We start from the raw sequence: 111866 nt of genomic DNA on the forward strand, positions 1-111866 counted from the left end.
TGATGTAGCCCCTGGGGCTGCCGGCCGGCAGCAGCTTTTCCAGCCGCGCTTTCAGGCTGTGGCGCTCGGCGTCGCTTTCAATCTTTTGCGACACGCCGATGTGCTCTTCCTGCGGCAGGTGCACCAGGAAGCGGCCGGCCAGCGAGATCTGCGTCGACAGCCGCGCGCCCTTGGTGCCGATCGGGTCCTTGATCACCTGCACCAGCACGGTCTGGCCTTCGAACAGCATCTTCTCGATGCGCTGCGGCTCGGTCGGGTGCTGGCGTTGTTCCAGCACGTCGGCGATGTGCAGGAAGGCGGCGCGCTCCAGGCCGATCTCGATGAAGGCGCTCTGCATGCCCGGCAGCACGCGCTTCACCTGGCCCAGGTAGATGTTGCCGACGATGCCGCGGCTGGCGGCGCGTTCGACGTGCAGTTCCTGGACAATGCCTTCCTCCAGCACCGCGACGCGGGTTTCCTGCGGGGTGATGTTGACCAGAATCTGTTCTTGCGGCCGCGGCAGGTCGCGCGGCAGGGGTATGGATTGATGCAGCATGGCGCCCTCCCGGCTCATGGCAATTCGAAGCCGAACTCGGCCAGGAGCAGCGCGGTTTCGTGCACCGGCAGGCCCATCACGCCGGTGTAGCTGCCTTCAATGCGTTCGATGAACACGCCGGCCTTGCCCTGGATGCCGTAGGCGCCGGCCTTGTCGAACGGTTCGCCGCTGTCGATGTAGCGTTCGATTTCGGCATCGGACAGGGTTTTGAAGCGGACGTTGGTGACCGAAGTCTTGACGAGCAGCTTGCCGCCGTCGCGCACGGCGACGCTGGTGATGGCCTGGTGGCTGCGGCCGGAGAAGGCGCGCAGCATGCGGCGGGCGTCGTCGGCGCCTTCCGGCTTGCCGAAGATTTCGCCGTCCTGGGTCACCGTGGTGTCGGCTGCCAGCAGCGGGCGCTCGGGCAGGCCGCAGGAGGAGACCACGCGCCAGCCGGCTTCGGCCTTCTCGCGCGCCAGCCGTTCGGTGTAGGCGACGGCGTCTTCGCCCGGCCGCACCGATTCGTCGATGTCGGCATGGATGCGTTCCAGATGCAGGCCCAGCTGTTCCAGTATCTCGCGGCGGCGCGGGCTGCCGGAGGCCAGGTATATTCGGGTGTCATTGGTGCTCATGTCAGGCTGCTCGTTTGTTCTTGGGCTGCCGCCTAGGTTACCAGAGCGGCCCCGAGCCAACCATCTCCGCGGTGCGGCAGGGCATGGAGGGCGTGGATTCGGCCTTTGGATTCAAGGCCTTGCGGCGGCGGAGATTTGGTGAACGATTGTAAGCTCCCGGCTGCATGCCGATTCGCTGATATGCCGTTGATTTTATTTGATGGTCATTTTATGCAAATTGGAGAACGGGCCCGGGTTTGGTAAAATGTCGACTTTCGCCCTTCGAAGCACGCGCCATGCCGCACTCCAGCCTTGCCGTCCGCCAGTCGAATCCGGCCACCGCCGCCGCCATCCTGCTGATCCTGTTCAACCCGCTGGGGGTGGACTTGTACCTGTCCGCGCTGCCGGCGCTGCAGCGCCATTTCCAGGCCGACGTGTCGGCCAGCATCAGCGTGTTCGTGTTCTGCCTGGGTCTGGGCCAGCTCTTGTTCGGCCCGCTGGCGGACCGCGCCGGCCGCCGCCCGGTGGCGCTGGGCGGCTTGCTGGCCTATGCGCTGGGCTCGGCGCTGGCCAGCCTCAGCGATTCGATGGGCAGCTTCATGCTGGCGCGGATGCTGCAGGGCCTGGGCGCCAGCGCCAGCTCGGTGTGCGCGTTCACCATCATCCGCGACTGTTTCTCCGGCAACGCGGCGGCGCAGCGCTACAGCATGCTCAACGGCGCGCTCAATATCGTGCCGGCGCTGGCGCCGGCGCTGGGCGGGGTATTGACCGAGCTGTACGGCTGGCAGTCCTGTTTCCTGTTCCTGGCGGTGTCGGCGCTGGCCGCGCTGGCGCTGCTGGCGCGGCTGATGCCGGAAACGCGGCCGGAACGGGTGGAGCACGCTGGCGGGCCGGGCTTTCTGCAGGTGCTGCGCCATCCGGCGCTGCTGCGCAACGGCGCTTGCAGCAGCACCGCGCTGGGCCTGATCGTCAGCTACGTGACGCTGGCGCCGACGGTGCTGATCGAGCGCGGCGGCCTGTCCTCGGCCACCTTCGGCCTGCTGTTCGGGGCCAACGCGCTGCTGATCATGGCGGCCAGCTTCACCGGCCTGGGCCTGATCGGCCGACTGGGGCCTCGCCGGGTGCTGAAGACGGGCCTGGTGATCATGCTGGCGGCCGGCGCGCTGCTGCCGGCGCTGGCGCATCAGCCTGGCGCCTGGCATTACATGCTGCCGATCGCGGTGCTGAGCGTGGGCTTCGCCTTCACGCTGGGCCCGGCGGCGGGCATGGCGATGGCGCCGTTCGCGGAGTCGGCCGGCCGCGCGGCGGCGCTGCTGGGCTGCGCGCAGATGCTGTTCGCCTCGGCCTTGTCGGCGCTGCTGGCCGCGCTGCCGGTGGCGGGCGAGCTGGCGCTGGGTGGCGCGGTGATCGCGCTGTCGCTGGGCTGCCTGGCGCTGCAATGGCGGCTGCCGGCGCGCGGCTGAGGCGGGTTTTGGGCCGCCGGCGGCGGCCAACTGCCTGAATCGCTTGGGACATTTGCCGCCGCGCGAGTACAATCGCGGCTGTTACAAGATTTGGCAGATTCATGAGCAAGCACATCCCCCGCAAGCGTTTCGGGCAGAACTTCCTGCAAGACGCCAGCGTCATCGCCGGCATCGTCCACGCGGTCAACCCGCAGCCGGACGACATCGTGATCGAAATCGGCCCCGGCCTGGGCGCCATCACCAAGCCGCTGCTGTCGCGGCTGAAGCACCTGCATGTGGTGGAGATCGACCGCGACATCATCGAGCGCCTGCGCGCCGAGCATCCGGCCGACAAGCTGACCATCCACGCCGGTGACGCGCTGGCTTTCGACTTCGCCTCGGTCAGCGAGGCGCCGCTGAAGATTGTCGGCAACCTGCCGTACAACATCTCCACGCCGCTGCTGTTCCACCTGGCCACCTACGGCAACCGGGTGCTGGACATGCACTTCATGCTGCAGAAGGAAGTGATCGAGCGGATGGTGGCCGAGCCCTCCACCGCCGACTACGGCCGGCTGTCGGTGATGCTGCAGTACCGCTTCTACATGGAGAACATCCTGTTCGTGCCGCCGGAAGCATTCTGGCCGCCGCCGAAGGTGGATTCCGCCGTGGTGCGGATGATGCCGGCGCCGGGCCGCTGCGGCGTCGCCCGCGACGAGGCGCTGCTGGAGAAGCTGGTGATCCAGGCTTTCGCCCAGCGCCGAAAGACGCTGCGCAACAACCTGAAGGGCCTGGCCGACGTGGTCGATCTGGAAGCGCTGGGGATCGACCCCGGCCTGCGTCCGGAGAACCTGCGGGTGGAGGACTACGTCCGTCTGGCGAACCATTTGTCCGACAAGGGCGCGCGCGGCTGAGCGCGTGCCGCGGCCTGCCGCGGTTTCCCGTTGCATTAAGTTCTGACGCAAACAAAAAATAACAGCATACTGTCAGACAATCACTAAAAAGAAGATCATGGCGCCGCGACAGCGGCGCTGCTTTACCCGCAAAGAGAGTCTATAAGGAGAAACCTCATGCGCATTCGCACCTCCGTCGTCGCTGGATGTACGCTGGCCGCCATGGCCACCCTAGCCGCGCTGCCCGCAGGCGCGGCCGAGCTGACCGGCACCCTGAAGAAGATCAAGGATTCCGGCGTGATCGTGCTGGGCAACCGCGACTCTTCCATTCCCTTCTCGTACTACGACAACAACCAGAAGCCGATCGGCTACTCGGTGGACCTCGCCAACAAGGTGGTGGACGAGGTGAAGAAGGAGCTGAAGCTGCCGAACCTGCAGGTGAAGTACAACCTGGTCACTTCGCAGACCCGCATTCCGCTGGTGCAGAACGGCACTGTGGACCTGGAGTGCGGCTCCACCACCAATAACGCCGAGCGCGGCAAGCAGGTGGCGTTCTCGGTCGGCATCTTTGAGATCGGCACCCGTCTGCTCACCGCCAAGACCTCCGGCGTCAAGGACTTCCCGGACCTGAAGGGCAAGAACGTGGTCACCACCGCCGGCACCACGTCCGAGCGCCTGATCAAGGCGATGAACGCCAGCAAGAGCATGGGCATGAACGTGATTTCGGCCAAGGACCACGGCGAATCGTTCCTGATGCTGGAATCCGGCCGCGCCGCCGCCTTCATGATGGACGACGCGCTGCTGTACGGCGAAATGGCCAAGGCCAAGAATCCGGCCAACTGGATCGTCACCGGCAAGTCGCAGTCCTACGAGATCTACGGCTGCATGCTGCGCAAGGACGACGCGGCGTTCAAGAAGGTGGTGGACTCCGCGCTGGAGAAGACCTTCAAGTCCGGCGAAGTGAACAAGATCTACGCCAAGTGGTTCACCAGCCCGGTGCCGCCCAAAGGGCTGAACCTCAACTTCCCGATGTCCGACGAGCTGAAGGCGCTGTTGGCCAAGCCGACCGACAAGCCCGCCGAATAAGCCAGCCTGGCCGCGCATGCGGCCTTCGTCCTGAACGTAGCCGCCCGTTTTCGCGGGCGGCGGCTTGACCCTGCGCGGCCGGAAGCCGGCCGCCGGGTGGCATCGATCGCCGCGCCGTCTTCCCGACGCGCGGCTGGGAGTGGTTGCAATGAATTATCACTGGGACTGGGGAGTCTTCTTCAAACCCACCGGTGTCGGTAGCGAGATCTATCTGAACTGGTTCGCCAGCGGCCTGGGCTGGACGCTGGCGGTGTCGCTCAGCGGCTGGATCATCGCCTTGCTGCTGGGCATCGTGGTCGGCGTGGCGCGCACGCTGCCCAATCGCTGGATCGCCAGCCTGGCGACCGTCTACGTCGAGTTGTTCCGCAATGTGCCGCTCTTGGTGCAGCTGTTCGTCTGGTACTTCCTGGTGCCCGACCTGCTGCCGGAGGGCGCGCAGGTCTGGTTCAAGCAGGACCTGTCGCCGACCACCTCGCAGTTCCTGTCGGTGGTGGTGTGCCTGGGCCTGTTCACCGCAGCCCGGGTGGCGGAGCAGGTGCGCACCGGCATCGAGGCGCTGCCGCGCGGCCAGCGCAACGCGGCGATGGCGGTGGGCTTCTCGCTCGGCCAGACTTACCGCCACGTGCTGTTGCCGCAGGCGATGCGCATCATCATCCCGCCGTTGACCAGCGAATTCCTCAACATCATCAAGAACTCGTCGGTGGCGTCGCTGATCGGCCTGGCCGAGCTGCTGGCGCAGACCAAGCAGACCGCCGAGTTTTCCGCCAACCTGTTCGAGGCCTTCACCCTGGCCACGGTCATCTATTTCACGCTCAACATGAGCCTGATGCTGATGATGAACGCGCTGGAGAAGAAACTCAGGGTGCCCGGCATGATGGGAGGCAAATGATGGATTTCAGCCAAATCGTTCCGGCGCTGCCGGGCCTGAGCCAAGGCATGCTGCTGACGCTGAAGATGCTGGCCGGCGGCGTGATCGGCGGCGTGCTGCTCGGCATTCTGCTGGCGCTGGCGCGCTTGTCCAGCAACAAGGTTTTGTCGGGCTTCGCCACCGCCTACATTTATTACTTCCGCTCCATTCCGCTGCTGCTGGTGATCTCCTGGTTCTACCTGGCGGTGCCGATGCTGCTGAACTGGATCACCGGCAATCTGGAGCCGGTGGGGGCGTTCACTTCCTGCCTGGTGGCCTTCGTGATGTTCGAGGCGGCCTACTTCGCCGAGATCGTCCGCGCCGGCATCCAGGCGATACCGAAGGGCCAGGCCGGCGCCGCCTACGCGCTGGGCATGCGCTACCACCAGGTGATGGGGCTGATCGTGCTGCCGCAGGCGCTGCGCAAGATGCTGCCGCTGCTCTTGCAGCAGTCCATCATCCTGTTCCAGGACACCTCTCTGGTATACGCTGTCGGCTTGATGGATTTCCTCAACACCGCCCGCTCCAAGGGCGACATCGTCGGCCTGCCGCACGAATTCCTGATATTCGCCGGCATGGTCTACTTCCTGATCAGTTTCGGCGCCTCCCGCCTGGTGAAGCGCCTGCAACAAAGGTTGGCTGTATGACTGCAATGATTTCGCTGAGCAAGGTCAGCAAATGGTATGGCGCCTTCCAGGTGCTGACCGACTGCACCACCCAGGTCGCCAAGGGCGAGGTGGTGGTGGTGTGCGGGCCGTCCGGCTCCGGCAAGTCCACCCTGATCAAGTGCGTGAACGCGCTGGAGCCGTTCCAGCAGGGCGAGATCGTCGTCGACGGCATCTCGGTCGGCGATCCGAAAACCGATCTGCCCAAGCTGCGTTCGCGCGTCGGCATGGTGTTCCAGCATTTCGAGCTGTTCCCGCACCTGACCATCACCGAGAACCTGGCCATCGCCCAGGTCAAGGTGCTGGGCCGCAGCCGGGACGAGGCGATGGCCAAGGGCCTGAAGCTGCTTGACCGCGTCGGCCTGCGCGCGCACGCCGACAAGCATCCTGGCCAGCTGTCCGGCGGCCAACAGCAGCGGGTGGCCATCGCCCGAGCGCTGGCGATGGACCCGATCGCGATGCTGTTCGACGAGCCGACCAGCGCGCTGGACCCGGAGATGATCAACGAGGTGCTGGACGTGATGACCGAGCTGGCGCACGAGGGCATGACCATGATGTGCGTGACCCACGAGATGGGCTTCGCCCGCCGCGTGGCCGACCGGGTGATCTTCATGGATCAGGGCCGCATCGTCGAGGATTGCGCCAAAGACGAGTTCTTCGGCGATCTGGACGCCCGCAGCGAGCGCGCGCGCCAGTTCCTGTCCAAGATCCTGCAGCACTGACCGGCTGCGGGGGGGCGGTTGGCGAAGGCCCGGCATGCCGGGCCTTTTTCGCGTCCGGATCATACCTATGTTGTGCCGATGGTATTTTTGGCGGGACGGGGCCAGCAGGCGCGCGGGGGACGATTATTATTTTCCATTCAATGGCTTGCCGGCAGCCGCTCTAGCCGGCTGGATGGCGTTTTCGCAACAGCGGCGGGGGATGCGGTCGACAAATGCGCAGCGCATGGCGCTTAGGGGATAGCATTGCTGAAAACATTTCCAAGCAAATGCCGTGAAGAAACTGATCGTCCTGCTGTTGTGTTGTCTGGCGTTCGAACCGGCGCTGGCGGACGCGCGCGAGCTGGTGCTCGCCTACAACGTGTTCGAGCCATGGAAAAAACTGGACGCGCGCGGCGAGCCGGCCGGGCCGTACACCGAGATCGTGCGCGAGCTGGCGCGGCGGCTGGGCCTGCCGCTGCGCTTCCTGCACTGCCCGCTGTCGCGTTGCCTGGCGGTGATGCAGCAGGGACGGGCCGACCTGATGATAGGCGTGCGGCCCACGCCGGAGCGTTCGCGCTATCTGGATTTCCTGATGCCGCCCTTCGCCAACAGCAACCATCTGGTGTTTTACCAGCGCAGCGGCGACGCGCGCGCGCTGGCCCGCTACGACGATCTGCTGCCGCTGACGGTCGGCGTGTCGGAAGGGGTGAGCTACGAGGCGGGCTTCGACCGCGACGCCCGCATCCGCCGCGAAGCCAGCCCCGGCATGGAGTCCGGTTTTCGCAAGCTGGCGGCCGGCCGCGTCGACGCCTTGATCGTCAACGCGAGCCAGGGCGCGGCGCTGGCGGCGCGGCCGGAGTTCGCCGGCCGGGTGAAGCGGGCGGCGCTGACGCTGGACGACCGCCACCCCAACCGGTTGGCGCTGGCGCGGCGCTCGCCGCTCCATCCGCGCAAGGCGGACCTCGAACAGGCCTTGCGCGGCATGGTGGCCGACGGCACGGTCGCCCGCATCCTGGCGGCTGCCGGACGGTAGGACAAATCCGCGCTGGCCGTGGGCGGTTGCGGCTGGCATAGTAGGGTTTTCGCACCCTCACCGCAGGACGCTACGCCATGCAAGACCAACACGCCTGGTCCGGCCGTTTTTCCGAGCCGGTTTCCGATCTCGTCAAGCACTACACCGCCTCCATCGGTTTCGACTACCGTCTGGCCGAGGTGGACATCGAAGGCTCGCTCGCCCACGCCGCGATGCTGAACCGATCGGGCGTGCTGTCCGACGCCGACCTGGAGTCGATCCGACGAGGCATGGCGGACATCCGCGACGAGATCCGCGCAGGCCAGCTTGAGTGGAGCGTGGACCTCGAAGACGTGCACATGAACATCGAGCGCCGGCTGACCGACCGCATCGGCGACGCCGGCAAGCGCCTGCACACCGGCCGCAGCCGCAACGACCAGGTGGCCACCGACATCCGGCTGTGGCTGCGCGGCGAGATCGACGCCACCGTCCATCTGTTCGGCGAACTGCAGAAAAGCCTGCTGGAGCTGGCCGAGCAGCACGCCGACACAGTGATGCCCGGCTTCACCCACCTGCAGGTGGCGCAGCCGGTCACCTTCGGCCACCACCTGCTGGCCTATGTCGAGATGCTGGCGCGCGACGCCGAGCGGATGCAGGATTGCCGCAAGCGCGTCAACCGGCTGCCCTTGGGCGCGGCGGCGCTGGCCGGCACTACCTATCCGATCGACCGCCATTACACCGCCCAGCTGCTGGGCTTCGACGATGTCTGCCACAACTCGCTGGACGCGGTGTCCGACCGCGACTTCGCCATCGAATTCACCGCCGCGGCCTCGCTGGCGATGATCCACCTGTCGCGGCTGTCGGAAGAGCTGATCCTGTGGATGAGCCCGCGCGTCGGCTTCATCGACATCGCCGACCGCTTCTGCACCGGCTCGTCCATCATGCCGCAGAAGAAAAATCCGGATGTGCCGGAGCTGGTGCGCGGCAAGTCCGGCCGCGTCGTCGGCCACCTGATCGCGCTGATCACATTGATGAAGGCCCAGCCCTTGGCCTACAACAAGGATAATCAGGAGGATAAGGAACCGCTGTTCGACACGGTGGACACGCTGCAGACCACTCTGCGCATCTACGCCGACATGATGCGCGGCGTGACGGTGAAGCCGGAGGCGATGCGCGCGGCGGTGCTGCAGGGTTACGCCACCGCCACCGACCTGGCCGATTACCTGGTCAAGAAGGGCCTGCCCTTCCGCGACAGCCACGAGGTGGTGGCGCTGGCGGTGCGCCACGCCGAAGGCCTGGGCGTGGATCTCGCCGACTTGCCGCTGGCCAAGCTGCGCGAGTTCTCGGCGCTGATCGAGGACGACGTGTTCGGCGTGCTGACGCCGGAGGGCAGCCTGGCGCAGCGCGACCATGTCGGCGGCACCGCGCCGGCCCAGGTGAAGGCGCAGATCGCCCGCCACCGTGGCCGTTTGAGCTGAGCCTCCCGGCTCGCGCGCGAACCCTCCTGCGGGAGGGTTTATTTTTTGGTTTAAAATAAGACTATTATTTAAAACCAATTATCAATTCCGCATAGCCGGAATTGCACGCGCGGAGAGTCGATGAATCCCCTGCAGCCACGCCGTCGCCATCGCCTGTCCCATTTGATGTTCGCCCTGTTGGTGGCGGCCCTGCCGTTTGCGGCGACCGTGCCCGCGCTGTTGTGGCAAGAGCGGCAGGACCTGCAGGCTTCCGTGCGGCAGCAAGTGGACCAGGGGCTGCAGCTGGTGGACGGCATCCTCGACCAGGCCGACGAGGCCGCGCGCATCCTGCTGCCCTTGGCCGGCGGATCGTGCGACAAGGCGGTCTATTCCTTGCGCCGCCAGGTGGCGGTCGCGCCTTTCGTGCGCAGCACCGTGCTGCTGGACGGCGATAATGTCTATTGCTCGTCGCTGAGCGGCAGCACCCGCTGGGCGATGCCGGCGCGCGGTTTCGTGCAAGGCAGGATGCAGCTGCTGTCCGGCAACGCGATCACGCCCGATGTGCCGCTGCTGTATTACCGGCTCAATCGCGGCGGCGACGCGGCGGTGGCGACGGTGGACGGACGCTATCTGCAGCTGGCCTTGCAGGATGTCAGCGACCGCATCCTGGTGTTTCTGCAGGTGGGGGACCACTGGCTGGGGCCGCGCCGCTACGGCGAGGGGGCGATGCCCGCGCGCGGGCAGGTGGAGGAAATCCGCCATTCCAGCCGCTATCCGTTCATGGTGCGCTCAAGTTATGACGTGCCGGCCTGGCACCTGCATCTTTGGTCGCATCATGCGCCGCTGACCGTGATCCTGCTGTTGCTGGGCCTGTCGGCCGGCGCGACGCTGTACTGGCTGCTGGGGCGGCCGGCCTCCTTCACTGACGAATTGCGGCGGGCGCTGGCCAACGACGAGTTCGAAGGCTATCTGCAGCCCATCGTGAAGCCCGGCCTGCCGGACTGGCGCGGCGCCGAGGTGCTGATGCGCTGGCGGCATCCGCGCGAGGGGCTGATCCGGCCCGACCTGTTCATCCCGCGCGCCGAAGAGAGCGGGCTGATCGTCGAGATGACGCGGCGGATGATGGACGCCGTGCTGGCCAAGCTGGCCAAGCTGCCGCTGGCGCCGGACTTCCACCTGGGCGTCAACATCAGCCGCGCCCATCTGCAGGAAGGCGATCTGTACGGCGACTGCCGGCGCTGGGCGGGCCTGCTGGCCGAAAGCGGCGCGGTGCTGACGCTGGAGCTGACCGAGCGCGAAATGGTGGCGATCACGCCCGAGGTGGAGGCGCTGTTCCGCCGCCTGGACGCGCTGGGCGTCCGGGTGGCGCTGGACGATTTCGGCACCGGCCATTCCAGCCTGGTGTATTTGCAGCAGCTGACGGTAGGCGGCTTGAAGATCGACCAGGGCTTCGTCGCCGGCATCGGCAGCGACGGCTTGTCCGGCCATATCGTCGACAGCGTGGCCGAACTGGCGGCCAAGCTGGGCCTGGCGACGGTGGCCGAGGGGGTGGAGACGGCCGAGCAGTACGACTATCTCAGCCGCCTGGGCGTGAACTGGCTGCAAGGGTTTTACATCGCCCGGCCGATGCCGCTGGACGAGTTTGTCCGCCGCGTTCGCCAGGGCGGCACCTGGCAGCGCTGAGCGGCGTTGCGGCGGACATGCCGCATGGGTAGACTGGCCGGCTCCGCGCCGGCTGTCGGCGCGCTTTTCCACGCAGAAACCATGAACGCGAAAACCATAGGCGTCGCCGGCGTCACCGTGCCCGGCGCCGTAGACTGCCTGTCCAAGATCCACCGTCTGTGCGCGGACCGCTTTCCCCACCATCACCACCCGCGCTTTGCGCTGGACCAACCGGATTTCGGCGTGGTGCACCAGGCACAGGACGACGACCGCTGGGACTTGGTCGCCGATTCCATCGTCGGATCGCTCGAACGGCTGGCCGGCGCCGGGGCCGAACTGGCGGTGATCCCGGCCAACACCGTGCACCTGGTGGTGGACGACATCCGCGCCCGCTCGCCCATTCCGCTGATCAGCATCCTCGACGTGGTGGCCGACGCCTGCGCGGCGCGGGGCCTGAAACGGGTGGCGATACTCGGCACCCGCTGGACCATGGCGCGCCGCTTGTACCAGGCGCCGCTGGCCGCGCGCGGCATCGAAGAGGTGATTCCGGATGAGGCGCGGCAGGCGGCGATCCAGCGCGCCATCTTCGAAGAGCTGGTGCCGACCGGCCGCGCCAGCGCAGCCACGCTGGCGGCGCTGCTGGAGGTGGTGGAGGCGATGAAAGCGCAGGGCTGCGACGGCGTGGCGCTCGCCTGCACCGAGCTGCCGCTGGTGCTGAACGACGCCAACTGCGGCGTGCCGGCGATCGACACCACGCTGGTCTTGGCCGAGGCGGCGCTGGCCGCGGCTTGCGCCTAGCGCCGTCTCAGTTCCCGGCGGACGCGCGGCGGTATGCGCCCGGCGGCAAGCCGGTCAGCCGCTTGAACGCGCGCTGGAAGGCGGCGTCGCTGTCGTAGCCGACCCGCGCCGCCACTTCCGCCAGCGGCAGCCGGGTTTCCCGCAGCAGCGCCCGGGCGCGCAGGATGCGCCAGCCGGCCAGGTGGTTCAACGGCGTGTCGCCCACTTGGGCCCGGAAATGGCGGGCGAAGGCCGAGCGCGACATGCCGGCCCGCGCCGCCATGCTCTCCAGCGTCCACGGCGCGGCTAAGTCGGAGTGAACGGCCTGCAATAGCGGCGATAGCCGGCGGTCGGCCAGCGCCCCCAGCCAACCGTCGCCGCGGCCGGACAGGCAGTGGATGCGCAGCGCCTCGATCAGCAGCACGTCCACCAGCTTCTGCACCACCAGCCGCGAACCCAGCGCCGGCGCGGCGTTCTCGCGCGCGATCATTTCCAGCGCCGCCTGCAGCAACCGCGCCCGCTCCTCATCCAGCTTCAGGTGCAGCACCGGCGGCAGCAGGTCCATCAGCGGCGCGCCGGCGGCGGCGTCGAACACGAAGCGGCCGGAAACGATGCCGGTTTTCTCGCCGTCGCCGCCGAAGCGGATCACGTCGTCGCAGCGGCCGGCGAATACCGTCTCGCACGGCGGCGTCTCCCTGCCTGCCTCATCCATCAAGCGGAAGCGCTGGCCGCCGCTGACGATGAACAGGTCGCCGGCCGCCAGCGGCAGCGGCTGATCCAGGCCCGCGCCATCCAACAGGCAGCGGCCGTGGGCGACGACGCCGAAGCGCGCCGACACCTGGTGGGCGAAGTCTATGCCCCATGGCGCGCGCGCTTCCAGCCGCGCGTACAGCGCGCTCTCCACCCGCATCGCGGCGAAGATGTCTTCCAGCAGGTCCATGATTGAATCCGGTACGAAAGGTGAAAAAACAGGCACGGTTAATCATTCATCATCCTGGCGCGGCGCGGCAAGATGTCCGAGTGATTTTTATCCAAGGCCATCTCCCATGCAAAGCTACCGTTTCTCCCGTTTCGGCTCGCTGGACCACCTGGCGCGGCATGACGGGCCGATGCCGACGCCCGGCCGCGGCGAAGCCCTGGTGCGGGTGCGCGCCAGTTCGCTGAATTACCGCGACTTGGCGCTGTTGCGCGGCCAGTACCCGATGAGCTGGCGCGACGGCCTGGTTCCCTTGTCCGACGGCGCCGGCGAGATCGTCGAACTGGGCGAGGGCTGCAACCGCTTCCAGCTGGGCGACCGGGTGTGCAACACCTTCTTCCCGCAATGGTTCGGCGGCCCGTTTCCACCTGCGGAGGCGGCGCGCCAGTACGCCAGCGACCAGGATGGCTGGCTGTGCGAATACAAGGCGGTGAGCGAGGAGGCGCTGGTTCGCGTGCCGGACCATCTGGACTGGGCCGAAGCGGCGACGCTGCCGTGCGCGGCGCTGACCGCCTGGACCGCGCTGACCGGGCCGCGGCCGATCAAGGCCGGCGACACGGTGTTGGTGCAGGGCTCGGGCGGGGTGTCGCTGTTCGCCTTGCAGCTGGCCAAGGCGATGGGCGCGCGGGTGATCGCCACCACCTCCGGCATGGCCAAGGCGGACAGGCTGAAGGCGCTGGGCGCGGACGAGGCGATCGACTACCTCGCCGTGCCGGCATGGGGCGCGCGGGCGCGCGAGCTGAACGGCGGCCTGGGCGTGGACCTGGTGGTCGAGGTGGGTGGCAAGGGCACGCTGGAGCAGTCGCTGGCGGCGGTGGCGCCGGGCGGTGAGATCGCGGTGATCGGCTTCCTGGCCGACGGCGCGGCGGAGCTGGATTTCATGCGCTACTTCCTCAGCGGCGCCACCCTGCGCCGCATCGCGGTCGGCCACCGCGAGGGCATGGAGGCGATGCTGCGCGCGATTGACCGGCAGGCGTTGCGGCCGGTGGTGGATCGGGTGTTCCCGTTCGGCGACGCGCGCGCGGCCTGGGAGCACTTTCTCGCCCGCCGCCATTTCGGCAAGGTGGTGATCGCGCACTGAGCCTGGTCGGCCGCCGTTGTGGCGGCCAGACGCCTCCGGCTTCGCAAACAGACGGAAAGCCCGGGAAATTTGCGGTTCGCATTTGCTATCGGGGGGAAAAATATGTTACTAAAGTAACGTGATTTTCGATTCCGAATAGTTATGAGCCGCTCTCCACGACACGACAAAATCCTGCAGCTGGTTCGCGAAAACGGCTTCATGCCCATCGAAGAGCTGGCCCGCCTGCTCGATGTCACACCGCAGACGATACGGCGCGACATCAACCAGCTGTGCGAGGCCAATCTGCTTCGCCGCTACCACGGCGGCGCCGCGCTCGGGAACAGCGTGGAGAACGAGGACTATTTTGCTCGCAAAGGAAAGTTCCAGAGCGAAAAGGCCCATATCGCCGACATGATCGCGCGCAGCATCCCCGACCACGCTTCGCTGTTCATGAGCATAGGCACCACCATCGAAGCGGTGGCGCAGGCGCTGACGGCCACCCACAAGGGCTTGCGCGTCATCACCAACAACATCCACGTCGCCTCCATCATGTCCACCAACCCGGACTTCACCGCGATGATCACCTCCGGCACCGTGCGCGCGTCGGACGGCGGCATCACCGGCGTGGCGACGCTGGATTTCATCAACCAGTTCAAGGTGGACTACGCGATCATCGGCGTGTCCGGCATCGAGACCGATGGCTCGCTGCTGGATTTCGACTACCGCGAGGTGCGCGTCGCCCAGGCGATGATGAACAACGCCCGCCACCGCTACCTGGCCGCCGACCACAGCAAGTTCGGCCGCAACGCGCTGGTGCGCATGGGCCACATCAGCGAGTTCCACACCGTGTTCACCGACGCGACGCCGCCGGAGCCGGTGGCCAAGCTGTTGGAAGAGCACAACGTCAGGCTGGTGTTGTCCGAGGCCTGACAGCCATGAAAAAAGGGCGCCGGGAGGCGCCCTTTTCCTTTTCCGGCGCGGCCGCGCCGGATGTTTTCCTTACATCCTGGCCAGCGCCTGCTTGGCTTTTTGCGCGGCGTCGGTCTTCGGATACAGCTTGATCAGGCGGCGATAGGTGTTCTTCGCCTGATCCACCTGGCCCAGGTCGCGCTGGCAGTTGCCGATATTGCGCAGCGCGTCCGGCGCGAAATGGTTGTTCGGGTATTGCTCGACGAAACGTCGGTGGATGTCGATGGCGGCGTCGTACTGGCGCAGCGCCGTGTGGGCGACGCCCAGCCAGTAGTTGGCCTCGGCGGCCTGCGGCGCCTGCGGGTTCTGCTGGATGAACAGCGACAGCGCGTTGATCGCGTTGGGAAAGTCGCGCGCGCGCAAGAGATTCAGCGCCTTGTCGTAGTCGGGGCTGGCCTGGCTGTCGCCGGCGGCGGCTTGCTGGGCGGCGGGCTGCGAGGCGTCGCGCTTGCCGGGCGCGCCTTCCAGGTGCGACAGGCGGCCGTCCAGGTCGTTGTACAGATCGTTCTGGCGCTTCTGGGTGGTTTGCAGATTGTAGTTCAGCACTTCGACGTCGCCGCGCAGCTTGGCGACCTCGGCCTTCAGGGCGTCGACCTGGCTGACCATTTCCAGCAGCTTCTCATTGGACAGCTTGCTTTCCACCGCGCTGATGCGGGTGGACGCCTGCTGGTTCACCTGCGCCAGTTGGCGGCGGGTCTCCTCCAGGTCGCTGGTGCTGGCGCAGCCGTTCAGGATCAACAGCAGGGCGCTACTGATGGCGATGCGTTTCATGGGCGTTCCGATGGATGAAGATTGCCGGACATCATAGCGGTTCGGCCGCCGTTTGGCAGCCGCCCGCGGATATCCGGCAGGGCGAGGACGGCGGGCGGCGGGGAAACCGCCCGCGCCAGGCGCTTACTGGCCCTGGTAGACGATGTCGGCGCGGCGGTTTTCCGCGTAGTCGGCGTCGCTGTGGCCGGTGGCCTTCGGCTTTTCCTTGCCGAAGCTGACGGCTTCCAGCTGGCTTTCCTTCACGCCCAGCACTTCCATCGCGTGCTTGACGCTCTCGGCGCGGCGCTGGCCCAGGGCCAGGTTGTATTCGCGGCTGCCGCGGGCGTCGGTGTTGCCCTGGATGATCACTTTCTTGTCGTGACCCTTCAGGTAATCGGAGTGGTTGGCGACGATGTTCTTGCCTTCGCCGTCGACGGAGGACGAGTCGAAGCCGAAGTACACGCTGCGCTTGGCCAGCGGGCTGTTCGGATCATTCAGCGGATCGACCGCTACCTGGCTTTGTTCGCTGCCCGAGCTCACCGGGGCCTGGGTGGTCGGCGTCTGGGCGGCGGGCGCGGCCGGGGTTTCGGCCGGCTTGGTGCTGGCGCAGGCGGCGAGCAGGGTGGCGACGGCGGTGGCGAGTGCGAGTTGCTTCAGGTTCATTGTTGGCTCCCATCAAGGATTATTGAACGGACCCCATGCCGGGTCCTGAACATCACCGTTGAGCACGGCCAGTTTCACCTTGCTGCTGCCGTCCGCGGTGGCCGCGTACAGCACGCTCTGTCCGCCGGCGTCGCTGGAATACAGCACCATGCGGCCATTGGGCGCGAAGCTGGGGCGCTCACTGTAACTACCGTCTGACAACTGCCGGCTGTCATTAGTTGCCAGATCTTGCGACATCACACGGAAATTGCCGGCTGAACGGCGAATATAGACCAGGGTCTTGCCGTCCGGCGACAATTTGGGCGAAACATTGTAACTGCCCTCCCAGGTGACGCGCTGCGCGTCGCCGCCGTTCACCGGCACCCGGTAGATCTGCGGGTTGCCGCTGCGGTCGGAGACGAAGTAGACCATCGAGCCGTCCGGGCTGAAGGCCGGCTCGGTGTCGATGCCGCCGTTGTACATCAGGCGGCGCGCCGAGCCGCCGGCGGCGTTGATGATGTAGACCTGCGAGTTGCCGCTGGTGGTCAGCACCACGGCCAGTTTGCTGCCGTCTGGGCTCCAGGCCGGGGCGGAGTTGCTGCCCTTGAAGTTGGCCACCGCGCGGCGCTGGCCGGTGGCCAGATCCTGCACCCACACCACCGGCTTCTGGCTGGCGAAGGAGACATAGGCGATGTAGCGGCCATCCGGGCTCCAGCTGGGCGAGATGATGGGTTCGGTGGAGCGCAGGATGGTCTGGCTGCGCTGGCCGTCGACGTCGGAAATCTGCAGCGCGAAGTTGCGGCCGGATTTCAGCACGTAGGCCAGCCGGGTGTTGAAAAAGCCCTTCTGGCCGGTGATCGCCTCGTAGATCATGTCGGCGATCGCGTGCGCCACCTGGCGGCTGCGGTCCGGCGTCACGGTGAATTCGCCGCTGGTCAGCTGCTTGCGCTGCGACGCGTCCATCAGCCGGAAGCTGATCTTGATCTGGCCGCCGCCGGCGCTTTCCACCTTGCCGATGGCGATGGACTGCGCGCCGGCGGCCTGCCACAGCGGATAGCGGATGTCGGCCGGCTCGAACGGCACGTTGGCGACGGCGGACGGGTCGATCAGGCGAAAGGCGCCAGACAGCGCCAGGTCGTTGCGGATCACCGGCGTCAGGTTGCCCTGGGTCGGGCCCTCGTCTTTGAACGGCAGCACGGAGATGGCGTGGCGGCTGGCACCGCCGCCTACGATTTCGATGTTCAGTTCGGCGTGGGCGCTGCCGGCGGCCAGCATCGCCGCCACCAGCATGCCCCGCAGCAGGGCTTTCAAACTCGGCATGGCTTCCTCAGGGCTTTGTCGCGTCCGCTCAGCGCGGACGGAACGTCAGGGTAAAGGTGCGGTAGCCGTCGTTGAAGTTGGCTCCCGCCGGCAGTTTGGGGAAAGTCTTGGCCTCCCAGACCGCGCGTTGCACGGCATCATCATAGGCCGGAACGCCGCTGCTTTTCACCAGTTGCACCGCGCGGACCTCCAGCGTCGGCATCAGCGTGACGCGGACCACCGCCGCCGGATTGCCGGCGATGCCGGGCGGAATCTGCACCAGCGGCGTCACTTTGGCCTTGACCAGGTCTATCCAGCCGGCGTTGACGCCGGAGCCGTTGACCGCGCCGCCGGCCACGCCGTGCTTGCTGCCAGCCTGGTCGCTGCGCGCGTTGGGCTTGCCGCTGGTGCGCGTGCTGTCCAGGCTGGAGAGCAGATCGTCGGCCTCGTTGTTGTAGGCCTTGGCGGTCTTGTGGCCGGGTTTGGCCGCGGGCGGGGTGTGGGCCTTGGCGTCCTTCTTTTCCTGCGCCTTCTCCGCCGGCTTGGCCTTTTCTTGAACTTTTTTCTCCGGTTCGGCCGGTTTGGGTTCGTGCTTGGGCTTTTTCGGCTCGGGCTCAGCCGCCGGCTTGGGTTCCGGTTTCGGCGTCTCGTGCTTGGGTTTGGGCGCGTCCTTCTTGCCCAGGTTGACCTCGGCCGGCGGCACTTCGACCACCGGTTTGGGTTCCGGTGCCGGTTGCGGCGCGGGGGCGGGCGCTGTCGGCGCGGTCACGGCCGGCGGAGGCGGCGGCGCGGTGGTCCACAGCTCCAGCGCCAGCGGCGCCGGGCTCGGCGGCGGCGTGGTCTGCAGGCCGCCCCACAGCAACAGGCCGATCACGCCGGCGTGGAACAGCGCCGAGGCGATGAAGGTCCAGGGACGCGGCGAGGCGGACGATTGCGGCTTCATTGCTTGCTGATTTGCTTGACGGTCAGCGCCACGCGCTTGATGCCGGCCTGGTGCAGGCGGTCGGCGATCTTCACCACTTCGGCGTATTTGAGGTTGGCGTCGGCGGAGATGGCCACCGGGCGTTGTCCGGCGCCGGCCAGCGCCTGCAATTGGCTGGCGAGGTCGTCCAGCGAGTCGACGCGGGTTTTCTGTTCGCCGTCCACCAGTTCGATCTTGCCGGTGGCGTCCACGGTGACCTCCAGCGGGCGGACGTCGATGGCGGGCGCCTCGGAGACGCTGGGCACGTCGATCACGCCCGGCGTGAACATCGGGGCGGTGACCATGAAAATCACCAGCAGCACCAGCATCACGTCGATGTAGGGCACGACGTTCATCTGGTTCATCTGGCGGCGGGGGCGGCGGTTCAGCATGACGGTGACGGGGTAAGCTCGGTCAACAAACGGCCATCATAGCACCGGCGGGGGGGCCGGCGCTGTGGCCAAAACGTTACAGACCATCCGGCGATGGTGAAAGTTCATGCGCGCCGGCTAGCGGCGGGTGCACAGCGTCAGGCCATCGCCTATCGGCAGCACGCACATGTGGACGCGCGGGTCGGCCTTCAGGCTGGCGTTGAACGCATGCACCAGGTGCACGCCGGGCGGGTCTTCCGGCTTGGGCTCCACCACGCGGCCGGACAGGAAGATGTTGTCGATGGCGATCACGCCGCCGGGGCGCACCAGCTCGAGGCAGGCTTCGTAGTAGTCGCGGTAGGACGGCTTGTCGGCGTCGATGAAGGCGAGGTCGAAGCGGCCGGCCTGGCCGTCGTCCAGCAGCTCGCGCAAGGTGCTCAGCGCCGGTTGCAGCCGCAGGTCGATACGGTCGGCGACGCCGGCCTTGGCCCAGTATTCGCGGGCGATGGCGGTGAAGGTTTCGCTGACGTCGCAGGCCACTACCTGGCCGTCGTCCGGCATCGCCAGCGCCACGGTCAGCGCGCTGTAGCCGGTGAACACGCCGATTTCCAGGTAGCGGCGCGCGCCGATCAGCCGCGCCAGCCAGCCCATGAACTGGCCCTGGTCTGGGGAGATCTGCATCTTGGCCAAGCGGTGGCCGGCGGTGAATTCGCGCAGCTCGCGCTGCACCGGGTGCTCGGCGACGGCGATGTCGAACAGGTAATCGGAGAGGGCGCTGCTGAGCGTCACCGTGTGGCGGGTCATATTCGGGCTTCCAGAATGACGAAACGCCCGCGAAGGGCGTCGGGAACGATCCAGGCGGCGCTTATTCCGGCTGGTAGACGTAGGCCTTCTGCGGCACGCTGGATTCTTTCCAGCGGCGCTGGTCGTCCAGGTTGAGCTCGCGGTCCCACAGCGTCAGGCGCAGCTCGCGGCGCTCGCTGTCCACTTCCGGGTTCTTGTCCAGGAAGCCGTTGATGAACTGGGTGAATTCGGACTGGTACATCGTACCCTCCATGGTGGCTGATCGGACAATTTTAATCGATTCGTGGCCCCGCCGCCACGCCGGCTCAGTCCGCCTCCCTTTCGCCGTACAGCATGCACTCGATGCGGCGGTCGGGGACCAGCCACATCAGCGCCACCGCCAGGTACAGCGCGCCGGCCAGCCAGGTCTGGTACCAGGCGAGGCCTATCGCCAGCAGGTAGCACAAGGGCGAGATCTTGCCCTTGATGTCGCCCCCCAGCGCCTCGGACAGCCGGGTGCGGTTGCCGGGCAGGCACAGCAGCGCCTGCTGCATGATCCACCAGGCGATCGCGCACATCAGCAGCACCGCGCCGTACAGCGCCACCGGCAGCGGCGCGTAATGGTTCTCGCCCATCCAGCCGGTGACGAAGGGGATCAGCGACATCCAGAACAGCAAGTGCAGATTGGCCCATAGCACCCGGCCGTCGATGCGGCGGGTGGCGTGGTAGAAGTGGTGGTGGTTGTTCCAGTAGATGCCCACGTAGATGAAGCTGAGCAGGTAGCTGAGGAACACCGGCAGCAGCGGCGTCAGCGACTGCCAGTCGGTACCGTGCGGCACCTTCAGCTCCAGCACCATGATGGTGATGATGATGGCGATCACGCCGTCGCTGAATGCCTCCAGGCGGTTTTTTTCCATGCGGGTCTCGTGTGGATGGTCCTGACTGGAATGTAGAGCGGCGGGCCGCGTTCGGCAAAGCGCGGCGGCGTCAGTCCGGCCTGGCGGCGCGGCATGGCAGGCGGACGCGGGCGAAGTAGCGGCCGCCGCGCCGCTCGGCGGCGAGCGAGGCCTCGGCGTCGTACAGCAGCGCCAGCCGCTCGCGCAGGTTGTCCAGCGCGATGCCGCTGCCGGCGGTCGGCGCGGCATCGGCCGGCAGCGGATTGTCCAGCGCCAGCTCCAGCAGGCCGCCGGCGACGCGGGCGGAGATGACGATCTCAACCTCGCCGGCCACGCGCTCGGCGCCGTGGCAGACGGCGTTCTCGACCAGCGGCTGCAACAGCAGCGGCGGCAGCTCGGCGTCCGGCGGCGCGTCGATGCGCCAGCTGATCGTCAACCGCGGCCCCAGCCGTTCGGACTCTATCGCCAGGTACATCTTGGCCAGCTCGATCTCGCGCGCCAGCGTGGACAGCCTCTCCGGCGCGGCCATCTGGGCGCGAAACAGCTCGGCCAGATTTTCCAGCACCGTTTCCGCCTGCTGCGGCCGCGAACGGATCAGCGCGATGGCGGCGTTCAGGCTGTTGAACAGGAAATGCGGGCGGATGCGCGCCTGCAGCGCGGTCAGCCGCGCCTCGGCGAGCGCCGGCGACAGCGCGCGCTGGCGCAGCGCCAGATAGTGCAGCAGCAGCGGGGCTGCCGCCATCGCCAGCGCCGCCGAGGTCCAGGTCCGGGGCCAGTCGTCCTGCAGCCGCCATTGGCACAAGGCGAAACTGGCGCCGGCGATCAGCGCCGTCCAGACGGCTCCGCGCCGCCGCCGCGACAGCCAGGGGGCGGCCAGCGCCAGCAGCGCCAGCGACAGCAGGCTGCCCGGAATCAGCGCCAGCGCCGATTGCAGCCAGCGCCACAGCGGCTGCTCGGCCGTCAGCGCCAGCAGGCCGTCGGCGCACAGCAGCAGCGCCGGCAGCTGCAGGATGCGCAGCATCACGCCAGGCAGGCGGAAGTCGGGCAGCGGCGTCGGAATCGGGCGGGACATGGCGGGTCTCCGGGGGCGATGCTGCGATGATAGCGCCCGGCGATGGAAACCGCCGCCGTATATAAAGAAAAGCGAAGGCAGTTGGCCAGACCTGCGCTCAGGCCCCGCGCGGCGATTCGGTGAGCCGGGTCTGATCTGGCGCAAATTTGCTCGCGAACGGCGGTTTTCCCCGCTTTACAAACCGGGCTCGCCGGCGCTAGTGTCAGCTCTCAAGAATATCAGATAAATCTAATTTGCATCGCTGCCTGACGGCAGCCGATGGACCCGCTTGTCGAATGGGCGGCGCATGGTTCCAAGGGCCGGATTTATTGCGCCGCGCAATGATTTTGACATGTCCGATTTCCCGGTTGAATCAAGCCTGTCAGACGATATACGGTAGCCAATATATGCCTTGCATAATGCGGCGCAGCATGCATTTAATGATTTCCAAACGATCGTTCCCGACCGCCGCGCACGACCGTTCCCGTTTCTGATTCCACCATCCACTTGCAGGAGATATCCGGTATGAATATCGTCATCCCAGCCGAGCGGCTGGCCGGCGAGCACCGTGTGGCGGCGACGCCGGACACGGTGAAGAAGCTGGTCGGCGCCGGCCACGCTGTCGTCGTGGAACAGGGCGCCGGCCTGGCGGCCGCGCTGCCCGACGCCGCCTTTGTGGCCGCCGGGGCGACCATCGCCGAGCGGCGGCAGGAGATGCTGGCCGCGGCCGACATCGTGCTGGCGGTGCGCATGCCCGAGGCCGCCGACGTGGCCGCGCTGAAGCCCGGCGCGGTGCTGGTCGGCATGCTGGCGCCGTATCAGAATCCGCTGCTGCCGCAGTTGGCGGCGCAGCGGGTGTCGGCTTTCGCGCTGGAGCTGCTGCCGCGCACCACCCGCGCCCAGAGCATGGACGTGCTGTCCAGCCAGAACAACATCGCCGGCTACAAGGCGGTGCTGCTGGCCGGCCAGTTCTATCCCCGCTTCATGCCGATGCTGATGACCGCCGCCGGCACGGTGAAGGCGGCCAAGACGCTGGTGCTGGGCGTCGGCGTCGCGGGTCTGCAGGCCATCGCCACCGCCAAGCGGCTGGGCGCGGTAGTGGAAGCCTACGACGTGCGCCCCGCCACCCGCGAGCAGGTGGAGTCGCTGGGCGCCAAGTTCGTCGAGGTGCCGATGAGCGACGAGGAAAAAGCCGCCAGCGGCGGCGTCTACGCCCGCGAGATGTCGGCCGAATTCCTGGCGCGGCAGAACGAATTGCTGGCCAAGCGCGCCGCCGCCGCCGACATCGTCATCTCCACCGCGCTGATTCCCGGCAAGCCGGCGCCGCGCCTGCTGTCCGCCGACGCGGTGGCGGCGATGAAGCCGGGCTCGGTGATCGTCGACCTGGCCGCCGAGGCCGGCGGCAACTGCGAGCTGACCCGTCCCGGCGAGGCCTGGCTGACCGACAACGGCGTGCGGGTGGTGGGCCTGACCAATCTGCCCGCGATGCTGGCGGCCGACGCCTCCAGCCTGTACGCGCGCAATCTGCACACCTTCCTCGGCCTGCTGTTGGGAGGCGGCGGCCTGACGCTGGATCTCGCCGACGAGCTGGTCGCCGCCACGCTGGTCACGCACCAGGGCGAGCAGCGCTTCGGCGCCGCCGCCCGTCCGGCGGAAGCCGCCAACCACGACAAGGAGCCGCACCATGGCTGATCCCTTCATCACCAGCTTCACCATCTTCGTGCTGGCGGTGTTCGTCGGCTACCACGTGGTGTGGAACGTCACCCCGGCGCTGCACACGCCGCTGATGGCGGTCACCAACGCCATCTCCGGCATCATCGTCGTCGGCGCCATGCTGCAGGTGGTGGATATCAACGGCCAGGAGATCACCGTCACCTCGGTGCTGGGCGCCGTGGCCATCTTCCTCGCCAGCATCAATATCTTCGGCGGTTTCCTGGTCACCCAGCGCATGCTGGACATGTTCAAGAAGAAAAACAGGGGATGACGATGCAGAATGTTTCGGCTGTTCTTTATCTGGTCGCCGCGGTGTTGTTCATCCTGGCGCTGAAGGGGCTGTCCAGCCCGGCTTCGGCGCGGCGCGGCAATCTGTACGGCATCGTCGGCATGGCGATCGCGGTGCTGACCACGCTGCTGATCATCGACAAGCCGGTGCTGGCGCTGATCGCCGGAGCCATCGCCGCCGGGGCGGTCGTCGGCGCCTGGAAGGCGCGCACGGTGGAGATGACCGGCATGCCGGAGCTGGTGGCGGCGATGCACTCGCTGGTGGGCCTGTCCGCGGTGCTGATCGCGGTGGCGGCCATCTTCCACGGCGGCGTCGAGCACACGCCGGTGCAGAAGGTGGAGCTGTTCATCGGCGCCTTCATCGGCGCGATCACCTTCACCGCCTCGGTGATCGCCTACGGCAAGCTGTCCGGCCGCTTCGGCGCCAAGGCGATCAGCTTCGCCGGCCAGCATCCGCTCAATCTGCTGCTGGCGCTGGCCATGGTCGGCTTCGGCGCGGCCTACTTCTTCACCGACAGCCAGGCCGCTTTCCTGGCGATGGTGGCGGTGGCGCTGGCCTTGGGCGTGACGTTGATCATCCCGATCGGCGGCGCCGACATGCCGGTGGTGGTGTCTATGCTGAACAGCTACTCGGGCTGGGCGGCGGCCGGCATCGGCTTCACGCTGAACAACCCGGTGCTGATCATCGCCGGCGCCTGCGTCGGCTCGTCCGGCGCCATCCTGTCTTACATCATGTGCAAGGCGATGAACCGCTCCATCGTCAGCGTGCTGCTGGGCGGCTTCGGCGCGGAGACCGTCGCCGGTCCGGCCGGCGATGCGGGGCCGGCCAAGGCCTACAAGGCCGGAAGCGCTGAGGACGCCGCCTTCCTGATGGCCAACGCCGACCAGGTGGTGATCGTGCCGGGCTACGGCCTGGCGGTGTCGCGCGCGCAACACGCCTTGCAGGAATTCGCCGAACTGCTGCACGAGCAGGGCGTCGGCGTCCGCTACGCGATCCACCCGGTGGCGGGCCGGATGCCGGGCCATATGAACGTGCTGCTGGCAGAGGCCGAGGTGCCGTACGAGCAGGTGCTGGAGATGGAGGAGATCAACGCCGACTTCTCCACCACCGATGTGGTGCTGGTGATCGGCGCCAACGACGTGGTCAACCCGGCCGCGCAGAAGGACAAGCAAAGCCCCATCTACGGCATGCCCATCCTGGAGGCGCACAAGGCGCGCAACGTCATCGTGGTCAAGCGCTCCATGAACGCGGGATACGCGGGGCTGGACAACGAGCTGTTTTACATGGATAAAACCATGATGGTGTTCGGCGATGCCAAGAAAGTGGTGGAAGACCTGCTCAAGAACGCTGTGCACTGAGCGCTCGTCCGCCGTCCCGAACGCCCGCCATTGGCGGGCGTTTTGCCGTCCGCAGTCATGGAAAAGGAAACCCGCATGCCTTCTCTCGGCGCCCTGTTGGTCAGCGGCAGCATGATGCTGCCGACTCAAGCCCTGCCCGATCTGCAACACACCGAATGGCGGCTCCAGTCGCCGGCGCAACCGGCGCCGCAGCCTACCCTGAGCATTTCCGACAGCCGCATCAGCGGCTTCGCCGGCTGCAACCGCTTCACGCTGGGCATAGACGAAGACGGCCGCCACCAGGTTTCCACCACCCGCATGGCGTGCGCGCCGGAGGCGATGGCGCGCGAGCAGGCCTTGCTGAAATTGCTGGGCGCGCCGTTCCGCCTGCTGCCGTCCGCCGATGGCCGCTACCTGACGCTGGCGGCCGGCAAGACCGTCTACCGTTTTGCGAAAGCGGACGCCGCTCAGGCGGCGGCTCCGGTTTCGCCGCAGGCGGCGTGGCGGCCGCAGGCGGGCGAGCAATACTGGTACGCGACGCGCGGCGATTGCGCGGACGGCGCCTGTCTGCGGCTGCGCGGCAGCGAGGGCGAACCGTGGCGCGATTACCACGGCGAGATCGCCGGCTTCACGCCCGAAGCCGGCCGCAGCTATTACCTGAAGCTGCAAGGCGAGCCGGAACGCGGCGGCGGCACCGCGCTGCAATTGGTGAAAGTGATCTACCAGGAGACGGTGACGCCGGTTGTCGATTGACGGAACCTGTGAGCTCTACGGGCGTCATAGTCTGTTTCTTGTTCAGGATATCGCGATGTCTTACCGACTGACCCTGCTGGCGCTCGGCGCCGCCCTGCTGGCCGGCTGCGCCAGCCCCACCGCTCCGGTTCGCCAGGGCCCCGCGCCGACGATGCCGCAACTGCAAGGCGAGTGGAAGCAGACCGGCGCCGGCGACAAGGGCATCCTGCTGCGCATCGACCAGCAACGGCTGTTCGCCAAGGCCGGCTGCAACGGCATGTTCGGCCCGGCCGCGATCGATGGCGGCAAGCTGCGCGCCGAGCGCCTGGCGTCGACGCTGATGATGTGCCCGCCGGAGGCGATGCAGCGCGACGCCAAGCTGTCGCGCCAGCTGGAGGCCGGCATGGACGTCAGCCTGGACGGCGAGCGTCTGAAGTTGTCCGACGGCAAGGACGCGCTGACCTTCGAACGCCAGCCGCAGGGCGAGATCAAGTTCATCTATGTCGCCGCCGAGCGCAAGGCCTGCACCGGCGTGGCGCCGATGCAGTGCTTGCAGGTACGCGCGGACAAGTCCAAGCCCTGGGAGCTGCATTACGGCGAGATCGAGGGCTTCCAGCCCGAGCCTGGCGTCGCTTACCGGCTGCGGATCAAGGAAGTGAAGGTGGACAATCCGCCGGCCGACGCGTCTTCCATCCGCTGGATCCTGGATCTGGTGGTCGAGCAGGAAGTGGTGAAGAAGCCTTGAGGGACGGCTTCCGTGTCGCATGGCACGTGATGGATCCGCTGCGCGGATGATGGTTTGAGTGCCGGTTCCGCCCGGCGGACGGACAAGGGGGCTGCGCGGCCAGCCCCCTTGCAACCCCAGGCCGCCCCTGCCGCCCGCGAAACCCCGAGAAAAATGCGCCAGGCAAGGAGCCGCCGAAACTACATGCGTGCGAATCCTTGATTCGCTCAGCGGTACGCGCTACCGTCGCGCGGCGTCGAACAGATCGGCGGCTTAAAACCTTGCCCGCCGCATTTTCCCCGGCGCGCGCAGAAGGGGGGAGTGGGGCCCGCCGCATACGTGTTTCCATCGTCTGAGAATACACAGCCACGACATCCGTGGTTAAAGCGTCTGTCTGTAAAACGGGCTATGACAGCCGCTCTGCTACAATCGCGGCATTGAAATTGCAGGAGGCCGCCATGAGCCTGATTCCCGAAATCAAACCCCAGCAATCGCTGGAATTGCTCAAAGAGCTGCACATCCTCACCCGCGACGGCAAGATCAACCAGGACACCCGCCGCAAGCTGAAGCAGGTTTACCACCTGTATCAATTCATCGAGCCCTTGATGGCCGATGTATTGGAGAGCAAGGGAACGATGACGCTGGCCGACCACGGCGCCGGCAAGTCCTACCTCGGCTTCATCCTGTACGATCTGTTCCTGAAGGACAAAGGCGCCGGGCATGTCTATGGCGTGGAGACGCGGCAGGAGCTGGTGGACAAGTCGCGCGAGCTGGCCGACCGCCTGGGCTTCGATCGCATGGGCTTCCTCAACCTGACGGTGGAGCAGTCGATCACCTCGACCGAGCTGCCGGAACAGGTGGACGTCATCACCGCGCTGCACGCCTGCAATACCGCCACCGACGACGCGATCCGCTTCGCGCTGGCCAAGAACGCCCAGTACATCGTGCTGGTGCCGTGCTGCCAGGCCGAGGTGGCGTCGGTGCTGCGGCAGAAGAAGAACGAGACCTTCGGCAAGACGCCGCTGTCCGAGCTGTGGCGTCATCCCATCCACACCCGCGAGTTCGGCAGCCAGCTGACCAATGTGCTGCGCTGCCTGCAGCTGGAGGCGCGCGGCTATCAGCTGACCGTCACCGAGCTGGTCGGCTGGGAGCACTCGATGAAGAACGAGCTGATCATCGCCAAGAAGACCGGCAAGGGCAAGAACAGCGCCCGCGAGCGCCAGCTGGCCATTCTGGACGAGTTGAACCTGATGGATCTGCGCGAGCGCTTCGCCTATTGATGGCGGCGCGATGCGGCGGAGTTTTCGTTCCGCCGCCTGTCTTTCGTCCTAGCGCGCCGCCGCCGGGACGAACTTGAACTCCTGTATCACCACTTCCACTTCCTGGCCGTCCGCCGGCGGCTTGCCCTGGAACAACCACAGGTTCAGATGCACCGGCAGCGGCTGCTGCGGCACGCGCTGCGCCGCGTCGACCGGGTTGAAGCGCCAATGGGCGATCGGATAGAGGTCGCCGTCCTGGAAACCGTGCAGCGACTGGTAGTCGACCGCGGCCGCGCTCCAGTCGAAGCGGTGGGTGCTGTAATCGCCGCCCAGCGCGAAATCGAAGGTGTAGGAGGTGGGGGCCGGGCCCGGCCGCGCCGGGTAGACGGTGTAGTTGCCCATCGGATTGGCCGGACTGCCCCAGCGCGAGAATTCGATGTCGATCTCGTTGCTGCCGTCGGGGCCGACGTCCGGCGTCGGGTAGTTGAACAGGCCCAGCACCACATTGGGGTCGAAACGGTCCGGGCGGCCGATCAGCTTGAACTGGTAGCGGCCGAAACCCAGCCGTTGCGGCAGATAGAGTTCGGCGGCGGTCCATTGGCCGCCGCGCTTGGCGATTTTCAGGTGCAGCCGGCCCTGGGCGTCCAGCCAGACGTTGTTTTCGTCCCAGACATTGGGGCCGGGGCCGCTGCTGCCCTGGTTGCGCACTTCCCAGTCGTAGCCGGAGAAGCGGAGGGTTTTGGCGGCGGCGGGCTGGGCGAAGGCCAGCGCGGCGGATAGCGCGCAGCCGAGCGCGAACGCGGTTTTCATGGCGGTGGTTCCTGTGGGGGAAAACCGCCATGTTGCCACGGGCCGCGCCCGGCGCGCGGCCCCCAGTCCGTCAGGACAGTCCGGCTGAGAACTTTTTCCTACAAGCGGAAGCGCGCGGTGACGTTCTGCAGATTGTGCGACAGCGCGTTCAGCTCGCTGGATGTGGTGGCCAGCTCCTCCACGGTGGCGCTGTTGGATTCCGCCATCTGCGACACCTGTTCCATGCTCTGCGCCAGGCTGAGGCTGGCGGTGCGCTGCTCGCCCAAGGCGCTGGTGATGTTGCCTATGGTGCCGACGATGTCGCGGGTGCTGCCCTCGATTTCCTCCATCGAGTCGCTGGCCTCGCGGGCGCTGCCGGAGACGGCGTCGACGCTGGACAGGCTCTGGTCCATGCTGCCTACCACCTTCTCCACGCCTTGCTGGATGGCGCTGATCATTTGGGTGATTTCCTGCGCCGAGCTGGCGGTGCGCTCGGCCAGCTTGCGGACCTCGTCGGCCACCACCGCGAAGCCGCGGCCCATTTCGCCGGCCCGCGCCGCCTCGATCGCCGCGTTCAGCGCCAACAGATTGGTCTGGTCGGCCACGTCGCGGATCACGGTGACGATGTTGCCGATGCGCTGCACCTCGCCGGTCAGCGTGCGCATCTCTTCCGAGGTGGCGGCCACCGCGGTGCTGACCGACTGGATCTTGCCGACCGAGGCCTGCACCGCGTGGCCGCCGCGCCCGGCCAGATCGCCGGCGTCGCGCGCCTGGCGCGAGGCCTGGTCGGAATTGTCGGCGACGTGGTTGATGCTGACGGTCAGCTGTTCGATGGTGGCGGCGGCTTCGGAGGTGGCTTCGGACTGCCGCTGCGCGCTGGTGGCCACCTGTTGCGCCATGCTGGACAGCTGGTGCGCGGAGTCGGACACCTGGTTGGCGTTGTCCTGGATATTGGCCACCACTTCGCGCAGCCCCTGGCGCATGTTCTGGACGTTGCGGGCGATCTCCATCGCCTCGTCGCGCGATACCGGCAGCGCTTCGTCGGGTCCGGACAGGTCTCCTTGTTCGATATTACGCACCAGCGCCACCGATTTTCTCAGCGGCGTGGTCACCAGGTTGGCGACGAACAGCGCCACGGTCACGGCGATGAGCAGCGCGGCGGCGGCGGAGACCAGCATGATGGTGACCGCCTGGGCGTAGGCGGCCTTGCTGTCGTCCAGCGCCTGCTGCACTTTGTCGTTCTGGTAGGCGGTCAGTTCGTCCAGGGTCTGGGCGAATGTCTGGTTGGCCGGCACGAAGCGCTGTTTCAGGAAGGCGACCGACTCCGCATCTTTGTTGGCGCGGATCAGCGCGTACAGCGGCGAGTACAAGGCGGAGAGCGCGTTGCGGGCCTGTTGCACCCGGGCGAAGACCTCGCGTCCCTTGGGCGAAACCAGGGCCTGGTCCAGTTGTTCCAGGCTGGCGGTGTTCTGCGCGCGCAGTTCCTCCACCTTGCTGATGTTGGTTTCGATCTCTTGCGGGTTTTGGGCGATGATGGCGTCGCGCACCGCGCGCGCCACGCCCATGGTGGCCAGCACGATCTTGTTGCACAGCGCCGCCTTCGGGTAACGGTTTTCTGTGATTTCCACTTCCTTGGCCTGAATGGCGTTCAGCTTGAGGATGGCGGTCAGGACGATGGCGGCCAGGATCAGGATCATCAGGCCATAGCCGGCCAGGAGCTTCTGTTTGACAGAGAGTTGGGACAGCATCGGATTCTCCCGGTAAAGGCGCTGCGCCGGGCGTATTCGATGTCCCGATGGTTCAACCGCTTGCCTACGCGCTGCATGAATGAAAAATAGCCGCAGAGGGGCGGCTAGGCAAAAATCATTCTGATCTGTCCGTTTGGCAGGGTTTAGGCGGCGGCGGCGGCTTTCTCTTCCCCTTGTCATTGCCTAAGCTCAAACCTGCTAAACCGGCAAAGGGGGGAACGTCGATGCAGGTGGGTGAAATCTTCGAAAAGGCCTCGGGCAGGCTGCCCATGGTTCCCAAGGTGGTGCAGGAGCTGGTGGCCAGCTTCCACCGTTCCGACGTCAATATCAACGACGTCACCGACAAGGTGATGCACGATCAGGTATTGAGCGCGCGGGTGCTGCGGCTGGCCAACAGCGCGCGCTTCGGCAGCAGCCGCCGCGTCGGCTCGCTGGACGACGCGGTGGTGCTGCTGGGCTTCGACAACCTGCGGGTGCTGGTGATCGCCTCCGGCGTCACCGGCGCCACGCTCGGCATCAGCGGCTTCGACATGCAGGCGTTCTGGCAACGCAGCTTCGCGATGGCCAACACCGCCAAGCTGTTGGCCAGGCTGGCGGGGCTGGAGCCGCAGCTGGGCTATACCTGCGGCCTGCTGGCCAATATCGGCGAACTGGTGCTGTACGTCGCGGTGCCTGAGCAGGCGCAGCAGATAGACCGCATCGTCGCCGGCGGCGCCGACCGCATCGCCACCGAGCGCATGCTGCTGGGCCTGGATCTGACCGAGCTGGGCGCCGAGCTGGCGCGGCGCTGGAACTTCCCGGACGAGATCCAGGGGGCGATCTACCGCCAGCACGACCTGTTGAACGAGGAGGCCTCGCCGTACGCGCAGCTGATCGGCCTGACCACTTTCATCGTATCGGGCTTTCGCCACGACATGAGCGGCGAGGACATGCTGTCCAGCCTGCCGGAGGGCGTGCTGGAGCGGCTGGGGCTGGACCGCGACCGCGTCGCCGGCTCGATCGAGCCGCTGCAGCAGTCCAGCACCCTGGTCGACGACCTGTTCTAGCCCCGGCCCGCCTCAGGCGGGCTGGCCGCTGCGCAATTCGCGGCGCAGTATCTTGCCGACGTTGGACTTGGGCAGCTCGTCGCGGAACTCGACGTGGCGCGGCACCTTGTAGGCGGTCATATTGTCGCGGCAGTGGCGCAGCAGCTCGTCGGCCGTCAGCGACGCGTCCTTGCGCACCACCACGATCTTCACCGCCTCGCCGGTGCGCTCGTCCGGCACGCCGATGCAGGCCACCTCGCGCACGCCGGGATGCTGGGCCACCACGTCCTCCACTTCGTTCGGATACACGTTGAAGCCGGATACCAGCACCATGTCCTTCTTGCGATCCACCAGCTTGAGCAGGCCGTCGGCGGTGCGGACGCCGATGTCGCCGGTGGCGAAGAAGCCGTCGGCGTGGAACACCTTGGCCGTCTCCTCCGGCCGCTGCCAGTAACCGGCCATCACCTGCGGCCCGCGCACGCAGACTTCGCCCGGCTCGCCGTCGGCGGCGGGCCGGCCGGCGTCGTCGCGCAGCTCCACCTCGGTGCCGGGCACCGGCATGCCGACGGTGCCGGTATAGCGTTCCACCGCCAACGCGTTGACCGCTACCAGCGGCGAGGCTTCGGTCAGGCCGTAGCCTTCCAGCAGCACCAGGCCGGTCGCGCGCTGCCAGGCTTCGGCCACAGCCTGCTGCACCGCCGCGCCGCCGCCTATCGCCACCCGCCAGCGGCTGAAGTCCAGCTTGGCGAAGCCGGCATGGTGCGACAGCGCGTTGAACAGCGTGTTGACGCCGGTGAAGGCGTTGACCGGGTGGCGGGCCAGTTCGGCCACCAGGCCGTCCAGATCGCGCGGATTGGTGATCAGCAGGCTGTTGCCGCCTAGCCGGGCGATCAGCAGGCAGTTGATGGTCAGCGCGAACACGTGGTACAGCGGCAGCGGCGTGGCCACCACGGTCTGGCCCTCCAGCAGCGCGCCGCCCAGCACCAGCCGCGCCTGCTCGACGTTGGCCAGCAGGTTGCGGTGGCTGAGCATCGCGCCCTTGGCCAGGCCGGTGGTGCCGCCGGTGTATTGCAGGATGGCCAGCGCGTCTGGCGCCAGCCTGGCGTCGCGCCAGCGTCCGGCCTCGCCGCCTGCCAGAGCCCGGCGGAAGGGGACGGCGCCCGGCAGATGGTAGGGCGGCACCAGTTTTTTCACGTAACGCACCGCTGCGTTGACCAGCCAGCGCTTGGGCGCCGGCAGCATGTCGCCGACGGCGGTGACGACCACATGCTGCAGCGAGGTGTCGGCGCGGGCTTCTTGCACCACCTGGGCGAAGTTTTCCAGCACCACGATGGCGCGGGCCTGGGAGTCGGCCAGCTGGTGGTGCAGCTCGCGCGCGGTGTACAGCGGATTGACGTTGACCGCCACCAGGCCGGCGCGCAGCACCGCGTACAAGGCCACCGGGTACTGCAGCAGATTGGGCATCATCAGCGCCACCCGCTCGCCGGCGCGCAACCCCAGGCCGCGGGTCAGGTAATCGGCCAGCCGGGCGCTTTGCCGGTCCAGCTCGCGGTAGCTGAGGTCGCGGCCCATATTGTGGAAGGCGGTGTGGTTGGGATAGCGGGCGACGGTCTGCGCCAGCATCTCCCCCAGCGAGGCGGCCGGCAAGGCGTCTATCCGGTCGGGAGTGGCCGGGTGGCGGGCGAAATCCTGCATGTTTCCTCCTGTGCGCGCGGCGGAAGACGCGCCGCGGATGAATCTTGTTATCGTGGGATGCGGGTGAAACGGCATGCGGCAAGACGGAATTGCATCCGCGACGTTAATCCAATGGCATTTCAATTTCAATCGAAGGTCGTTCTGGCGACGGCGCATCCCGCGAACAAGCGGGCAGCGAGCGGTCGGGAAAATCGTGGCGGATTTGCCGGCTGGCGGTGTGCGCGGATGAAAGGCGCTTGTCCTTGGCCGGCGCCGTCTATATGATCTGGAATATTCATTCCAAAATTATCGGAGCCGGCATTTCGGATGCGCCCCAAGGAATTCGACGAAGACGCCGTCGCTGAAGCGGCGATGCGGGTATTCTGGCAGCGCGGTTATGCCGCCACCTCGATCCAGGACCTGGTGGACGGGACCGGCCTGTCGCGCAGCAGCCTGTACAACGCTTTCGACAGCAAGCATGGCCTGTATCTGCGCGCGTTGCGCCATTACGGCCGAATCGGCGCCGCCAACGCCGCGTGCCTGGCGGCGGCCGGACCGCTGCGGGACAGGGTGCGCGCGCTGCTGATGCGGGTGGTCGACGACGAGTTGCGCGAACAGCCGGGGCCAGGCTGTCTGGCCGCCAACGCCGCGCTGGAGGCGGCTGGCCGCGACCAGGCGGTGGACGCCGCGTTGGCCGAGCATTTCCGCCAGCTGGAAGCCGCTTTGCTGCGCGCGTTGCGACAGGCGCGCGAGCGCGGCGAGCTGGCCGCAGGCCGCGATCCCCAAGCGCTGGCGAGCTTTCTGATGTGCACGATCCAGGGCTTGCGGGTGTTGGGCAAGGGCGTCGGCCGCGAAGGCAGGCAGGCCAGATTGACCGATGCGGCGGAGATGGCTCTGAGCTGTCTGTAAACCTGGCATGGCCCGAACCTGATTATCTTCGTCCTTTTTGTACTGATTGTTCCAATATGGGCCGCAAGGCTTTCCGCAACAGGAGAAACAATATGACCCAAGCCCCCTCCCTCACTGTCGCCGTGCTCGGCACCGGCATCATCGGCGCCGCCGTCGCGCGCAACCTCGCCCGCAAGGGCTTCGCCGTGCGGGCGTGGAACCGCACGCTGGAAAAGGCGCAGCCGCTGGCCGCCGACGGCGCGGCGGTTTTGGTCGACGCGGCCGACGCCGCGCGCGGCGCCGACCTGATCGTGACCGTCTCCAAGGACGGTCCGGCGGTGCTGGCCGCGATGCGGGCCGCCGCCGCGGGGCTGAAGGATGGCGCGGCGTGGCTGCAGCTGAGCACGGTGGGCGCGCCGGCGACGGCGGAGCTGGCGGCCTGGGCGGCGGAGCATGGCCTGGTTTTCTACGACTCGCCGCTGCTGGGCACGCGCCAGCCGGCCGAGGCCGGCCAGCTGGTGATGCTGGCGGCCGGGCCGCAGTCGCGCCGCGAGCAGGCGCAGGCGGTGTTCGACGCCATCGGCCGCCGCACCCTTTGGGTGTCGGAGCGGCCGGGCGACGCCAGCCGGCTGAAGCTGGCCTTGAACAGCTGGGCGCTGGCCCTGACCCATGGCGCGGCGGAAAGCCTGGCGCTGGCGCGTGGGTTGGGCCTGGATCCGGCGCTGGTGTTGGACGCGGTGGCCGGCGGCCCGCTGGACAGCCCCTATCTGCAGGCCAAGGGCAAGGCGATGCTGGCCGGCGATTACGCGGCCAGCTTCACCGTGGACAACGCGGCCAAGGACGCCGAGCTGATCCTGGCGGCGGCGGCCGAGGCCGGGGTGGCGATGGAGTGCGCGGCGGCGGGCCTGCGGCGCTTCCAGCGCGCGATGGACGCGGGCCACGGCGACAAGGACATGGCGGCGTCCTTTCTGGTTTGAGCGCGAAAAAGCCGCCGGGCCTTACGGCGCGGCGGCTTTGAATCAGGCGGGCGAAAGGCTCAGCTTTCTTCGTCCTCGCCGGCTTCTTCGACATGGTCGAGGCGGCCGGTGTAGCGCAGCTCCACGTCTTGGGTCAGCAGATCCACCTTCACCACCGACAGCTGCACGCGATCGCCGCGCGCCAGTTCCGGCAGGCCGGGGATGCGCAGCCTCAGCGGCAGGCCGTCGATGCGCACCAGATCTTCCTTGATCACGGACGCGGTCGGTTCGGTGATGTTTTCCTGCAGCAGGTACTTCAGGCACCAGTAGTGCTCCATCTTGTCCTGGAACGACAGGTAGGCGCCGTAAGTGGCGTCGAAGTCGCGCAGGATGGCGAACAGCATCGCGTCGCCCTGGGCGAACTGAGGCTTCTCGCCGCGGATCATGGACGCCAGCTGGCGCTGGTTGATGAAGTCGCTGGCGCGGCGCAGCGGCGAGGTGCTCCACGCGTACTGGGCGACGCCCAGGCCCATGTGCGGCTCGGGGCGGGTGGTCATCCGCACCTTGCCCATGCTCTGCGCGCGGTACATTGCAGGGATGTCGGCCTCGGCCAGCATCCGGCCCCATTCGCTGTTGGCCAGGATCATCAGCTCGGACACCAGTTTGTCCATCGGCGCGCCGCGCTTGCGGATGGTGATGGACACCTGGCCGTCGATCACGTCGATGTTGTAGTCGTGCTGCGCCGGGCGGCTGGGATCGTATTTGCCGCGGCGTTTTTCCAGCGCCTCGGCGAATTGCCACAGCCACACCAGTTCGCGCTTGAACGGGTAGTCGACGCCGGGGTCGTTGGCCAGCGTTTCTTCGTTGAACACCTGCTCCAGCTCGCCGTGGCGCAGGTTGGCGGCCACCGGCACCCGCTCGATGCGGTTTTCGAAGGCCACCAGCTCGAACTCCGGGGTCACCTCGGCGTACAGCGAGAACGCCGGGCAGTCGCGGCCTTCCTGCAGCGTGAACGCCTGCACCACGTCGTCCGGCAGCATGGTGATCTTGTCGCCGGGGAAGTAGGCGGTGGACAGCCGGGACAGCACCATCTTCTCGATGTCGGAATCCAGCGGCACGCCCAGCGTCGGCGCGGCGATGTGGATGCCGACGCGCTTGTTGCCGTTGGGCAGGTCTTCCACCGACAGCGCGTCGTCGATCTCGGTGGTGTTGGCGTCGTCGATGGAGAAGGCGCGCACCGCGGCCACCGGCAGCTCCGGCTGCTCGGCCGGCGGCGCGTACTTGCCGAAGCCGGCGCCCTTGGGGAAATACTCCATCAGGAAACCGGCCATCAAGTAGTCGGGCACCGACGGAATGCCGCCCACCTTGTGCGCCAGGCGCAGCGGCGGCAGGTTCTGTTCGCGGCTGGCCTGGTCGAAGGCCTTGAATTCCAGCGTGTTCTTGTCGGGCTTCCACAGCAGCTGCATCAGCTGGGCGCGGATGGCTTCCGGCAGCGCGCCGGCTTTCAGCTCGCCTACCCAGCCGTCTATCTGCTCCTGCTCGCGCTTCTTGCGCTCAACGCCTGCCAGCGCGGCTTGCAGCGCGTCCTGCGGCGCTTTCTTGTAGCGGCCCTTGCCCTTCTTGTAGAAGTACATCGGCGCGCCGTGCAGCCGGCTGATCAGCGCGGCGGCCTCGATCGCGGAGGGCTCGCGGCCGAAATAGTCGGCGGCCAGATCCTGATAGCCGAACTCGTCGTCGGGGCTGCATTCCCACAGGAAATCCAGGTCGATGTCAGTGGCCACGTTGTCGGCCGACGGCAGAAAATCCGCCAACGAGGAACTAAACTCCAGAAAGACGTTGGCGCTCTTGATCTTGGCGCGTTTGCCGTGCTGAGTGTCCACCTGCAGGCTGGCGTCGCTGCGCGACACGATGCTGCCGACTTTGAAACTGCCGCTCTCTTCGTAAAAAACGTTCATCAAAACTTGCCAGGCCGTTGAATTTAAGGGCGGATTATAGCAGTTCGCTCCGGCGGCATAGCCACAAACTTTGCCGTCAGGCCGGCCGGATCCAACAGAAAACGGAACCATTGCCCGATGAAACAGGCCGCATCCATCCATCCGGGCCAGCGCATCCATCTGGCGCGGGAAATCGACCGCATCGGCTACATGCTGGTGTCGCGCTGGGAGCGGCCGCTGGCCGCGCATCTGCTGTCGCTGGTGACGCGGATGGAAAACCTGGTGCGCGCCATCAGCCTGCTCGAGCTGGCCAAGGAGGCGCGCGCGTTGGCCGAGCTGCTGGAGCAGTGGCTGCAGCAGCCCGAGGCGACGCCGTCGGAGCGGGTGCGCTACGGCCAGCTGCGCCATCACCTGGGCGTGGTTTGCCAGCTGGGGCTGATGGAGCGCCAGCAGAACCTGGGCAGTCTGGACGGTTTGCTGCAGCCGGGCGCGGAAGATGCCACGCTGTACATGTGGCTGCCGGCCGGCCTGGACGATGGCAGGCTGCAGCGGCAGCTGGCCTGCTTCGGCTTCGAGGTGACGGTGATGTCGCAGGCGGCCAAGCTGGCCAAGGCGTTGCAGCGGCAGGCGCCGGCCGCGGTGGTGGCGTTCGCCGACTTCACCGACAACGATCCCATCCGGCAGCTGGCGTCGGCGATCAGCAGCAGCTGCCCGCTGGTGATCACCTCGCCGCGGCGGGACTTTCCGGCCCGGCTGGAGGCGGTGCGGATGGGGGCCTGCGGTTTTCTCGACTGGCCGCTGCAGGTCAACCAGCTGGTGGACCTGCTCAGCTTCGGCGACATCGGCGAGCGGCGCGATCCGTTGCGGGTGCTGATCGTCGAGGACATGGCTTCGCTGGCGGGGCTGTATTCGCGGGTGCTGGCCGCGCATGGAGTGGAGGCGGTCAGCGAGACCAATCCGGAGCGGGTGCCGGACAGGATCCAGCAATTCAATCCGGACCTGATCCTGATGGACATGTACATGCCGCAGAGCAACGGCATCGAGCTGGCCAAGGTGATACGCCAGCAGCGGCTGCTGGACGGCATTCCCATCGTTTTCCTGTCGGTGGAAAAGCGCCAGACGGTTCAGCTGGACGCGCTGACGCTGGGCATCGATGGCTTCCTGACCAAGCCGGTGGCGCCGGAAGAACTGGTGGTGACGGTGGTGAACCGCGCGCGCCGTTACCGCAAGCTGCGTTCCTACATCGTCAACGACAGCCTGACCGGCCTGCTCAACCATTCCCATCTGCACGGCCAGCTGGACAGCGCCATCGAGCGCGCCCGCCGCGCTGGGCAGCCGTTGTCGCTGGCGATGCTGGATCTCGACTATTTCAAGCAGGTGAATGACAACTACGGCCATCAGGTCGGCGACGAGGTGCTGCTCAACCTGGCGCGTTTCCTGAAGGAGAGGCTGCGGCGCACCGACCTGGTGGGCCGCTACGGCGGCGAAGAGTTCGCCATCGTGCTGGCGGGCACGCCGGCGGACAAGGCGTGCAGGATGCTGGAAACGCTGCGGCAGGATTTCTGCCGGCTGGAGCAGCAGGTGGGCGAGCGGACCTTCCGCCAGACTTTCAGCGTCGGCGTCAGCTCGCTGGCCAGCGCCGAAGACGCCACCAGCCTGGTGCAGCAGGCCGACGAGATGCTGTACCGCGCCAAAGCCGCGGGCCGCAACCGGGTGGAATGCCACGGCGGCTAGAAAAACAAAACCCCCGCGAGGCGGGGGCGTGCAAGCGGCGGACTAAGCCGCCGGCCCGTCCTGGGAAGGACGGGAAAGTCCATCAATTACTTGATGTTGTACTTGATCGAGTAGATCACGGCGTTCTGGTACGCGGTGCTGCCCAGTTTCTGGTCGGCGTAGCGGTACTGGATGCCGGTGGTGACCGCCTTGGTCGGGGTCCACCACAGCGCGACGGCGCCGTTTTGGCCTACGCGCGGACGATCGCCGGCTTTGTACGCGCCGATGAACTTATCCTGGCGGTTGAACTCGGTTTCATGCCATTGGGTGATCATCAGGTTCTGGCCGAACGCCTGGAACGGATACAGCATCACGTAGCCGGTCATGAAGCCGTTGTAGCCGGAGCCCACACCGAACGAATCGAGTTCGTTATGCACGCCGAAGAACGGTTTGATGTTCAACGCGCCGAAGCTCAGGTCGGTGCCCAGGCCCAGTACGCGGTTTTGGGTGAAGAACTCGTTGCCGCGGGTATCGTAAATGTGAGCGTACAGTTGCACCGGCACGCCGCCGATTTCGGCCATGTTGTAGCGGCCGATTACCTTGGTGGTGTAGCGGCGGTCTTTTGTACCGGTACCATTGTTGCCCTTGCCCGGGTTTTCCAGGTCGAAGAAGCCATACAGTTCGCCCCACTTGGCGCCCAGGCCGCCTTCAGCTTCAAGGTAGCCGAAGTCGCGCTTGCCGCTTTGTTCGGTAGTGCGATCCGACCAGTCCAGCCAGTTGGCGCTGACGTTTGCGAAAGAGTATTCACCACCGGCATGAGCCAGTGCGGAGGCGGCCAACAAGGACAGGGCCAGCAGCGACTTGCGAGTATTCATTGTTTCACCAGACTATTTTCGTGTAGTAAGCATCCGACAGGCTGTCGGCGAGCGCGCGCAGATTAGACGTAGAACCGGACGTATGCAAACAATTTGTCACCTGTATGTCGCTTTTCTGCAAAGAAACGTTGAGCTGTTGTAACAAAATGACATAAGAATTACATTCTGTTGCCATAATGCCACATGGAAATATCTCTACGTGGAGATAAGTATCTGAGCGCGCGCCGATTTCTGGCTTGTTTCAGGTCAAACCATCTGGTCGGGCCAACCGAAAATCCTCAGGTCCACCTTGCCGTTGGCATTGAATTCCACCCCTTCCTCCTCCAATTGCAGCCGCTGCCAGTCGGCATGGTGGCTGCCCGGGCGCGACAGCCTGCCGCCTGCGCCCAGCACCCGGTACCAGGGCGCGGCGACGCCTTCGGGCAGGTTGCCCAGCAGCTTGCCGACATGGCGCGAGTGGCGCGGGTAGCCGGCCAGCTCGGCCAGCGTGCCGTAGGTGGTGACGCGGCCTGGCGGCACTTCGGCCAGCAGCGCCAGCACGCGGCGGGCGAATTCGGGCGGCATCAGCGGTAGCGCGGGTTGGCGACGTAGGGATTGCCGCGCTTCTCCGCGCCGATGGTGGTGAACGGGCCGTGGCCGGGGATGACCACGGTGTCGTCGGGCAGGATGAACAGCTTTTGCTGGATCGCGTCTATCAGCTGCTGGTGGTTGCCCATCGGGAAGTCGGTGCGGCCGATCGAACCCTGGAACAGCACGTCGCCGGCCACCAGCACCTTGGCCGCCGGGCTGTGGAACACCACGTGGCCGGGGGTGTGGCCGGGGCAGTGGATCACGTTCAAGGTTTCCTCGCCGATGGTGACGGCGTCGCCCTCTTCCAGCCAGCGCTGCGGGGTCAGCGGCTCGCTGCGCGGAAAGCCGAACATCTGGCCCTGGGTGGGCAACTGGTCCAGCCAGAAGCTTTCCGCGCGCTGCGGTCCTTCTATTTCCACTCCCAATCGTTCGGCAAGAACGGCGGCGCCGCCGGCGTGGTCGATGTGGCCGTGGGTCAGCAGCAGCTTCTCCACCGCCAGGCCCTGGCTATCGACCCAGGTCTGGATGCGGTCGATGTCGCCGCCGGCGTCGACGATGGCGGCCTTGCGGCTGGCGTCGCACCACAGCACGCTGCAGTTCTGGGCGAACGGGGTGACCGGGATCACGTGGTATTTCAAGGCCATGGCATTGCTCGCGGCGGAATCTCAATCCGCCATTTTGTCACGGCCGGCGGCGCTTGGGGAGCGCCGCTTACTGGTACAGCGCGCGTTCGATGAAGTGGCGCGGCACCTTGGGCTTGGGCACCCGCGCGTCGAACCAGCCGCGCACGTCGCCGTCCAGGCCGATGCCGTGCATGAAGTTGTACAGCGCCTTGTTCAGCGCCTTGCCCATCAACTCGTGGTCGGTGCCGGTGGGGTCGATGAAGCCGACGTCGTTCTTGGCGAAGTCGCCCGGCGGCAGCGGCACCAGCTTGACGCCGTATTCCTCCGGATTCTGCCCCACCGGCGAATGCACGGTGCAGGCGAAGCGGTGGAAGAAACCGGACTGGATGCAGCCGTTGTCGAACAGCTGGCGCACGTATTCCAGCGCGTCCACCGTGTCCTGCTCGGTCTGGGTGGGGAAGCCGTACATCAGGTAGGCGTGCACCAGCACGCCGGCCTCGGCGAAGCCGTGGGTGACGCGGGCCACCTGCTCAACCGACACGCCCTTCTTCATCAGTTTCAGCAAGCGGTCCGACGCCACTTCCAGGCCGCCGGAGATGGCGATGCAGCCGGATTCTGCCAGCAGCAGGGCCAGCTCCGGCGTGAATGATTTCTCGAAGCGGATATTGCCCCACCAGGAGATGGACACCTTGCGCCGCAGCAGCTCCTCGGCCAGCGCCTTCAGCATCTTGGGCGGCGCGGCTTCGTCGACGAAGTGGAAGCCGGTCTGGCCGGTTTCGGCGATGATGGCCTCGATGCGGTCCACTAGCAGTTCGGCCGACGCGGTCTCGTAGCGCGAGATGTAGTCCAGCGTCACGTCGCAGAAGCTGCACTTTTTCCAGTAGCAGCCGTGGGCGATGGTCAGCTTGTTCCAGCGGCCGTCGCTCCACAGCCGGTGCATCGGGTTCAGCATGTCCAGCAGCGACAGGTAGCGGTCGATGGGCAGGCCGTCCCAGGTGGGGGTGCCGACCTCGGAGAACGGCACATCGGTTTCCTGCATATTGACGTAGCGCACCGCGCCGTCCTGGCGCAGGAAGGTGCGCACCAGGCGGCTGACGCCGCGTTTGCCCTCGATGTGCTCCATCAGCGCCAGCAGCGGCCGCTCGCCGTCGTCCAGCGTCACATAGTCGAAGTAATCGAACACCCGCGGCTCGGCCAGCTCGCGCAGCTCGGTGTTGGCGTAGCCGCCGCCGAGGCAGATCTTGATGTCCGGCCAATGGCGCTTGATCGTCTGGGCGATGCGGAAGGCCGCGTACACCGCGCCGGGGAAAGGCACCGAGATCAGCACCAGTTGCGGCTGGTGCGTCTCCATCGCCTCGCGGGTCAGCGCGTCCAGCGTGTCGTCCACCCAGTTCGGCGCCGCCGCCAGCGCGCGCGCCAGCGGCTCGAAGCTGGGTTGCGACAAGGCCAGCGATTCGGCGTAGCGGACGAATTCGAAGCGCGGGTCCACCGCCTCGCGCAGCACGTCGGCGATATCGTTCAGATACAGCGTGGCCAGGTGGCGGGCGCGGTCCTGGGTGCCCAGCGCGCCGAAGGCCCAGGCCAGCGGGTCGCCGCCGTCCGGATCGTCCGGGTCGACATAGACGTCCAGCGAGGCGAAGCGCGGCCCTTCCGGCAGGTAGTTGCGGCCGGCGATGCGGTAGGACAGCGTGGCGTCGCGGCCTTGCAGGAAGCCTATCGTCGCGTCCACCGTCGCGGCGTAGCGGTCATAGGAAATGTCGAACTGCATCATGCAGTCGCTGCGCTGGCGCATCGGGATGCGGTGCACGTGCTCGCGCAGCGTGGCCAGGCCTTGGCGGGAGAACAGCCGCAGCACCAGCGCCAGCGCCAGGTCCTCCTGGAACGCCGCCACGCCGCGCGAGCGCAGGAAGCCGGTCAGATAGGCGGTGGACGGGTAGGGCGTGTTCAGCTGCGTCATCGGCGGGATGAGCGACAGCACGCGCAGGGAACTGGCAGACATGCGAAAAATCCGGCGGGTGGTTCAAAAAGCATAGCCGGGTCAAGAGCCTGTTCATGATCTTTTTCCGGCGGCGGCCGCTCTTTGCCGGTGCAGGGCGCGAAAAACGAACCGCAGCAGTGTCATTCACTGCCAGGAGAGTTTGACAAAACCATGCACCGGCAAAAAGCAGCCCCGAAGGGCAGACCAAGCCGGAGGCCATCTGAAGCGTTGTCAGGCTAGCCCTTGGAATGACCAAGGGCTGCGCCTTCCGCCTTTCATCTGGCCTCCGGCTTGGTCTGCGCCGTTCGCAAAAAGATCATGAACAGGCTCTTAAAGCCCGGCTGCGTGCGATTGTCCCACAGCGGACGGTGCGAGACTAGGCGGTCTTGGCGCTGAACTGCTCGAAGGCGGCCAAAGCGTGGGCGGAATACATCAGCGACGGGCCGCCGCCCATGTAGACGGCCATCGCCAGCGTCTCTTCCACCTCCAGTTTGGTCGCGCCCAGCTTGACCAGGGCCGACGCATGAAAACCCAGGCAGCCGTCGCAGCGCGCGGCCACGCCCAGCGCCAGCGCGATCAGTTCCTTGGTCTTTTTGTCCAGCGCGCCGTCGCGGGTGGCGGCGCGGGCCATGTCGTTGAAGCCCTGCATCACTTCCGGCACGTCGGCGCGCAGCGTGGCCAGGTGCTTGGAAATGGCGTGGGTCAGTTCCGGGTAGTTGACTTCATTGCTCATGCTCAGGACTCCCTGTTGTGAAGATGGGCGGCGAACCGCATATTGATATATTGATTTATATAATATCAATTGATATATTGAAGTCAAGCCGTTACGCACGAGAGTCCGCCATGAATCAAGCTTCTCCCAATCTCGCCGACATGCGCGCCGCCGCCGGGCAGGCCTGCGGCCTGCTGCGCGCGCTGGCCAATGAAGACCGCCTGCTGCTGCTGTGCCAGCTCAGCCAGGGGGAGCGGTCGGTGAGCGAGCTGGAGGAGACGGTGGGCATTCGCCAGCCGACCTTGTCACAGCAGCTGGGCGTGCTGCGCAAGGAGGGCCTGGTGGCCACCCGCCGCGACGGCAAGCGCATCTATTACTCGGTGGCCGACACCAACGCGCTGGCGGTGCTGGCCACGCTGTACCAACGCTTTTGTCCCAAGGAGGCGTGACGATGATCGATTGGAGCCATTTCACGCCGTGGAGCGCGCTGGTCGGCGGCGCGCTGATCGGCTTGTCCGCCTCTTGCTTGATTTTGCTGAATGGCCGCGTGGCCGGCATCAGCGGCATTGTCGGCAATCTGCTTTCGCCCGGCGAGGACAAGGGCTGGCGGCTGGCCTTCGTCGCCGGCCTGGCGTTGTCGCCTTGGCTGTACCGCTTGTTCGCCGCGCCGCCGGACATCCAGCTGGACGAGAGAGGGTGGTTGCTGATCGCCGCCGGACTGCTGGTCGGCTACGGCAGCCGGCTGGGCTCGGGCTGCACCAGCGGCCACGGCGTGTGCGGGCTGGCGCGGCTGTCGCCGCGTTCGCTGGCGGCGACGCTGGTCTTCATGGCCGCCGGTTTCGCCGTGGTGTGGCTGATGCGGCACTGGATCGGATAGGAGGACAAGATGAAGCTTGTCAGCGCTTTTCTGGCGGGATTGGTCTTCGGCGTCGGTTTGATTGTCGCCGGCATGGCCAATCCGGCCAAGGTGTTGGGATTTCTGGATGTGGCGGGCCGTTGGGACCCATCGCTGGCGCTGGTGATGGCGGGCGCCATCGCGGCGGCGCTGCCGGCGTTTGTCCTGGCGAAGCGGCGCGGCCGCGCGCTGCTGGGCGATGAAATGCGGCTGCCGGCCACGCGTGGCGTGGACCGCCGCCTGATAGCGGGCAGCCTGGTCTTCGGCGCAGGTTGGGGATTGGCCGGCGTTTGCCCGGGGCCGGCGCTGGTGTTGGCTGGTAGCGGCTTGCCGTCCGGCCTGTTGTTCCTGGCGGCGATGCTGGCTGGAATGTGGGTCCATCGCGCCAGCGCGAGGTGAATGCTGCCGCAAAGGCATGGGCAGCGACGGGCGCGGCGATCTATATTCCTCTTCATGTCATTTGAATGGAGGCGGGCATGAAGTTCTGGATAGGCATCGCGCTGATGGGAATGGGAGTGCTGGCGGGCGCGCCGGCGCGGGCCGAACCAGCGCAACTGGCTCGGCAAATGTGCGCCAGCTGCCATGGCGCGGACGGCAACGGTCCGGGGCCGGCGCCGCGGCTGGCCGGGCAGCAGGCCGGCTATATCGAGCAGCAATGGCAGGCGTTCCGCCAGCGGCAGCGCGCCGACGGCGGCGCGCACAATGCGGCATTGGCCGCGATGAAGGGCGATGGCGGCATCAAGGCGCTTGCCGCCTATTTCGCCGCGCAGCCGGCGGCGGCGACCCGGTCCGCAGGCGGCGACCCGACGCTGCTGGCTGCCGGGCGCAAGCTGTATGCGGAGGGCAATCTGGCGGTGGGCACGCCGCCCTGTTTCAGCTGCCACGGGGAGAAGGGCGAAGGCGGTTCCGCCGCGCCCCGGCTTGCCGGCCAGCACGCGGCCTACCTGGCCCGGCGCATGCAGGTGTCGGACGCGCCGCAGCCGGATTCGGCGATGGAGATGCAGGAAATCCTGAAGACGATGAGCGCCGACGATATCAAGGCCTTGCTGGCCTATCTCGCCACGCTGTAGCCGGGCAAAAAGAAAAGGCCACGCAAGGTGGCCCCAAGTTTCGGAGAAAAAAATCCGTCCGGCACGGCAGTCCGGATGGACACGGGCCGCGCGCGCGGCCCGTCTTTTTCAGCCGATGATTCTAACGCCGACGATGGCGCGCGGCAATCGTTTCAGTCGCCCAGCGCGGCCAGCAGTTCAGCTTGCTGCTCGGCGATCAGCGCGTCGGTCAGTTCCTGCAGATCGCCGTCCATCACGTAATCCAGCTTGTACAGCGTCAGGTTGATGCGATGGTCGGTGATGCGGCCTTGCGGGTAGTTGTAGGTGCGGATGCGTTCGGAGCGGTCGCCGGAGCCGATCAGGCTCTTGCGTTCGGCCGCCTCCTTCTGGTTTTTCTCACGCAGCTGGATGTCGTAGATGCGCGCCGCCAGCACCTGCATCGCGCTGGCCTTGTTGGCGTGCTGCGAGCGGCCGTCCTGACACTCCGCCACAATCCCCGTCGGCAAGTGGGTGATGCGCACCGCGGAATCGGTCTTGTTGATGTGCTGGCCGCCGGCACCGCTGGCCCTGAAGGTGTCGATGCGCAGGTCGGCCGGATTCAGCACCACCTCGGCGATCTCGTCGGCCTCGGCCATCACCGCCACCGTGCAGGCGCTGGTGTGGATGCGGCCCTGGGTTTCGGTGGCCGGCACGCGCTGCACGCGGTGGCCGCCGGATTCGAACTTCAGCCGCGAGTACGCGCCCTGGCCGACCAGGCGGACGATGGCTTCCTTGTAGCCGCCCAGATCGGATTCGCTGGCGGACACGATCTCCACCTGCCAGCGGTTGCGTTCGGCGTAGCGGGTGTACATGCGCAGCAGATCGGCCGCGAACAGCGCCGCCTCGTCGCCGCCGGTGCCGGCGCGGATTTCCAGGAAGATGTTCTTGTCGTCGTTGGGATCCTTGGGCAGCAGCAGTTTCTGCAGCTCGACGTCCAGCGCTTCCAGCCTGTCCTTGCCCTCGGCGATTTCCGCCTGGGCGAATTCCTTCATTTCCGGATCGGCCAGCATGTCCTCGGCGGCGGCGATGTCGCCCTCGCACTGCCGGTAGGCGGCGAAGGTTTCCACCACCGGCGTCAGCTCGGCGTGTTCGCGGGTGAGTTTGCGGAAGGCCTCCATGTCCTGGGTGGCCGTTTCGCTGGCAAGCAGGTGGGTGACTTCTTCCAGACGGTCGGCCAGCTGGGCGAGCCTGGCCGCGATAGACGCTTTCATTACGACTCCGGATGTAAACGGTAAAGCCGCGCGATGGTTTGCACCTGCGCGTCATGCTCCGCGCCGCTGCCCGAGGACAGGGCCTGGGTCGGCGGGTGCATCAATTTGTTGGTCAGCTGGACGGACAGGGCCTCCAGCACTTTTTCCGGCGCGTCGCCGCGCGCCAGTTGCTTCAGCGCGCCTTCCAGCGCGTGGCGCCGGGCGCGGTCGGCCTCGTCGCGCAAGGCGCGGATCAGCGGCACGGTTTCTCGTTTCTTCAGCCAGTCGGTGAACTCCGCCACCCGCGTCTGGATGATGGTTTCGGCCTCTTCGGCGGCGCTCTGCCGCGCTTCCTTGCCCACCTCGACGATGCCGGCGATATCGTCGACGCTGTACAGGAACACGTCGTCCAGCTTGCCTACTTCCAGTTCGACGTCGCGCGGCACGGCGAGGTCCAGCATGAACATCGGCCGATGGCGGCGCGCCTTGATCGCCCGTTCCACCATGCCCTTGCCGATGATGGGCAACTGGCTGGCGGTGGAGGTCACCACCACGTCGTAGCGCGCCAGCGTCTCCGGCAGCTCGGCCAGCGTGACGGCGTTGCCGCCGAACTGCTCGGCCAGCCGTTGCCCGCGCTCCAGCGTGCGATTGGCCACGGTGATACAGGATGGATTGCGCGCGGCGAAGTGGGTGGCCACCAGCTCGATCATCTCGCCGGCGCCGACGAACAGCACGTTCAGCTCCGCGATGGACGGAAAGATCTGCTCCGCCAGCTTCACCGCCGCCGCCGACATCGACACCGAGCTGGAACCGACCGCGGTGTTGGACCGCACTTCCTTGGCCACCGCGAAGGTGCGCTGGAACAGGCCGTTCAGCAGCGTGCCCAGGGTGCCGGCGTGTTCGGCGCTGCGCACCGCGTCCTTCAACTGGCCCAGGATCTGCGTCTCGCCCAGCACCATCGAGTCCAGCCCCGACGCGACGCGGAAGGCGTGGCGCGCGGCCTGGGACGCCTCCAGCCGGTACAGATAGGGCTCCAGCTCGGTCCGGTTCAGGCCGTGGAACTGGCACAGCCAGTCCAGCGCGGCGTGAGGGTCCGGGCTGCTGCAGTAGATCTCGGTGCGGTTGCAGGTGGAGACGATGGCCGCCTCCCGCGCCGCTTGCGAAGCCAGCAGACTTTCCAGCGCGCGCGGCAGGGTTTCGGCCGGGAAAGCCAGCTTTTCCCGTATCGACAGCGGTGCGGTGTGATGGTTGAGTCCGAAGGCAAGCAGATGCATGGGCGGAAACGCCGCGGGACGAAAACAGGACATTTTAGCCTAAGTCGCCGATGCCGTCCCGCGAGGCGTGACGCGAGCATGGGTTTGGATGATCCGATGAGGCCGCCTGATCGGAATGATTGGGCGGAGAATGGGGATCATGACAACTTGTTGTTTTGTTGACACAGTCCCGGCGACGGAATCGAGGTGGCGTTAATAGAAAAACACAATTCTCATCAATGAATTAACAAATGATGGTGTGGCCGCATGAATTTCCCGAATGGTGATCGAACAGGCAAACAATTTGCCGTTGACATGTTTTGATGCCATTTTCATCCCTGCCGCAGTGTTGCAGCGATGTGACAACGACGGCATAGATTTGCGCCCACGCAGCGCAAACACCGTGATGAACAAAGGGAAACGAGATGAGAGTCAAGACTCTTGCCCAGGCGATCGCCGCGATCGGCCTGCTGGGCAGCGGCTACGCGCACGCCGCGGACGACAGCCAACTGGAACGGGTGACGATTACCGGCTCCAACATCAAGCGCAGCATCAAACAGGAAAAAGCGCTGCCGGTCACCATCCTCAAGACTGAAGAACTGGCCAAGCAAGGCCTGACCACAGTCGAGCAAGTGGTCAACAGCATCGCAGCCAACCAGTCCACTCAGGGCTCTTCCTACTCGGTGGGCGCATCCACTGGCGGCGGCTCTTTCGCCAGCCTGCGCGGCCTGGGCAATCAATACACGCTGGTATTGCTGGATGGACGCCGGATGGCCAACCAGGCTATCGACGGCACTTCGGCCGACCTGAATGCGATTCCGTTGTCGGTGATCGACCGGGTGGAGGTATTGCTTGACGGCGCGTCCGCGATCTACGGCACCGACGCCATTGGCGGCGTGATGAACTTCATCACCAAGAAAAGCGTCAAGGGGCTGAATATCGGCGGCAGTTTCGCCAATCCCCAGCATGGCGGCGGCGATGAAAAGCGCATCAATGCTTCGTATGGCCTGGGCGATCTGGCGCAGGACGGTTTCAATGTCTACGGCGCGATCGACTACCTGAAGCACGATGCCATCATGGCCAGCCAGCGCGACTTCTCCAACAAGATCACCGCGGATACCGGCAACAGCCCGAATGCTTGGCCGGGCAATTACGTGGACGGCGTGACCAAGACCTGGAAGGGCACCAGCGCGACCTGTCGACCGCCTTATTCCCAGCCTATCGGCGGAATTTGCAAGGAATACTACTCGCTGTACCCGGCATTGGCGCCTGAGGTCGAGCAGATTTCCGGCATCCTGCGCGGCACCAAGCGTTTGGGCGACAACCACGAGCTGTCGCTGCAATACACTCGCACCGAAACGATCACCACCTCGCAAAACGCGCCGCTGCCGACCGGCGGCGAGATCACCCGCGCCAACGCGACCGACCCGACCAAGCGCGACCTTCTTTACGTTCGCACCGTTCCGCTGGGCAATCGCGAGACCGAGGCCAACTCCGTCACCCAGCGATTGATGCTGAACCTGGAAGGCCTGGTGGCTGGCTGGGATTACCGGGCGGGCATTGGCCGTTCGGAAAACCTGGTGAAAGAGACGCTGACTTCGGGCTATGTCAGTAAATCCAGAATGCAGGCCGCGGTGGACAGCGGCGCGCTGAACCCGTTCGACGGCAGCAACCTCGCCGCCTGGCGCGCAGTGGGAATCTCCGGCCAGACCAAGGAGGCCAAGTCCACGATCGACATGGCGGATGCCAAGATCAGCCGCGAGTTGTTCCAATTGCCAGCCGGCATGGTCGGGGTGGCATTGGGCGCCGAAGTACGCCGCGAAAGCTTGAGCACGGTCTACAACAAGGCCATCACCCGCGACGCGCTGAGCACGGGTCAGAGCAAGACCGAGGATTCGATGGGCAGTCGTTCCGCCTACGCCATTTTCGGCGAAGCGGAGATTCCGGTGGTGAAAAACCTGGATCTGCAGCTCGCCACCCGCTACGACCATTACAGCGACACCCAGAGCTCGTTGAACCCCAAGGTGGCGTTCAAGTTCCAGCCTGATCCGAAAGTGCTGTTCCGCGGCTCCGCCAGCAAGGGTTTCCGCGCGCCGTCGCTGTACGACATCTATCGTCCCAACCAGCTGCAGCTGACCGGCACCAAGTTCGTCGATAACGCCGCGTGCCCGGGAGGCGTGCCGCTGCCCGGCACCGACGGCACCGGTTGCAGCAAGATGCAGCGCGACAAGCGCGTCGGCGGCAACAAGAACCTGAGCCCGGAGAAGTCTTCCTCCCTGTCGTTCGGCATGGTGATCGAGCCGACCAAGGATTTCACCGCCAGCGCGGATCTGTGGTGGACGATGATCAAGGACCAGATCAACATCCTCGATGAAACCCTGATTCTGGATAATCCGTCGAAGTATGCCGACCGTTATGTGCGCGACGCCAACGGCAACTACGATTACATCATCGACGACATTTCCAACCTGGGGAACATCAGCGCTTCCGGCGTCGACCTGCGCATGAGCTGGACGCTGCCGAAATCGTCGTTCGGCACTTTCATGCTGACGCTGGATGGCACGTATCTGGCCAAATATGCGTATCAGAATGAGAAGGGCGGCGACTACACCAACAGCGTTGGTCGTTATGTCGATGCCGGACCTAATTTCCGCTGGCAGCACAACCTGACGCTGAACTGGATGTATGGACAGTGGAGCACCATCCTGTCGCAGAACTACAAGTCCGGCTACACCGACCAGAACGCTACCGATAATTCAGAAGGCAGCAATCACATGGTCAAGCCTTACTCCACCTGGAATCTGTCCGCTTCCTACGCTTGGAACAAGCAATTCACGGTGACAGCCGGCGTCAAGAACCTGTTCGACCAGGAACCGCCGTACAGCAATCAGCAAAGAATGACCCAGCAGAACTACGATCCGCGTTTCACCGACCCGACGGGCCGCAGCTTCTTCCTGAAGGGCGCGTACAAGATGTAAGCCTGCTGCACTTTCGCTGCAAAGACGAAACGGACAACCTGAGGGTTGTCCGTTTTTTATGACCGGCGGCGCTTATTCCCGCCGCATGTCCACATGCAGAATCCCGCCATCGTCGTATGGCTCCGACACCGGCTGGAAGCCGAATGACGCATACAGCGCGCTGGCGTCCACCTGGGCCGACAGCATGACGGGCGTGTCCGGGAAGTGGGCCTGGCACTGTGCCACCGCCTGTTCCATCAGCGTTTTGCCCAGGCCCCGGCCGCGCGCCTCGGGCGCCACCACCACCCGGCCGATGGCCGCCGCGTCCGGGTATTTCTCGCCCGGCACGATCAGGCGGGCGTAGGCGAGCAGCCGGCCGGCGCCGTCGCGGCCGGACAGGTGCAGGCAGCGGGTGTCCACGCCGTCCACGTCGCCGTAGATGGACTGCTGCTCCACCACGAACACCTGGTCGCGCAGTTGCAGCGCCTGGTACAGCGCGAGCGGCGTGAAGCCGTCGAAACCGTGGCAGTGCCACGCTATCTTGTTTGCCATAGTAGAATCCCCTCATTCCGGTAACGGTCGCCCCGATGTTATGCCATCCGGCGCGGCCATGTGCCCTTATCCAGATCAAGACACCAACATCAAGAATATGAACGACCACGATCTCTTCGCCCAGCCGGACGCTGCCGGCGATAACCTGCCGCCGCCGCCCGCCGCGCCGGATGCCGTCGGCGGCGACTGGATTCCGCTCGACCTCTACGCCGAGCGCGCCTATCTGGAATACGCGATGAGCGTGGTCAAGGGCCGCGCGCTGCCGGAGGTGGCCGACGGCCAGAAGCCGGTGCAGCGCCGCATCCTGTACGCGATGCGCGACATGGGACTGGTCCATGGCGCCAAGCCGGTGAAGTCGGCCCGCGTGGTGGGCGAAATCCTGGGTAAATACCACCCGCACGGCGACAGCTCGGCTTACGAGGCGCTGGTGCGGATGGCGCAGGACTTCACGCTGCGCTACCCGCTGATCGACGGCCAGGGCAACTTCGGCTCCCGCGACGGCGACGGCGCGGCGGCGATGCGTTACACCGAGGCGCGGCTGACGCCGATCGCCGAGCTGCTGCTGTCCGAGATCGACATGGGCACGGTGGACTTCGTCCCCAATTACGACGGGGCCTTCGAAGAGCCGTCGCTGCTGCCGGCCCGGCTGCCGATGGTGCTGCTCAACGGCGCCTCCGGCATCGCCGTCGGCATGGCGACGGAAATCCCGCCGCACAATCTGACCGAGGTCGCCGCCGCCTGCGTGGCGCTGCTGGACGATCCGACCCTCGACACCGCCGCGCTGATGCGCTACGTGCCGGGCCCGGATTTCCCCGGCGGCGGCCAGATCATCACGCCGGCCGCCGACATCCTGTCTGCCTACGAAACCGGCAGGGGCAGCGTGCGGGTGCGCGCCAAGTGGGAGGTGGACAAGCTGGCGCGCGGCCAGTGGCGCGCCATCGTCACCGAACTGCCGCCCGGCTCGTCGGCGCAGAAGGTGCTGGCGGAGATTGAGGAAGCGACCAACCCCAAGCTGAAGGCCGGCAAGAAGCAGCTGTCGCAGGACCAGCAGAACCTGAAGAAGCTGATGCTGGACCTGCTGGACCGCGTCCGCGACGAGTCCGACAGCCAAAGCCCGGTGCGGCTGGTGTTCGAGCCCAAGTCCAGCCGCCAGGACCCGGACGAATTCATGAACATCCTGCTGGCGCAAACCAGCCTGGAAGGCAACGCCTCGATGAACCTGGTGATGATAGGCCTGGACGGCCGCCCGGGTCAGAAGGGCTTGAAACCCATCCTCACCGAGTGGATAGACTTCCGCCGCACTACCGTCACCCGCCGCCTGGCGCACCGCCTGGCCCAGGTTGACAAGCGCATCCACATCCTGGAAGGCCGGATGATCGCCTTCATCCACATCGATGAAGTGATTCGGGTGATCCGCGAATCGGACGAGCCCAAGCCGGACCTGATCAAGGCCTTCGGCCTTACCGAGATCCAGGCCGAGGACATCCTGGAAATCCGCCTGCGCCAATTGGCGCGGCTGGAAGGCTTCAAGCTGGAAAAGGAGTTGTCGGATCTGCGCGAGGAGCGCGAGGGCCTGCGCCACATCCTGGACACCCCGGACGCGCTGACCCGCCTGATCCGCGACGAGATCCAGGCCGACGCCGCCAAATACGGCGACAAGCGCCGCAGCGAGATCAAGGCCGCCGAGCGCGCGGTGCTGACCCAGACCACCGCCGACGAGCCGGTGACGCTGATCCTGTCGCAGAAGGGCTGGATCCGCGCCCGCGTCGGCCACAACGTGGAGCTAGAAACGCTGAGCTTCAAGGACGGCGACGCGCTGGCGGCGGTGGTGGAGACGCGCACGGTGTGGAACGCCATCGTGCTCGACCACAACGGCCGCGCCTACACCATCGATCCGGCCACGGTGCCGACCGGCCGCGGCGACGGCGTGCCGGTGGCGTCTTTGGTGGACCTGCAGGACGGCGCCAAGCCGGCGCAGCTGATATCCGGCCGCGACGAGGATAGGTTCGTGGTGGCCGGCAGCGGCGGCTACGGCTTCATCGCCAAGATCGGCGACATGGCCGGCCGGGTGAAGGCCGGCAAGGCCTTCATCACGCTGGACGACAAGGAAACGGTGCTGGCGCCGGTGAGGCTGCCCGCCGCGCCGCTGGAGCAGCTGCAACTGGTGGCCGCCAGCGACAGCGGCCGCCTGCTGGCCTTCCCCGCGGCCGAGCTGAAGGAGCTGGCCAAGGGCCGCGGCCTGATGCTGATGGCGCTGGACGACGGCGCGGCGCTGACCGCGGTCGGCCTGGTGGCCGGCGACAAGGCGCTGCTGTCCACCACCTCTGTCCGCGGCAAGGCGGCGGATGAGAAGCTGGCGCTGGAGGAGTTCGTCGGCAAGCGCGCCAAGAAAGGCAAGCTGATGCCCAAGAAGTGGCTGGTGGGCGCGATTCGGGAGCTGCCGATGTGATGTTCAGGACAGCCCAGCCGCAAACGCTCAGTCCCCGCGCCGCGCTGTTGTTCGTCAATGGCTTTCGCGCGCTGCTGCTGCTGGTGCTGTTCACCTTGTCGCTGCTGCCAGGCGGCGACGGCCTGCCGCTGATCGAGGGCGGCAGGCAGTTCTACACCTGGTCCAGCCTCTACCTGTTGCTGATCGGCGTCTGGTATTCGCTGCGCGAGGGCAAGCTGGGCCACACGCTGCAGCTGACGTTGGCCATCGCCGCCGACATCGGGATGATGGTGTGGCTGATGGCGATGAATGATGGCATACACGGAGGCTTCGGCCTGCTGCTGCTGCCCTATCTCGCCGCCGCCGGCCTGCTGTCCTCCGGCCGCTACGCGCTGTTCTACGCCGCGATCGCCACGCTGGCGCTGTTCAGTTATTCCGGCGTAGAACACTGGCTGGGCCAGGCCAAGCCTTCCGACCTGCCCTATAGCGCGCTGCTGGCTTCGGCGGGTTTTGTCACCGCCATCGCCACCTGGCAGCTCGGCCGTATGGCGCGGGCGTCGGAAGCGCTGGCGGCGCAGCGCGGCGGCGAAATCGCCAATCTCAACCACCTGAACGAATTGATCCTGCAAAGCCAGCGCGACGCGGTGGTGGTGCTGGACGAGGATGGCCACCTGCGCCAGTTCAACCTGCAGGCCGAGCGCTATTTCAACCGCTTGCAGCGCGGCCAGCTGTTGCCCGAGCTGTTGCCGCTGGTAAGCCGCTGGCGCGACGACGGCTCGCCGGCGCTGCCTACCTTCGTCGAGCACAGCGCGCGCGGCCGCCAGCTGGTGGGGCGGTTGGTGCCGGTGACGGTGCCCGAGGGCCAGATGCGCGGCGTGGTGCTGTTCATGCGCGACATGGCCGACATGGCGGAGGAAGCCAAGCGGGTGAAGCTGGCGGCGCTGGGCCGCCTCACCGCCAACATCGCGCATGAGATCCGCAACCCGCTGTCCGCCATCAGCCATGCCGGCGACCTGCTGGCCGAGGATGAGACCGACGCGGCGCGGCAGCGCCTGCTGCGCATCGTCCAGGACAACGCGCGCCGCATCAACGGCATGGTGGAGGATGTGCTGACGCTGGGCCGGCGCGATCGCGTCCGCCGCGAACCGATAGAACTCGCCCCCTTCGTCGCCCAGCAGCTCGATCATTTCTCGATGTCGCAGCCGGACGCCGCCGGCGCCGTGCGCTGCGAGCTGGCCGACGATTGCCGGCTGAGCTTCGACCGCGGCCATCTGGCCCAGATACTGGGCAATCTGCTGGCCAACGCCTGGCGCCACGGCAGCCGCCGGCCAGGCTCGGTGCGGCTGCAGGCCGGCATCGCCGAAAACCACCTGATACTGCGCGTGATCGACGACGGCCCCGGCGTGGCCGAAGCCGACCAGGCGCGGCTGTTCGAACCCTTTTTCACCACGGAAAGCGCCGGCAGCGGCCTGGGGTTGTACATCGCCCGCGAGCTGGCCGAGGCCAACGGCGCGCGGCTGGACTACAGCCCGCCCGGCGGCGTTTTCCGGCTGATCTGTCACCTGGCCTATGACTAAGACACTGCGCGTATTGATCGTCGACGACGAACCGGACATCCGGGAGCTGCTGGAGCTGACTTTGCTGAAAATGGGCCTCGCGCCGGCGTGCGCCGGCAGCGTCGCCGAGGCGCGCGCCGCGCTGGACGCCGGCGGCTTCGATCTGGCGCTGACCGATATGCGCCTGCCGGACGGGGAGGGATTGGACGTGGTCAATCACATCGGCGAGGCCGGGCTGGACGTGCCCATCGCCGTGATCACCGCCTACGGCAGCGCCGACAACGCGGTGCGGGCGATGAAGGCCGGCGCGTTCGACTATTTGCAGAAGCCGGTCAGCCTGGCGCAGCTGCGCAGCCTGGTGAAGACCGCGCTGAAAGTGGAAACGCCGGTCGTCAAGGCGGCCGCGCAGCAAAGGCTGCTGGGCGAGTCGCCGGCGATCCAGGAGGCGCTGCGGCTGGCGGACAAGCTGTCGCGCAGCCAGGCGGCGGTGTATATCGGCGGCGAGTCCGGCACCGGCAAGGAACAGGCGGCGCGCCTGATCCACGAACTGGGGCCGCGCGCTGACAAGCCCTTCGTCGCCGTCAACTGCGGCGCGATTCCGGAAGCCCTGATGGAGAGCGAATTCTTCGGCTGCCGCAAGGGCGCGTTCACCGGCGCCGACGCCGACCGCGACGGCTTCTTCCAACAGGCTCAGGGCGGCACGCTGTTCCTGGACGAAGTGGCGGAGCTGCCGCTGGCGATGCAGGTGAAGCTGCTGCGCGCGATTCAGGAAAAGACGGTGCGCAAGCTGGGCGCCAGCCAGGAAGAGGCCTTGGATGTGCGCATCATCTGCGCCACCCACCGCGATCTGGCGGCGCGGGTGGACTCGGGGCAGTTCCGCCAGGACCTGTATTACCGCCTTAACGTGCTGCCGCTGAAGATGCCGCCATTGCGCGAGCTGCGCGACGACATCCCCCTGTTCGCCGAGAGGCTGTTGCAGCGCTTCGGCGGCGCGGCAGCGCCGCAGCTGTCCGCCGACGCGCGCCGCGCGCTGCTGGACTACGCCTATCCCGGCAACTTCCGCGAACTGGAAAACATTCTGGAGCGGGCGGTGGCCCTGGCCGCCGGCCCCGCGCTGTCCCGCGACGACTTGCAGTTGACGCCGTGCGCCGAGAACAGCCCGGAGCCCGGCAGCGGCGAGCCGCTGCAGGACTATCTGGACCGGGTCGAGCGCGAAGCCATCGTCAAGGCGCTGGAAGGCACCCGCTACAACCGTACCCAGGCTGCGAAAAAACTGGGCGTCACCTTCCGCTCATTGCGCTACCGGATGGAGCGGCTGGGGGTGAAATAGGCTGGTGCCGGTTGCGCCGCAGCCCATCTCATCGGATGAGGCTATGGGGCGCGCGGCTCGCGCCGGATCGCGCTCCGGCGTTGCGGTTGGTCTACGCAGCCGCATCGATGGTCTTGATGCCATGGCAGCGGTGCAGTTCGCTCAGGATATAGATCCCGATCTTGGGGCTCCATCCCGTGTCCAGCAAATCCAGCAAGGCGTCCACGCGGTGGATCCCGCCGTCATTGATCTTGGCGATGAATGGGATCAGGCAGGCAAAGTACCTGAATTCGACTTTATGGCCTCGCGTGTAGATATACATCTTTTCGGTCGAGATGGATTCGCGCAGCAAAATCTTGTACGGCTTTTCTATCTGAATCCGGTCTTGCAACGCGAGGTTGGCGCGGTCCTCCCGCGGGAAAGGCGCGTTTCTGTATCCGGCATTGCTATGCACGCAATAGCGCCAGTCCTGATAGATTTTCCTGAGCAGTTCGCTATAGCTCAATTGCTTGTACTCATCGGCTACCTGGTATTTTTCGATGATGTGGTCAATCCCGCTGGTGTCGTCGAGCGGAGTGGTGTCGTATTGGAAATCATCGGTGGCTTCAACGGGGATCTGCTTGATGATGCGTTGATGCAAATGTTTCGCCAGATGGTCATCGGTATGGTTGTAGCGCCAGATAGTGATGCCGATGGATAGACCATCCTGCTGGCCGATATGGTAAGTGCCTTCCGGCATGTAATAGATATCGCCGCTTTCGAATTGATACTCTTCCGCGTACGGCCGTAGTTCATTGAAATTTTTCTTGGTAAAACCATGCGTCGCCAGAAGATCTAGATACTGTTTGGGATCCCAGACATACATGGTTTTTCCGGCGGGGCCAAGATGGAAGTGCATGACGCTCTCCCCTCTTTTATCCTGATGTATGCCAAGAGGGGTCTTGTCGTAGTTGCCGACGAAAATAGTGAATTGAGCGCCGCCGCGCGGATATCCCACCTTCTCGAAAAATGGTGATAGGGCGACAGCTATTTCATTTGTCAATGCCAGATCGAATTTTTCGCCGGAATTAAGAATGATGCCGAATTTACTGCCATCAAATGCGCGTTCTGCCCATTGTTCCAATGTCTCTGAATCTTGGGGGGCAAGTTCGAAGAAATTTTCCATCTGTTCAAAGTCAAGCTGTTTGCCTTCAACATAAACTCGATAGCCAAACTGGGTGGTTTTCAGTCGGCCAAGTTGGGATAAAATGTTCAGCACGCTTTTTTTGTATGATTCTATTTTGTCTTGGCTGATGGCATTTTTTATTATGGCCGGCTTGTTAAGACTATCTGTTTGAGCAATGAATCTTTCCCACCAGGCGCTGCCGAATTCTGCAATGTGAGATTTTTGTTCGGATTCAGTCACTTTAGTCTTTCCCAGGGTGAGTGGCATCTATACTGCCGACAATTGCCGAATGGTAGAAAGCAAGCGCGATATAAAATTTCATATCGCAACTTGCTTTCAAGTGCTGGAATCGGCTGAGCGGCTCAGGCGATTCCTCGCATTGCTGCATTAGTCTTGTTGTTGCTCCTGCTGTTGCTCCACTACGTTATCCGTACGGCCGCCGGAGACGGTGATCTCTTCGGCCGGGGTCAGGACCTGAATGCCCAGAAACTCTTTGATTTCATCTTCTTGGGTGAGGTCAGCGACTTGCTTTTGGTTATACATGGTTTTTCCTCTAGTGATGTGAGTGGTTATTACGGACAACTTCTCCATTACTACCGCATCTGTCCAAGCAAATGATGCCCGAACAAATTTTTGAATCGTTTTCCAGTTTGGCGACATCGCAGGGCGATTCAGCTGAGAGGCGTATAGCGAGGTCATGTCAGTAGGCATGACTAATTTGAGGCGTAGTGGCGTTTTCATTAAATGTCATTGTCATTAGTTTTTCAAGTAAAAAACTATCTTTCAGTACATTCGGATGTGATTTTGCCCGTGCGGGACGGCGTTACCCATATCGCCCCCAGCAGATGGCTGGGGGCCTCTTCCGCGTGGCGCCAGGGCAGTCGGCGTGACTCGGTGGCGCCTGCAGCGTGGCCCGGTTTTCCAATGCGCCTGGGCGGGCTGGCGATGCGCGGGGCTAGCTGGCCGCCGCTAGTTCCGTCTGCTTATTACGTTTCCGTTTGCGCATCCAATAGTTCAGCACCAGCCGTTCCTGCAGGTTGAGTTTGAACGCGGGACAGCCGTTTTCGCCGTGGTACCAGTGCTTTGCGCAGCCTCCGCCGCAGACGGGAAACAATGGACAGCCAGGACAGGGGGAGATGCCAGTCTGGATGTCGGTGTACCACTCGCGGGTGACGGCCTTGTCGTTGCGGACCTGATCGATGCTGCGGATGTGGCCGATCTTGTACTTGGGCGAGTCGTACTTGGGCGTGTACGGAAACTCGTAGCAGGGGTAGATATTGCCGTAGGCGTCATAGACTTCCGCATCCGGCAGCACCACCATGCAAGGGGCGTGGGTGCGGGCGGGCAGGATGCGGTTGAATTCGAAGCCCCGCCGGATCGCGTGCAGCATCCAGTCGATTTCCAGCGCGGCGAAATCGGCCGCCGTCAGGCTGTCGCGATCCGCGTGGTTGCCGCCCCAGTCCATCACTGGATGGAAGTCCAGTGATACCTGGCGCTCGGACAGCCCCCGCTCCGCCAGCAGGTCGATCAGCTCGACCACCTTGTGGTGGTTGTTGCGGTTGATGTTGACCCGGACCGTGATGCCGCTGCCGTTGGCGGCGAATTCCGGCATGCCGGTCACGTCCATCAGATTGCGCAGGATGATGTCGAAACTGCCGCCGCCGGCCTTGATCGGCCGCATCAGGTCGTGGGTCTGCCCTATGCCGTCCAGTGTGATCTGGAAGTGGTTGACCCGCTGCCTTTGCAGCCTCAGATAGATGTCGGGCTTCAGGCTGAGGCCGTTGGTGATCATCGACGCGAAAAAGCGGACGCCGGTTTGCTCGCAGCGCTCGATCAGCGGGCCGCTGATATCCTCGATCTGCTTCACCGCCAGAATAGGCTCGCCGCCGTACCAGCTGATCGCCAATTGCCGGTAGTGCTTGCGCTGGAGGGTATTCAGGATGCGGCTGGCGATGAGGGCGGCGATGTCGTCGTCCAGATTCTTTTTGACATGCTGCTGGCCGCAATATACGCAGCCGAGCTGGCAGTTTGCCGTGGGTTGCAGGGTGAGGGTGAGGGTGTCGGTTTCGCGCAGCTTCTGCCGGTTTTTTTCCAGCAGATCCAGGAATTCGTCGCTTGTCGGCGCCACCAGCACCTCGTCGTCCTGCAACTGCCGCAGCGTTCCTTCGTCGATGAGGTCGTATTCACCGGCGCGCAGATGCTGGTAAACCTTTTCTTTAACCAGCAATGACTTGCCGGTCCGGCTGGCGAACAGCAGGCGCGAGGGGGCGGGGTGATTGTCGGGACTGATGATGTCCGAGGCGATCAGATAGCGGGATAGAACGTACTCGCCATGCATGCTTGTCTCCTTGCCCGCCTGAATGGGGCGCGATAGACCCGGAGCGCCCCGACGCCGGAGCGAAGGGGTGCTTGCGCCGTGCGGCCAGCCGCAGCTCAGGCTTTGGAGGTGCTGCCAGAGGTGTTGTAGCTGCCACAGTGCGTATAGTCGGTGCACTGCGGAGGCTCGAATGTTTGTTGTCCGCCGGAAATGGATTCCAGATCGGGTTCGGCGATTTCGCCCATGGCGTCGTCGGCATCGTCGCGAAGCTCGTCCAGCGCGTTTTGCAGAGCTTGATTTTTCATAAGTTTCTCCTGAGGGTGCGGGCCGCTAGTTTTACGACGTCAAGCCCGGGGGCGGTCGTATCCAGGCCGTCCTCCTCCGCCGGGATGGAGTATCATGGACATTCAAATCAATGACAGTGCACTATTGGACTGCATGAATGGGCGCACAACTCGGTCAATTACGAATGCGGGTAAGCATGGAGTAGGGTTGAGATTGTCTGTATCCCGCAACAAGGCTGAAAGCCTTGCGTGGCCAGGAGATGCTTGGTCTGGGCGCCGGGAGCCATCCCAAATGCCGGACATTAATCTGTCCTAATGGACAGTGTGGCGCGCATGGCGAGAGTGATGGGAATTTAAAGAAAACAGTAGCTTGCCGAATTTTAAGCGCCTCGGCGGCGTGGAAGACGCCGTCATGGCCTTCGATTAATGCTATCGTCCCGTCCTCTTCTCCGTGAAATGCCTTCGGCATTGACGAGGGAGCGATGAATCATCTGCATGCGCTGCGCGGCATGCCCACTGAAGGCGTCCTATCCGTGCCACTTTTTCGCTCAGCCGCCCTCTCCCACGCTGCCGACCGGCGTTATGGCCGTATCGTGCTGCTGCGGCCCGCCAGCTTCGCCTGGCTGACCGGCGTGTTCGCGCTGATCGCCGTCGCCATCGTCCTGTTCTTTTCCCTGGCCAGCTATACCCGCAAGGCGCAGGTGTCGGGCGTGCTGCTGCCCAGCCAGGGGCTGATTCGGGTGCAGCCGGCGCAATCCGGGGTGGTGGCGGAGGTGAAGGTGCGCGAGGGTCAGCAGGTGCGGGCCGGGGATGTGCTGTTCGTGCTCGGCAACGAGCGCGAGAGCGCCACCCGCGGCGACGCCGGGCGCGAGATCACCGCGCTGCTGCAATCGCGGCGCGACAGCCTGGCCGGCGACCAGGCGATGCTGCGCATGCAAGCCAGGCAGAAACAGGAAACACTGCGGCGCAAGGCGGACGACCTGGCGCGCGAGCTGCAGCGGATGGACGAGCAGATCGGCCTGCAGCGGCGGCGGGTGGCGCTGGCCGAGGACACGCTGCAGCGCAACCGCAAGCTGCTGGCGTCGCAGTTCATCTCCACCGCCGCGCTGCAGGACAAGCAGGCGGAGGTGATCGACCAGCAGACCAAGCTGGCCGACCTGCAGCGCGGCCGCGCCGCCTTGCAGAGCGACCACGACACGGCCTTGTCCGATCTGGGCGACTTGCAGTTGCAAGCCCGGCGCGACGAGGCGGCGGCGCAGCGCGGCATGGCGGAGCTGGAGCAGGATCTGACCGAGAACGAAGCCAAGCGCAAGCTGCTGGTGCGCGCGCCGCAGGCTGGCATGGTCAGCGGCATCGCCGCCCAGGCCGGCCAGACCGTGGCGTCCGGACAGACGCTGGCCAATCTGTCGCCGGCCGGATCGCCTCTGGAGGCGGAGCTGTACGCGCCGTCGCGCGCCGCCGGCTTCGTCAAGCCCGGCATGGCGGTGTTGATCCGCTACCAGGCTTATCCCTACCAGAAGTTCGGCCAGTTCCAGGGCACGGTGCGCGAGGTGTCGCGCAGCGCGCTGCGGCCGGAGGAGCTGTATTTGCCCGGCGGCCAGGGCGGCTCCGGCGAGCAGCTGTACCGGGTGAGGGTGAGGTTGCAGCGCCAGAGCGTCACCACCTACGGCCAGGCGCAGCCGCTGAAGGCCGGCATGGCGCTGGACGCCAGCGTGCTGCTGGAACGGCGCAAGCTGTACGAATGGGTGCTGGAGCCGCTCTACAGCATCAGCGGAAAGGTGTGAGATGAGCCATCAGCAACCGACCTTGCGATTCTGGGGCCGCCGCCGGCTGCCGCTGCTGTTGCAGACCGAGGCCGCCGAGTGCGGACTGGCCAGTCTGGCGATGGTGGCCGGCTATTGGGGCCACCGCATCGATCTGGCCAATATGCGCCGCCGTTTTTCGGTGTCGCTGAAGGGCAGCACGCTGAAGAGCCTGATCGCGATGGCGCAGGGCCTGGGTCTGGCGTCCCGGCCGCTGAAGCTGGAGCTGGAGCATCTGCCGCAGCTGAAGCTGCCTTGCGTGCTGCATTGGGACATGAACCATTTCGTGGTGTTGAAACAGGTGTCGGCGCGCCACATCGTGATCCACGATCCGGCGGTGGGCGAGCGCAAGATGAGCCTGGACGAGGCGTCCAAGCATTTCACCGGCGTGGCGCTGGAGTTGACGCCGGACGCCTCGTTCCGCAAGGCGGAGGAAAAGCTGCAGTTCAGCCTGCTGTCGCTGATGGGCCGGGTGGACGGCCTGGGCGCCGGGCTGTTCCAACTGCTGATGCTGGGCCTGGCGTTGCAGGTGTGCGCGCTGGCCGCGCCGTTCTATCTGCAGTGGGTGGTGGACGAGGCGCTGGTGGCGGCCGACCGCGACCTGATCACCGTGCTGGGCATCGGCTTCCTGCTGCTGGTGCTGCTGCAGACGCTGATAGGCGCGGTGCGTTCCTGGGCGACGACGGCGCTGGCCACCAGCCTCAATTTCCAGTGGCTGGGCAACGCCTTCGCCCACTTGATGCGCCTGCCGCTGCCGTGGTTCGAGAAGCGCCATCTGGGCGACATCACCTCGCGCTTCGGCTCGATCCAGACCATCCAGAAAAGCCTGACCACCCAGTTCGTCGAGGGGGTGATAGACGGTTTGCTGGTGATCGCCACGCTGATCGTGATGCTGCTGTACAGCGCGCCGCTGGCGGCGGTGAGTCTGATCGCGGTGGTGCTGTACGCGTTGCTGCGCTGGGGCATCTTCCGCGCGTTGCGCGAGGCCACCGCCGAGCAGATCATCCACGCTTCGCGGCAGAGCACCCATTTCATCGAGTCGGCGCGCGGCGCGCAGAGCGTGCGGCTGTTCGGCCGCCAGGAGGAACGCCGCATAGGCTGGATGAACGCGCTGGCCGAGCAGTTCAACGCCGACCTGCGCATCGCCCGGCTCAGCCTGTCGTTCCAGACCGCCAACGCGCTGCTGTTCAACGCCGAGCGGGTGATCGTGGTGTGGCTGGCGGCGCTGGCGGTGATGGACGGACGTTTCTCGGTGGGCATGTTGTTCGCCTTCCTCAGCTACAAGGACCAGTTCAGCCAACGCATCGCGGCGCTGATCGACAAGCTGTTCGAGCTGCGCATGCTGCGGCTGCACGGCGAGCGCGTCGCCGACATCCTGCTGACCGAGCCGGAGCCGGAGCTGAACGACGTCGAGATCGACCCGGCCCACGTCCAGCCGGCGATCGAGTTGCGCAACGTCTCTTTCCGTTATTCCGACAGCGAGCCCTATGTGCTGCGCGAGCTGAGCCTGGCGATTCCGGCCGGCCAGTGTCTGGCCGTCACCGGCGCCTCCGGCTGCGGCAAGACCACGCTGCTGAAGCTGGTTCTGGGCCTGATGGAACCGACCGAAGGCGAGGTGCTGGTGGGCGGCGTGCCGCTCAGGCAGCTGGGCCTGGGCAATTACCGCCAGATGCTGGGCACGGTGATGCAGGACGATCTGCTGTTCTCCGGCTCCATCGCCGACAACATCTGCTTCTTCGACCCGCAGCCGGATCAGGAGCGCATTCGCCGTTGCGCCGGCTTCGCCGCCATCCACGACGAAATCATGGCGATGCCGATGAATTACAACACCTTGGTCGGCGACATCGGCTCCGGCCTGTCCGGCGGCCAGAAGCAGCGGATGCTGCTGGCGCGCGCGCTGTACAAGCAGCCACGGTTGTTGGTGCTGGATGAAGCCACCAGCCACCTGGACGTATGGAACGAGCAACTGGTCAACGCCGCGGTGCGGGATATCGACATGACGCGCATTTTGGTGGCCCACCGGCCGGAAACCATCGCCATGGCCGAGCGGGTGGTGGTGCTGGAACAGGGGCGCATCGTCCAGGATTCTCCGGCGGCGGCCGCCGCGGAACAGCGGGCGGCGAGGGCGGGCGGGCCGGCGATCATGTAGAATGACCGCGCCCGGCGGCACCCGCAGACGCTCCGCCGCGCATCCCCATATTCCGCGGCGCGGCCCGCGCCGCCAGACAAGGAAAACCTCATGTCCCGCAATCTGGAACTGTTCGAACGTGGCAAGCAAGTGATCCCCGGCGGCGTCAACTCGCCAGTGCGCGCCTTTGGCCAAGTCGGCGGCACGCCGCGCTTCGTCGCCCGCGCCGAGGGGGCCTATTTCTGGGACGCCGACGGCAAACAGTATCTGGATTATGTCGGTTCCTGGGGCCCGGCCATCGTCGGCCACGCCCACCCGGACGTGGTGAAGGCGGTGCAGGAAGCGGCCGCCGGCGGCTTGTCCTTCGGCGCGCCGACCGAGGGCGAAGTGGTGATCGCCGAGGAGATCTGCAAGCTGCTGCCGTCCGTCGAGCAAGTGCGGCTGGTGTCGTCCGGCACCGAGGCGACCATGACCGCGATCCGTCTGGCGCGCGGCTTCACCGGCCGCGACTTGATCGTCAAGTTCGAGGGCTGCTATCACGGCCATTCCGACAGCTTGCTGGTCAAGGCCGGCTCGGGCCTGCTGACCTTCGGCAACCCGTCGTCAGGCGGCGTGCCGGCCGACTTCACCAAGCACACGCTGGTGCTGCAATACAACGACGTGGAGCAACTGTCCCGCACCTTCGCCGAAATCGGCGACAAGATCGCCTGCGTGATCCTGGAGCCGATCGCCGGCAATATGAATCTGATCCAGCCGTCGCGCGAATTCGTCCAGGCGCTGCGCAGCCTGACCGACAAGCACGGCGCGGTGCTGATCTACGACGAAGTGATGACCGGCTTCCGCGTGGCCAAGGGCTGCGCCCAGGGCCTGCACGGCGTCACGCCGGACCTGACCACGCTGGGCAAGGTGGTGGGAGGCGGCATGCCGCTGGCGGCCTTCGGCGGCCGCGCCGACATCATGGGCAAGATCGCGCCGCTGGGCACCGTCTACCAGGCCGGCACCCTGTCCGGCAATCCGCTGTCCGTCGCCGCCGGCATGGCTACGCTGAAGCTGATCCAGCAGCCGGGCTTCTATGAAACGCTGGGCAACCGCACCGCGCGCCTGGCCCAGGGGCTGGCGGAAGAGGCCCAGAAGGCCGGCGTCACGCTGTCCACCGACAGCGTCGGCGGCATGTTCGGCTTCTATTTCAGCGACAAGGCGCCCAAGTCGTATGCCGAGGCTACCGGCTGCGACATCGAACGCTTCAAGCGCTTCTTCCACGCGATGCTGGACGAGGGCATCTACTTCGCGCCGTCCGCCTACGAGGCCGGCTTCGTCTCCGCCGCGCATAGCGATGAAATGATCGAGCAAACCCTCGCCGCCGCCGGCAGGGCCTTCGCGCGCATCTGAACACTTAGCGGCAGGTAAAGCACAAGGGAGCTTCGGCTCCCTTTTTTCATTGCGCTGGAAAAAACGAGGCGAGTTGGTAATATTGCCCCGAATGAAAAAAAGATTCGGACCCGATGGGTCTGCGGGACATTGCGGCAGTGAAGGGGATGTGGATGGAAAGGAAGACCAGGCTGCGCCTGGCCGGCGGCGGCGTCGCGCTGGCGGCCGCGATCCTGGCCGGAGGTTTGCTGCTGCGAGGCGGCGATCAGGTCAAAGTGGAGAGATTGGCGCTGACGGATGCATCCGCGCGGAGGCTGGCGGCAGGCATCATGAACCGCGCTTACGGCAGCGAGCAGCGCGATCCGCAGCGGGACTGCTGGCATTACCTGCGCGAGGACGGCGGCGATTACTGCCTGCGGCCAGTAGCGCTGGACCGCGTCGCCGCCGGCCGCGAGCGGCGGCTGTATTTGCTGGCCAGCGGCAGTAAAGAGGGCGCGAGCGACGAAGACCTGAGCGGTCTGGTCGGCGCCTTCGTCGCCGACGCCGATACCCTGGCGCCTATCGCCGGCAGCCGCGAGCTGGATTTCCTCAATCGCCGCGCCGCCGGTCCCGACCAGGCGCAGCTGCTGCGCTTGTCCCGCGATGGCTATATGGGCTGGTTCGCTGCCGGACGCGATGCAACCGAGGATTTTCCGCAGTTCTACGCGCCCAAGGACGACCAAGTGGTGGCCATCGGCGGAGAGGTGTTCGGCCGCGACGCCAATACCGTCGCCGGGCTGAAGTTCGCCTACCAGCTCGACAGCGCCCGGGGCGAGGCCGCGGCCTATCCCTTGTCGGCGATCGTCCGCGACGGCAAGGACAAGCAGCTGGCCAGCTTTGATTTCCGCTTCGACCGCCGCCGTTGGGAATATGTCTGCGCCGATGTCGACTGCCGGGTGCGCGCAGGCTTGCCGACGCGGCCGGAGCGCGAGGCGCAGGCCCAGGGGCCGGACACGCCGGCGGCCGATGCCAACGAGGCTTTATTCGGCAAGGGGCGCAAGCTGTCGGATGTCGATCTGCAAGATGTATTGGCCCAGCTGGATATGCGTTATGTCTCGCAGGATGGCGAGGCGGGATTCGTCGGTCCGAACGGTTGCGACGATCCTTACCCCTTGAATGGCCATTTTGAACGAGACGGCGGACAAGAGCAGTTATGGGTGCGCGGCGGCAATGGCTGCACCTCGGGCGCGGCCGGCGCTTCCGTCTGGGTCTTCGTCCGCGACGGCGGGGGCCGCCTGCGCGCCAATCTGGGCATGCCGGCCGCCCAGGTGCGCCGCACCCGGGACGTGTCGGCGGGCGTGCATGATCTGCGCGTGGGCTCGGCGGGCTTTTGCGACCGCTTGTGGCGCTGGAACGGCAAGGCCTTCGTCCATCTGCTGAACATCCCCACCCAGGCCGGTGGCTGCGACGGCGGCAGCGCCTAGCACACGGGAACGGCGGCCGAGGCCGCCGTTTTCGCATCCGGCTTTGCAGCGCGCCCCGAATCCGGCAACATCGGCCCCACCTCCCGTTCCTCGATGCGCGATGACTGAACCGCAACCCTCTTCCCGCCTGATCTGGCGCTTGCGCCTGGCCGACTCCGGCGCCCAGCTGCAGCCCTTGCTGCAAACCGCTGGTCCCGATGGCTGGAGCCGCGGCCGCGCCTGTTCGCTGTCCGGCCTGCTGCACGACCAGGCCGAGGCGGTGCGGCCGCACGACCTGCCGCTGTTGCGCCAGCTGCTGGCCTTGCTGGAGAGGCACGACGGCGACGCCGGCCTGATCGACGCCGCGCCGCTGTTGCCGGCCTTGATCGATCATCCGCTGCTGTTCGACGCCGACGCGCCGGCGCGGCGCATCCGCGTCGAGGCCGGCCAAGCGGCGCTGCAGATGGAGCGGGTAGGCGCGGAGTTGCGGCTGAAGCTGCTGCCGGAAGGCCTGGCCGGCTGCGGCGGCGCTTTGTGGCAGCGGCCGCAGCCGGAGCGGCTGCTGGTCTACCAGCTGACCGACGAGCTGAAAGCGCTGGCCGATCTGGTCGGCCACGGCCTGGCCGTGCCGTGGCAGGCGCGGCAGCGGGTGCTGGAGGCGATACGCGACGTCGCGCCCGGCTTGCCGCTGGTGGACGCCAGCCCGGCTTTCGATCCGGAACTGCCCAGCGCGGCGGCCGATCCAGCTTTGTACGCCCTGCTGACCCGTCAGCCGGAGGGCTTGCGCTTGCAGTTGAAGGTCAAGCCGCATCCGGCCGCCGCCTGGAGCGCGGCGGGCCGCGGCGCGGCCGGACTGGTGCTGGATATCGATGGCGAGTACCGCCAATTCGTCCGCGATCTGGCCGATGAGGCCGCCCGGCTGTGCGCGCTGCGCGAGGCCTGCCCGGCGATAGGACGCGGCCAGCGCGACGGCGACGGCTGGCTGTTTTCAGACCAGCATTCGGCCTTGTCGCTGCTGGCGCAATTGCAGGCGGCCGGCGAGGCGCGCGCCGTCTGCCTGTGGCCGCATGGCGACAAGATCCGTCTGGCGGCCGCCGACGGCATGCCGCAGCTCAAGTTGAAAGTGAAGCGGCGCGGCGGCTGGCTGCAGGCCGACGGCGAGCTGGAGCTGGACGACGGCCGCATCCTGACCTTGCGCCATCTGCTGGCGGCGCTGGCCAGCCAGAAGGGCAAGTATCTGCAACTGTCCGACGGCGACTGGCTGATGCTGTCCGGCAGCCTGGGCGAGCGGCTCGGCGAGCTGGCCCGCCTGGTCGACCACGCCGGCCCGGATGGATTGGCGATCAGTCCGCTGGCCGGCCCGCGCCTGCAGGCGCTGGGCGAGGACGCCGGGCAATTCGATGGCGACGACGGCTGGCAGCGACAGGCGGCGCGCTGGCGCGAGGCGGCTGTTTTCGATCCCGAGGTCCCGGCGACGCTGAACGCCACGCTGCGGCCTTACCAGCTGCAAGGCTTTGCCTGGATGGCGCGGCTGGCGCACTGGGGCATGGGGGCGTGCCTCGCCGACGACATGGGCCTGGGCAAGACGGTGCAGACCTTGTCCTTGCTGCTGACTCGCGCCCATCTGGGCCCGCAGCTAGCGGTGGCGCCGACCTCGGTGGCGCTGAACTGGATGGCCGAGGCCGCCCGCTTCGCGCCCAGCCTGCGCTTGCGCGCCTACCACCAGCAGCGCCGGCTGGACGACGTCGGGCCGGGAGACTTGGTGATTGTCAGCTACGGGCTGTTGCAGCGCGAGGCCGAAGCGTTTTGCGACGTGCATTGGGCGTCGGCGGTGTTGGACGAGGCGCAGGCGATCAAGAACCCGCAAAGCCAGCGCGCCCAAGTGGCGCAGAGCCTGCGCGCCGACTTCCGCCTGGCCGCCAGCGGCACGCCGGTGGAAAACCATCTGGGCGAGCTGTGGAGCCTGTTCCGCTTCATCGCGCCTGGGCTGCTCGGCAATCTGGCGCAGTTCGAGCAGCGCTACGCCCAGCCGATCGCCGACGGCGACGAAACCGCGCGCGCGCAGCTGAAAGCGTTGATCCAGCCCTATCTGCTCCGCCGCACCAAGCGCGAGGTGCTGACCGAGCTGCCGCCCAAGACCGAGACCACGCGCTTGATCGAATTGTCCGAGCAGGAGCGCCACGTCTACGAAGCGATGCGGCAGGAGGCCCTGGCCCGGGTGGCGGAGGCCGATCCGGCCGCTGGCGGCCAGAGCATGCAGGCGCTGGCGGAACTGACCCGGTTGCGCCGCTTCTGCTGCCATCCCAAGCTGGTACAGCCCGACAGCGCGCTGCCGGCCAGCAAGCTGGCGGCCTTCGCCGAGATCTGCGAGGAGCTGCTGGACAATGGGCACAAGGCGCTGGTGTTCAGCCAGTTCGTCGACCACCTGGCGCTGGCGGCCGAGCATCTGAAGCAGCAAGGCGTCCGCTTCCATTATCTGGACGGCAGCACGCCGACCAAGCAGCGCAAGGCCAGCATGGACGCGTTCCAGGCCGGCGACGGCGACATGTTCCTGATCAGCCTGAAGGCCGGCGGCACCGGCCTCAACCTCACCGCCGCCGATTACGTGATCCATCTGGATCCATGGTGGAATCCGGCGGTGGAGGACCAGGCATCCGACCGCGCCTACCGCATGGGCCAGCAGCGGCCGGTGACGGTGTACCGGCTGGTGGCGGCCGGCACCATCGAAGAAAAGATCGTCGAGCTGCACCGCGACAAGCGGGCATTGGCCGACAGCCTGCTGGCCGGCGGCGACGCCAGCGCCAGGCTGGACGGCGAGGCGTTGCTGGCCTTGCTGCGCGGCGATGTCCGGTAATGGGACAATTGCCTGTTTACAATTGAATTGGCATGATGGCAGCCATCTTCATGACACCAAGGTTGCATCATGTCGCGTTACTCCCTATTGGCCGGCGCTGTGCTGCTGGCCGCTTCCTGGCCCGCGTTGGCGGATCCCTCCATCGGCAATAACGGCTCGCAAACCATAGGCATGGGGGCCTTGTCCATCCTGGCCGCGCCGGTGGTGAGCGTGGGCGGCGCGTCGCAGGGCCATGGCGAATCGGCATTGGGCCCGGTGCTGGCGGTGACCGGCAGCGCCTATGTGATCGCCGGCATCGTCCAGGGCGTGGGCGACGTGGCGGAACTGACGCTGGACTCGGTGCAGGGCGGCGCCAAGCTGCTGGTCAAGGTTTCCGGCTCCGCGGTGAAGGCGTCCGGCGCGGCGGTCGGCGCTTCGGTGCAGGTGACCGCCACCGCCAGCGGCACGCTGCTGGTGGCCTCGGGCAAGGTGTTGGCCTTCATTCCCAACAAGGTGGGCGAGGCGCTGCTGGAGCACTCGAGGATTCCGGGATGAAGCCGGCGCGCTTGCTTGCCGCGCTCGCGCTGACGCTGCCGGCTTTGGCCGTCGCCGGCCAGAGCTGCGAGGAGAAGCCGCTGACGCCGGAGACTTTCCGCATGGCGATGCAGACCGCGCAGAAAGTGCAGCAGCGGCTGGACCAGCTGGGCAGCGACGTGGTGGTGCTGGGCCGGATGGGCCAGGACCTCAGCCAGTACAATCTGCGCTACACCCATGCCGGCATCGTCTATCGCACCGAGCCGGACCGCCGCTGGCGGGTGGCGCATCTGCTGAACGATTGCGGCACCGACCGCTCCGAGCTGTGGTACGAAGGCCTGGGCAATTTCTTCCTCGACGACATGTTCCGTTTCGACTCGGTGGCGCTGGTGCCGCCGCCCCAGGTGGCGTCGCGGCTGCTGGAGCGGCTGAACCAGCCGGCCAAGCTGCGCGAGCTGCACACCGCGCATTACAACCTGCTGGCCTACCCGTACTCCACCCGTTACGAGAATTCCAACGTCTGGGTGTTGGAGCAACTGGTGGCGGCGGAAAGCCACGAGACGGCGATACGCAGCCGCGAGCAGGCACAGATGTGGCTGAAGCTGAACGGCTACCAGCCCACCGAGCTCAAGCTGGGGCCGATGACCCGGCTGGGCGGCCGCATGTTCAAGGCCAATGTCGCCTTCGACGACCACCCTAACGAACTGCGTTTCGCCGATCGCATCCAGACGGTATCGGTCGACTCCATCATCCAGTTTCTCGACGCGCGCGAGGAAGGCTGGAAGGTGGAGGAGATCGCCGGCGCGCAAGCGCGCCGCTACTGAGTCCGGCGCTTTCGCCAAACGGCCCCGCGGGGCCGTTTTCGTTTCCGGCGCGCCCGATCGCGCGGAGTGGGCGGGCTAGGCCTTGCACACGGCGGCGGCGGGAGCCGGCCGCGGCGCGGCGCGGCGTTCCCGCGCCGCCAGCCATGCTCCCAGGCTGACGCTGACGAGGCCCGCCGCCAGGCTGGCGGTCATCGGCTCGCCCAGCAGTGGCGCGGCCAGCAGGCCGGCCAGAATCGGAATCAGCGCGAACAGCACGCCCATCTTCACCGCGCCCAGCACGGCCGCCGCGCGCAGGTAGAACAGCATCGCCAGGATCGCCGCGCCCACGCCCTGGTACAGCGCCTGGAAGGCCAGCATGCCCCACGACGCCTCCGCCAGATGCTTGGGCAGCCACAACAGATAAACGGGCAGATAGAGCAGCGCGGCCATGATGGTGATCGCGCGCGTCAGCGGCCAGGCCGCGAAGCCCCAGCGCCTGGCCAGCACGCCGAACACCGCCCAGCTGACCGAAGCGGCGAGCAACATCAGATCGCCTATCCAGGCCTGGCCGGCATCGTGCCCGCCCAACTGCGGCAGCGCGCTCAGCAGCAGGCCCAGCGCGATCAGCGCATAGCCGGGCAGTTTGTGCTTTTGCGGCGTCTCCCCCAGCAGCGGCCAGGTGGCCAGCGCCACCAGGAAGGGTTGCAGCCCCGGCAGCAGCAGGCCGCCGTGCGCCGCCGGCGCGAATTTGAACGCGCAATAGGCGAAGATGCTGACGCCGAGGCCGCCGAGCAAGGTCAGCAGCCACAGCCGGGCGTCGCGCAGCGCGCCGCGCGGCAGGCCGCCGCAGGCCAGCAGGATCAGCGCGGCGGTGCCGACGCGCAGCGCCAGGATGTCGGTGCCGGCCAGTGCGCTCTTGCCGGCCAGCCGCGACACGATGTTGAAGCCGGTCCAGATGGCGACGGCGCCGGCCGCCGCCAGATAGCCTTGCCTGATGCTGGGTGAGGTCATGATGATTCTCCAGAAGGGTTTCCCGCATCCTAGACCGCTTCATTATTCTTAAAAAATGAATTATTGTGATTGAAATAATCTCAAGGAAAGAATGATGGAGCTGGATGAGCTGAGAATCTTCCAGGCGGTGCTGCAGGAAGACGGCATCACCCGCGCCGCGCAGCGGCTGCACCGGGTGCAGTCCAATGTCACTACCCGGCTGCGCCAGCTGGAGGACAAGCTGGGCGTGGCACTGTTTCTGCGCGAAGGCAAGCGGTTGGTGCCCACCGCCGCCGCCTGGCGGCTCAACGATTACGCCCAGCGGCTGCTGGACCTGGCCGAAGAGGCCAGGCTGGCGATGGCGGACGCCGCGCCCAGCGGACGGCTGCGGCTGGGGGCGATGGAGAGCACGGCGGCGGCCAGGCTGGCGCCGGTGCTGGCCGATTATCACGCGCGCTATCCGGCGGTGCAGCTGGAATTGCAGACCGGGGAGTCGCGGACGCTGACCGCCGCGGTGCTGGACGGGCGGCTGGACGCGGCGCTGGTCAGCGGGCCGCTGGATGACGACAGGCTGGAGCAGATCGTGGTGGCGGTGGAGGATATCGTGTTGGTGGCCGCCGCCGCGCGGGGCGCGCCATCGCTGGAAGAGTTGGCCGATTCCACCTTGCTGACCTTCGGCAGCGGCTGCTCGTACCGCCAGAGGCTGGAGGCTTGGCTGCGGCGCCAGTGCGTGCAGCCGCGGCGCATCGTCGAGTTGGGCTCCTACCATGCGATGCTCAGCTGCGTGGCTTGCGGCATGGGTCTGGCCTTGCTGCCCCAGTCCTTGCTGGACAGCATGCCGCAGATGGCGGCCCAGGTGTCGACGCACGCGTTGCCGGACGACTTGTCCCGCGCGCCGACCTTGCTGATCCGCCGCCGGCAGACTTGCCTGCCGGCCTTGCAGGCGCTGGAAACGATGCTGCTGGAACGCGCGTGGCTGGGTGGGGATCGATAGGGCGATTGCGCAAATGCTTGATTTGAAATATTTCCAAAATGGAAAATAAACCGCAAAACTAGTTCTATGTGAAAATATTTATCTGTTTTTCATATTTGTCCCGTATGATGCGCCGCGCTGGCATTTCGCCGGCCATCAAAACAAAAGCAATCATCCGGGAGAGAACATGAAGAAAGCACTCGCACTGCTGCTGTCCGCCGCTTTCGCCGCCAGCAGCGCCCAGGCGCTGGCCTGGGGCCAGGAAGGCCACCGCATCACCGGCTACATTGCCCAGCAACTGCTGAGCGCCAAGGCCAAGGCCGAAGTGGCCAAGCTGGTACCCAACGCCGATTTCGCCCAGCTGGCGTTGTACATGGACCAGCACAAGCAGGATCTGAAGCAGACCCTGCCTGGCTCCGACCAATGGCATTACAACGACGAGCCGGTGTGCAGCGGCGTGACCGAGGACGAGTGCCCGGACGGCAACTGCGCGTCCAACCAGATCGACCATTACCGCCAGGTGCTGGCCGACCGCGCCGCCAGCAAGGCCGATCGCGCGCAGGCGCTGACCTTCCTGATCCACATGGTGGGCGACATCCACCAGCCGCTGCACGCGGCCGACAACCTGGACCGCGGCGGCAACGACTTCAAGGTGCAGCTGCCGGGCAGCAAGAAGGTCAGCAATCTGCACTCGGTGTGGGATACCGCGCTGGTGCAGCAGGAGCTCAACGGCGCCAACGAGAAAACCTGGGCCGCCAGCGATCTGCAGCAATACCAGCGCAACATCGCCGGCTGGCAGAGCGGCAGCGTGATGGACTGGGTGCATGAGTCCAACCAGTACGCGCGCGCCGACGTCTACGGCCCGCTGGCCGGCTTCAGCTGCGGCGCGTCGCCGTCGACGCCGGTTTACCTGGACAACACCTATCTGCGCGCCGGCGGCCTGCTGGTCGACCAGCAGCTGGCCAAGGCCGGCGCCCGCATCGCCGCGGTGATCAACCAGGCGCTGAACTAAGCGCCGCGCCGGTTCAGGTTCCGCCTGCCGCGGGCGGAACCTGATCGCGCGCATTTCCGGCGCGGCCGCGTTCGACTAAGATGGACGGCCAAGGAGGAAACATGTCGCTGAACCTTGCCGATATCCGTCTGGAATACTCGAAGAAAGAATTGTCGCCGGAAGACTGCCTGCCCGACGCGGCGGCGCAGTTCGAAGTCTGGCTGAACGAGGCGATCGCCGCGCAGGTGCCGGAGCCGACGGCGATGAACCTCGCCGCGGTCGGCGCCGATGGCCGGCCGTCGTCCCGCATCGTCTTGCTCAAGGGCGTGGAGGATGGCCAGCTGTTGTTCTACACCAACTACCATAGCCGCAAGGGGCAGGCGCTGGAAGCCAATCCCTATGTCGCCTTGAATTTCTTCTGGCCGGAGCTGGAGCGCCAGGTGAGGGTGGAGGGCAAGGCCGCGCGCGTGGCGCCTGAGGTGTCCGACGCCTACTTCGCCAGCCGGCCGTATACCAGCCGCCTGGGCGCCTGGGCCAGCGAGCAGAGCAGCGAGATCGCGTCCAAGGCCGTGCTGGTGACGCGGGCCGCGATGTTCGGCGCCCGGCACCCTATCAATGTGCCGCGCCCGTCGCATTGGGGTGGTTACGCGGTGGCGCCCGAGCGGGTCGAGTTCTGGCAGGGCCGCCCCAGCCGCCTGCACGACCGGGTGCTGTACACGCTGCAGCCTGACGGCACCTGGCGCCGCTCCCGCCTCGCGCCCTGAGCCTGGCTCCTGGACCGTGTTCGCGGTTCGCTTCTCTCCCAGCCCTGTGAAAAGGCCCGGTCAACCGGGCCTTTGCCATTTCTCGGCCTCGCGCGGCGCATGGTCTTCTGCAACTGTCATATTTTTGCAAATAGGACCGGTACAGAAAAACTAATGTGCAAATATTTGTTGTTTTTCAGTTTGAATCAGAACTCCAAGATCATCACGTAATGCATTGATTGGCAATTGATTAAGCTCAGGCTTTTTCTGCAAGACTCTCAGCAACTGCTCAAAAGTACAGATGAATCTCGGCAAGAAAAATCCAATACATATTTTATGCATTTGGGATTTAACGGGCCGGGATAATCCGGGTTAAGTCCGGAGGCGTGGCAGACGCTTCCAGCTCGTCCCAAGGCTAGTCGCAGGCCTGTCCGGCAGCAGTTCCGGGCGGCGGCCGGCGGCGGCAGACGATGCGCACGGCCCGCACAGAATGGCGCCGGCGGCCACCATCGCCCGTCGCGGCCGTCCGCCTTCTCCGACGGCGTTTCCGTCGCGGAGCGACCCACCCGACCCGGCCAGATCGCGGCTCCCGGTACTGCCGGCCATGAGCTGGCGGTGTTGCGCGGGACGCATCCCGTCCCGCTCCGTCTACATTTGGAGTTCCGTGATGAGAAAACAGCAACTGATGCTGCGTGGTTTGGTCCTGTCCGCTTTGGCTGTCTTCAGCGCTTCGGCGATGGCGGCCGAGCGTATCGACCTGGAAAAACTGGGCAAGGCCCAGGCCAACAGCGCTACGGCGTTCGCCGGCGTCAATCAGGCTGACCTGAAGCCGCTGCGCAGCACCCAATTCGCCTCCGGCAAGGTGGTGACCCGCTATCAGCAGTACTACCAGGGCGTGCCGGTCTGGGGCGAAGCCGTGGTGGAAGAGAAGCCGGCCGCCGCGCTGAAGGCGGTTCAGGGCAAGCTGTCCGGCAGCTACATCGCCGGCATCCAGTCCGATCTGGCTTCGGCCAAGCCGACGCTGAGCGGCGCCCAAGCGTTGTCGCAGGCCAAGACGCTGAAGGCCAACGGCAACCCCACCTACAACGACAAGGCCGAGCTGGTGGTGCGCCTGAACGAGCGCAACGTCGCCCAGCTGGTCTACCTGGTGTCCTTCGTGGTCGACGGCAAGGAGCCTAGCCGCCCGCATTTGATCATCGACGCCAACAGCGGCCAAGTGCTCAAGCAATGGGAAGGCCTGAACCACGCCGAAGCCAACGGCCCCGGCGGCAACGCCAAGACCGGCAAATACCTGTACGGCACCGACTACGGTCCGCTGATCGTCACCAGCGACTGCAAGATGGACAGCGGCAACGTCGCCACCGTCAACCTGAACGGCGGCACCAGCGGCACCACCCCGTACAAGTTCGCTTGCCCGACCAATACCTACAAGGCCATCAACGGCGCCTACTCGCCGCTGAACGACGCCCACTATTTCGGCAACGTGGTGTTCAACCTGTACAAGGACTGGTTCAATCTGAAGCCGATCACCCAGAAGCTGCTGATGAAGGTGCACTACAGCCGCAACTACGAGAACGCGTTCTGGGACGGCACCGCGATGACCTTCGGCGACGGCGCCAGCACCTTCTATCCGCTGGTGTCGCTGGACGTGTCCGCGCATGAAGTCAGCCACGGCTTCACCGAGCAGAACTCCGGCCTGGTCTATAGCGGCCAGTCCGGCGGCATCAACGAAGCGTTCTCCGACATGGCCGGCGAAGCCGCCGAGTACTACATGAAGGGCAAGAACGACTTCCTGGTCGGCGCGGAAATCTTCAAGAAGACCGGCGCGCTGCGCTACTTCGCCGACCCGACCAAGGACGGCCAGTCGATCGGCAACGCCAAGGACTATTACAACGGCCTGGACGTGCACTATTCCAGCGGCGTGTACAACAAGGCGTTCTACCTGATCGCCACCAGCCCGAACTGGAACACCCGCAAGGCCTTCGAAGTGTTCGTCGACGCCAACCGCCTGTACTGGACCGCCAACGCCACCTATAACAGCGCCGCTTGCGGCGTGGTCAAGGCGGCCGATGCCCGCGGCTACAACAGCGCCGACGTTACCAAGGCCTTCACCGCAGTCGGCGTGACTTGCCAATAAGCCATCGTCGCCAACGCGGCCCCGCCCGGGGCCGCATCTGACTGCCCGGCCGGCGCCGTGAGGCGCCGGCCTTCGCTCGGGAGTCCCTCATATGTTGAAACTGCGTCAAAGCGCCCTGCTGATCCTATTGGGTCTGGCCGGCGCCGCCCAGGCCCAGCCGGTCTGGATTTCGGTAGGCGATCAGGGCTACCAGCTGCTGCGCAAGCTGGATGCCGGCGCCAAGAGCCGGGAAAGCCGCCAGCTGGCGGCGGACGGCCGTCTCGCCAAGGGCGCGGCCGGAGAAACCGTGCATCTGGTTCAGGTGGACGAGGCCTTGCTGCCCAAGCTGTCCGACTCCATCCATGAAAACCTGCGCCATTGCGGTGGCTTCATCGTCCATCGCGACCTGAAGGAAGCCCAGGCCGCGCTGAAAGGCTCGGCCGCGCCGCTGGCCGGCCTGGTCGCGCCCAGCTACGCGATAGACAACCAGGCCGCGGTCAACCAGTTGCTGCCGCAACTGCAGGACAGCAATATCCTCGGCACCATCCAGTCGCTGTCCAACTATCAGAACCGCTTCTACACCACCAGCCACGGCGTCAACGCGTCCAACTGGATCGCCGCCCAATGGAAGCAGCTGGCCGGCAACCGCGGCGACGTCACCGTCGAGCAGTTCGCCCACGCCAGCTGGCCGCAGAAATCGGTGATCCTGACGATCAAGGGCACTGACAACTCGGCTGAGACCATCGTGTTGGGCGGCCATCTGGACTCCACCGTCGGCAGCGGCACCGGCGAGAGCAGCCGCGCGCCGGGCGCCGACGACGACGCTTCCGGCGTGGCCAGCCTGACCGAGGTGATCCGCGTGCTGCTGGCGGGCAACTACCAGCCGCGCCGCACCATCAAGTTCATGGCCTACGCAGCGGAAGAAGTGGGCCTGCGCGGCTCGGCCGACATCGCCAAGCGCTTCAAGCAGCAGCAGGCCAAGGTGGTGGGCGCGCTGCAGCTGGACATGACCAACTACCAGGGCGACGCGCAGGACATCTTCCTGTTCACCGACTACACCAACGCCGCGCAGAACACCTTCCTGGCCAATCTGGCCAAGACCTATCTGCCCAGCCTGAAGGTCGGCTACAGCCAGTGCGGCTACGCTTGCTCCGACCACGCTTCGTGGAACGCGCAGGGTTATGCGGCGTCGTTCCCGTTCGAGTCCAGCTTTGACAACTCCAATCCCTACATCCATAGCCGCAACGATACGCTGGCGAGTTCCGGCAACCAGGCCAAGCATGCGCTGAAGTTCTCGCAGCTGGCGCTCGCTTACGCGGTGGAGCTGGGCAGCGACGGCCCGGCGGCCAAGCTGCGCTGAGTCTGTTTTCGCCGCGGCGGCGCTCCTGCCGCGGCGGTTGCCGCGACGCGGAGCCGGCTTTGCCGGCCCCGCGTTCTTTTTTGTGGCGCGAGCCGGAACAGACGGGTCTCCCGGCGCATCGCAAGGAGGCCCACTGCTCAGCGGTCGCTCAGCCGGTGTTGCGTAGGCCGGCCGAAGTGCCGTTGATGGTCAGGTGGATCGCGTACAAGGTGTCCTCGTCCTCCGGCTCGGCGCGCAGCCTGGCCAGCAAGTCGGCCTGCAGCAGGCCCAGCGCGTCGAGGAAGGGCAGCCGCGTTTCCAGGCTTCGGCGCAGCGTCGGGTTGCTTTCCAGCAGCTCGGCCTGCCCGGTGATGGCGAAGAAGGCGTCGTGGGTCTTGCGCCATTCGGCCTCGATCGCGCCGAACAGCCGCGCCGCCAGCTCACGGTCGTCCACCAGCTCGGAGAAGCGGCGGGCGATGCCCAGGTCGGCCTTGGCCAGCACCTGCTCCATATTGGACAGCACCACCTGGAAGAACGGCGAGTGGCGGTACAGATGCTGCAGCTTGGCCAGGCCGGCGTCGCCGTGCTTCTGCACATAGGCAGCCACCGCCGAGCCGACGCCGAACCAACCGGGCAGCATCAGCCGCGATTGCGACCACGAGAATACCCACGGAATCGCCCGCAGGTCGCCGATGGACGACAAGCTCTTGCGCGAGGCCGGCCGGCTGCCGATGTTGAGCCGGGCGATCGCGGTCACCGGCGTCGCCTCCAGGAAGTACTGCATGAAGCCCGGCGTTTCCACCAGCGCGCGGTAGGCGGAGAAGGCGCTGGCCGACAGCTCGTCGAACAGCGCGGTGTCCACCTCGCCGCCCGGGATGTTGCCCAGGCTGGCCTCCAGCGTCGCCGCCACCAGCGCCTCCAGATTGCGGCCGGCGATGGCCGGATCGGAATACTTGGCGGTGATCACCTCGCCCTGCTCGGTGATGCGGATGCGGCCGGCGACGCTGCCTGCCGGCTGGGCGACGATGGCTTCGTACGACGGGCCGCCGCCGCGGCCGACCGAGCCGCCGCGGCCGTGGAACAGCTGCAGCCGCGCGCCGGCATCGGCGAACACCCGCACCAGCCGCGTCTCCGCCTGCCACAACTGCCATTGGCTGGTCAGGTAGCCGCCGTCCTTGTTGCTGTCGGAATAGCCGAGCATCACTTCCTGCACCCGTTCGCGGCTGTCCAAGAGCTGCTTGTACCACGGCAGCGCGAACAGCGCGCGCATCACCGTTTCGCTGTTTTCCAGGTCGGCGATGGTTTCGAACAGCGGCACCAGGTTGACGCTGGCGCGAGGCTGGCCGTCTTCCAGCCGGATCAGGCCGGCCTCCTTGCACAGCAGGGCCAGCGCCAGAATGTCGCTGACGCTGGCGCAGTTGGAGATGATGCACTGGCCGATGGCCTCGACGCCGAACTCGCGCTGGATCGCCGCCGCCTCACGGAAGATGGCCAGCTCTTTTTCCGCCTGCTCGCCGTAGCGCAGGTAGGGCGAGAACAGCAGCCGCGGCGTCGCCAGCTCGCGGGTCAGCACCCGCACCCGCGCCGCTTCGTCCAGCGCGCGGTATTCCTCCAGGCCGGCGGCGCTGAACAGCTCGGCCACCACGCCCTCATGCACCGCCGCGTGCTGGCGCAGGTCCAGCGGCATCAGGAAGAAGCCGAACACGTCGACGCTGCGGATCAGCCGCGACAGCCGGCCGTCGGCCAGCAGCGCGCTGCCGTGGGCGCGCAGCGAGGCGGACAGGCTGGCCAGATCCTGGATCAGCTCGCGGTGGTCGCGGTAGGGCGCGCGCTCGTCCCAGCGGCAGGCCAGCTCGACGCCGCGCAGCCGGGCCGTGGCGCGCAGCTTGCCCTGCATCGTCGCCAGCGCGCGGCGGTACGGCTCCTCGCCGCGGCTGACCGCCTGGTCCGGCGAGCGCTCGGCCAGCGCCAGCACCTCGGCGCCGGCATCCACCAGCCGCGACGACAGCGACAGCTCGCGGTACAGGCTCTTCAGCTCCTGCAGGTAATGTTCGAACGCCTGCTGGGCCTGGCGCGTCACCGCGTGGCGCAGCAGGCCGGCGTCGACGTTGGGGTTGCCGTCGCGGTCGCCGCCTATCCAGCTGCCGACGCGGATGAAGGACGGCAGCCGCGCCTCCTCGCCCCACTGCTGGCCGATTTCGCGCTCCAGCCGGCGGTACAGCGCCGGCAGCGCCTCGAAGAAGGCCAGCGGGTGGTAGGCGACGCCGTTGGTGATCTCGTCGCGCACCGTCATCTTGAAGTGGCGGATCTCGGAGGTCTGCCACAGGGCTAGGATCGCCCGCTTCAGCTTGGCCTCCAGCTCCTCGCGCTCTTCCGGCGTCAGGTCCGGCGCGTTCAGCTGCGACAGGAAGCGGCGCACCGCGCGGTGGCCGTCCAGCACGCTCTGGCGCTGCACCTCGGTCGGATGGGCGGTGAGGATAGCGCCGACCCTGGCGTGGCTGAGCAACTGGTGCAGCGCGTGGAAGCTGACGCCGTCCTGGCGCAGCCGCTGCAGCGCGCGCGGCAGGCTACCCTGCTGCGGCGCGGAGCCGGCCAGCTGGTGGGCGCGGCGGCGGCGGTTGTGGTGCAGGTCTTCGGCGATGTTGAACAGCTGCGCGTACAGGCCGCAGGCGCGCAGCAGCGAGGCCGCCGCTTCCGGCGCCAGCTGCGGCAACGGATGGCTGCGCTCGTCGCCGCGGCGCAGCGCGATCGCCTGCACCGCGCCGGACACCACAGCGCCCTCTTGTTCGCCCACCACTTCCGACAGCAGCCGGTCCAGACAGGCCAGGTCGGCCCGCAGCGGCAGGTCCTTGTCGTGATCGCTCATATTCTTGTTCCCGTGTTCGACTCGTCAGGCATGGGCACGGCTTCCATGGCCATGCCTCACCAGCCGCGGGCAAACATTCATCATAAGCAGCTTCCGCGCCGTAGTGGACACGCTACGGCATTTTTCAGCGCCTTGCCTTGATCTTGCTGCGTCGCAACAACAACCGGGCCAAGCCCATGACGGCAGCGTGGTAGAATCCTGAGCTGATTACACCCTCTCTATTGGGATCCGGTTTCATGGACAAGATCGTCATCGCCAGCCGCGAAAGCCGGCTGGCCATGTGGCAGGCCGAGCACATCCAGGCCCGGCTGCAAGCGCTGTACCCGCACCTGGCAGTGGAAATCCTGGGCATGACCACCCAGGGCGACCAGATTCTGGACAAGACGCTGTCCAAGATCGGCGGCAAGGGGCTGTTCGTCAAGGAGCTGGAGCAGGCGCTGCTGGACGGCCGCGCCGACCTGGCCGTGCATTCGCTGAAGGACGTGCCGATGACGCTGCCGGACGGCTTCGCGCTGGCCGCGGTGTGCGAGCGGGAAGACCCGCGCGATGCCTTCGTCTCCAACCGCTACCACAGCCTGTCCGAGCTGCCGGCCGGCAGCGTGGTGGGCACCTCCAGCCTGCGCCGCGAGGCCCAGCTGCGCGCCCGTTTCCCGCAACTGGCGGTGAAACCCTTGCGCGGCAATGTGCAGACCCGGCTGAGGAAGCTGGACGACGGCGAGTTCGACGCCATCATCCTGGCCGCCGCCGGCCTGAAGCGCCTGGGCCTGGCCGAGCGGATCAAGGGCGAGCTCGCGCCGTCGGAAAGCCTGCCGGCGGCAGGGCAAGGCGCGCTGGGCATCGAGATCCGCGAAGGCCGCGCCGACCTGCTGGCGCTGCTGGCGCCGCTGAACCATCCGGACACCCGCGCCTGTACCGCCGCCGAGCGCGCGCTGGCCAAGGAGCTGGGCGGCAGCTGCCAGGTGCCGTTGGGCGCGTTCGCCACGCTGGCCGACGGCGCGCTGACCCTGGGCGGCCTGGTCGCCCATCCGGATGGCTCGGTGGTGCTGACCGCCAGCGCCAGCGCGCCGGCCGACTATGCCGAGGCGCTGGGCCGCGCGGTGGCGAAAAAACTGATCGACGCCGGCGCCCGTCCGCTGATTGAGGCGGTGCTGGCCGAGCCGCGCTGAGGCTTGCGATGAGGCGCGTCCTTGCCGCCCGTCCCCTGGCGCAATGCGCCGCTCTGCTGGAGCGGCTGCGCGCCGAGGGTTGGCAGGCGGAGCATCTGCCGCTGATGGAGATCGAGCCGCTGCCCGCCGGGCTGGCCGCGCTGCCGCGGCAGGCGGAGCAAGCCGACGCGCTGTTCTGGGTCAGCCCTAGCGCGATAGACGCGGCATGGCCGGCGTTGGCGGGCATGGATCTGTCCGGCAAGCGCCTGGCCTGCGTCGGCGCGGCCAGCGCGAAGCGGCTGGCCGATTTGTCCGGCCAGACTGTGCTGCATCCGGCCGCGGGCAGCGACAGCGAGGCGCTGCTGGCGCTGCCGGAGCTGGCCGGCGTGTCCGGCCAGCGCTGGCTGATCGTCCGCGGCGAGGGCGGCCGCGCGCTGCTGGCGGATACGCTGGCGGCGCGAGGCGCCGAGGTTGAGGCCGCCGAGGTCTACCGCCGCGTCGACGGCGCGCCGGACTGGGCGGCGTTCGACGCGGCTCCGCCCGATGCCGTCATCATCACTTCCGGCGAAATGGTAGAGCAATTGTTCCGACTGGCTGGCCCGCGCCGGACGGGAACGCTACAATGCCTGCTGTACTGCGTGCCGCATCCGCGTATCGCCGAGCGCCTGGACGCTTTCGGCGCGACACGCATCGTGACAACCCGAGCCGACGATGCCGCACTGGTCGCCGGCCTCAAAGAATGGTTCCGTCGTCACCCATGAGCGAATCCCAGATCAACGAAGCCATCCCGGCCCAGGCCGCCCCGTCCCGCAAACGCCCCGGCCTCGCCGTGTGGCTGGCCGTCGCCGCCCTGGGCGTGGCCGGCTGGCAGTTCTACTCCACCCAGCAGCAGCTGGATTCGATGCGCCAGGAACTGGCGCGCCGTCTGGCCGAAGGCAGCGGCGCCGGCAAGGAGCAGCGCGCGATCGCCGAGCAGGCGATGCTGGCCGCCCGCGCCACCGACGGCAAGCTGGCGCTGGTGGAGGCGCGCGTCAACGAGGCCGCCGGCCAATACGCGACGCTGAACGGCATGTACCAGGAGCTGACCAAGAACCGCACCGACTGGCTGCTGTCCGAGATCGAGCACACGCTCGCGATCGCCAGCCAGCAGCTGCAGCTGGCCGGCAACGTCAGCGCCGCTGTCTCCGCGCTGGAGATGGTGGACGCGCGGCTCGCCAAGTTCGATCGTCCGCAGCTGATCGGGGTGAAGAAGGCCGTGGCCACCGATCTGGAAAAACTGAAGGCGCTGCCTTACCTCGACACTGTCGGCCTGACCGTCAAGATCGACCGGCTGATGCTGAGCGTGGATTCGCTGCCGCTGGTGGTGGATTCGCACCGCCTGGGCGGCGCGCAGCCGGGCAAGCCGGCGCAGCCTGCGGCGGATGCCCCGTGGTGGGAGCGCCTGTCCGCCGAGATCAGCGGCAGCCTGGGCGAGCTGATCCACATCCGCCGCATGGACAAGCCGGAGGCGCTGCTGTTGTCGCCGGAGCAGGCCTTCTTCCTGCGCGAGAACCTGAAGATGCGCCTGCTGGACGCGCGTCTGGCATTGATGCAGCGCGACGGCAAGACTTACGCCGCCGACATCGCCGCCGCGCGCAGCTACGTGCAGCGTTATTTCGACCGCGACGCGGCCGCCTCCTCGCAGTGGCTGGCGACGCTGGGCGAGCTGGAAGGCGCGCCCCTGGACATCAGCCTGCCTGATATGAGCGCCAGCCTGAAGGCCGTGCGCGACGCCCAAGGCAACAGCGGGGAGTAAACGGTGAGATTCGCATTGTGGATAACCGGCCTGTTCGCATTGGCCGTGCTGGTGGGGCTGGCCTCCACCCTGAATACCGGCTACGCCATCCTGTTCCTGCCGCCTTACCGGATGGAAGTGTCGTTCAATCTGATGATCGTGCTGGTGGTGGCGCTGATCGTCATCACCCACATCGCTTTGCGGCTGATCGCGCTGGCCGCGGACCTGCCGCGCCAGGTACAGCGCTTCCAGCGCCAGAAGAAGCTGAAAGCCGCCCGTCACGCGCTGCGCGAGGCCGGCATCGCCTTCTTCGAGGGCCGCTTCCAGAAGGCCGAGCGCGAGGCGTCCAAATCGCTGTCCGACGAATACTCGGCCGAGAACCGCGCGCTGGCGCTGCTGATCGCCGCCCGCGCGGCCGGATCCGCCGGCGACGGCGGCAAGCGCGACGAATACCTGAATCAGCTGGACCAGCTGCCGGCGCGGCTGCAACTGGCGCGCCACATGCTGGACGCCGAGCTGAGGCTGGAGGACAAGGACGCGCTGGGCGCGCTGGCCGCCATCGAGCGCGCCCGCGCGCTGTCGCCCAATCTGACCAACGCGTTGCGGCTGGAGCTGAAGGTGCGCCTGCTGCAAAAACAGCCGGAAGCCATCCTGCTGCTGACCGAAAAACTGCTGAAGGCCGACGCGCTGGAGCCGGAGCAGGCTCGCCGCTACCGGCTGGCCGCCTACCAGCAACAGCTGGCCGGGCTGCTGTCCGAGCGCGAAGTGCGCGATTGGCTGCGCCGGATTCCCGACGCCGAGCGCGGCAATCCGCAACTGCTGCAGCAAGTGGTATCGCATCTGATCCGCCTGCAGGAGTACGACTACGCCGCCACGCTGCTGGCCGGCGCGCTGTCCGGCGACGAGATGGAGCTGCCGGAGCTGGCGCGCGAACTGGGCCAGCTGGCGGCCCACCTCAGCGTGGAAAAGCGGCTGGAGCTGCTGAAGGACGCCGAGAACTGGCTGAAACTGCGTCCGCGCGACCACTGGCTGTTGCTGGCGCTGGGCCGTCTGGCGCAGGCGCAGCAGCTGTGGGGCAAGGCGCAGAGTTATCTGGAAGCCAGCGTGTCGATCCAGCCGACGTTGTGCGCGCACGCCGAGCTGGCGCGGCTGTTCGAGGCCACCGGCAAGGAAGAGGCTTCGCAGCTGCATTACCAGAAGAGCCTGGAGCTGGCGCTGAGCCAGGGCTGCTGAGCGCAGCCGGCCACGCTCGCCGTCCGCGATGCCGCCCGCCGTTTCGGCCGGCGGCATTTTTCTTGTCCGCGCGCCGGCGGCGGGCAAAAAAAATCGGACCCCGAGGGGCCCGTGCATGCCAACGTGGACTGGCAGACAATCAATCGATACGAGAGCGCGGGCGGTATCCTGTCTGACAATAAGGATGCCGAACGACGAAAGCTGTGCCAGAATCAACCATTATGCATGGCTGACCTCAGACCTATGCATGGCGCTTGCTTCCGCCGCGACGATGCCGGCCGCGACAATGTTCACCAGCATACGTGGAGGCGGCGGTTTGCACAAAGCAGTTAATCTCATGAAAACTATGAAGAAAAGGCATGTAACAGCATGAAGCTGCCTCCGCTGAATGCCCTGCGCGTGTTCGTCGTCGCCGCCGAGCACCTGTCGTTCACCCGCGCCGCCGCCGCGCTCAGCCTCACCCAGGGCGCGATCAGCCGCCACGTCCAGACCTTGGAAGAGTATTACGGCGCCACGCTTTTCACCCGCCAGGCGCGCGGCCTGGCGCTGACCGCCGAGGGCGAGGCGCTGGTGAAGCCGGCGCGCGAGGCGTTCCAGCTGCTGAACGAAGCCAGCGAGGCGCTGCGCCTGCGCCAGAGCGATCTGCGGGTGCGGATGCCGCCGACGCCGGCGATGCGCTGGGTGCTGCCCAATCTGGCCGACTTCCAGGCGCGGCACCCGGAGTACACGCTGCACTTGCTGACCCAGCTGATACACAACAAGCCGTTCAATCGCGCCGAATACGACCTGGCCGTGGTGGGCCTGTCCAGCCCGGAGGCGGCGGCCGATCTCCGGCTGGAATGCATCTGCCGCGAAAAGCTGATCCCGGTCTGCTCGCCCAGCCTGCTGGCCGGCAAGCACCCGCTGCACGTGCCGGATGACCTGAGGCACCACACGCTGCTGCACCCGTGGCGCGACCAGAACACCTGGAAGCGCTGGCTGACGCTGGCCGGCGTGTCCGGCGTCAACCCGGAGAGCGGCGTCACCTTCGACGCGCTGGAATACGCGCTGCACGCCGCGGTGGCCGGCATGGGCGTGACGCTGGCCCAGGCTTCCATGGTCACCCAGGACCTGGACAGTGGCCGGCTGGTGATCCCGTTCGACACCGTGCTGGAAACCGAGTGGGCCTACTATCTGGTCTATCCGCACGAGCTGGCCGAGCTGCCCAAGGTGCGCGCCTTCCGCGACTGGCTGGTGCACACCGTCGCCAACAGCGAGGAAGCCAGCTGGCTGGCGCGCCAGGGCTACTGAGCGCTGCCGGCATCCGCCGCCGGTTTCCCGCGGCGGCCTTCTCCTTTTCCGCCAACATTTGTTAACCGCTGGGGCGTGGCGCGCCGGTCCGGCGTTCCGCATAATGATTGACATAGCAACTATTGCCTTATCAATCATGAACGCTCCTTCCTCCCCAGCCGGCCTGGCCGCCGGTCTGGACTTCCGCCAGCGGCTGATGGCGATGCTGGGCCTGTGCTGCGTGCTGATCATGGTGGCGCTGGACCAGACCGTGGTCGGCACCGCGATGCCCACCGTGGTGGCCGATCTGCATGGCTTCGCGCTGTACGCTTGGGTGGGCACCTCCTATCTGCTGACTTCGGTGATCACCGTCCCCGTCTTCGGCAAGCTGGGCGACGATCACGGCCGCAAACCCTTCGTGCTGACCGCCATCGTATTGTTCACCGCCGCCTCCATGCTGTGCGGCCTGGCCCAGGACATGCTGCAGCTGGTGCTGGCGCGCGCCTTGCAGGGCGTCGGCGGCGGCATGCTGGTGGCCACCACTTTCGCTTGCGTGCCCGATCTGTTCCCCCACACCCGCGAGCGGCTGCGCTGGCAGGTGATGCTGTCGGCGTCCTTCGGCCTGGCCAACGCCATCGGGCCGTCACTGGGCGGTTTTCTCACCGAGTACCTGGGCTGGCGCTGGGTGTTCTTCGTCAACCTGCCGGTCGGCGTGGTCAGCCTGTGGCTAGTCTGGCGCTTCCTGCCGGTGATCCGCCACGACGAGCGGCCGCCGTCGCGGCTGGACTGGCAGGGGGCGGTGCTGATCGCGCTGTTCCTCGGCTCGCTGCAGCTGACGGTGGAATGGCTGCCGCAGCACAAGTCGCCGCTGCTGCTGGCCGCGCTGGCCGGATTGGGCCTGGCCGCGCTGGCGGCGCTGCTCTGGTGGGAAAAGCGCAGCCCCAATCCGCTGCTGCCGCCCAGCATGCTGTCGCACAAGGGCCTGGCGCCGCTGTTCGGGCTGTCTTTGCTGATGGGCTTCGGCATGTTCGCGGTGATGTATTACGCGCCCTTGATGTTCCAGGCCGGCTTCGGCTTGTCGCCCAACCAGGCCGGCCTGCTGGTGACGCCGCTGGTGGTGTTCATCACCATCGGCAGCATGCTCAATGGCCGCATCGTGCAGCGGATGAAGCATCCGACGCGGCTGCTGGGCCTGGGCCTGTTGATGTTCGCGGCGACCGCGGCGCTGCTGGCGCGCACTTCGCCGTCCACGCCGCACGCGCTGATTTTCGCCAACATGATGATGGGCGGCCTGGGCCTGGGCCTGTTGATGCCCAACCTGACCATCTTCGTCCAGCAACTGGCGCCGCGCCAGCAGCTGGGCGTCTCCACCGCGATGCTGCAGTCGACGCGGATGGTGGGCGGCATGCTGGGCACGGCGGTGATGGGCGCGGTGGTCAGCCACCGTTTCCGGGAAAGCGTGGAGACGATGCTGACCGCGCGCCACGGCGAGAGCTGGCGATCCTGGCTGGCCGATCCGCAGACCCTGCTGAACGCCGACAGCCTGGCGCAGTTCCGCCATGCGGCGGTCGGCGCCGACGGCTTGCTGGCCGCCAGCCGCGAATTGCTGGTGGACGCCATCCATTACAGCCAGTGGCTGGTGGCGCTAGGGTTGCTGCTGGGCCTGTGGCTGGTGCGCAAGGTGCCGGCGGTGAGGCTGGACAGCGCGGTCCCGGAACAGGAGCTGCGGCATGAGTGAGCATCAACCCAATCTGCTGCAGCAACTGGGCCGCAGCAGCCGCGCGATGTACAGCGCCTTCGAGGGCCGGGTCGGCGAGGCGTTGCCGCGCTGGCGCATCCTGAAGGCGCTGGAGGATCTGGGCACCGCCAGCCAGAAGCGGCTGGCCTGCCATCTGCAGATGGACCCCGGCGCGCTGACGCGGCAGCTGAAGCTGCTGGAGGCCGATGAGCTGGTGCGGCGGGACACCGATCCGGCCGACAACCGCCAGACGCTGGTGACGCTGGACGAGGCCGGCGCGGCGCTGCTGCGCGCGGCGGCGCCGCAGCGGCAGGCGTTTTTCGACCAGGCCTTGAACGGCATCGACGCCGCGGAGCTGGCGGCGACGCTGAGGGTGCTGCGCTTGCTGGAGGAGCGGTTCCGCGGCATGGCCGCCGACGCGCGTTAGCGGCCGGCCGTCGCTTCGTCGCGTCCGGCGATCACCAGCCGATTGCGGCCCTGCTGCTTGGCGCGGTAGAGCTCGCGGTCGGCGGCCTCGATCAGCTGGCGGCTGTCCACCACCTCGCGTGGATGCACGGTGGCGCCGCCTATGCTGATGGTGACGATGCTCGCCACCGACGAGCCGGCGTGCGGCAGCTGCAATTCGCGCACCGCTTCCAGCACCGCCTCGCCGACGACGGCCACGCCCTCGGTGCCGGTGTCCGGCAACAGGCAGATGATCTCCTCGCCGCCGTAGCGCGCCACCAGGTCTTGCGGCCGCCGCACGCTGCCGCGTATCGCCTGCGCCACTTCGCGCAGGCAGTAGTCGCCGCTGACGTGGCCGTAGTGGTCGTTGTAGAGCTTGAAGTAGTCGATGTCTATCATCAGCATGCCCAGCGGCGCGCCCAGCCGCCGCGCCCGCCGCCATTCGCCGTCCAGGCTTTCCTCGAAACAGCGGCGGTTGGCGATGCCGGTCACCGAGTCCACCCGCGACAGCGCCAGCACCTCGGCATGCGATTGCTCCAGCGCCAGCGTGCGGATGCGCACCTGCTGCTCCAGCTGCTCCTGTTGCCGCCCCAGCTCTTGCTTGATCAGGCGCTGCTCGCTCATCAGCGCGGCGACGCACAGCGCCACCACGGTCAGGATGCCGATATAGGTCTGCAGGATGATCAGCGTGCTGTAGGCGGAAAAACCCAGATAGGGGCCACCGCCGTGGCGGGTGCCCCATAGCGCCAGCAGGGTGATCAGCAGCAGCGCCAGCGCCACCTCACGGGGGCTGAAGCGGAACGCTGCCCACGCCACCAGCGGCAGCACCAGCATGTCCAACGGATAAGTGGTGTCCATGGTGGGGTGCCACCAGATGAAGATGCTGGCGGTCAGCAGCGCCACCGTGCCGAAATAGGCCAGCATCTCGTACCAGGCCTCGCGGCCCAGGCTGGGCCAGCCGTGGTAGTAGAGATTGAGCAGCAGGCTGCCGAACAGCAGCGTGCCGCTGGCATTGCACAGCCACCACAGGCAGCCTTGCGCCAGCAGCATTTTTTGCGGCACCAGTTGGCCCAGATAGGCGGAGGCGATGGCGATCAGCGTGCCCAGCAGCGCGGAGGCCGCCACGATCAGGCAGAACAGCAGGCAGTGGCCGAAGCTGCCCAGCGGATTGCCGGCGCCGAGATGGCGGCGCACCAGCCAGGCGCCGGCCAGCGTCTGCGCCAGCACGCCGGCGGCGATGCCCAGCGCCGGCAGCAGCCAGTTCAGGCCGGCGGCCTGGCCCGACCAGCGCCATCCTTCCACCAGCAGAGCGCCCAGCAGCACGCCCGGCCAGGCCCGCCGGCCTCGCAGCAACAGGGCGGCCAGCGCCAGCGCGGGCTGCGGCCACAGCACCGTGTCCATTCCCAGTTCCAGCATCAGAAAGCGGTCGCCCAGCCAGGCCGCCGCGCAATACAGCAGCGCCACCAGGGCATTGGGCAGCCAGTCCGGGACAGCCGGAGGGCGCGTGAGAGTGCCGCGCATAGATTCCCTTCTACCGATGGCTGCGGAGCGACGTGGCTGCCGCAGCGTGCTTTTCTTAAGTTTTATCGTAGTTTGCGAATGGCGGCGGCGCAGCAGAGAGGCGGGGGAAGAGAATAAAAAAACGGCCGCAGCGGGGCTGAGGCCGTTTGATCCGGAGGCTGGGCGGATTACATCTTCACGCCCAGTTCGCGCAGGCGCTCGTCCAGGTAGGCGCCGGCGGTGTAGCGGTCGGACAGGATCACGTCCGGGCGCGGATGCAGGAACAGCGGCAGCGAGATGCGGCTTTTCTTCGCGCCCTCGCCGGTGGGGTTGACCACGCGGTGCTGGGTGGACGGGTAATAGCCGGCCGACGCTTCCTGCAGCATGTCGCCGATATTGACCACCAGGGTGCCGAAGTCGCAGGGCACGTCCAGCCATTCGCCGTTTTTGCCTTGCACTTGCAGACCCGGCTCGTTGGCGGCCGGCAGGATGGTCAGCAGGTTGATGTCGCCGTGGGCGGCGGCGCGCAGCGAGCCGGCCGGCTCGTCGCCGGTCAGCGGCGGGTAGCGCAGCACGCGCAGCAACGTCTGCTGGCTGTCCTGGATCATGTGGGACAGCGGCTCGCGGTAGTTGGCGGCGATGTCGGCCGGGGTGTATTGCTGCACCCAGGACAGCAGCTCCTGCGCCAGCTGGTTGGCGATGCCGTAGTAGAGGTCGGCGTCGGCCTTGAGCTGGGACGGCGCGCGGCCCCACGGGTAGATGTGGAAGTATTCCTTGATGTCCTTGAGCGTGGCGCCCTTGGCGGTTTCCGACACTTCCGGGGAGAACCAGCCATCCTGCTTTTCCACCGAGAAGGCGTAGTCGAACTTCTCTTCGCTGTTGAAAAAGCCCAGCCAGTCGGCGTAGATCTTTTCAACCAGGTCTTGCGGGATCGGGTGGTTGGTCAGCACGCCGAAGCCGGTTTCGTGCAGGGAACGGGTGAACTGCTCCGCGGCGTCCGGGGCGCGGTAGTCGACAACTCTGACGTTCATGGGGTGGTTTTCCTGATGAACCCGGCGCCGCCATGCAATATCGGGGCGGTCGCCGGCCGCGCGCATTGTAGCGGCTAAGCTACAGGCCGCCAAGCCGTTGGCATCTGTACTGTTGGAAAACTACCAAAACAGCGGCAGCCTTGCCGCGCAAGGCCGTAAGCGAGATGCTGCGGGCCCGGCTTCAGGAGGGGTCGTCTGGATAGGCGGGTTGTCCGGCGGCACCGGGGCGCAGGCCCCGGTGTACTTTAATTACAGAAAAGCGGCGCTTATACCCGCTGGTCCATGTCCAGCGCCGGCGTGCCCGGACAGGCCTGGGCCACGATGCGGGCCGGCACGCCGGCCACGGTAGCGTGGGGCGGCACGTCTTCCAGCACCACGCTGCCGGCGCCCACTTTCGCGCATTCGCCGACGCGGATGTTGCCCAGCACCGCGGCGCCCGCGCCCAGCATCACGCCATCGCCTATCTTGGGATGGCGGTCGCCGCGATCCTTGCCGGAGCCGCCCAGGGTGACGCCATGAAGGATGGACACGTTATTGCCGATCACGGCGGTTTCGCCGACCACCAGGCCGGTGCCGTGGTCGAGCATCACGCCCTGGCCGACGCGCGCGGCGGGATGGATGTCGGCGCCGGTCACTTCGGAGATGCGGTTCTGCAGGAACAGCGCCAGCGTGGTCCGGCCCTGCTGCCACAGCCAGTGGGTGACGCGCTGGCTCTGGATCGCGTGGAAGCCCTTGAAGTACAGCAGCGGCGTGGAATAGCGGTCGCAGGCGGGGTCGCGCTCGAAACAGGCGCGGATGTCGGCGCGCAGCGCGGCGCTGATCGCCGGATCGGCCTGGAAGGCCTCGCGGAATAGCTCCTGCAGCGCGCGCGGATCCATCACCGGGCTGGCGAGCTTGGTGGACAAGTGGAAGGCCAGCACGTCTTCCAGCGTGGCGTGGCGCAGTACGGTCATGTGCAGGAAACTGGCCAGCAGCGGCTCGTCGTTGACCGCCGCCAGCGTTTCGTCGCGGATGGCCGACCACAGCGGATCAACCAGGGTGGAACTCATCGGGGACTCCGGATAATGACATCTAGTCGAAATATTGTAGCCTGCCACGGTCCGCGCCGTCAGCCCAAGGCGGCGCGATGTCAGGATTCGCGGTGCGCAGCGACCAACCGGCATGGACGGGGAGAAGGCCTATGAGATCGGCAATCCTGTTGGCGCTGCTGCTGGCGGCATTGAGCGCGGGCGCGGCGGAGCCGGAGGTGCCAGGCTGGCGCGAATACCAGGCCGGCCATCTGGCCGCCGCCCGCATCGCCTTCTGGCAGGCGGCGCAGAACGGCGACCGGGTGGCGGCCTTCGACCTGGCGATGATGGACTGGAAGGGCGAGGCCGGCGCGGTGGACAAGGCGCGGGCGGTGTACTGGCTGAAACGCTCGGCGGAGCTGGGGCTGGACCGGGCACAGCACGCGCTGGGCCTGCTGGCCGAACGCGGCGACGGGGTGCCCAAGTCGCTGGCCGAGGCGACGCGCTGGTTCCAGCTCTCCGCCCGCCAGGGCTATCTGCCGGCCCAGATCGACCTCGCCACCCAGTATTTCCTCGGCCGCGGCGCGCCGCAGGACGATCGCCTGGCCGCCTACTGGTACGAGGAGGCGGCCAAGCAGGGCGACGTCGGCGCGCAGTATCTGATCGCCAGCATGTACGAGCATGGCCAGGGCGTGAAGCGGGACATTCCGGCGGCGATACGCTGGTACGCGCGCGCCGGCGCGCAGGGCGACATCGGCGCGCGGGTCAAGGCGCTGGATCTGGCGAAGCGCGAAAGCGGCCGCCGCGCTCAGAGCGCGTCCAGCGGCAGCTTCAAATAGCGGACCCCGTTGTCGTCGGCCGGCGGCGGCATGCCGGCGCGGATGTTGACCTGCACCGCGGGCAGCAGCAATTGCGGCATCGCCAGCGTTTTGTCGCGCGCCGCGCGCATCTCGACGAAGCCGGCTTCGTCCACGCCGTCGCGCGCGTGCAGATTGGCCGCGCGTTGTTCCGCCACGGTCGCGCTCCAGGCCGGCTCGCGCCCGGCCGGCGGGTAGTCGTGGCACATCAGCAGCCGGGTGTCGTCCGGCAACGCCAGCAGCTTGCGGATGGAGCGGTACAGTTCGGCCGGATCGCCGCCGGGGAAATCGCAGCGCGCGGTGCCGACATCCGGCATGAACAGCGTGTCGCCGACGAAGACCGCATCGCCGATCCGATAGCCGACGTCGGCCGGGGTGTGGCCGGGCAGCGCGATCACCCGCGCCTCCAGTTCGCCGATGCGGAAGGTCTCGCCGTCCTGGAACAGGTGGTCGAACTGCGAGCCGTCGCAGCGGAAAGCCGGCTCCAGGTTGAACACGCGGCGGAAGATGGCCTGCACCTCGACGATGCGCGCGCCGATGGCGACGCGGCCGCCGGCCTGCTGCTTCAGATAGGGAGCCGCGGACAGGTGGTCGGCGTGGGCGTGGGTTTCCAGTATCCACTGCAGCGTCAGCCGCTGCTCGGCCAGGAAGGCCAGCAGCCGGTCGGCCGACGCGCGCGAGGTGCGGCCGGAGCGGAAGTCGAAGTCCAGCACCGGGTCGACTGCCGCGGCGTGTCCGCCCGGGCGGTCGTAGACGATGTGGCTGACGGTGCCGGTGGCGGCGTCGAAAAAGCTGGCGATCTGGGCGGTCATTCTGTCCTCCGGGCATGGCGCGCGCGGCGGCTTAAATAATATACTGTTATAAGCATATTTCTTTTAGAAATTTCATCATGACGATTTTACTGTCCAGGCGGACATGGCGTTGACTTTGTTGCTGGGCGCGCTGGTGGGCGCGGTGCTGGGCCTGACCGGCGCCGGCGGCGGCATTCTGGCGGTGCCGGCGCTGATGGCGTCCCAAGGCTGGAGTGTGCCGCAGGCGGCGCCGGTGGCGCTACTGGCCGTGGCGGCCGGAGCGGCTTTCGGCGCCTGGGAGGGATGGCGGCGGGGCGAGGTGCGTTACCGCGCGGCCGCGTTGATGGCGCTGTGCGGCCTGCCGGGCTCGGCGCTGGGCACGCGGGCGGCGCATCTGTTGCCGGTCGCCTGGCTGGCGGCGGGTTTCGCGCTGGTGTTGCTGATCGTCGCCTGGCGCGCCTGGTCCGGCGCGCGGGACGGCCAAGCGGAGAGGGATGGACGCGGCGCCTTGTGCCGGGTGCGGCCGGAAACCGGGCGCCTGGCCTGGCATCCGGCCAGCATCGCCGCGCTGGCCGGCGTCGGCGCGTTCACCGGCTTTCTCACCGGCCTCTTGGGCGTGGGCGGCGGTTTCGTCATCGTGCCGGCGTTGCGCCGGCTCAGCGACCTGGGCATGCACGCCATCGTCGCCACCTCGCTGCTGGTGATCGCGCTGGTCGGCGGCGGCAGCGCGCTGTCCGCCTACTGGCACGGCGCGCGGCCGCCGGCGCTGCCCACGCTGGCCTTCGCCGCCGCCGCGCTCGCCGGCATGATGGCCGGTCGCTGGCTGATACGGCGGCTGGCGCAGCGGCAGGTGTCGCGCGGCTTCGCGCTCCTGGCCGCCGGCGTGGCGGTGGCCATGTTGTGCCACGCCGCCGGCTGACGGTCAGCCGGCGAAGCTGAACGCCTCGCCGCTGCCGGCGCGGATGGCCTCGGCCAGCGTCGCGTAGAATTCCGCGCCGTCGCGGCTGGCGATCCAGTCTTCGCCGCGGCGCGAGAAGTGGTAGCCGCCGCTCTTGGCCGCGATCCACATTTCCTGGTTGACGGCGTGGCGGTTGACGATCACCTTGTCGCCGCTGTCGAACTCGATCTCCAGCACATTGCCCTGGCGCAGCGTGTCGGCGTCCAGCCCGTGTTGGTCTATCGCCTGTTCGATGAGGTCGAAGATGTCGTCGCTCAGTTGCAGGAATTCGCTTTCGGTCATGATGTTTCCCTGATGGCGCCGGCGGCGGCAACACCGCCCGGCAAGGTTTTGCTAGTATGTCGATTTTGCCATATCGGATTGCCATCAGTATGCGTACCCTGCTCGCTTGCGCAAGTTTGACCCTGATTCTGGCCGCTTGCGGCTACAAAGGCCCGCTGGTGCTGCCGCAGCAGCCCAAGAAGGCGCCGCCGCCGGCCGCCCATGCGGTCAAACCGGACGCCTCCGCGCCCAAGGCGGACGCTTCGGCTTCCCGTTGATCGCGGCGACATAAGGATATTTCCAAGCAATCGCTTGTCTGACCGGGGCTTGGCCTAGAATGGGCCGTCGTTTCTCGGGAATAGGAGCCGCCATGCCCCATTACGCGCGTCATCTGGAACACCATACCATCGTCAACCCGTTTCCCGGCATCGCCAAGCTGGAGGCCGCGCTGGGCCGCAAGGTGGTCAGCCGGCTGGGCGCCAACGAGAGCATGGTGAAGCCGGCCTCGCCGCTGCTGGAGCCGTGGGGCGAGGCGCTGGCCGAATTGGCCCGGCTGTACCCGGACCCATACGCGCTGGCGCTGCGCGAGCGGGTGGCGCAGCGGCTGGGGCTGGAAAGCAGCCAGGTGCTGTTCGATTGCGGCGCCGACAGCCTGATCCTGCTGGCGCTGCGGCTGCGCTGCAACGCCGGCGACGCGGTGGTGTGCAGCGCCGGCACCTACCCGGCCTTCCGCTATTTCGCCGAGGGCGTCGGCGCCCGCATCCTGGAAGTGCCGTACCAGGCGCAGGGCGTGGGCCTGCGGCCCGATCTCGCCCGCCTGTGCGAAGTGGCGCAGGCCGAGCGCGCGGTGGCGGTCTACCTGGCCAATCCCGACAATCCCACCGGCCATTACTGGTCGGCGGCCGACATCCAGGCGCTGCGCCAGCAGCTGCCGTCGCAGACGCTGTTGATCCTGGACGAGGCCTATATCGATTTCTGTACCCTGCCGGAGGACGCTCCGCCCTCCGGCGTGCTGGCCAATACGCTGCGGCTGCGCACGTTGTCCAAGGCCTACGCGCTGGCTGGCCTGCGCGTCGGTTTCGCGCTGGCGCCGGCCGACATCATCGCCAAGGCCGACCAGATCCGGCCGCAGTACGCGCTGTCGGGCATCGCCCAGCACGCGGCGGCGACGGTGCTGGACGCGCCGGATTACGCCTGCCAGCTGGTGCAGGCCACGGTATTGCTGCGCGACAAGCTGGCCGACGCGCTGCGCGAGCGCGACCTGACCGTGCTGCCCTCGCACACCAATTTCGTCAGCGTCGTCTACCCCAACGCCGCGCAGTCCGAGGCCATCCAGCGCCAGCTGCTGGCCGAGGGCATCGCCGTGCACCGGCCGCCGCATCCGGCGCTGCGCCACCTGCTGCGCGTCACCGCCCAGCCGCAGGCCTTGTCCAGCAAGGTGCTGGAGGGCATGGCCGGCCGCTGACGGGCATAGTTACATTGACAGGCGGAAACGCCGATGACATAAGCGGTGGGTTGGTAAAACCCATCGCTTATTTTTTTGCGGCCCGGCGAGCCGCCCCCACGTTCCGCCAAGAGAACCATGACACATCATCGCACCCGCCTGATCGCCAGCCTGTGCCTGCTGGCCAACTGCCATGCCGCCGCCGCTATGCCGGTGCGCGCCGACGGCGACACCCGACTCACGTTGCGCGGCACCGTCACCGGGCCGATCTCCAGCGGCAGCAAGGCCGAGGGCACGCTGTTCCGCGCGCATTATCTAAGGCTGCGCCGACCGCTGCGGCTGGACGACGGCGCCGCCTGCGGCGGGCAGACGATGGCCCGGCTGGCCTTGAACCAGGAGGGCATGGCGCGCTATCGGGGACGGACCGTCACTGTGGAGGCCAGGGTGTTTTGCCAGGAGAGCCGCACCGGCACTTACCACTTGGCGGACATCGAGATTCGCTGAGCGCCGTAGTCTCTCAAGACTGCCGCAGCCGCGCGTCCAGCGGCGCGGCGATGGCTTCGAGAATCCGGCAGCGGCCGGCATCGGGGTGCAGCGGGTTGAGCAGCAGGTTCCAGCCGTCTACCGCCAGCGCGCTCGGCACCCGCAGCAGCGCGCTGGGCGCCTGCGCCAGCCAGGCGTCTCCCAGGCGCCGGGTGTCTTCCTGGCGGGCGCGCCAGCCGGCGGGTAGCGCGGCCGGGTCCAGGTCCAGCATGCCGTCGTCCGGCAACTCCACCTTCAACAGCTGGAAGCTGGCCGGCAGGCGGCGCAGCTCGCTGTGCACCAGCATTTCCAGCATCGCGCTGGCGGCGTGGTCGGCCAGGTAGACGATGGGCCGGCCGGCGTGGTGCCAGCGGCCGTCGGCGCGCAGCCCGCCCAGGCCGTTCAGATCGGCGTAATTGCTGATCCGCCAGGCGATCACGCGACGTAGCCTTCGTCGATCTGGACCAGCAGGTTTTCCACCAGCCGCGCGCCCTGCTCGGTCTGCGCCATTTCCAGCGGGCTGGCGTCGTCGAAGCGGCGCAGCGGCTGCCGCAGCCAGCAGGTGGCCTCCTCGTCCAGCACCTGCTGCGCCAGCACCAGCAGGCTGGCCACCCGCACCCCCCGTTCGGACTCGTCGCGGCTCAGCTTTTCGTGCTTCTTGATGCGGTGGGACAGCGTGCGCGCCGGAATCACGAATTCCAGCTCCTTGCGGGTGAGCCCTTCGCCGGCCAGATGGTCGATCAGGCCGGTGTCGGCGCCGTTGGCGACATAGCGCGCCACTTCGAGGTCGGAGCGCACTCTCTGGCCGATGATGCGCGACAGGCGGGCGAAACGCAGCGTCGGCGCGCGCGGCTGCTCCGGCAGCGAGCCGGCATCGGGTTTGAACAGGGCTTGGGACATGATGGCCTCCATCGGCATTTGCCTGGTTAGTATTGGCATTTTGCTAGGAAGTGGCAAGCTGGTTGAGTTGGGACCGTGTTTTTACGCACCTGGCGAGACAGGGGGCGGGCCGGGGCGTATCATCGCCCCCCTTGCGCGGCATCGGTAATCATCCCTTTGTGCTAGAACGTTTCCTGCGTTACCTTCCAAGCTGGGGAAGCGGGCGCCTGGGGCGACTATCGATTCTCATTCCGCGATGAATACGCAGACAATCGGACGGACCGCCATCGGCAGGCGGTTTATCCGGCAAGAGGTGAACCATGATTGCAACCATCAAGGGCAAGATACTGGCCGGCTCCGGCCTGTTGATCCTGATCGGCTTTACTGTGCTGGCGGGGGCCAATATCTACAACAGCTACCGCAACGCGGAAAGCGCGGTGCTGGAGCATGCCCGCCTGCTGGCGGACAGCGAGGCCGGCCGCGTGCAGCGCATGCTGGGCAAGACCTATGATTCCGCGCAGGCGATGGCCGAGGCCGCGGCTGGCGTGAAGGCGGCGCTGCCGTCCAACGGCCGCTCGCTGCTGTCCGAGGTGGTGAAGCGCCAGCTGCCCAACAACCCGGACGCGGTCGGCTACTGGGTGGACTGGGAGCCCAACGCCTTCGACGGCCGCGACGCCGAGCTGGCCGGCAAGCCGGAAAACGACCACACCGGCCGCTACGGCGTGTACTGGTTCCGCAAGGGCGGCAAGGTGGATGTGGTGTGGGGCAGCGACGGCGTCGACGAAAGCGCCTACTACACCGAGCCGCGCAAGACCGGCAAGCCGATGCTGACCGAGCCCTATGTCGATCCTGACGTGAAGATCCTGATGGGCACCATCTCCTTCCCGCTCAATATCGGCGGCAAGGTGCTGGGCGTGGCCGGCTGCGACATCGCGCTGGGCCATCTGCAGGAAATGGCGGCCAAGGTGCGTCCCTACGACGCCGGCTTCATGAGCCTGTACTCCAACGGCGGCGTGCAACTGGCCGGCCGCCAGCCTGGGCTGAACGGCAAGGCCGCGCCGGACCTGCCGGCCGAGGCCAAGGCGGCGATCAAGGACGGCCGTCCGGCCGAGTACCGCAGCGACGATGGCTTCCGCCACTTCATCATGCCCATCGTGGTCGGCGAGGCCGGCACGCCGTGGGCGGTGCGCATCTCCATTCCCGAGGACGAGGCCTTCGCCCCGGTGCGCGCGGCCAGCTGGCAGTCCGCCTTCATCAGCCTGGGCATCCTGGCGCTGATCCTGCTGCTGCTGGGCGCCACGCTGAACCAGCTGCTGCGTCCGCTGGGCCGGCTGCAGGGCGCGATGACCGAGCTGGCCTCCGGCAGCGGCGATCTCACCCGCGAGCTGTCCATCGCCAGCCGCGACGAGATCGGCCAGGCCGCCGGCGCGTTCAACACCTTCACCGGCTCGCTGCGCCGGATGATGCTGGACGTGCGCCGCCACGCCGGCGACATGCTGGGCTCGGTGCGCCAGCTGTCCGGCGATGTGAACCAGATCCGCGACAGCTCCGCCCGCCAGTCGCAGGCGGCCAACGCCACCGCGGCCAGCGTCGAGCAGCTGTCGGTCAGCGTCACCCACATCGCCGAATCGGCGCGGGTGGCCGAGCAGCGCGCCCGCGAGGCGGACACCTTGTCCAATCAGGCCGCCGCCAATGTGGACGCCACCGCGGCTGAGATCGGCCGCATCGCCGGCACCGTGCGCCAGTTGGCCGAGGTGCTAGGCGGCATGCAGCAGCGCTCCGACCGCATTTCCGGCATCGTGTCGGTGATCCGCGACATCGCCGATCAGACCAATCTCTTGGCCTTGAACGCGGCGATCGAGGCCGCCCGCGCCGGCGAGCAGGGCCGCGGCTTCGCGGTGGTGGCGGATGAAGTGCGCAAGCTGGCCGAACGCACCGCCAAGGCCACGCTGGAAATCTCCGACGTGATCCAGACCATGCAGAAAGACACCACCCACGCGTCCGACAGCATGAACGGCGCGCTGGAGCAGGTGGAGCAAGGCGTGAGGCTGGCCGGCGAATCGTCGCAATCGATCCAGCAGATCAGCGGCCAGGCGCAGCAGGTGGTGCGCGCGGTGGGCGACATCGCCGTCTCCACCGCCGAGCAGTCCAGCGCCAGCCAGGAAATCGCCCGCCACATCGAAAACATCCACGGCATGCTGCTGCAGACCGACGACTCCATCCACCAGGCGCAACAGGCCACGGTGGCGCTGGCGCGGCTGGGCGAGGAGCTGGAAAGCCTGATCGGGCAGTTCAAGCTGTAAGCCGCGGGCAGCGATGCGTGATCGCAGGCGAGACGGGATACCGTCTCGCCTGTTTGTTTATGGGCGCCTGGCGGCTAGCGGCATAGGCCCGCCCGGCCCGGCGCGATCATCTCCACCGAGTAATCCACGTCTTGCAGGCTTTCCACATGCACCACCAGGCTGCCGCCTTTGCGGCGGTATTCCGGCCAGCGCATGTCGTCGCCGGGGCGGGCGGCGAGCGTGTCGGCGCAGGCGTAGCGGTCCAGCTCAGGCAGCAGTTCGCGGCGCAGCCGCTCTAGCGGCCATGCTTGGTACTGGGAGGCGGGCTGGTCGCTATTGAATGTGAAATAGAGGTGGTAGCCGTCTGCCATGATCAGGTCGTGGTAGGTCAGCGGCGCATCCGCTGCTCCAGGATAGAGGTAGTCCAGGAAGTCGGATGCTTGGGCGATGTCTTTGGCGGCCAGGCATGGGCCGGCGAGTGTCAGCAAGCCGGCGGCGAGCAGCGCGCGAAACGAGGCAGGTAAATGCATGGGTTTGGTTTTCTTCTGGCGTGGCGATTGGCTAAAGCGGGGGCGCGACGGATTGCGGGCCGTGGTTTTCTTCATGGCGGGGACTGCGGCTTCGCGATAGTTTGCCGCAAGCTTCCAATGAAGCGCGCCAGCGCCGGGTTGCCTGCCTCCTGTTTCCAGACGAAGCATAGCGGCAGCGGCACCGACAGATTCCGCAGCCGGTAAAACCGTACCTGCGCCGGCGGGCGCGCCAGATTGGCGGCATTGACGATGGCCGCGCCGACGCCGGCGCAGACCAGCGACAGCATCGCCGCCTCGGTGGGTTGTTCCTGCACCACGTCCAGCCGGATGCCGGCCTGCTGGCAGGCGCTGAACAGGCGGTCGTGGTATTCGGGATAGACCGCGCGGGGGAAAGAGACGAAGGGCCGTCCGGCCAGCGCGCGCAGGTCGAAAGGCTGCGCCTCGTCGTGCGCTATTTGCCAGGCGCGGGGCAGCGCCAGCACCACGTCCTGCGTCAGCAGCGGCAGCGCGTCGAAGCCATCCGGCAGCGGGCCCAATTGGTAGACGAAGCCGCCGTCGAGCGCATCCTGATCGATGGCGGCGAACTGTTCCGGGCTGTTCAGCGTGGACAGCGACAGGCTCACGGCCGGCGTTTCCGCCTGAAAACGTTGCAGCGCCTGCGGCACCACGCCATCCCAACCGGTGTTTTCCACATAGCCCAGCCGCAGCTGGCCGGCCGCGCCGTCGGCCACCCGGCGCGCGCTCGCGCCGGCTGCGTCAAGCGCGGCCAGTATCCGGCGGATGTCGCGCAGATAGCAGTCGCCCGCTGGCGTCAGCCGCAGCCCGCGGGGGGAGCGCGTGAATAGCGCGAAGCCCAGCTCTTCCTCCAAGTCCTGAATCTGGCGCGTGATGGCCGGCTGGGTGATGTGCAGCCGTTCGGACGCGGCGCGCATGCTGGCGTGTTCGGCCACCGCCGCGAAATAACGCAGATGCCGCAGCTCCATGATGATCTTTCCAATGCCAGTGATGCCTGAAATTTATCACAAATTCATAAATCGGCATTGGAAAGCATGAGTACTTTCCGGGATAGTAGAGCTCTACCCGGCGCCGCCCAGGCGGCGCATTGACGATCAAGAGAGCCACGATGAACGCCCAAACCTACCGCATCGGCAATGCGCGCGTAACGCGCGTGACGGACACCCTGCTCTCCGGCATCACTCCGGCCTACCTGTACGCGGACTGGCGCGATGGCGTGCTGGCCGAGCAGCCGCAGCTGCGCGCGCTGTTTGACGACAGCGGCGAGCACATCATCCTCAGCGTGCATACCTGGGTGGTGGAGCTGGGCGGCAAGGTGTTCCTGATCGACACCGGCCTGGGCAATGACAAGGAGCGGCCGTTCAACGCGCTGTTCCACCGGCTGCGCACGCCGTTTCTGGAGCGTCTGGCGATGCTGAACATCCAGCCGGAAGACGTGGACCACGTGCTGCTGACCCATCTGCATGCCGACCATGTCGGCTGGAACACAAGGCTGGTGGATGGCCGCTGGGTGCCCACCTTCCCCAATGCCCGTTACGCGATGCCGCAGGGCGAGTTGGACTTCTTCGCCACGCCGGAGGCCGACAAGCGCCGCATGGTGTTTGACGACAGCGTGGCCCCGGTGCTGGCCAGCGGTCAGGGGATTGGCATCCACGCGGGAGGGGACGATTACGAAGAGGCCTTCCATTTCCACCCCACGCCCGGGCATTGCGCCGGACACATGTCCATCACGCTGCATTCCGCCGGCGAAACCGCCATCTTTACCGGCGACGCGATGCATTCACCGGTGCAGGTCTACCACCCGGAATGGAACTCAGCCTTCTGCCGGGAACAAGACGGCGCGCGCTCTTCCCGCCGTTGGCTGCTGGAATGCGCCAGCGAGCACAAAGCCACCGTGTTTACCGCCCACTTTGGCGCGTCGTCGGCTGGTGTGGTGAGTCGGGAGGGGGATGGCTATGAGTGGCGGTTTCTGTGAAATCGGCAGGTTGCTTAGTATTGAGTGGCTTTAGGTATCGAGCAGAGAAGCAGCGCAGTAGTTTTAATCAAGTTGAATGGATTGAGAATAGCTATCGCCATTGTTTTTGGGATGGCTAAGCCATTTTACAATAATTCTCCCATCATCTTCTTGAAACGCATCCTCTATCTTGCCATTACCATTATCTTGTAAGTAAATATCATTTTCGCAACTCTGCACAAGCTCATTGCTTTTTATGGTGATCAAATCACCTTGTACTGCAATTACTTTAAGCCATATTTCTATTCCTGATCCACATTGGCCATTAGTGGAGCCGCTATTGGTTCTAAGAGCAAAAAGAGTAGGGATGAAAAAGTTATTTTTATTCTTTATAGGTTGCGAAAAAAGAAACTTGTTGTATTTTTCGGCACCGATTTTGCTCGGGTCACGGCCATTTGGTATCTCCATTGTTATGTCTGAGATATCTTTCCCTTCCTTTCTTAGGCTGATTTTTTCGTAATAAGCTTCCTTGTACTCTAGAAGGAGTGATCTTTTCTCATCTATTTTAATAGACTCTATTATATGCCTTGTATTGGCAGCACTTGCTGTATTGATAATAAACAGAGCTAGTGATGCAAGGAAAGATAGTTTACTAAGCATGGTTTGTACTTAATGGCAATGTTTTGTCAAAGAGTTGATATAAATTCATACTGCTGAGTAGCATGAACTTAGTCATGAGTCCTTTTTAGAGCGTTATTTAAAAAGTTTTTTGCAAGCAAGATCTAAAGCGTCGCTGTCTGGTTCGCCCATTACGGTACGATTAATCTGCTTTCCTGTTTTTATATCATAAACACCTGGATATGAATCGCCTGTGCAATCTGGCTCCCCATTAACAGAAATATATCGACCATCTTTTGAGATGATTCCATTGCTGGTTAAAGTGAATACATTTGCTATCTGTTTTTTTATTGATGCTTTCTTGTTAAAAAAATCTTTTGCTTGCAATATACTCTTTTTTAACTTTGTATCATACAAATCTGCCAAGTAACCCTCAGGAGATGTTGAGAATATATCAGCGCTTAGTATTAATCCCTTATTTTTATTGATGTCAAAGAGGAGGCTATTTATAGAAGAGGCTTTTGCCTGATTGATACAGGCCTTAAGTGCATTTTGGGGTATATAATCATGCTCTGATAATATGATGTATTCCTCATCATTGCTGAGCCTAAGAGGTAACCTAGAGTCTGCTCTTGGAATTGATGTTAAGTTTGTTATTGTGCATTTTTGATCTTTTTTTGTGGCGAAGACAGTATTTCTTGAAATTGATGTGAAAGTATATCCACCAATTTTTGATGCATGATCATACTCAGTGGCTAGTATTATTGATGAATATAATGGTGAGAATAAAATCAAGTAGGGTATAGAATATTTTAGCAATATTTATCCTTTAAATATATATTGATATATTCTTTAAGTTGGTGCAAAATTTTACTTGCAACCATCAGTTACTGAGTAAACAATTTTTCTAAATTTTGCAATGGACTTTGTTTTGTAGGCATCGGATAATTTATTCAATTCTTCGAAAGAAATTGATCCTGCATTTATTTCTAAGTCAGAGTTTTTCCCTATTATTCTGGCGCTATAGCACAGTCCCGTTCCTGACATGCCATTCTTGTATGTTATGCCACATGTTTCCGTTGCTTCGTAGATAGAAAAACCATTATTTCTAGTTAGTATGGCAGGGCCTGATGTGCCATTAACACCTCCTAGATACCAACTGCCCTTAATGCCAAGTCCATCCTGTGCGTCCGAATCTGATATAGGTCTAATGTTTGGGTTTTCTTTGTTTGTGATATTAATGTATAGGTCTTGATTTACAAGAGGACTATTCTTCCTTACTAATTTCTCCCCTTCTTCTATCCAGTCTTTTTCTGGGTAGAGAAATTGAGTATTTTCAATGCATACCTTCCCATTTGCTAAGGAAAGTTCTGATAGGAGAAATGCAGCTATAAGGAATTTACTTTTTCTTAACATCTAAAAGCTCCAGTGAGATTCGTGTTGTATGTTTTATTCTTTCATCTAACCCCATGTTGCCACCATTTAGTGCAAATGAGACTGAAGTAATCGCCTGAGCGGAAACATCATTCTGATTTATTATTTTATTCATTGATTTATAGCCGGCCCTTCTAGCCCCTCTTTCCCAATAAAATCCACCTGCATCAATACAGTTGAATGGAATGATGCTAATGCGTTGAGGATCGGAAATGTCTGGGATCTGCTCATGAGTTAATATTTGCCATGTCTGTGCTGTTTTAAGTGGAACTGTTCTCCAGCCTCTGTATATCCAATACCCGTTATGATTTAGTCTTCCTGTTAGTTGTTTCATGCCACGCCCCCTGTATTTCACTCCATCTGGGGCAGGGCCGTTGGAGAGGTTTTTATTATTGTTGTATTTAAAGTACCATGAATCATTAGCATTGCTATAAAAACCATTGGTTTCAGGGAGTACGCTGGGGTGATTTGGATTGCGCGATGGGGTTACAGAAGCTTCTTGCATTCTGGCGAGAAAAAAAGACTCAACAGCTCCTTGCCCATAGAAATGAGTCATTCTTGTTTTTGATTGATCAATTAAGTATTTTATGACCACTCGATTGATGAGATTGCGGTACTTTTCTCTTAGCTCTTCAGGATCAGGTGTTTCCTTTTTGTTGTATAACTGATCGGGATATATTTTTTTAAGTTCCTCTTTGCTTAGCCACCCATTGCGTCGGTGATGTAACATAAATGACCTTGGGGGAAAGTGCCAATGGTTACTATTTAGCTCTAAGCCAGCCTCCTCCCAGAAGGACAGCGCCTCGACATAGGCTTTGAAATCAGCATACAGCTCCTCCGTCATGGGCTCATCCAATACGTCGCTTTTTTTCTTCAACCAATCATATCGCGTATCAATCTGCCCCTTTTCCCATTCCGTTGGGAACTTGCAGATCGCTCGTGAAAGCCGGGATTGTATCTTTGCATCTCCGAGCGCTGCTGATAGGGCATCGGCAGTCAATTTCTTTCCTGAGTTACCTACAATCCACTTTTCAAGCGCTGGGGAGTTGCACTGGCTGTCAGGTGTTGGATCGTCGTCAATCAAGCTCCAGCCTGACCAGTGAGGAAAGTCGGCATCGCTGAACTTCTTGATCTCCGCCGCATTCAGATCGACCCAACCTTGTCCGCCTGGGTAGTTGACTTTGTGCCAGTGTGGAACGGCTCCCGCCGCGATGGGGGTTTCGTTTTCAGTATTGATAACCCGGCCAAAGCGAAGCAGTTCATAAGCGGCGCTCGGCGCGATATGAAAGGCATCGCCTAGAGCGGCCGCTTTGCTGTAAAGGTTGTACTCGTACTTGTCATCGCTATCAGCCAGCGGCTGGTCTAACTCGACGTATAAGCCTTCTTGTTGTGGGTCTTCCTGGCGAGTGGTCAGCAAGCACTTTCCGCGCTCGAATCGCATCGTCACGAACAAAGGCACCGTGGAGGTATGAACAGGCGCCCCGCTGCCGGTGGGCGCTTGCGGCGAGGCAATGGATGCGTAGAACGGTGTGCCGGGCGGCAGGTAGAAATGCATGTCGCCGTAGATGATCTTGTCCCGGCCATCCGTGCTGATGTCCAGCTTGCCCGAGCTTCTGCCGACGATCTTTTTCAGGTTGGCGTCGTCGCAAATGATTTCCAGATGAATGGCGTTCTTGCCATTGCAGCTGCCTACGCTGCCCAAGCTGTCCTTCCGGTTTACCGGCTGCTTGTTTTTGACGAAGACTTCCTTCAGATGCATGTAGATGGAGTAGTACTCGATCTGGCCATCCGGCCCCTCGCCTATTTCTGTGCTGTGCTTGATCACCACGCAGCCGTTATCGGTCTCTCCCTGGTAAGCCAGGGGCTTTTTGTCGGCATCGGGCGAGGGCGTTCTCTTGTATACGACCACGCCGTCGGCGATGGCGCGCACCGGTTCGCCGTGCGCGCCGGTGTCCGTATGTTCGATGTGCTGGCCGCCATGCCACGCCATGCGGCTGGCGATGGGAAAGCCTCCACGTGAGGAGAATGGCATCAGGCTGGCAAGCCATTGCTCATCGCTGGCGTTGCCCTGGGGCGTTTTGAGAATGGGAGGGCTGATAATCATGCTGGTATCCGCTTATTCCGAGAACGGATGAGTATTGGGAGGGGTGTACTTGTCTTTGGGGAGCGTTGGCAGCGGAGGGTTCATGCTGGCCGGTCCGCTCAGATCGTGGCTGGCGCCCTTGACGCTGACGGTGCCGGGGCAATGCACCTCGATATTGCCACCGGCGATGCGGATATAGCCACCGCCGGCTGTGACCAGGATTTCTTGCTTGGCGTTGACGACAACCCTTTCCTTGCATGAAGTAATCGTTACATCCTGATCCGCCGTGATCTCCATCGCGTCGCTTTGCGCCTGTACCTGCACCTTGCCCTTGGCGGCGATCAGCTTCAGCGCCACTTTGTCTTTCACCCCCGCTACGAACAGGCTGATGCTCTTGCCGACATTGTGAATCCAGCGGCGGCCGGTGGTGTGGTTGGCGTCGCGTTGGGCAACTAGGTTGAGATTGGTTCCGGCTGCCAACGTCTGGCTCAGTTCGGTTGTGCTTACGATGCCGGCTGGAGCGGACAGAACTAGTTGCGGCTGTTGGCCGGCTTGATCCTTGGCGGTTTTGCCGTCTTTATCGGTATTGGTGCCTGCCTCCCAGGCGGCCAAGGCATCCAGCTGGTGCTGCGCGTGGCCGGCGGCTTTCTTGCCGGTTTTGGCGTTGTCGTCGCCAATGCCGTCCGGCCCGGTTTCCATGATGTCGGCCAGTTGGCCGGTGGCGGTTTCGGCCAGCGCCTGGCTGAGTGCGACAGCGGATTGCAGCTGGCTTTGCGCATGTTCGCGCGCCAGTTGTTTGCCGCCGGCTCCGCTTTGCGCCTCGGTGGACAGCAGCAGGCCGTGGGCAGCGCGGATGGCACCGTGGTGGTCGGTGCGCAGTTCGAAGCCGTCGCCGCGGGGCTGGGCCTTGCCGTTGCTGCGCGGGTGGGCGAGGTAGCCCTGGTTGAGCTGGGTCTTGCCTGATTCGCTGGACAGCTTGGCGCGCACTTCGCCGGGGGTGTCGTCGAACAGCAGCTCGTTGTAGCCGCCGCCCTGGTGTTCTTTGGATTTGATGCCGGACAGGGTCTTGTTGGCCGGGAGCGCGCCTGCGCCGCTGAAGTCGGGCGTCGGGTGGCTGCCGTTGTACAACACGCCGGTGATCACCGGGCGGTCGATGTCGCCTTCGATGAAGTCGACCAGCACTTCCTGGCCGATGCGCGGGATGAACTGGTGGCCCCAGGCTGCCCCGGCTGACGGCATCGCCACTCGGACCCAGCATGACGACTTGTCATCCATCGCCGCGCCGATGGTGGGATGCTCGTCCGGCCGCTGCCAGTGGAATTGCACCTTGATCCGGCCCTGGGCGTCGGTGTGGACTTCCTCGCCGGCGGGGCCGACCACGGTGGCGGTCTGCACGCCGCGAGATTTTGGCTTGGCGTGCTCGGTATCGGCAAACGCGGGCGTCAGTGGAATGCCGCGGCGCTGGGTCTGAATTGAGGTGGCGAAAGGGGCGGTGTTCTGGTCTGTGCCGACATGTTGCGCCAAGTCGGTCGGCAGGTTGTTGTGGACCTGGAAGCTTTGAGCGGTGACAACGAATTCACGATTCTCCGCCGCGTCACCGTCATGCGCTGGATGGTCGTCCAGACGGAACCACTCGCCCGGCAACAGCCCGCGCACCGATCCACTGCCGCTGAACGATTTGGCCTGCAAATCATTGGCTTGCTGCCGCAGCTCGGCGTAATGGCCCAGTTGCTCCTCATCGCCGGCATAGTACAAACCCGGCGCGTCGTATTGCGTCAGGCTGCTTTGCAGGGCTTGGCCGGTTTGGCCTTGGTCGATATGGCTGTCGTCACGGTTTTGCTGGGTGTAGACCGGCTTGTAGTCGTAGTTGGCCAGCACAGTGCCGCTGGGCACGATCTGGCGCGCGGCCTCCCAGCCGGTGAGACCATCCTCTTCTTCTGTTGCATCGCTGCGATGGAAGCACACTCGTTCCAGCTTGGAGCCCGGCAGGCTGTGGGCATCGTCAAAGATGGCCAGTTCCACTTGCGGACCATCGTCATCCAGATGCACGAATCGCCAGGCGTAGCCTTCCTCATGCAGCAGCCTGACGATGAAATCGAAATCGCTCTCGCGATATTGCAGCGTGTAGCTGCGCAGCTGAGCCGGCTTGACCTGGATGTCCAGCGTCTGCGCCCGGGCGAAGGCGGGATTGGCTGCCTGATGCTCGGACAGGATCTGTTTGACGATGTCCGGAACCGACAAATCCTGAAATACGCGAGAAGTGCGACGATGGCGCAGCAGCGCGAAGGGCGGCTCGATGGTCAGCTCGTATTTGGCGAAACCGCCATCCGAGCCCGCCAGCCTGGCTTGGCTGACCACGCCGCAGCGGATGGTCTCGTCTCCGTCCACATCGGCAATGCCAATCCGGGCCGGTTGGCCCAGTAAAGTCTTGAGCTCGATATTGCCATCAGGCGACAGGCAGGCAAGCGTGTAACGGTAGGCGCGGGACAGGCCTTCCTCGCCGTCCAGATTGAGTGGCAACAGTTGTTCAGCGGTTATCTGGCCGGTGCCAAGTTGCAGCGTCAGCATCCGGTGATCTTGACCAAAGGCGGAAGCAAAGCTGGACAACAATGCGTTCAGATCCATCGGCATTCCAGACGAAGATACCTTCGGGCGAAGGCATGTCATTGAGTGGGAAGAAGATTAGGATTCTATTGATCTTGTGAAGGCTGTCACAAGCGAGCTTTGGCAGGAAATCAACGGACTTGCACTAAAGAACTGGGAGTTTGACTGGAGAGGCGAAAGCGTATGTTGAGATGGGATGAACCGCATAGACCGGAATGCAAGCCTTCAGGGGCTGGCATCGGCTATCCAGTAGCAACCAAGCAATAGCCTGTGGTGCAAGGTGAGTCGGAGGAGGCTAGCCAGGTGATGGTCTGCGCGATTTTCGCGGCGTGGCGATGTCTCCACAGAGATTAGCCCGCGCCGCCTGCCCGCCTGATCTGCTCCACTGCGGTATCCAGCCAGCTTTGCTGACTCGCGCCAATGGATGTCAGCGCGGGGCTGGCCAGCGGGTGATCCATCACCTCCTGCCAATAAGCGCAAGCCAGCGGCAGCATCTGATGCCAGACCGTGGCGCGCGGCAGCGTGGGGAGGCGGAATGGTTGCAGCGCATCGCGCATTTCGCCGCCGGTTTTGGGGGCAAAGCCCATGGGCAGCATGTCGTAAACCGGGGCCAGCGAAAGCGGCAGCGCGCCGTCGTGATAAAAGGCCAGATTGCCCGCATGCATGTCGGTGTTGCCGATGAGCGTGCCAAAGGCGTACAGCCGGCCTGCCGTTTCATCGGCTTGCGGCGTGATGATGGGGCGCTGGCTGCGTGGCGATCGTTCCCTCAGCAGCTGCGCCGTGATCTGCGGCCACGTGCCCGCGCCCAGTCCGGCAAACTCCGCGTCCAGCGTATGCAGGCTTACCATGCCGCGGCGGCCGCCTGTCTCGTTGCGGTCAAACCGGCAGATTTGCAAAAAGCGCTGGGTGCCAATGTCTACCACCTCGCTATGCGCCGCTTCAAAGCCACGGGCGTTTAGAAAGCGCAGCGCGATATGTTCCGCCAGCAATAAATCCCGCCAGCGGCGGCTTACCTCGTTATCGCTGGAGGCGGAAAATTTGACCAACACCTCGCGGCCCGCCACGCAGGCGGTGAACTTGGGTTGCTCTCCGCCCGCGCTTGAGCCGGGCAGCGAGCCGCTTTCCGCCAGTTTGGCCGTGTGCAAGTAGTAACGCGCCCTATCATCTGGGGAAATGACTTCGGCGAGTGTTCCCGCCAGCCACCGCGAGCGCGCTTCATTGCCAATCAGCAGATTGCCGGGCATGTCCACCTCGCCCGATGCCAGCGCAAGCAATACCTGCTCATCCGTCCAATCCTTCAGGTCCGCAGACCAGCCCGCGCTTTGCAAGGCAAACCGCCGCGCCCAAGCCCGGCCTAGATAGCCTTGCGGACGCATGTCGTTCAGCCACCAAGGCAGGCCATCGTAGTGTGTGGAGGCGCCGTCCGGGCGGACCAGCGCAAACCCGGGCCAGGTGGCAGCCAGCTCGCCCACATCCTCCAGCTGGCCTTCCTGAGAGACCCGATAGATGGGAATGCCGGCATGCCCGCCTATCAGTCTGACGGCGAAGTAACGCGTAGCGCGGGCGCGGCCCACGCGGATCACCCTGGCGCCGGCGTCCTGCAGACGGCGCGACAGGGTGGGTTGGCTCAAGCCCAGTTGGGCGCAAAGCTCAGCCGCTGTCTTGGGGCCAGTCTGCAGGCTGGATAGGATGGTTTCTGCGGACATGGAATGGATTTTGAATTGAAATTGAATAGATAATAAGATATTGAATCTATAAAATACAAGGACTTGCTTGTATCTGTGTGGTAAGCATGAATAGGTTTTTGATGCTGTGGAACTACGCTTGATGCTTTTGCTACCACTGCCCCATCGGAGACGGCAGGTTGTAGACAGACCCGCTCATTTGCTGAGTGATTCAACCGCCAAGTTGCAATGTCGCTATGGGGTGGCTTTCTTGCAATCCATATCGATCACCGTAGTGTCCATTAGCCGAATCTTATCGCCGAGCGATACAGTGTAGATCTGATAGCCATCAGACAGCATTAGCATTTTGTCTGTGCGATCCAGTATCCAGCCATGCACGAGCTTGCCATTATCCAGGTTAAGGTTGCTAGGCCAGGACTTTTGCTGGCGGTGGCTGCATGTGGTTTTGGTGAAAAACGCTTGTCCAGCTTGATACGAATTGACGACCCAGTAAGCAAGTGGATACAGCAAAGCCGAAAACAAAAGGCAAGCAACCACCAAGAACCCCATGGCTAGGCCAGCGTAACTTTTGTCATACCCCATCCTGCTGCTTAGCCATGCAGGCAGTCGGGAGGCAACGGGCTTCGGGAGGTTGAATTTTACTCTCAGGCCGCTTAGTGCCGTGAGGACGCTCAATACCAAGATTGCTCCGACGGCGCGTATCCAGGTGGCGAATGGTGAAATGAAACCGTGCAGCGCGGTTTCTTGCAATGTAGAGGCGGACAGCGGTCCTGCATTGTTGGCCGCTCCCCAGAATCCGTACCGATAGCAAGTCCCGGCTATCCATGCCAGAACGCCCAGCAAGGTGATGCTAAGGCCGGCGACT

Annotated in this window: 102 protein-coding genes (2 of these 102 running past the window's edge); 56 read left to right on the forward strand and 46 right to left on the reverse strand. The window is 65.5% G+C overall.

Features of this window, described 5'->3' with window-relative positions; all coding sequences use genetic code 11:
* Window positions 1-535, reverse strand: the start of a protein-coding gene (gene rng, locus ACX17K_RS15085) for a ribonuclease G (protein ID WP_493775445.1). It extends 962 nt beyond the left edge of the window; the window shows 535 of its 1497 coding nt (coding positions 1-535); the start codon lies at window positions 533-535; the stop codon falls past the left edge of the window.
* Window positions 536-549: 14 nt separating this feature from the next.
* On the reverse strand, window positions 550-1146 hold the full coding sequence (locus tag ACX17K_RS15090) for a Maf family protein (RefSeq protein WP_493775446.1): 597 nt from the start codon (window positions 1144-1146) through the stop codon (window positions 550-552).
* A 275-nt stretch (window positions 1147-1421) separates the two neighbouring features.
* On the opposite strand from ACX17K_RS15090, the gene ACX17K_RS15095 reads away from it, so the two are divergent.
* The 10 genes from ACX17K_RS15095 to ACX17K_RS15140 all read left to right on the forward strand — a co-directional run bounded on the left by ACX17K_RS15095 (window position 1422) and on the right by ACX17K_RS15140 (window position 11745).
* Complete coding sequence (locus ACX17K_RS15095; RefSeq protein WP_493775447.1) at window positions 1422-2588, forward strand: multidrug effflux MFS transporter; 1167 nt, start codon at window positions 1422-1424, stop codon at window positions 2586-2588.
* A gap of 101 nt (window positions 2589-2689) precedes the next feature.
* The gene (rsmA, locus tag ACX17K_RS15100; RefSeq protein ID WP_493775448.1) at window positions 2690-3478 is read left to right on the forward strand and encodes a 16S rRNA (adenine(1518)-N(6)/adenine(1519)-N(6))-dimethyltransferase RsmA; all 789 of its coding nucleotides are present in this window, start codon (window positions 2690-2692) and stop codon (window positions 3476-3478) included.
* 156 nt (window positions 3479-3634) lie between these two features.
* Window positions 3635-4543, forward strand: coding sequence for a glutamate/aspartate ABC transporter substrate-binding protein (locus ACX17K_RS15105; RefSeq protein WP_493775449.1), 909 nt, complete (start codon window positions 3635-3637; stop codon window positions 4541-4543).
* A 148-nt stretch (window positions 4544-4691) separates the two neighbouring features.
* Window positions 4692-5432, forward strand: a complete 741-nt coding sequence (locus tag ACX17K_RS15110; RefSeq protein WP_493775450.1) for an amino acid ABC transporter permease — start codon at window positions 4692-4694, stop codon at window positions 5430-5432.
* Window positions 5432-6097: an ABC transporter permease subunit gene (locus tag ACX17K_RS15115; RefSeq protein WP_493775451.1), complete on the forward strand. Its 666-nt coding sequence runs from the start codon at window positions 5432-5434 to the stop codon at window positions 6095-6097. Before ACX17K_RS15110 ends, ACX17K_RS15115 begins: the two co-directional genes overlap by 1 nt.
* A gap of 5 nt (window positions 6098-6102) precedes the next feature.
* A complete protein-coding gene (locus ACX17K_RS15120; protein ID WP_231154753.1) occupies window positions 6103-6837 on the forward strand; it encodes an amino acid ABC transporter ATP-binding protein in 735 nt (244 codons plus the stop codon).
* 271 nt (window positions 6838-7108) lie between these two features.
* Window positions 7109-7849 (forward strand): substrate-binding periplasmic protein, encoded by a 741-nt coding sequence (locus ACX17K_RS15125; RefSeq protein ID WP_493775452.1) that lies wholly within the window; start codon window positions 7109-7111, stop codon window positions 7847-7849.
* Window positions 7850-7926: 77 nt separating this feature from the next.
* Window positions 7927-9306 (forward strand): argininosuccinate lyase, encoded by a 1380-nt coding sequence (gene argH / locus ACX17K_RS15130; RefSeq protein ID WP_493775453.1) that lies wholly within the window; start codon window positions 7927-7929, stop codon window positions 9304-9306.
* A 120-nt stretch (window positions 9307-9426) separates the two neighbouring features.
* Window positions 9427-10968 (forward strand): EAL domain-containing protein, encoded by a 1542-nt coding sequence (locus tag ACX17K_RS15135; RefSeq protein WP_493775454.1) that lies wholly within the window; start codon window positions 9427-9429, stop codon window positions 10966-10968.
* A gap of 81 nt (window positions 10969-11049) precedes the next feature.
* The gene (locus tag ACX17K_RS15140; RefSeq protein ID WP_493775455.1) at window positions 11050-11745 is read left to right on the forward strand and encodes an aspartate/glutamate racemase family protein; all 696 of its coding nucleotides are present in this window, start codon (window positions 11050-11052) and stop codon (window positions 11743-11745) included.
* A 7-nt stretch (window positions 11746-11752) separates the two neighbouring features.
* On the opposite strand, the gene ACX17K_RS15145 is transcribed toward ACX17K_RS15140, so the two are convergent.
* Complete coding sequence (locus ACX17K_RS15145; RefSeq protein WP_493775456.1) at window positions 11753-12664, reverse strand: cupin domain-containing protein; 912 nt, start codon at window positions 12662-12664, stop codon at window positions 11753-11755.
* Window positions 12665-12770: 106 nt separating this feature from the next.
* On the opposite strand from ACX17K_RS15145, the gene ACX17K_RS15150 reads away from it, so the two are divergent.
* Window positions 12771-13781 carry a zinc-dependent alcohol dehydrogenase family protein gene (locus ACX17K_RS15150; protein ID WP_493775457.1) on the forward strand — a complete coding sequence of 337 codons (1011 nt, stop codon included), beginning with the start codon at window positions 12771-12773 and terminating at the stop codon, window positions 13779-13781.
* A 141-nt stretch (window positions 13782-13922) separates the two neighbouring features.
* Window positions 13923-14690: a DeoR/GlpR family DNA-binding transcription regulator gene (locus tag ACX17K_RS15155; RefSeq protein WP_021478820.1), complete on the forward strand. Its 768-nt coding sequence runs from the start codon at window positions 13923-13925 to the stop codon at window positions 14688-14690.
* 69 nt (window positions 14691-14759) lie between these two features.
* On the opposite strand, the gene ybgF is transcribed toward ACX17K_RS15155, so the two are convergent.
* From ybgF to ACX17K_RS15200, 9 genes are all read right to left on the reverse strand, one after another.
* The gene (gene ybgF / locus ACX17K_RS15160; RefSeq protein WP_046158654.1) at window positions 14760-15500 is read right to left on the reverse strand and encodes a tol-pal system protein YbgF; all 741 of its coding nucleotides are present in this window, start codon (window positions 15498-15500) and stop codon (window positions 14760-14762) included.
* 123 nt (window positions 15501-15623) lie between these two features.
* The gene (locus tag ACX17K_RS15165; protein ID WP_493775458.1) at window positions 15624-16142 is read right to left on the reverse strand and encodes an OmpA family protein; all 519 of its coding nucleotides are present in this window, start codon (window positions 16140-16142) and stop codon (window positions 15624-15626) included.
* Window positions 16143-16154: 12 nt separating this feature from the next.
* On the reverse strand, window positions 16155-17441 hold the full coding sequence (gene tolB, locus ACX17K_RS15170) for a Tol-Pal system beta propeller repeat protein TolB (protein ID WP_493775459.1): 1287 nt from the start codon (window positions 17439-17441) through the stop codon (window positions 16155-16157).
* A gap of 28 nt (window positions 17442-17469) precedes the next feature.
* Complete coding sequence (tolA, locus tag ACX17K_RS15175) at window positions 17470-18363, reverse strand: cell envelope integrity protein TolA (RefSeq protein WP_493775460.1); 894 nt, start codon at window positions 18361-18363, stop codon at window positions 17470-17472.
* Window positions 18360-18773, reverse strand: a complete 414-nt coding sequence (locus ACX17K_RS15180) for an ExbD/TolR family protein (protein ID WP_493775461.1) — start codon at window positions 18771-18773, stop codon at window positions 18360-18362. Before ACX17K_RS15180 ends, tolA begins: the two co-directional genes overlap by 4 nt.
* A gap of 117 nt (window positions 18774-18890) precedes the next feature.
* On the reverse strand, window positions 18891-19556 hold the full coding sequence (locus tag ACX17K_RS15185; RefSeq protein ID WP_493775462.1) for a class I SAM-dependent methyltransferase: 666 nt from the start codon (window positions 19554-19556) through the stop codon (window positions 18891-18893).
* A 61-nt stretch (window positions 19557-19617) separates the two neighbouring features.
* Complete coding sequence (locus ACX17K_RS15190) at window positions 19618-19797, reverse strand: DUF3460 family protein (RefSeq protein ID WP_046155298.1); 180 nt, start codon at window positions 19795-19797, stop codon at window positions 19618-19620.
* A gap of 64 nt (window positions 19798-19861) precedes the next feature.
* Window positions 19862-20452, reverse strand: a complete 591-nt coding sequence (locus ACX17K_RS15195) for a TMEM175 family protein (protein WP_493775463.1) — start codon at window positions 20450-20452, stop codon at window positions 19862-19864.
* A gap of 70 nt (window positions 20453-20522) precedes the next feature.
* A complete protein-coding gene (locus tag ACX17K_RS15200; RefSeq protein WP_493775464.1) occupies window positions 20523-21503 on the reverse strand; it encodes a sensor histidine kinase in 981 nt (326 codons plus the stop codon).
* Window positions 21504-22007: 504 nt separating this feature from the next.
* Here ACX17K_RS15200 and ACX17K_RS15205 point away from each other — a divergent pair.
* From ACX17K_RS15205 to ACX17K_RS15230, 6 genes are all read left to right on the forward strand, one after another.
* Entirely contained in the window at window positions 22008-23174 is a 1167-nt protein-coding gene (locus ACX17K_RS15205) for a Re/Si-specific NAD(P)(+) transhydrogenase subunit alpha (RefSeq protein ID WP_493775465.1), read from the forward strand.
* Entirely contained in the window at window positions 23167-23466 is a 300-nt protein-coding gene (locus tag ACX17K_RS15210; protein ID WP_166438812.1) for a proton-translocating transhydrogenase family protein, read from the forward strand. Before ACX17K_RS15205 ends, ACX17K_RS15210 begins: the two co-directional genes overlap by 8 nt.
* Window positions 23467-23468: 2 nt before the next feature.
* Window positions 23469-24842 carry an NAD(P)(+) transhydrogenase (Re/Si-specific) subunit beta gene (locus ACX17K_RS15215; RefSeq protein ID WP_104948030.1) on the forward strand — a complete coding sequence of 458 codons (1374 nt, stop codon included), beginning with the start codon at window positions 23469-23471 and terminating at the stop codon, window positions 24840-24842.
* 75 nt (window positions 24843-24917) lie between these two features.
* On the forward strand, window positions 24918-25574 hold the full coding sequence (locus tag ACX17K_RS15220) for an META domain-containing protein (protein ID WP_493775466.1): 657 nt from the start codon (window positions 24918-24920) through the stop codon (window positions 25572-25574).
* A 55-nt stretch (window positions 25575-25629) separates the two neighbouring features.
* The gene (locus ACX17K_RS15225; RefSeq protein ID WP_493775467.1) at window positions 25630-26298 is read left to right on the forward strand and encodes an META and DUF4377 domain-containing protein; all 669 of its coding nucleotides are present in this window, start codon (window positions 25630-25632) and stop codon (window positions 26296-26298) included.
* Between the two features lie 437 nt (window positions 26299-26735).
* The gene (locus tag ACX17K_RS15230) at window positions 26736-27557 is read left to right on the forward strand and encodes a class I SAM-dependent methyltransferase (RefSeq protein ID WP_231162882.1); all 822 of its coding nucleotides are present in this window, start codon (window positions 26736-26738) and stop codon (window positions 27555-27557) included.
* Between the two features lie 48 nt (window positions 27558-27605).
* Here the strand turns inward: ACX17K_RS15230 and ACX17K_RS15235 are convergent, their stop codons facing one another.
* Together ACX17K_RS15235 and ACX17K_RS15240 are read right to left on the reverse strand one after the other, a co-directional pair.
* Window positions 27606-28346 carry a glycoside hydrolase family 16 protein gene (locus ACX17K_RS15235; RefSeq protein WP_493775468.1) on the reverse strand — a complete coding sequence of 247 codons (741 nt, stop codon included), beginning with the start codon at window positions 28344-28346 and terminating at the stop codon, window positions 27606-27608.
* A gap of 98 nt (window positions 28347-28444) precedes the next feature.
* A complete protein-coding gene (locus ACX17K_RS15240) occupies window positions 28445-30073 on the reverse strand; it encodes a methyl-accepting chemotaxis protein (RefSeq protein ID WP_493775469.1) in 1629 nt (542 codons plus the stop codon).
* Between the two features lie 224 nt (window positions 30074-30297).
* Between ACX17K_RS15240 and ACX17K_RS15245 the strand changes: the two genes are divergently transcribed.
* Complete coding sequence (locus tag ACX17K_RS15245; protein WP_493775470.1) at window positions 30298-31119, forward strand: HDOD domain-containing protein; 822 nt, start codon at window positions 30298-30300, stop codon at window positions 31117-31119.
* A 12-nt stretch (window positions 31120-31131) separates the two neighbouring features.
* On the opposite strand, the gene ACX17K_RS15250 is transcribed toward ACX17K_RS15245, so the two are convergent.
* A complete protein-coding gene (locus tag ACX17K_RS15250; RefSeq protein ID WP_493775471.1) occupies window positions 31132-32793 on the reverse strand; it encodes an AMP-binding protein in 1662 nt (553 codons plus the stop codon).
* Between the two features lie 306 nt (window positions 32794-33099).
* Between ACX17K_RS15250 and ACX17K_RS15255 the strand changes: the two genes are divergently transcribed.
* Together ACX17K_RS15255 and ACX17K_RS15260 are read left to right on the forward strand one after the other, a co-directional pair.
* A complete protein-coding gene (locus ACX17K_RS15255) occupies window positions 33100-33681 on the forward strand; it encodes a TetR/AcrR family transcriptional regulator (RefSeq protein WP_493775472.1) in 582 nt (193 codons plus the stop codon).
* A 56-nt stretch (window positions 33682-33737) separates the two neighbouring features.
* Entirely contained in the window at window positions 33738-34637 is a 900-nt protein-coding gene (locus tag ACX17K_RS15260) for an NAD(P)-dependent oxidoreductase (protein WP_493775473.1), read from the forward strand.
* A 59-nt stretch (window positions 34638-34696) separates the two neighbouring features.
* On the opposite strand, the gene ACX17K_RS15265 is transcribed toward ACX17K_RS15260, so the two are convergent.
* The gene (locus ACX17K_RS15265) at window positions 34697-36571 is read right to left on the reverse strand and encodes a ribonuclease catalytic domain-containing protein (RefSeq protein ID WP_493775474.1); all 1875 of its coding nucleotides are present in this window, start codon (window positions 36569-36571) and stop codon (window positions 34697-34699) included.
* A gap of 117 nt (window positions 36572-36688) precedes the next feature.
* Between ACX17K_RS15265 and ACX17K_RS15270 the strand changes: the two genes are divergently transcribed.
* A complete protein-coding gene (locus ACX17K_RS15270; protein ID WP_493775475.1) occupies window positions 36689-38284 on the forward strand; it encodes a GGDEF domain-containing protein in 1596 nt (531 codons plus the stop codon).
* An 86-nt stretch (window positions 38285-38370) separates the two neighbouring features.
* On the opposite strand, the gene ACX17K_RS15275 is transcribed toward ACX17K_RS15270, so the two are convergent.
* The 5 genes from ACX17K_RS15275 to ACX17K_RS15295 all read right to left on the reverse strand — a co-directional run bounded on the left by ACX17K_RS15275 (window position 38371) and on the right by ACX17K_RS15295 (window position 43042).
* Entirely contained in the window at window positions 38371-39138 is a 768-nt protein-coding gene (locus ACX17K_RS15275) for an outer membrane protein OmpK (protein ID WP_493775476.1), read from the reverse strand.
* A gap of 246 nt (window positions 39139-39384) precedes the next feature.
* Window positions 39385-39702: an MGMT family protein gene (locus ACX17K_RS15280; protein ID WP_493775477.1), complete on the reverse strand. Its 318-nt coding sequence runs from the start codon at window positions 39700-39702 to the stop codon at window positions 39385-39387.
* Window positions 39702-40352 (reverse strand): MBL fold metallo-hydrolase, encoded by a 651-nt coding sequence (locus tag ACX17K_RS15285; RefSeq protein ID WP_493775478.1) that lies wholly within the window; start codon window positions 40350-40352, stop codon window positions 39702-39704. The genes ACX17K_RS15280 and ACX17K_RS15285 overlap by 1 nt, the downstream gene beginning before the upstream one ends.
* 67 nt (window positions 40353-40419) lie before the next feature.
* Window positions 40420-42330 (reverse strand): B12-binding domain-containing radical SAM protein, encoded by a 1911-nt coding sequence (locus tag ACX17K_RS15290; protein ID WP_493775479.1) that lies wholly within the window; start codon window positions 42328-42330, stop codon window positions 40420-40422.
* A 355-nt stretch (window positions 42331-42685) separates the two neighbouring features.
* Complete coding sequence (locus ACX17K_RS15295; RefSeq protein WP_493775480.1) at window positions 42686-43042, reverse strand: carboxymuconolactone decarboxylase family protein; 357 nt, start codon at window positions 43040-43042, stop codon at window positions 42686-42688.
* A gap of 110 nt (window positions 43043-43152) precedes the next feature.
* Here ACX17K_RS15295 and ACX17K_RS15300 point away from each other — a divergent pair, with 110 nt between their 5' ends.
* The 4 genes from ACX17K_RS15300 (at window position 43153) to ACX17K_RS15315 (ending at window position 44986) form a co-directional block, all read left to right on the forward strand.
* Window positions 43153-43470, forward strand: coding sequence for an ArsR/SmtB family transcription factor (locus tag ACX17K_RS15300; RefSeq protein ID WP_493775481.1), 318 nt, complete (start codon window positions 43153-43155; stop codon window positions 43468-43470).
* 2 nt (window positions 43471-43472) lie between these two features.
* Entirely contained in the window at window positions 43473-43898 is a 426-nt protein-coding gene (locus ACX17K_RS15305) for a YeeE/YedE family protein (RefSeq protein WP_493775482.1), read from the forward strand.
* A 9-nt stretch (window positions 43899-43907) separates the two neighbouring features.
* Window positions 43908-44315: a DUF6691 family protein gene (locus ACX17K_RS15310; protein WP_493775483.1), complete on the forward strand. Its 408-nt coding sequence runs from the start codon at window positions 43908-43910 to the stop codon at window positions 44313-44315.
* A gap of 77 nt (window positions 44316-44392) precedes the next feature.
* Entirely contained in the window at window positions 44393-44986 is a 594-nt protein-coding gene (locus ACX17K_RS15315; RefSeq protein ID WP_493775484.1) for a c-type cytochrome, read from the forward strand.
* A gap of 152 nt (window positions 44987-45138) precedes the next feature.
* Here the strand turns inward: ACX17K_RS15315 and prfA are convergent, their stop codons facing one another.
* Both prfA and hemA read right to left on the reverse strand, forming a co-directional pair.
* Window positions 45139-46215, reverse strand: coding sequence for a peptide chain release factor 1 (prfA, locus tag ACX17K_RS15320; protein WP_493775485.1), 1077 nt, complete (start codon window positions 46213-46215; stop codon window positions 45139-45141).
* On the reverse strand, window positions 46215-47468 hold the full coding sequence (hemA, locus tag ACX17K_RS15325) for a glutamyl-tRNA reductase (protein WP_343480860.1): 1254 nt from the start codon (window positions 47466-47468) through the stop codon (window positions 46215-46217). Before hemA ends, prfA begins: the two co-directional genes overlap by 1 nt.
* A 404-nt stretch (window positions 47469-47872) precedes the next feature.
* On the opposite strand from hemA, the gene ACX17K_RS15330 reads away from it, so the two are divergent.
* Window positions 47873-50425: a TonB-dependent receptor gene (locus ACX17K_RS15330; RefSeq protein WP_493775486.1), complete on the forward strand. Its 2553-nt coding sequence runs from the start codon at window positions 47873-47875 to the stop codon at window positions 50423-50425.
* Between the two features lie 72 nt (window positions 50426-50497).
* Here the strand turns inward: ACX17K_RS15330 and ACX17K_RS15335 are convergent, their stop codons facing one another.
* On the reverse strand, window positions 50498-50956 hold the full coding sequence (locus tag ACX17K_RS15335; RefSeq protein ID WP_493775487.1) for a GNAT family N-acetyltransferase: 459 nt from the start codon (window positions 50954-50956) through the stop codon (window positions 50498-50500).
* Between the two features lie 97 nt (window positions 50957-51053).
* Here ACX17K_RS15335 and parC point away from each other — a divergent pair, with 97 nt between their 5' ends.
* Genes parC through ACX17K_RS15350 form a run of 3 tightly spaced genes read left to right on the forward strand, consistent with a single transcriptional unit; the run spans window position 51054 to window position 56270 of the window.
* Window positions 51054-53405, forward strand: a complete 2352-nt coding sequence (gene parC / locus ACX17K_RS15340; protein ID WP_493775533.1) for a DNA topoisomerase IV subunit A — start codon at window positions 51054-51056, stop codon at window positions 53403-53405.
* On the forward strand, window positions 53405-54961 hold the full coding sequence (locus ACX17K_RS15345) for a sensor histidine kinase (RefSeq protein WP_493775488.1): 1557 nt from the start codon (window positions 53405-53407) through the stop codon (window positions 54959-54961). The genes parC and ACX17K_RS15345 overlap by 1 nt, the downstream gene beginning before the upstream one ends.
* On the forward strand, window positions 54954-56270 hold the full coding sequence (locus ACX17K_RS15350) for a sigma-54-dependent transcriptional regulator (RefSeq protein ID WP_493775489.1): 1317 nt from the start codon (window positions 54954-54956) through the stop codon (window positions 56268-56270). The genes ACX17K_RS15345 and ACX17K_RS15350 overlap by 8 nt, the downstream gene beginning before the upstream one ends.
* A gap of 91 nt (window positions 56271-56361) precedes the next feature.
* Here the strand turns inward: ACX17K_RS15350 and ACX17K_RS15355 are convergent, their stop codons facing one another.
* The 4 genes from ACX17K_RS15355 to ACX17K_RS15370 all read right to left on the reverse strand — a co-directional run bounded on the left by ACX17K_RS15355 (window position 56362) and on the right by ACX17K_RS15370 (window position 60036).
* On the reverse strand, window positions 56362-57681 hold the full coding sequence (locus tag ACX17K_RS15355) for a hypothetical protein (RefSeq protein ID WP_493775490.1): 1320 nt from the start codon (window positions 57679-57681) through the stop codon (window positions 56362-56364).
* 120 nt (window positions 57682-57801) lie between these two features.
* On the reverse strand, window positions 57802-58155 hold the full coding sequence (locus tag ACX17K_RS15360; RefSeq protein WP_493775491.1) for a hypothetical protein: 354 nt from the start codon (window positions 58153-58155) through the stop codon (window positions 57802-57804).
* A gap of 214 nt (window positions 58156-58369) precedes the next feature.
* A complete protein-coding gene (locus tag ACX17K_RS15365; RefSeq protein ID WP_493775492.1) occupies window positions 58370-59752 on the reverse strand; it encodes a radical SAM protein in 1383 nt (460 codons plus the stop codon).
* 95 nt (window positions 59753-59847) lie between these two features.
* Window positions 59848-60036: a hypothetical protein gene (locus ACX17K_RS15370; RefSeq protein ID WP_493775493.1), complete on the reverse strand. Its 189-nt coding sequence runs from the start codon at window positions 60034-60036 to the stop codon at window positions 59848-59850.
* Window positions 60037-60497: 461 nt separating this feature from the next.
* Between ACX17K_RS15370 and ACX17K_RS15375 the strand changes: the two genes are divergently transcribed.
* From ACX17K_RS15375 to ACX17K_RS15405, 7 genes are all read left to right on the forward strand, one after another.
* On the forward strand, window positions 60498-61799 hold the full coding sequence (locus ACX17K_RS15375; RefSeq protein ID WP_493775494.1) for an HlyD family secretion protein: 1302 nt from the start codon (window positions 60498-60500) through the stop codon (window positions 61797-61799).
* Window position 61800: 1 nt separating this feature from the next.
* The gene (locus ACX17K_RS15380; protein ID WP_493775495.1) at window positions 61801-63966 is read left to right on the forward strand and encodes a peptidase domain-containing ABC transporter; all 2166 of its coding nucleotides are present in this window, start codon (window positions 61801-61803) and stop codon (window positions 63964-63966) included.
* A 90-nt stretch (window positions 63967-64056) separates the two neighbouring features.
* Complete coding sequence (gene hemL / locus ACX17K_RS15385) at window positions 64057-65334, forward strand: glutamate-1-semialdehyde 2,1-aminomutase (RefSeq protein WP_493775496.1); 1278 nt, start codon at window positions 64057-64059, stop codon at window positions 65332-65334.
* A 152-nt stretch (window positions 65335-65486) separates the two neighbouring features.
* Window positions 65487-66776: a hypothetical protein gene (locus ACX17K_RS15390; protein WP_493775497.1), complete on the forward strand. Its 1290-nt coding sequence runs from the start codon at window positions 65487-65489 to the stop codon at window positions 66774-66776.
* A gap of 100 nt (window positions 66777-66876) precedes the next feature.
* On the forward strand, window positions 66877-69609 hold the full coding sequence (locus tag ACX17K_RS15395; RefSeq protein ID WP_493775498.1) for a DEAD/DEAH box helicase: 2733 nt from the start codon (window positions 66877-66879) through the stop codon (window positions 69607-69609).
* A gap of 69 nt (window positions 69610-69678) precedes the next feature.
* Window positions 69679-70143, forward strand: a complete 465-nt coding sequence (locus tag ACX17K_RS15400; RefSeq protein ID WP_158677473.1) for a hypothetical protein — start codon at window positions 69679-69681, stop codon at window positions 70141-70143.
* Window positions 70140-70946 carry a DUF2145 domain-containing protein gene (locus ACX17K_RS15405; protein ID WP_493775499.1) on the forward strand — a complete coding sequence of 269 codons (807 nt, stop codon included), beginning with the start codon at window positions 70140-70142 and terminating at the stop codon, window positions 70944-70946. Before ACX17K_RS15400 ends, ACX17K_RS15405 begins: the two co-directional genes overlap by 4 nt.
* Window positions 70947-71021: 75 nt before the next feature.
* Here ACX17K_RS15405 and ACX17K_RS15410 read toward each other — a convergent pair whose 3' ends face one another.
* Window positions 71022-71936 (reverse strand): DMT family transporter, encoded by a 915-nt coding sequence (locus ACX17K_RS15410; RefSeq protein WP_493775500.1) that lies wholly within the window; start codon window positions 71934-71936, stop codon window positions 71022-71024.
* 91 nt (window positions 71937-72027) lie between these two features.
* Here ACX17K_RS15410 and ACX17K_RS15415 point away from each other — a divergent pair, with 91 nt between their 5' ends.
* The 5 genes from ACX17K_RS15415 (at window position 72028) to ACX17K_RS15435 (ending at window position 78098) form a co-directional block, all read left to right on the forward strand.
* A complete protein-coding gene (locus ACX17K_RS15415; protein WP_493775501.1) occupies window positions 72028-72909 on the forward strand; it encodes a LysR family transcriptional regulator in 882 nt (293 codons plus the stop codon).
* Between the two features lie 166 nt (window positions 72910-73075).
* The gene (locus tag ACX17K_RS15420) at window positions 73076-73900 is read left to right on the forward strand and encodes a S1/P1 nuclease (RefSeq protein ID WP_493775502.1); all 825 of its coding nucleotides are present in this window, start codon (window positions 73076-73078) and stop codon (window positions 73898-73900) included.
* Between the two features lie 101 nt (window positions 73901-74001).
* Window positions 74002-74643, forward strand: a complete 642-nt coding sequence (pdxH, locus tag ACX17K_RS15425) for a pyridoxamine 5'-phosphate oxidase (RefSeq protein WP_493775503.1) — start codon at window positions 74002-74004, stop codon at window positions 74641-74643.
* A 646-nt stretch (window positions 74644-75289) separates the two neighbouring features.
* Complete coding sequence (locus ACX17K_RS15430; protein ID WP_493775504.1) at window positions 75290-76759, forward strand: M4 family metallopeptidase; 1470 nt, start codon at window positions 75290-75292, stop codon at window positions 76757-76759.
* A gap of 91 nt (window positions 76760-76850) precedes the next feature.
* Window positions 76851-78098: a M28 family metallopeptidase gene (locus ACX17K_RS15435; RefSeq protein WP_493775505.1), complete on the forward strand. Its 1248-nt coding sequence runs from the start codon at window positions 76851-76853 to the stop codon at window positions 78096-78098.
* Window positions 78099-78246: 148 nt separating this feature from the next.
* Here ACX17K_RS15435 and ppc read toward each other — a convergent pair whose 3' ends face one another.
* Window positions 78247-80943: a phosphoenolpyruvate carboxylase gene (gene ppc / locus ACX17K_RS15440; RefSeq protein ID WP_493775506.1), complete on the reverse strand. Its 2697-nt coding sequence runs from the start codon at window positions 80941-80943 to the stop codon at window positions 78247-78249.
* 236 nt (window positions 80944-81179) lie between these two features.
* On the opposite strand from ppc, the gene hemC reads away from it, so the two are divergent.
* The 7 genes from hemC (at window position 81180) to ACX17K_RS15475 (ending at window position 88529) form a co-directional block, all read left to right on the forward strand.
* A complete protein-coding gene (gene hemC, locus ACX17K_RS15445) occupies window positions 81180-82109 on the forward strand; it encodes a hydroxymethylbilane synthase (protein ID WP_493775507.1) in 930 nt (309 codons plus the stop codon).
* An 8-nt stretch (window positions 82110-82117) separates the two neighbouring features.
* Complete coding sequence (locus ACX17K_RS15450; protein WP_493775508.1) at window positions 82118-82849, forward strand: uroporphyrinogen-III synthase; 732 nt, start codon at window positions 82118-82120, stop codon at window positions 82847-82849.
* Window positions 82846-83883, forward strand: coding sequence for a uroporphyrinogen-III C-methyltransferase (locus ACX17K_RS15455; RefSeq protein WP_046167543.1), 1038 nt, complete (start codon window positions 82846-82848; stop codon window positions 83881-83883). Before ACX17K_RS15450 ends, ACX17K_RS15455 begins: the two co-directional genes overlap by 4 nt.
* A gap of 3 nt (window positions 83884-83886) precedes the next feature.
* Window positions 83887-85095 (forward strand): heme biosynthesis protein HemY, encoded by a 1209-nt coding sequence (locus ACX17K_RS15460; protein WP_493775509.1) that lies wholly within the window; start codon window positions 83887-83889, stop codon window positions 85093-85095.
* Between the two features lie 369 nt (window positions 85096-85464).
* The gene (gene gcvA / locus ACX17K_RS15465; RefSeq protein ID WP_021478883.1) at window positions 85465-86385 is read left to right on the forward strand and encodes a transcriptional regulator GcvA; all 921 of its coding nucleotides are present in this window, start codon (window positions 85465-85467) and stop codon (window positions 86383-86385) included.
* Window positions 86386-86521: 136 nt separating this feature from the next.
* Window positions 86522-88102, forward strand: coding sequence for an MDR family MFS transporter (locus ACX17K_RS15470; protein ID WP_493775510.1), 1581 nt, complete (start codon window positions 86522-86524; stop codon window positions 88100-88102).
* Entirely contained in the window at window positions 88095-88529 is a 435-nt protein-coding gene (locus ACX17K_RS15475) for a MarR family winged helix-turn-helix transcriptional regulator (protein ID WP_493775511.1), read from the forward strand. The genes ACX17K_RS15470 and ACX17K_RS15475 overlap by 8 nt, the downstream gene beginning before the upstream one ends.
* Here ACX17K_RS15475 and ACX17K_RS15480 read toward each other — a convergent pair.
* From ACX17K_RS15480 to cysE, 3 genes are all read right to left on the reverse strand, one after another.
* Entirely contained in the window at window positions 88526-90067 is a 1542-nt protein-coding gene (locus ACX17K_RS15480; protein WP_493775512.1) for a sensor domain-containing diguanylate cyclase, read from the reverse strand. The genes ACX17K_RS15475 and ACX17K_RS15480 overlap by 4 nt on opposite strands.
* Window positions 90068-90234: 167 nt before the next feature.
* Window positions 90235-91077, reverse strand: a complete 843-nt coding sequence (locus ACX17K_RS15485; protein ID WP_493775513.1) for an isopenicillin N synthase family dioxygenase — start codon at window positions 91075-91077, stop codon at window positions 90235-90237.
* Window positions 91078-91343: 266 nt separating this feature from the next.
* The gene (gene cysE / locus ACX17K_RS15490) at window positions 91344-92126 is read right to left on the reverse strand and encodes a serine O-acetyltransferase (RefSeq protein WP_493775514.1); all 783 of its coding nucleotides are present in this window, start codon (window positions 92124-92126) and stop codon (window positions 91344-91346) included.
* A gap of 131 nt (window positions 92127-92257) precedes the next feature.
* Here cysE and ACX17K_RS15495 point away from each other — a divergent pair, with 131 nt between their 5' ends.
* Window positions 92258-92923 carry a tetratricopeptide repeat protein gene (locus tag ACX17K_RS15495; protein WP_493775515.1) on the forward strand — a complete coding sequence of 222 codons (666 nt, stop codon included), beginning with the start codon at window positions 92258-92260 and terminating at the stop codon, window positions 92921-92923.
* Here the strand turns inward: ACX17K_RS15495 and ACX17K_RS15500 are convergent.
* Window positions 92893-93753, reverse strand: coding sequence for an MBL fold metallo-hydrolase (locus ACX17K_RS15500; RefSeq protein ID WP_493775516.1), 861 nt, complete (start codon window positions 93751-93753; stop codon window positions 92893-92895). The genes ACX17K_RS15495 and ACX17K_RS15500 overlap by 31 nt on opposite strands.
* A 103-nt stretch (window positions 93754-93856) precedes the next feature.
* Between ACX17K_RS15500 and ACX17K_RS15505 the strand changes: the two genes are divergently transcribed.
* Window positions 93857-94651: a sulfite exporter TauE/SafE family protein gene (locus ACX17K_RS15505; protein WP_493775517.1), complete on the forward strand. Its 795-nt coding sequence runs from the start codon at window positions 93857-93859 to the stop codon at window positions 94649-94651.
* A 3-nt stretch (window positions 94652-94654) separates the two neighbouring features.
* Here ACX17K_RS15505 and cyaY read toward each other — a convergent pair whose 3' ends face one another.
* Window positions 94655-94975 carry an iron donor protein CyaY gene (gene cyaY, locus ACX17K_RS15510; RefSeq protein ID WP_493775534.1) on the reverse strand — a complete coding sequence of 107 codons (321 nt, stop codon included), beginning with the start codon at window positions 94973-94975 and terminating at the stop codon, window positions 94655-94657.
* A gap of 86 nt (window positions 94976-95061) precedes the next feature.
* On the opposite strand from cyaY, the gene lptM reads away from it, so the two are divergent.
* The 3 genes from lptM (at window position 95062) to ACX17K_RS15525 (ending at window position 96899) form a co-directional block, all read left to right on the forward strand.
* Window positions 95062-95229: an LPS translocon maturation chaperone LptM gene (lptM, locus tag ACX17K_RS15515; RefSeq protein ID WP_158677474.1), complete on the forward strand. Its 168-nt coding sequence runs from the start codon at window positions 95062-95064 to the stop codon at window positions 95227-95229.
* Between the two features lie 92 nt (window positions 95230-95321).
* Window positions 95322-96416, forward strand: a complete 1095-nt coding sequence (locus tag ACX17K_RS15520) for a pyridoxal phosphate-dependent aminotransferase (protein ID WP_231163352.1) — start codon at window positions 95322-95324, stop codon at window positions 96414-96416.
* 117 nt (window positions 96417-96533) lie between these two features.
* Window positions 96534-96899 carry a hypothetical protein gene (locus tag ACX17K_RS15525; RefSeq protein WP_347370309.1) on the forward strand — a complete coding sequence of 122 codons (366 nt, stop codon included), beginning with the start codon at window positions 96534-96536 and terminating at the stop codon, window positions 96897-96899.
* A gap of 13 nt (window positions 96900-96912) precedes the next feature.
* Here ACX17K_RS15525 and ACX17K_RS15530 read toward each other — a convergent pair whose 3' ends face one another.
* Window positions 96913-97356, reverse strand: a complete 444-nt coding sequence (locus ACX17K_RS15530) for an RES family NAD+ phosphorylase (protein WP_493775518.1) — start codon at window positions 97354-97356, stop codon at window positions 96913-96915.
* Window positions 97353-97817, reverse strand: coding sequence for an Xre family toxin-antitoxin system antitoxin (locus tag ACX17K_RS15535; protein WP_493775519.1), 465 nt, complete (start codon window positions 97815-97817; stop codon window positions 97353-97355). The genes ACX17K_RS15530 and ACX17K_RS15535 overlap by 4 nt, the downstream gene beginning before the upstream one ends.
* 299 nt (window positions 97818-98116) lie before the next feature.
* Here ACX17K_RS15535 and ACX17K_RS15540 point away from each other — a divergent pair, with 299 nt between their 5' ends.
* A complete protein-coding gene (locus tag ACX17K_RS15540; RefSeq protein ID WP_493775520.1) occupies window positions 98117-100099 on the forward strand; it encodes a methyl-accepting chemotaxis protein in 1983 nt (660 codons plus the stop codon).
* A 74-nt stretch (window positions 100100-100173) separates the two neighbouring features.
* Here ACX17K_RS15540 and ACX17K_RS15545 read toward each other — a convergent pair whose 3' ends face one another.
* Complete coding sequence (locus tag ACX17K_RS15545; protein WP_493775521.1) at window positions 100174-100608, reverse strand: hypothetical protein; 435 nt, start codon at window positions 100606-100608, stop codon at window positions 100174-100176.
* A 71-nt stretch (window positions 100609-100679) separates the two neighbouring features.
* Window positions 100680-101591: a LysR family transcriptional regulator gene (locus ACX17K_RS15550; RefSeq protein ID WP_493775522.1), complete on the reverse strand. Its 912-nt coding sequence runs from the start codon at window positions 101589-101591 to the stop codon at window positions 100680-100682.
* Window positions 101592-101731: 140 nt separating this feature from the next.
* Between ACX17K_RS15550 and ACX17K_RS15555 the strand changes: the two genes are divergently transcribed.
* Window positions 101732-102598: an MBL fold metallo-hydrolase gene (locus tag ACX17K_RS15555; protein ID WP_493775523.1), complete on the forward strand. Its 867-nt coding sequence runs from the start codon at window positions 101732-101734 to the stop codon at window positions 102596-102598.
* A 63-nt stretch (window positions 102599-102661) separates the two neighbouring features.
* On the opposite strand, the gene ACX17K_RS15560 is transcribed toward ACX17K_RS15555, so the two are convergent.
* The 7 genes from ACX17K_RS15560 to ACX17K_RS15590 all read right to left on the reverse strand — a co-directional run.
* Complete coding sequence (locus ACX17K_RS15560) at window positions 102662-103237, reverse strand: hypothetical protein (RefSeq protein WP_493775524.1); 576 nt, start codon at window positions 103235-103237, stop codon at window positions 102662-102664.
* 93 nt (window positions 103238-103330) lie between these two features.
* Complete coding sequence (locus tag ACX17K_RS15565; protein ID WP_493775525.1) at window positions 103331-104014, reverse strand: hypothetical protein; 684 nt, start codon at window positions 104012-104014, stop codon at window positions 103331-103333.
* Window positions 104015-104065: 51 nt separating this feature from the next.
* Window positions 104066-104611 (reverse strand): hypothetical protein, encoded by a 546-nt coding sequence (locus ACX17K_RS15570; RefSeq protein WP_493775526.1) that lies wholly within the window; start codon window positions 104609-104611, stop codon window positions 104066-104068.
* Complete coding sequence (locus ACX17K_RS15575) at window positions 104595-106733, reverse strand: peptidoglycan DD-metalloendopeptidase family protein (protein ID WP_493775527.1); 2139 nt, start codon at window positions 106731-106733, stop codon at window positions 104595-104597. Before ACX17K_RS15575 ends, ACX17K_RS15570 begins: the two co-directional genes overlap by 17 nt.
* Before the next feature lie 12 nt (window positions 106734-106745).
* Window positions 106746-109337, reverse strand: coding sequence for a type VI secretion system Vgr family protein (locus ACX17K_RS15580; RefSeq protein WP_493775528.1), 2592 nt, complete (start codon window positions 109335-109337; stop codon window positions 106746-106748).
* Between the two features lie 329 nt (window positions 109338-109666).
* Window positions 109667-111022 carry a type II toxin-antitoxin system HipA family toxin YjjJ gene (gene yjjJ, locus ACX17K_RS15585; RefSeq protein WP_493775529.1) on the reverse strand — a complete coding sequence of 452 codons (1356 nt, stop codon included), beginning with the start codon at window positions 111020-111022 and terminating at the stop codon, window positions 109667-109669.
* 213 nt (window positions 111023-111235) lie between these two features.
* On the reverse strand, window positions 111236-111866 hold the 3' portion of the coding sequence (locus ACX17K_RS15590) for a hypothetical protein (protein ID WP_493775530.1). It continues 98 nt past the right edge of the window; only the last 631 of its 729 coding nucleotides appear in the window; the start codon falls outside the window, past its right edge; it ends in the stop codon at window positions 111236-111238.

This window comes from Chromobacterium sp. INPA-IVC, assembly GCF_059047085.1.

What these genes read in the sequence shown, in the direction of transcription:
- ACX17K_RS15365 (WP_493775492.1), bottom strand. Translation starts at nt 59,752, where the DNA reads ATGCATGGCGAGTACGTTCTATCCCGCTATCTGATCGCCTCGGACATC.
- ACX17K_RS15575 (WP_493775527.1), bottom strand. Translation starts at nt 106,733, where the DNA reads ATGATTATCAGCCCTCCCATTCTCAAAACGCCCCAGGGCAACGCCAGC.
- ACX17K_RS15535 (WP_493775519.1), bottom strand. Translation starts at nt 97,817, where the DNA reads ATGTCCCAAGCCCTGTTCAAACCCGATGCCGGCTCGCTGCCGGAGCAG.
- ACX17K_RS15120 (WP_231154753.1), top strand. Translation starts at nt 6,103, where the DNA reads ATGATTTCGCTGAGCAAGGTCAGCAAATGGTATGGCGCCTTCCAGGTG.
- ACX17K_RS15285 (WP_493775478.1), bottom strand. Translation starts at nt 40,352, where the DNA reads ATGGCCTTGAAATACCACGTGATCCCGGTCACCCCGTTCGCCCAGAAC.
- ACX17K_RS15275 (WP_493775476.1), bottom strand. Translation starts at nt 39,138, where the DNA reads ATGAATACTCGCAAGTCGCTGCTGGCCCTGTCCTTGTTGGCCGCCTCC.
- ACX17K_RS15240 (WP_493775469.1), bottom strand. Translation starts at nt 30,073, where the DNA reads ATGCTGTCCCAACTCTCTGTCAAACAGAAGCTCCTGGCCGGCTATGGC.
- ACX17K_RS15305 (WP_493775482.1), top strand. Translation starts at nt 43,473, where the DNA reads ATGATCGATTGGAGCCATTTCACGCCGTGGAGCGCGCTGGTCGGCGGC.
- ACX17K_RS15420 (WP_493775502.1), top strand. Translation starts at nt 73,076, where the DNA reads ATGAAGAAAGCACTCGCACTGCTGCTGTCCGCCGCTTTCGCCGCCAGC.
- ACX17K_RS15255 (WP_493775472.1), top strand. Translation starts at nt 33,100, where the DNA reads ATGCGCCCCAAGGAATTCGACGAAGACGCCGTCGCTGAAGCGGCGATG.
- ACX17K_RS15580 (WP_493775528.1), bottom strand. Translation starts at nt 109,337, where the DNA reads ATGGATCTGAACGCATTGTTGTCCAGCTTTGCTTCCGCCTTTGGTCAA.
- yjjJ (WP_493775529.1), bottom strand. Translation starts at nt 111,022, where the DNA reads ATGTCCGCAGAAACCATCCTATCCAGCCTGCAGACTGGCCCCAAGACA.
- ACX17K_RS15210 (WP_166438812.1), top strand. Translation starts at nt 23,167, where the DNA reads ATGGCTGATCCCTTCATCACCAGCTTCACCATCTTCGTGCTGGCGGTG.
- ACX17K_RS15095 (WP_493775447.1), top strand. Translation starts at nt 1,422, where the DNA reads ATGCCGCACTCCAGCCTTGCCGTCCGCCAGTCGAATCCGGCCACCGCC.
- ACX17K_RS15335 (WP_493775487.1), bottom strand. Translation starts at nt 50,956, where the DNA reads ATGGCAAACAAGATAGCGTGGCACTGCCACGGTTTCGACGGCTTCACG.
- ACX17K_RS15310 (WP_493775483.1), top strand. Translation starts at nt 43,908, where the DNA reads ATGAAGCTTGTCAGCGCTTTTCTGGCGGGATTGGTCTTCGGCGTCGGT.
- ACX17K_RS15480 (WP_493775512.1), bottom strand. Translation starts at nt 90,067, where the DNA reads ATGCGCGGCACTCTCACGCGCCCTCCGGCTGTCCCGGACTGGCTGCCC.
- ACX17K_RS15405 (WP_493775499.1), top strand. Translation starts at nt 70,140, where the DNA reads ATGAAGCCGGCGCGCTTGCTTGCCGCGCTCGCGCTGACGCTGCCGGCT.
- hemA (WP_343480860.1), bottom strand. Translation starts at nt 47,468, where the DNA reads ATGCATCTGCTTGCCTTCGGACTCAACCATCACACCGCACCGCTGTCG.
- ACX17K_RS15525 (WP_347370309.1), top strand. Translation starts at nt 96,534, where the DNA reads ATGACACATCATCGCACCCGCCTGATCGCCAGCCTGTGCCTGCTGGCC.
- ACX17K_RS15450 (WP_493775508.1), top strand. Translation starts at nt 82,118, where the DNA reads ATGAGGCGCGTCCTTGCCGCCCGTCCCCTGGCGCAATGCGCCGCTCTG.
- ACX17K_RS15290 (WP_493775479.1), bottom strand. Translation starts at nt 42,330, where the DNA reads ATGTCTGCCAGTTCCCTGCGCGTGCTGTCGCTCATCCCGCCGATGACG.
- ACX17K_RS15265 (WP_493775474.1), bottom strand. Translation starts at nt 36,571, where the DNA reads ATGAACGTTTTTTACGAAGAGAGCGGCAGTTTCAAAGTCGGCAGCATC.
- ACX17K_RS15220 (WP_493775466.1), top strand. Translation starts at nt 24,918, where the DNA reads ATGCCTTCTCTCGGCGCCCTGTTGGTCAGCGGCAGCATGATGCTGCCG.
- ACX17K_RS15350 (WP_493775489.1), top strand. Translation starts at nt 54,954, where the DNA reads ATGACTAAGACACTGCGCGTATTGATCGTCGACGACGAACCGGACATC.
- ACX17K_RS15260 (WP_493775473.1), top strand. Translation starts at nt 33,738, where the DNA reads ATGGGCCGCAAGGCTTTCCGCAACAGGAGAAACAATATGACCCAAGCC.
- ACX17K_RS15495 (WP_493775515.1), top strand. Translation starts at nt 92,258, where the DNA reads ATGAGATCGGCAATCCTGTTGGCGCTGCTGCTGGCGGCATTGAGCGCG.
- ACX17K_RS15505 (WP_493775517.1), top strand. Translation starts at nt 93,857, where the DNA reads ATGGCGTTGACTTTGTTGCTGGGCGCGCTGGTGGGCGCGGTGCTGGGC.
- ACX17K_RS15330 (WP_493775486.1), top strand. Translation starts at nt 47,873, where the DNA reads ATGAGAGTCAAGACTCTTGCCCAGGCGATCGCCGCGATCGGCCTGCTG.
- ACX17K_RS15295 (WP_493775480.1), bottom strand. Translation starts at nt 43,042, where the DNA reads ATGAGCAATGAAGTCAACTACCCGGAACTGACCCACGCCATTTCCAAG.
- ACX17K_RS15390 (WP_493775497.1), top strand. Translation starts at nt 65,487, where the DNA reads ATGGAAAGGAAGACCAGGCTGCGCCTGGCCGGCGGCGGCGTCGCGCTG.
- ACX17K_RS15400 (WP_158677473.1), top strand. Translation starts at nt 69,679, where the DNA reads ATGTCGCGTTACTCCCTATTGGCCGGCGCTGTGCTGCTGGCCGCTTCC.
- ACX17K_RS15250 (WP_493775471.1), bottom strand. Translation starts at nt 32,793, where the DNA reads ATGCAGGATTTCGCCCGCCACCCGGCCACTCCCGACCGGATAGACGCC.
- prfA (WP_493775485.1), bottom strand. Translation starts at nt 46,215, where the DNA reads ATGAAAGCGTCTATCGCGGCCAGGCTCGCCCAGCTGGCCGACCGTCTG.
- ACX17K_RS15300 (WP_493775481.1), top strand. Translation starts at nt 43,153, where the DNA reads ATGAATCAAGCTTCTCCCAATCTCGCCGACATGCGCGCCGCCGCCGGG.
- ACX17K_RS15165 (WP_493775458.1), bottom strand. Translation starts at nt 16,142, where the DNA reads ATGAACCTGAAGCAACTCGCACTCGCCACCGCCGTCGCCACCCTGCTC.
- ACX17K_RS15280 (WP_493775477.1), bottom strand. Translation starts at nt 39,702, where the DNA reads ATGCCGCCCGAATTCGCCCGCCGCGTGCTGGCGCTGCTGGCCGAAGTG.
- ACX17K_RS15205 (WP_493775465.1), top strand. Translation starts at nt 22,008, where the DNA reads ATGAATATCGTCATCCCAGCCGAGCGGCTGGCCGGCGAGCACCGTGTG.
- ACX17K_RS15150 (WP_493775457.1), top strand. Translation starts at nt 12,771, where the DNA reads ATGCAAAGCTACCGTTTCTCCCGTTTCGGCTCGCTGGACCACCTGGCG.
- ACX17K_RS15410 (WP_493775500.1), bottom strand. Translation starts at nt 71,936, where the DNA reads ATGACCTCACCCAGCATCAGGCAAGGCTATCTGGCGGCGGCCGGCGCC.
- ACX17K_RS15200 (WP_493775464.1), bottom strand. Translation starts at nt 21,503, where the DNA reads ATGTCCCGCCCGATTCCGACGCCGCTGCCCGACTTCCGCCTGCCTGGC.
- ACX17K_RS15555 (WP_493775523.1), top strand. Translation starts at nt 101,732, where the DNA reads ATGAACGCCCAAACCTACCGCATCGGCAATGCGCGCGTAACGCGCGTG.
- ACX17K_RS15540 (WP_493775520.1), top strand. Translation starts at nt 98,117, where the DNA reads ATGATTGCAACCATCAAGGGCAAGATACTGGCCGGCTCCGGCCTGTTG.
- ACX17K_RS15355 (WP_493775490.1), bottom strand. Translation starts at nt 57,681, where the DNA reads ATGCCACTCACCCTGGGAAAGACTAAAGTGACTGAATCCGAACAAAAA.
- ACX17K_RS15185 (WP_493775462.1), bottom strand. Translation starts at nt 19,556, where the DNA reads ATGACCCGCCACACGGTGACGCTCAGCAGCGCCCTCTCCGATTACCTG.
- ACX17K_RS15545 (WP_493775521.1), bottom strand. Translation starts at nt 100,608, where the DNA reads ATGCATTTACCTGCCTCGTTTCGCGCGCTGCTCGCCGCCGGCTTGCTG.
- ACX17K_RS15190 (WP_046155298.1), bottom strand. Translation starts at nt 19,797, where the DNA reads ATGTACCAGTCCGAATTCACCCAGTTCATCAACGGCTTCCTGGACAAG.
- ACX17K_RS15395 (WP_493775498.1), top strand. Translation starts at nt 66,877, where the DNA reads ATGACTGAACCGCAACCCTCTTCCCGCCTGATCTGGCGCTTGCGCCTG.
- pdxH (WP_493775503.1), top strand. Translation starts at nt 74,002, where the DNA reads ATGTCGCTGAACCTTGCCGATATCCGTCTGGAATACTCGAAGAAAGAA.
- ACX17K_RS15110 (WP_493775450.1), top strand. Translation starts at nt 4,692, where the DNA reads ATGAATTATCACTGGGACTGGGGAGTCTTCTTCAAACCCACCGGTGTC.
- ACX17K_RS15475 (WP_493775511.1), top strand. Translation starts at nt 88,095, where the DNA reads ATGAGTGAGCATCAACCCAATCTGCTGCAGCAACTGGGCCGCAGCAGC.
- ACX17K_RS15455 (WP_046167543.1), top strand. Translation starts at nt 82,846, where the DNA reads ATGAGCGAATCCCAGATCAACGAAGCCATCCCGGCCCAGGCCGCCCCG.
- ACX17K_RS15230 (WP_231162882.1), top strand. Translation starts at nt 26,736, where the DNA reads ATGAGCCTGATTCCCGAAATCAAACCCCAGCAATCGCTGGAATTGCTC.
- ppc (WP_493775506.1), bottom strand. Translation starts at nt 80,943, where the DNA reads ATGAGCGATCACGACAAGGACCTGCCGCTGCGGGCCGACCTGGCCTGT.
- hemC (WP_493775507.1), top strand. Translation starts at nt 81,180, where the DNA reads ATGGACAAGATCGTCATCGCCAGCCGCGAAAGCCGGCTGGCCATGTGG.
- ACX17K_RS15225 (WP_493775467.1), top strand. Translation starts at nt 25,630, where the DNA reads ATGTCTTACCGACTGACCCTGCTGGCGCTCGGCGCCGCCCTGCTGGCC.
- ACX17K_RS15315 (WP_493775484.1), top strand. Translation starts at nt 44,393, where the DNA reads ATGAAGTTCTGGATAGGCATCGCGCTGATGGGAATGGGAGTGCTGGCG.
- ACX17K_RS15155 (WP_021478820.1), top strand. Translation starts at nt 13,923, where the DNA reads ATGAGCCGCTCTCCACGACACGACAAAATCCTGCAGCTGGTTCGCGAA.
- ACX17K_RS15360 (WP_493775491.1), bottom strand. Translation starts at nt 58,155, where the DNA reads ATGAAAACGCCACTACGCCTCAAATTAGTCATGCCTACTGACATGACC.
- ACX17K_RS15435 (WP_493775505.1), top strand. Translation starts at nt 76,851, where the DNA reads ATGTTGAAACTGCGTCAAAGCGCCCTGCTGATCCTATTGGGTCTGGCC.
- ACX17K_RS15145 (WP_493775456.1), bottom strand. Translation starts at nt 12,664, where the DNA reads ATGGACCTGCTGGAAGACATCTTCGCCGCGATGCGGGTGGAGAGCGCG.
- ACX17K_RS15235 (WP_493775468.1), bottom strand. Translation starts at nt 28,346, where the DNA reads ATGAAAACCGCGTTCGCGCTCGGCTGCGCGCTATCCGCCGCGCTGGCC.
- hemL (WP_493775496.1), top strand. Translation starts at nt 64,057, where the DNA reads ATGTCCCGCAATCTGGAACTGTTCGAACGTGGCAAGCAAGTGATCCCC.
- ACX17K_RS15215 (WP_104948030.1), top strand. Translation starts at nt 23,469, where the DNA reads ATGCAGAATGTTTCGGCTGTTCTTTATCTGGTCGCCGCGGTGTTGTTC.
- ACX17K_RS15140 (WP_493775455.1), top strand. Translation starts at nt 11,050, where the DNA reads ATGAACGCGAAAACCATAGGCGTCGCCGGCGTCACCGTGCCCGGCGCC.
- argH (WP_493775453.1), top strand. Translation starts at nt 7,927, where the DNA reads ATGCAAGACCAACACGCCTGGTCCGGCCGTTTTTCCGAGCCGGTTTCC.
- ACX17K_RS15380 (WP_493775495.1), top strand. Translation starts at nt 61,801, where the DNA reads ATGAGCCATCAGCAACCGACCTTGCGATTCTGGGGCCGCCGCCGGCTG.
- ACX17K_RS15270 (WP_493775475.1), top strand. Translation starts at nt 36,689, where the DNA reads ATGAAACAGGCCGCATCCATCCATCCGGGCCAGCGCATCCATCTGGCG.
- ACX17K_RS15415 (WP_493775501.1), top strand. Translation starts at nt 72,028, where the DNA reads ATGATGGAGCTGGATGAGCTGAGAATCTTCCAGGCGGTGCTGCAGGAA.
- ACX17K_RS15550 (WP_493775522.1), bottom strand. Translation starts at nt 101,591, where the DNA reads ATGGAGCTGCGGCATCTGCGTTATTTCGCGGCGGTGGCCGAACACGCC.
- tolA (WP_493775460.1), bottom strand. Translation starts at nt 18,363, where the DNA reads ATGAAGCCGCAATCGTCCGCCTCGCCGCGTCCCTGGACCTTCATCGCC.
- ACX17K_RS15090 (WP_493775446.1), bottom strand. Translation starts at nt 1,146, where the DNA reads ATGAGCACCAATGACACCCGAATATACCTGGCCTCCGGCAGCCCGCGC.
- ACX17K_RS15115 (WP_493775451.1), top strand. Translation starts at nt 5,432, where the DNA reads ATGGATTTCAGCCAAATCGTTCCGGCGCTGCCGGGCCTGAGCCAAGGC.
- ACX17K_RS15560 (WP_493775524.1), bottom strand. Translation starts at nt 103,237, where the DNA reads ATGCTTAGTAAACTATCTTTCCTTGCATCACTAGCTCTGTTTATTATC.
- ACX17K_RS15520 (WP_231163352.1), top strand. Translation starts at nt 95,322, where the DNA reads ATGCCCCATTACGCGCGTCATCTGGAACACCATACCATCGTCAACCCG.
- ACX17K_RS15430 (WP_493775504.1), top strand. Translation starts at nt 75,290, where the DNA reads ATGAGAAAACAGCAACTGATGCTGCGTGGTTTGGTCCTGTCCGCTTTG.
- ACX17K_RS15485 (WP_493775513.1), bottom strand. Translation starts at nt 91,077, where the DNA reads ATGAACGTCAGAGTTGTCGACTACCGCGCCCCGGACGCCGCGGAGCAG.
- cysE (WP_493775514.1), bottom strand. Translation starts at nt 92,126, where the DNA reads ATGAGTTCCACCCTGGTTGATCCGCTGTGGTCGGCCATCCGCGACGAA.
- ACX17K_RS15180 (WP_493775461.1), bottom strand. Translation starts at nt 18,773, where the DNA reads ATGCTGAACCGCCGCCCCCGCCGCCAGATGAACCAGATGAACGTCGTG.
- parC (WP_493775533.1), top strand. Translation starts at nt 51,054, where the DNA reads ATGAACGACCACGATCTCTTCGCCCAGCCGGACGCTGCCGGCGATAAC.
- lptM (WP_158677474.1), top strand. Translation starts at nt 95,062, where the DNA reads ATGCGTACCCTGCTCGCTTGCGCAAGTTTGACCCTGATTCTGGCCGCT.
- ybgF (WP_046158654.1), bottom strand. Translation starts at nt 15,500, where the DNA reads ATGAAACGCATCGCCATCAGTAGCGCCCTGCTGTTGATCCTGAACGGC.
- ACX17K_RS15375 (WP_493775494.1), top strand. Translation starts at nt 60,498, where the DNA reads ATGAATCATCTGCATGCGCTGCGCGGCATGCCCACTGAAGGCGTCCTA.
- ACX17K_RS15195 (WP_493775463.1), bottom strand. Translation starts at nt 20,452, where the DNA reads ATGGAAAAAAACCGCCTGGAGGCATTCAGCGACGGCGTGATCGCCATC.
- ACX17K_RS15570 (WP_493775526.1), bottom strand. Translation starts at nt 104,611, where the DNA reads ATGTTAAGAAAAAGTAAATTCCTTATAGCTGCATTTCTCCTATCAGAA.
- ACX17K_RS15135 (WP_493775454.1), top strand. Translation starts at nt 9,427, where the DNA reads ATGAATCCCCTGCAGCCACGCCGTCGCCATCGCCTGTCCCATTTGATG.
- rsmA (WP_493775448.1), top strand. Translation starts at nt 2,690, where the DNA reads ATGAGCAAGCACATCCCCCGCAAGCGTTTCGGGCAGAACTTCCTGCAA.
- ACX17K_RS15245 (WP_493775470.1), top strand. Translation starts at nt 30,298, where the DNA reads ATGCAGGTGGGTGAAATCTTCGAAAAGGCCTCGGGCAGGCTGCCCATG.
- tolB (WP_493775459.1), bottom strand. Translation starts at nt 17,441, where the DNA reads ATGCCGAGTTTGAAAGCCCTGCTGCGGGGCATGCTGGTGGCGGCGATG.
- ACX17K_RS15105 (WP_493775449.1), top strand. Translation starts at nt 3,635, where the DNA reads ATGCGCATTCGCACCTCCGTCGTCGCTGGATGTACGCTGGCCGCCATG.
- gcvA (WP_021478883.1), top strand. Translation starts at nt 85,465, where the DNA reads ATGAAGCTGCCTCCGCTGAATGCCCTGCGCGTGTTCGTCGTCGCCGCC.
- ACX17K_RS15370 (WP_493775493.1), bottom strand. Translation starts at nt 60,036, where the DNA reads ATGAAAAATCAAGCTCTGCAAAACGCGCTGGACGAGCTTCGCGACGAT.
- ACX17K_RS15500 (WP_493775516.1), bottom strand. Translation starts at nt 93,753, where the DNA reads ATGACCGCCCAGATCGCCAGCTTTTTCGACGCCGCCACCGGCACCGTC.
- ACX17K_RS15470 (WP_493775510.1), top strand. Translation starts at nt 86,522, where the DNA reads ATGAACGCTCCTTCCTCCCCAGCCGGCCTGGCCGCCGGTCTGGACTTC.
- ACX17K_RS15345 (WP_493775488.1), top strand. Translation starts at nt 53,405, where the DNA reads ATGTTCAGGACAGCCCAGCCGCAAACGCTCAGTCCCCGCGCCGCGCTG.